The 114,872-nt window shown below is 68.7% G+C and carries 96 protein-coding genes, 9 pseudogenes and 1 riboswitch (1 of these 106 cut by a window edge); of the genes and pseudogenes, 62 read left to right on the top strand and 43 right to left on the bottom strand.

Going from position 1 to position 114,872, the window contains the following annotated elements; translation table 11 throughout:
- The 3 genes in view from asnB to ACIOMQ_RS17625 are tightly spaced (at most 16 nt apart) and all read right to left on the bottom strand, a layout consistent with a single transcriptional unit that may run on beyond the window.
- Positions 1-863, bottom strand: the beginning of a protein-coding gene (asnB, locus tag ACIOMQ_RS17635) for an asparagine synthase (glutamine-hydrolyzing) (RefSeq protein WP_402189419.1). The gene continues 1,183 nt to the left of window position 1, outside the view; the window shows 863 of its 2,046 coding nt (coding positions 1-863); its start codon is at positions 861-863; its stop codon lies beyond the left edge, outside the window.
- Positions 864-879: 16 nt separating this feature from the next.
- Positions 880-1,137: a phosphopantetheine-binding protein gene (locus ACIOMQ_RS17630; RefSeq protein ID WP_362198251.1), complete on the bottom strand. Its 258-nt coding sequence runs from the start codon at positions 1,135-1,137 to the stop codon at positions 880-882.
- 3 nt (positions 1,138-1,140) lie between these two features.
- Positions 1,141-2,016: an ACP S-malonyltransferase gene (locus ACIOMQ_RS17625; protein WP_402127837.1), complete on the bottom strand. Its 876-nt coding sequence runs from the start codon at positions 2,014-2,016 to the stop codon at positions 1,141-1,143.
- 380 nt (positions 2,017-2,396) lie between these two features.
- On the opposite strand from ACIOMQ_RS17625, the gene ACIOMQ_RS17620 reads away from it, so the two are divergent.
- The 3 genes from ACIOMQ_RS17620 (at position 2,397) to ACIOMQ_RS17610 (ending at position 7,222) form a co-directional block, all read left to right on the top strand.
- Positions 2,397-5,657 (top strand): BTAD domain-containing putative transcriptional regulator, encoded by a 3,261-nt coding sequence (locus tag ACIOMQ_RS17620; RefSeq protein ID WP_362198245.1) that lies wholly within the window; start codon positions 2,397-2,399, stop codon positions 5,655-5,657.
- A gap of 273 nt (positions 5,658-5,930) precedes the next feature.
- Positions 5,931-6,968: a sporulation protein gene (locus tag ACIOMQ_RS17615; protein WP_402189415.1), complete on the top strand. Its 1,038-nt coding sequence runs from the start codon at positions 5,931-5,933 to the stop codon at positions 6,966-6,968.
- Entirely contained in the window at positions 6,968-7,222 is a 255-nt protein-coding gene (locus tag ACIOMQ_RS17610; RefSeq protein ID WP_362198239.1) for a twin-arginine translocase TatA/TatE family subunit, read from the top strand. Before ACIOMQ_RS17615 ends, ACIOMQ_RS17610 begins: the two co-directional genes overlap by 1 nt.
- A gap of 550 nt (positions 7,223-7,772) precedes the next feature.
- Here ACIOMQ_RS17610 and ACIOMQ_RS17605 read toward each other — a convergent pair.
- Positions 7,773-8,693 (bottom strand): LysR substrate-binding domain-containing protein, encoded by a 921-nt coding sequence (locus tag ACIOMQ_RS17605; RefSeq protein ID WP_362198236.1) that lies wholly within the window; start codon positions 8,691-8,693, stop codon positions 7,773-7,775.
- 180 nt (positions 8,694-8,873) lie between these two features.
- On the opposite strand from ACIOMQ_RS17605, the gene ACIOMQ_RS17600 reads away from it, so the two are divergent.
- From ACIOMQ_RS17600 to ACIOMQ_RS17585, 4 genes are all read left to right on the top strand, one after another.
- Positions 8,874-9,671 carry an enoyl-CoA hydratase/isomerase family protein gene (locus ACIOMQ_RS17600; protein WP_362198233.1) on the top strand — a complete coding sequence of 266 codons (798 nt, stop codon included), beginning with the start codon at positions 8,874-8,876 and terminating at the stop codon, positions 9,669-9,671.
- 47 nt (positions 9,672-9,718) lie between these two features.
- Entirely contained in the window at positions 9,719-11,356 is a 1,638-nt protein-coding gene (locus tag ACIOMQ_RS17595) for an AMP-binding protein (protein ID WP_362198229.1), read from the top strand.
- Complete coding sequence (locus tag ACIOMQ_RS17590) at positions 11,353-12,711, top strand: MFS transporter (protein WP_362198226.1); 1,359 nt, start codon at positions 11,353-11,355, stop codon at positions 12,709-12,711. The genes ACIOMQ_RS17595 and ACIOMQ_RS17590 overlap by 4 nt, the downstream gene beginning before the upstream one ends.
- A 322-nt stretch (positions 12,712-13,033) precedes the next feature.
- Positions 13,034-13,414 carry a hypothetical protein gene (locus ACIOMQ_RS17585; protein ID WP_401756611.1) on the top strand — a complete coding sequence of 127 codons (381 nt, stop codon included), beginning with the start codon at positions 13,034-13,036 and terminating at the stop codon, positions 13,412-13,414.
- 59 nt (positions 13,415-13,473) lie between these two features.
- Here the strand turns inward: ACIOMQ_RS17585 and ACIOMQ_RS17580 are convergent, their stop codons facing one another.
- Together ACIOMQ_RS17580 and ACIOMQ_RS17575 are read right to left on the bottom strand one after the other, a co-directional pair.
- Entirely contained in the window at positions 13,474-14,496 is a 1,023-nt protein-coding gene (locus ACIOMQ_RS17580) for a phosphotransferase family protein (RefSeq protein WP_402189412.1), read from the bottom strand.
- A gap of 104 nt (positions 14,497-14,600) precedes the next feature.
- Positions 14,601-15,047, bottom strand: a complete 447-nt coding sequence (locus tag ACIOMQ_RS17575; protein WP_401268817.1) for a hypothetical protein — start codon at positions 15,045-15,047, stop codon at positions 14,601-14,603.
- Between the two features lie 262 nt (positions 15,048-15,309).
- On the opposite strand from ACIOMQ_RS17575, the gene ACIOMQ_RS17570 reads away from it, so the two are divergent.
- On the top strand, positions 15,310-16,353 hold the full coding sequence (locus ACIOMQ_RS17570; RefSeq protein WP_401268820.1) for a LacI family DNA-binding transcriptional regulator: 1,044 nt from the start codon (positions 15,310-15,312) through the stop codon (positions 16,351-16,353).
- Positions 16,354-16,627: 274 nt separating this feature from the next.
- Here the strand turns inward: ACIOMQ_RS17570 and ACIOMQ_RS17565 are convergent, their stop codons facing one another.
- Positions 16,628-16,798, bottom strand: a complete 171-nt coding sequence (locus ACIOMQ_RS17565; RefSeq protein ID WP_362198217.1) for a hypothetical protein — start codon at positions 16,796-16,798, stop codon at positions 16,628-16,630.
- A 245-nt stretch (positions 16,799-17,043) separates the two neighbouring features.
- Between ACIOMQ_RS17565 and ACIOMQ_RS17560 the strand changes: the two genes are divergently transcribed.
- Positions 17,044-17,352: a beta-Ig-H3/fasciclin gene (locus tag ACIOMQ_RS17560; protein WP_362198214.1), complete on the top strand. Its 309-nt coding sequence runs from the start codon at positions 17,044-17,046 to the stop codon at positions 17,350-17,352.
- Between the two features lie 364 nt (positions 17,353-17,716).
- Here ACIOMQ_RS17560 and ACIOMQ_RS17555 read toward each other — a convergent pair whose 3' ends face one another.
- Positions 17,717-17,917 carry a hypothetical protein gene (locus tag ACIOMQ_RS17555; RefSeq protein ID WP_362198211.1) on the bottom strand — a complete coding sequence of 67 codons (201 nt, stop codon included), beginning with the start codon at positions 17,915-17,917 and terminating at the stop codon, positions 17,717-17,719.
- 365 nt (positions 17,918-18,282) lie between these two features.
- Positions 18,283-18,915: a TetR/AcrR family transcriptional regulator gene (locus ACIOMQ_RS17550; RefSeq protein ID WP_362198208.1), complete on the bottom strand. Its 633-nt coding sequence runs from the start codon at positions 18,913-18,915 to the stop codon at positions 18,283-18,285.
- 54 nt (positions 18,916-18,969) lie between these two features.
- Between ACIOMQ_RS17550 and ACIOMQ_RS17545 the strand changes: the two genes are divergently transcribed.
- A complete protein-coding gene (locus tag ACIOMQ_RS17545; RefSeq protein WP_362198205.1) occupies positions 18,970-19,929 on the top strand; it encodes a GNAT family N-acetyltransferase in 960 nt (319 codons plus the stop codon).
- A 1,139-nt stretch (positions 19,930-21,068) separates the two neighbouring features.
- On the opposite strand, the gene ACIOMQ_RS17540 is transcribed toward ACIOMQ_RS17545, so the two are convergent.
- From ACIOMQ_RS17540 to ACIOMQ_RS17530, 3 genes are all read right to left on the bottom strand, one after another.
- Entirely contained in the window at positions 21,069-21,404 is a 336-nt protein-coding gene (locus tag ACIOMQ_RS17540) for a zf-HC2 domain-containing protein (RefSeq protein WP_402189408.1), read from the bottom strand.
- Positions 21,405-22,041: 637 nt separating this feature from the next.
- Positions 22,042-22,737, bottom strand: a complete 696-nt coding sequence (locus ACIOMQ_RS17535) for a response regulator transcription factor (protein WP_362198199.1) — start codon at positions 22,735-22,737, stop codon at positions 22,042-22,044.
- Positions 22,709-23,947, bottom strand: a complete 1,239-nt coding sequence (locus ACIOMQ_RS17530) for a sensor histidine kinase (RefSeq protein WP_362198196.1) — start codon at positions 23,945-23,947, stop codon at positions 22,709-22,711. Before ACIOMQ_RS17530 ends, ACIOMQ_RS17535 begins: the two co-directional genes overlap by 29 nt.
- A gap of 301 nt (positions 23,948-24,248) precedes the next feature.
- Positions 24,249-24,431: riboswitch (cobalamin riboswitch) on the top strand.
- A 29-nt stretch (positions 24,432-24,460) separates the two neighbouring features.
- On the opposite strand from ACIOMQ_RS17530, the gene ACIOMQ_RS17525 reads away from it, so the two are divergent.
- Genes ACIOMQ_RS17525 through ACIOMQ_RS17515 form a run of 3 tightly spaced genes read left to right on the top strand, consistent with a single transcriptional unit; the run spans position 24,461 to position 27,431 of the window.
- Entirely contained in the window at positions 24,461-25,504 is a 1,044-nt protein-coding gene (locus ACIOMQ_RS17525; RefSeq protein ID WP_402189405.1) for an ABC transporter substrate-binding protein, read from the top strand.
- A gap of 35 nt (positions 25,505-25,539) precedes the next feature.
- Positions 25,540-26,613: a FecCD family ABC transporter permease gene (locus ACIOMQ_RS17520; RefSeq protein ID WP_401268917.1), complete on the top strand. Its 1,074-nt coding sequence runs from the start codon at positions 25,540-25,542 to the stop codon at positions 26,611-26,613.
- Entirely contained in the window at positions 26,610-27,431 is an 822-nt protein-coding gene (locus ACIOMQ_RS17515; RefSeq protein ID WP_401987853.1) for an ABC transporter ATP-binding protein, read from the top strand. The genes ACIOMQ_RS17520 and ACIOMQ_RS17515 overlap by 4 nt, the downstream gene beginning before the upstream one ends.
- Before the next feature lie 248 nt (positions 27,432-27,679).
- Here the strand turns inward: ACIOMQ_RS17515 and ACIOMQ_RS17510 are convergent.
- A pseudogene (locus ACIOMQ_RS17510) lies at positions 27,680-28,138 on the bottom strand (GntR family transcriptional regulator); the annotation flags it as partial.
- A gap of 253 nt (positions 28,139-28,391) precedes the next feature.
- On the opposite strand from ACIOMQ_RS17510, the pseudogene ACIOMQ_RS17505 reads away from it, so the two are divergent.
- Positions 28,392-29,466, top strand: a pseudogene (locus tag ACIOMQ_RS17505) (hypothetical protein); the annotation flags it as partial.
- Positions 29,467-29,687: 221 nt separating this feature from the next.
- On the opposite strand, the gene car reads toward ACIOMQ_RS17505, so the two are convergent.
- The 3 genes from car to ACIOMQ_RS17490 all read right to left on the bottom strand — a co-directional run bounded on the left by car (position 29,688) and on the right by ACIOMQ_RS17490 (position 35,705).
- Positions 29,688-33,089 carry a carboxylic acid reductase gene (gene car / locus ACIOMQ_RS17500; protein ID WP_401987851.1) on the bottom strand — a complete coding sequence of 1,134 codons (3,402 nt, stop codon included), beginning with the start codon at positions 33,087-33,089 and terminating at the stop codon, positions 29,688-29,690.
- 348 nt (positions 33,090-33,437) lie between these two features.
- On the bottom strand, positions 33,438-34,634 hold the full coding sequence (locus ACIOMQ_RS17495; protein WP_362198184.1) for a cytochrome P450: 1,197 nt from the start codon (positions 34,632-34,634) through the stop codon (positions 33,438-33,440).
- Between the two features lie 285 nt (positions 34,635-34,919).
- Positions 34,920-35,705 carry an SDR family oxidoreductase gene (locus tag ACIOMQ_RS17490; RefSeq protein ID WP_362198181.1) on the bottom strand — a complete coding sequence of 262 codons (786 nt, stop codon included), beginning with the start codon at positions 35,703-35,705 and terminating at the stop codon, positions 34,920-34,922.
- Between the two features lie 379 nt (positions 35,706-36,084).
- Here ACIOMQ_RS17490 and ACIOMQ_RS17485 point away from each other — a divergent pair, with 379 nt between their 5' ends.
- Both ACIOMQ_RS17485 and ACIOMQ_RS17480 read left to right on the top strand, forming a co-directional pair.
- Positions 36,085-37,173, top strand: a complete 1,089-nt coding sequence (locus ACIOMQ_RS17485) for an NADH:flavin oxidoreductase (RefSeq protein WP_362198178.1) — start codon at positions 36,085-36,087, stop codon at positions 37,171-37,173.
- Positions 37,174-37,345: 172 nt separating this feature from the next.
- On the top strand, positions 37,346-37,681 hold the full coding sequence (locus tag ACIOMQ_RS17480) for an NAD(P)-dependent oxidoreductase (protein WP_402189402.1): 336 nt from the start codon (positions 37,346-37,348) through the stop codon (positions 37,679-37,681).
- Between the two features lie 351 nt (positions 37,682-38,032).
- On the opposite strand, the gene ACIOMQ_RS17475 is transcribed toward ACIOMQ_RS17480, so the two are convergent.
- Genes ACIOMQ_RS17475 through ACIOMQ_RS17460 form a run of 4 tightly spaced genes read right to left on the bottom strand, consistent with a single transcriptional unit; the run spans position 38,033 to position 40,122 of the window.
- Positions 38,033-38,560 (bottom strand): hypothetical protein, encoded by a 528-nt coding sequence (locus ACIOMQ_RS17475; RefSeq protein ID WP_402189400.1) that lies wholly within the window; start codon positions 38,558-38,560, stop codon positions 38,033-38,035.
- A complete protein-coding gene (locus ACIOMQ_RS17470; RefSeq protein ID WP_402189398.1) occupies positions 38,547-38,705 on the bottom strand; it encodes a hypothetical protein in 159 nt (52 codons plus the stop codon). The genes ACIOMQ_RS17475 and ACIOMQ_RS17470 overlap by 14 nt, the downstream gene beginning before the upstream one ends.
- A gap of 41 nt (positions 38,706-38,746) precedes the next feature.
- Positions 38,747-39,676, bottom strand: coding sequence for a LysR family transcriptional regulator (locus ACIOMQ_RS17465; RefSeq protein ID WP_401756635.1), 930 nt, complete (start codon positions 39,674-39,676; stop codon positions 38,747-38,749).
- Positions 39,673-40,122, bottom strand: a complete 450-nt coding sequence (locus tag ACIOMQ_RS17460) for a hypothetical protein (protein ID WP_402189395.1) — start codon at positions 40,120-40,122, stop codon at positions 39,673-39,675. Before ACIOMQ_RS17460 ends, ACIOMQ_RS17465 begins: the two co-directional genes overlap by 4 nt.
- 916 nt (positions 40,123-41,038) lie before the next feature.
- Here ACIOMQ_RS17460 and ACIOMQ_RS17455 point away from each other — a divergent pair.
- Positions 41,039-41,599 carry a DinB family protein gene (locus tag ACIOMQ_RS17455; protein ID WP_362198169.1) on the top strand — a complete coding sequence of 187 codons (561 nt, stop codon included), beginning with the start codon at positions 41,039-41,041 and terminating at the stop codon, positions 41,597-41,599.
- A 664-nt stretch (positions 41,600-42,263) separates the two neighbouring features.
- Here the strand turns inward: ACIOMQ_RS17455 and ACIOMQ_RS17450 are convergent.
- The 3 genes and pseudogenes from ACIOMQ_RS17450 to ACIOMQ_RS17440 all read right to left on the bottom strand — a co-directional run.
- On the bottom strand, positions 42,264-42,722 hold the full coding sequence (locus ACIOMQ_RS17450) for a hypothetical protein (protein WP_401268852.1): 459 nt from the start codon (positions 42,720-42,722) through the stop codon (positions 42,264-42,266).
- Between the two features lie 586 nt (positions 42,723-43,308).
- Positions 43,309-44,298 carry a CehA/McbA family metallohydrolase gene (locus ACIOMQ_RS17445; protein ID WP_401268855.1) on the bottom strand — a complete coding sequence of 330 codons (990 nt, stop codon included), beginning with the start codon at positions 44,296-44,298 and terminating at the stop codon, positions 43,309-43,311.
- 558 nt (positions 44,299-44,856) lie between these two features.
- Positions 44,857-45,231, bottom strand: a pseudogene (locus tag ACIOMQ_RS17440) (VOC family protein); the annotation flags it as partial.
- Positions 45,232-45,353: 122 nt separating this feature from the next.
- On the opposite strand from ACIOMQ_RS17440, the gene ACIOMQ_RS17435 reads away from it, so the two are divergent.
- Positions 45,354-45,509, top strand: coding sequence for a DUF6131 family protein (locus ACIOMQ_RS17435; protein ID WP_362198160.1), 156 nt, complete (start codon positions 45,354-45,356; stop codon positions 45,507-45,509).
- Positions 45,510-45,541: 32 nt separating this feature from the next.
- Complete coding sequence (locus ACIOMQ_RS17430; RefSeq protein WP_401268858.1) at positions 45,542-45,988, top strand: SRPBCC family protein; 447 nt, start codon at positions 45,542-45,544, stop codon at positions 45,986-45,988.
- 319 nt (positions 45,989-46,307) lie between these two features.
- On the opposite strand, the gene ACIOMQ_RS17425 is transcribed toward ACIOMQ_RS17430, so the two are convergent.
- Complete coding sequence (locus tag ACIOMQ_RS17425; RefSeq protein WP_362198154.1) at positions 46,308-46,565, bottom strand: hypothetical protein; 258 nt, start codon at positions 46,563-46,565, stop codon at positions 46,308-46,310.
- Between the two features lie 649 nt (positions 46,566-47,214).
- On the opposite strand from ACIOMQ_RS17425, the gene ACIOMQ_RS17420 reads away from it, so the two are divergent.
- The 11 genes from ACIOMQ_RS17420 to ACIOMQ_RS17370 all read left to right on the top strand — a co-directional run bounded on the left by ACIOMQ_RS17420 (position 47,215) and on the right by ACIOMQ_RS17370 (position 54,008).
- Positions 47,215-48,006, top strand: a complete 792-nt coding sequence (locus ACIOMQ_RS17420) for a histone protein (protein ID WP_401268861.1) — start codon at positions 47,215-47,217, stop codon at positions 48,004-48,006.
- 6 nt (positions 48,007-48,012) lie between these two features.
- The gene (locus tag ACIOMQ_RS17415; protein ID WP_402189391.1) at positions 48,013-49,116 is read left to right on the top strand and encodes an SRPBCC family protein; all 1,104 of its coding nucleotides are present in this window, start codon (positions 48,013-48,015) and stop codon (positions 49,114-49,116) included.
- 751 nt (positions 49,117-49,867) lie between these two features.
- Positions 49,868-50,263, top strand: a complete 396-nt coding sequence (locus ACIOMQ_RS17410) for a gas vesicle protein (protein ID WP_362198148.1) — start codon at positions 49,868-49,870, stop codon at positions 50,261-50,263.
- 87 nt (positions 50,264-50,350) lie between these two features.
- The gene (locus tag ACIOMQ_RS17405) at positions 50,351-50,815 is read left to right on the top strand and encodes a gas vesicle structural protein GvpA (protein WP_362198144.1); all 465 of its coding nucleotides are present in this window, start codon (positions 50,351-50,353) and stop codon (positions 50,813-50,815) included.
- A gap of 3 nt (positions 50,816-50,818) precedes the next feature.
- Positions 50,819-51,532 carry a GvpL/GvpF family gas vesicle protein gene (locus ACIOMQ_RS17400; RefSeq protein WP_402127811.1) on the top strand — a complete coding sequence of 238 codons (714 nt, stop codon included), beginning with the start codon at positions 50,819-50,821 and terminating at the stop codon, positions 51,530-51,532.
- A 9-nt stretch (positions 51,533-51,541) separates the two neighbouring features.
- On the top strand, positions 51,542-51,793 hold the full coding sequence (locus tag ACIOMQ_RS17395; RefSeq protein WP_259930026.1) for a gas vesicle protein GvpG: 252 nt from the start codon (positions 51,542-51,544) through the stop codon (positions 51,791-51,793).
- An 82-nt stretch (positions 51,794-51,875) separates the two neighbouring features.
- Positions 51,876-52,322 carry a gas vesicle protein gene (locus ACIOMQ_RS17390; protein WP_401268872.1) on the top strand — a complete coding sequence of 149 codons (447 nt, stop codon included), beginning with the start codon at positions 51,876-51,878 and terminating at the stop codon, positions 52,320-52,322.
- Positions 52,319-53,188: a GvpL/GvpF family gas vesicle protein gene (locus ACIOMQ_RS17385; protein ID WP_362198134.1), complete on the top strand. Its 870-nt coding sequence runs from the start codon at positions 52,319-52,321 to the stop codon at positions 53,186-53,188. Before ACIOMQ_RS17390 ends, ACIOMQ_RS17385 begins: the two co-directional genes overlap by 4 nt.
- Positions 53,185-53,421 carry a gas vesicle protein gene (locus ACIOMQ_RS17380; RefSeq protein ID WP_362198131.1) on the top strand — a complete coding sequence of 79 codons (237 nt, stop codon included), beginning with the start codon at positions 53,185-53,187 and terminating at the stop codon, positions 53,419-53,421. The genes ACIOMQ_RS17385 and ACIOMQ_RS17380 overlap by 4 nt, the downstream gene beginning before the upstream one ends.
- On the top strand, positions 53,411-53,818 hold the full coding sequence (locus ACIOMQ_RS17375) for a gas vesicle protein K (RefSeq protein ID WP_401268875.1): 408 nt from the start codon (positions 53,411-53,413) through the stop codon (positions 53,816-53,818). The genes ACIOMQ_RS17380 and ACIOMQ_RS17375 overlap by 11 nt, the downstream gene beginning before the upstream one ends.
- A 16-nt stretch (positions 53,819-53,834) precedes the next feature.
- Positions 53,835-54,008 carry a CsbD family protein gene (locus ACIOMQ_RS17370; RefSeq protein WP_362198125.1) on the top strand — a complete coding sequence of 58 codons (174 nt, stop codon included), beginning with the start codon at positions 53,835-53,837 and terminating at the stop codon, positions 54,006-54,008.
- 822 nt (positions 54,009-54,830) lie between these two features.
- On the opposite strand, the gene ACIOMQ_RS17365 is transcribed toward ACIOMQ_RS17370, so the two are convergent.
- Together ACIOMQ_RS17365 and ACIOMQ_RS17360 are read right to left on the bottom strand one after the other, a co-directional pair.
- Positions 54,831-56,975: a M48 family metallopeptidase gene (locus ACIOMQ_RS17365; protein WP_402189389.1), complete on the bottom strand. Its 2,145-nt coding sequence runs from the start codon at positions 56,973-56,975 to the stop codon at positions 54,831-54,833.
- Positions 56,972-57,451 carry a hypothetical protein gene (locus ACIOMQ_RS17360; protein WP_401268880.1) on the bottom strand — a complete coding sequence of 160 codons (480 nt, stop codon included), beginning with the start codon at positions 57,449-57,451 and terminating at the stop codon, positions 56,972-56,974. The genes ACIOMQ_RS17365 and ACIOMQ_RS17360 overlap by 4 nt, the downstream gene beginning before the upstream one ends.
- A gap of 116 nt (positions 57,452-57,567) precedes the next feature.
- Between ACIOMQ_RS17360 and ACIOMQ_RS17355 the strand changes: the two are divergent.
- From ACIOMQ_RS17355 to ACIOMQ_RS17330, 6 genes and pseudogenes are all read left to right on the top strand, one after another.
- Positions 57,568-57,768 (top strand): annotated as a pseudogene (locus ACIOMQ_RS17355) (IS5/IS1182 family transposase); the annotation flags it as partial.
- 594 nt (positions 57,769-58,362) lie between these two features.
- A complete protein-coding gene (locus tag ACIOMQ_RS17350; RefSeq protein ID WP_362198116.1) occupies positions 58,363-58,944 on the top strand; it encodes a glycoside hydrolase family 15 protein in 582 nt (193 codons plus the stop codon).
- Entirely contained in the window at positions 58,941-60,371 is a 1,431-nt protein-coding gene (locus ACIOMQ_RS17345; protein WP_401987835.1) for a glucose-6-phosphate dehydrogenase, read from the top strand. The genes ACIOMQ_RS17350 and ACIOMQ_RS17345 overlap by 4 nt, the downstream gene beginning before the upstream one ends.
- A gap of 473 nt (positions 60,372-60,844) precedes the next feature.
- Positions 60,845-63,112 carry a hypothetical protein gene (locus ACIOMQ_RS17340; RefSeq protein ID WP_401940514.1) on the top strand — a complete coding sequence of 756 codons (2,268 nt, stop codon included), beginning with the start codon at positions 60,845-60,847 and terminating at the stop codon, positions 63,110-63,112.
- Positions 63,113-63,423: 311 nt separating this feature from the next.
- Positions 63,424-63,561: a hypothetical protein gene (locus ACIOMQ_RS17335; RefSeq protein ID WP_401940541.1), complete on the top strand. Its 138-nt coding sequence runs from the start codon at positions 63,424-63,426 to the stop codon at positions 63,559-63,561.
- Positions 63,562-63,689: 128 nt separating this feature from the next.
- A complete protein-coding gene (locus ACIOMQ_RS17330) occupies positions 63,690-65,273 on the top strand; it encodes a hypothetical protein (protein WP_402189386.1) in 1,584 nt (527 codons plus the stop codon).
- Positions 65,274-65,397: 124 nt separating this feature from the next.
- Here the strand turns inward: ACIOMQ_RS17330 and ACIOMQ_RS17325 are convergent, their stop codons facing one another.
- Genes ACIOMQ_RS17325 through ACIOMQ_RS17300 form a run of 6 tightly spaced genes read right to left on the bottom strand, consistent with a single transcriptional unit; the run spans position 65,398 to position 75,030 of the window.
- Positions 65,398-66,573, bottom strand: coding sequence for a ComEC/Rec2 family competence protein (locus ACIOMQ_RS17325; RefSeq protein ID WP_401268887.1), 1,176 nt, complete (start codon positions 66,571-66,573; stop codon positions 65,398-65,400).
- Positions 66,574-66,576: 3 nt separating this feature from the next.
- Positions 66,577-67,866 carry a hypothetical protein gene (locus tag ACIOMQ_RS17320; RefSeq protein WP_402189384.1) on the bottom strand — a complete coding sequence of 430 codons (1,290 nt, stop codon included), beginning with the start codon at positions 67,864-67,866 and terminating at the stop codon, positions 66,577-66,579.
- On the bottom strand, positions 67,863-71,648 hold the full coding sequence (locus ACIOMQ_RS17315; protein ID WP_402189381.1) for a hypothetical protein: 3,786 nt from the start codon (positions 71,646-71,648) through the stop codon (positions 67,863-67,865). The genes ACIOMQ_RS17320 and ACIOMQ_RS17315 overlap by 4 nt, the downstream gene beginning before the upstream one ends.
- On the bottom strand, positions 71,635-73,101 hold the full coding sequence (locus ACIOMQ_RS17310; protein WP_402189379.1) for a hypothetical protein: 1,467 nt from the start codon (positions 73,099-73,101) through the stop codon (positions 71,635-71,637). The genes ACIOMQ_RS17315 and ACIOMQ_RS17310 overlap by 14 nt, the downstream gene beginning before the upstream one ends.
- Positions 73,098-74,162 (bottom strand): polyprenyl synthetase family protein, encoded by a 1,065-nt coding sequence (locus tag ACIOMQ_RS17305; protein WP_402189377.1) that lies wholly within the window; start codon positions 74,160-74,162, stop codon positions 73,098-73,100. Before ACIOMQ_RS17305 ends, ACIOMQ_RS17310 begins: the two co-directional genes overlap by 4 nt.
- A 4-nt stretch (positions 74,163-74,166) precedes the next feature.
- Positions 74,167-75,030, bottom strand: coding sequence for a hypothetical protein (locus tag ACIOMQ_RS17300; RefSeq protein ID WP_362212897.1), 864 nt, complete (start codon positions 75,028-75,030; stop codon positions 74,167-74,169).
- A gap of 345 nt (positions 75,031-75,375) precedes the next feature.
- On the opposite strand from ACIOMQ_RS17300, the gene ACIOMQ_RS17295 reads away from it, so the two are divergent.
- Positions 75,376-75,621: a hypothetical protein gene (locus ACIOMQ_RS17295; protein ID WP_401987827.1), complete on the top strand. Its 246-nt coding sequence runs from the start codon at positions 75,376-75,378 to the stop codon at positions 75,619-75,621.
- A 272-nt stretch (positions 75,622-75,893) separates the two neighbouring features.
- On the opposite strand, the gene ACIOMQ_RS17290 is transcribed toward ACIOMQ_RS17295, so the two are convergent.
- Positions 75,894-76,517, bottom strand: coding sequence for a hypothetical protein (locus tag ACIOMQ_RS17290; protein WP_401987825.1), 624 nt, complete (start codon positions 76,515-76,517; stop codon positions 75,894-75,896).
- A 1,172-nt stretch (positions 76,518-77,689) separates the two neighbouring features.
- On the opposite strand from ACIOMQ_RS17290, the pseudogene ACIOMQ_RS17285 reads away from it, so the two are divergent.
- Positions 77,690-78,925: pseudogene (locus ACIOMQ_RS17285) on the top strand (IS701 family transposase).
- A gap of 84 nt (positions 78,926-79,009) precedes the next feature.
- Here ACIOMQ_RS17285 and ACIOMQ_RS17280 read toward each other — a convergent pair.
- Positions 79,010-79,906 carry a formyltransferase family protein gene (locus ACIOMQ_RS17280; protein WP_362212211.1) on the bottom strand — a complete coding sequence of 299 codons (897 nt, stop codon included), beginning with the start codon at positions 79,904-79,906 and terminating at the stop codon, positions 79,010-79,012.
- A gap of 339 nt (positions 79,907-80,245) precedes the next feature.
- Positions 80,246-80,560 carry a SidA/IucD/PvdA family monooxygenase gene (locus ACIOMQ_RS17275; protein ID WP_402189588.1) on the bottom strand — a complete coding sequence of 105 codons (315 nt, stop codon included), beginning with the start codon at positions 80,558-80,560 and terminating at the stop codon, positions 80,246-80,248.
- 458 nt (positions 80,561-81,018) lie between these two features.
- Here ACIOMQ_RS17275 and ACIOMQ_RS17270 point away from each other — a divergent pair, with 458 nt between their 5' ends.
- Both ACIOMQ_RS17270 and ACIOMQ_RS17265 read left to right on the top strand, forming a co-directional pair.
- Positions 81,019-81,666: a 2OG-Fe(II) oxygenase gene (locus ACIOMQ_RS17270; protein ID WP_362212208.1), complete on the top strand. Its 648-nt coding sequence runs from the start codon at positions 81,019-81,021 to the stop codon at positions 81,664-81,666.
- Between the two features lie 1,313 nt (positions 81,667-82,979).
- On the top strand, positions 82,980-84,338 hold the full coding sequence (locus tag ACIOMQ_RS17265) for a hypothetical protein (protein ID WP_362212205.1): 1,359 nt from the start codon (positions 82,980-82,982) through the stop codon (positions 84,336-84,338).
- 41 nt (positions 84,339-84,379) lie between these two features.
- Here ACIOMQ_RS17265 and ACIOMQ_RS17260 read toward each other — a convergent pair whose 3' ends face one another.
- Positions 84,380-85,018 carry a tyrosine-protein phosphatase gene (locus ACIOMQ_RS17260; protein ID WP_401269768.1) on the bottom strand — a complete coding sequence of 213 codons (639 nt, stop codon included), beginning with the start codon at positions 85,016-85,018 and terminating at the stop codon, positions 84,380-84,382.
- A gap of 57 nt (positions 85,019-85,075) precedes the next feature.
- Here ACIOMQ_RS17260 and ACIOMQ_RS17255 point away from each other — a divergent pair, with 57 nt between their 5' ends.
- The 11 genes from ACIOMQ_RS17255 to ACIOMQ_RS17205 are packed head-to-tail and all read left to right on the top strand — an operon-like array spanning position 85,076 to position 96,845.
- Complete coding sequence (locus ACIOMQ_RS17255; RefSeq protein WP_402189374.1) at positions 85,076-86,386, top strand: B12-binding domain-containing radical SAM protein; 1,311 nt, start codon at positions 85,076-85,078, stop codon at positions 86,384-86,386.
- Positions 86,383-87,552: a pyridoxal phosphate-dependent aminotransferase gene (locus ACIOMQ_RS17250; protein WP_402189372.1), complete on the top strand. Its 1,170-nt coding sequence runs from the start codon at positions 86,383-86,385 to the stop codon at positions 87,550-87,552. Before ACIOMQ_RS17255 ends, ACIOMQ_RS17250 begins: the two co-directional genes overlap by 4 nt.
- Positions 87,536-88,147: a hypothetical protein gene (locus ACIOMQ_RS17245; RefSeq protein WP_401269772.1), complete on the top strand. Its 612-nt coding sequence runs from the start codon at positions 87,536-87,538 to the stop codon at positions 88,145-88,147. The genes ACIOMQ_RS17250 and ACIOMQ_RS17245 overlap by 17 nt, the downstream gene beginning before the upstream one ends.
- Positions 88,141-88,806 carry a 2OG-Fe(II) oxygenase gene (locus tag ACIOMQ_RS17240; protein WP_362212190.1) on the top strand — a complete coding sequence of 222 codons (666 nt, stop codon included), beginning with the start codon at positions 88,141-88,143 and terminating at the stop codon, positions 88,804-88,806. The genes ACIOMQ_RS17245 and ACIOMQ_RS17240 overlap by 7 nt, the downstream gene beginning before the upstream one ends.
- Positions 88,803-90,176: a lysine 2,3-aminomutase gene (locus ACIOMQ_RS17235; RefSeq protein ID WP_362212187.1), complete on the top strand. Its 1,374-nt coding sequence runs from the start codon at positions 88,803-88,805 to the stop codon at positions 90,174-90,176. Before ACIOMQ_RS17240 ends, ACIOMQ_RS17235 begins: the two co-directional genes overlap by 4 nt.
- Positions 90,173-91,450 carry a pyridoxal phosphate-dependent aminotransferase gene (locus tag ACIOMQ_RS17230; RefSeq protein ID WP_401987817.1) on the top strand — a complete coding sequence of 426 codons (1,278 nt, stop codon included), beginning with the start codon at positions 90,173-90,175 and terminating at the stop codon, positions 91,448-91,450. The genes ACIOMQ_RS17235 and ACIOMQ_RS17230 overlap by 4 nt, the downstream gene beginning before the upstream one ends.
- Positions 91,443-92,876 (top strand): ATP-grasp domain-containing protein, encoded by a 1,434-nt coding sequence (locus ACIOMQ_RS17225; protein ID WP_362212181.1) that lies wholly within the window; start codon positions 91,443-91,445, stop codon positions 92,874-92,876. The genes ACIOMQ_RS17230 and ACIOMQ_RS17225 overlap by 8 nt, the downstream gene beginning before the upstream one ends.
- Positions 92,873-94,090 (top strand): acetyl-CoA carboxylase biotin carboxylase subunit family protein, encoded by a 1,218-nt coding sequence (locus ACIOMQ_RS17220; RefSeq protein ID WP_402189369.1) that lies wholly within the window; start codon positions 92,873-92,875, stop codon positions 94,088-94,090. Before ACIOMQ_RS17225 ends, ACIOMQ_RS17220 begins: the two co-directional genes overlap by 4 nt.
- Positions 94,091-94,118: 28 nt before the next feature.
- A complete protein-coding gene (locus ACIOMQ_RS17215) occupies positions 94,119-94,931 on the top strand; it encodes a 2OG-Fe(II) oxygenase (RefSeq protein WP_402189367.1) in 813 nt (270 codons plus the stop codon).
- Between the two features lie 28 nt (positions 94,932-94,959).
- Entirely contained in the window at positions 94,960-95,598 is a 639-nt protein-coding gene (locus ACIOMQ_RS17210; protein ID WP_401758872.1) for a GrpB family protein, read from the top strand.
- Positions 95,595-96,845 carry an MFS transporter gene (locus tag ACIOMQ_RS17205; RefSeq protein ID WP_402189363.1) on the top strand — a complete coding sequence of 417 codons (1,251 nt, stop codon included), beginning with the start codon at positions 95,595-95,597 and terminating at the stop codon, positions 96,843-96,845. The genes ACIOMQ_RS17210 and ACIOMQ_RS17205 overlap by 4 nt, the downstream gene beginning before the upstream one ends.
- 86 nt (positions 96,846-96,931) lie before the next feature.
- On the opposite strand, the pseudogene ACIOMQ_RS17200 reads toward ACIOMQ_RS17205, so the two are convergent.
- The 3 pseudogenes from ACIOMQ_RS17200 to ACIOMQ_RS17190 all read right to left on the bottom strand — a co-directional run.
- Positions 96,932-97,051: pseudogene (locus ACIOMQ_RS17200) on the bottom strand (IS5/IS1182 family transposase); the annotation flags it as partial.
- Positions 97,052-97,213: 162 nt separating this feature from the next.
- Positions 97,214-97,843: pseudogene (locus ACIOMQ_RS17195) on the bottom strand (transposase family protein); the annotation flags it as partial.
- Positions 97,815-98,102 (bottom strand): annotated as a pseudogene (locus ACIOMQ_RS17190) (amidohydrolase family protein); the annotation flags it as partial. The pseudogenes ACIOMQ_RS17190 and ACIOMQ_RS17195, both read right to left, overlap by 29 nt.
- Before the next feature lie 412 nt (positions 98,103-98,514).
- Between ACIOMQ_RS17190 and ACIOMQ_RS17185 the strand changes: the two are divergent.
- Positions 98,515-99,099: pseudogene (locus tag ACIOMQ_RS17185) on the top strand (transposase); the annotation flags it as partial.
- 161 nt (positions 99,100-99,260) lie between these two features.
- A complete protein-coding gene (locus ACIOMQ_RS17180; protein ID WP_402189361.1) occupies positions 99,261-100,412 on the top strand; it encodes an integrase core domain-containing protein in 1,152 nt (383 codons plus the stop codon).
- A 281-nt stretch (positions 100,413-100,693) separates the two neighbouring features.
- Here ACIOMQ_RS17180 and ACIOMQ_RS17175 read toward each other — a convergent pair whose 3' ends face one another.
- Positions 100,694-101,389: a TetR/AcrR family transcriptional regulator gene (locus tag ACIOMQ_RS17175; RefSeq protein ID WP_402189358.1), complete on the bottom strand. Its 696-nt coding sequence runs from the start codon at positions 101,387-101,389 to the stop codon at positions 100,694-100,696.
- 128 nt (positions 101,390-101,517) lie between these two features.
- On the opposite strand from ACIOMQ_RS17175, the gene ACIOMQ_RS17170 reads away from it, so the two are divergent.
- The 9 genes from ACIOMQ_RS17170 to ACIOMQ_RS17130 all read left to right on the top strand — a co-directional run bounded on the left by ACIOMQ_RS17170 (position 101,518) and on the right by ACIOMQ_RS17130 (position 111,735).
- Complete coding sequence (locus ACIOMQ_RS17170; RefSeq protein WP_402189355.1) at positions 101,518-103,215, top strand: amidohydrolase; 1,698 nt, start codon at positions 101,518-101,520, stop codon at positions 103,213-103,215.
- A 106-nt stretch (positions 103,216-103,321) separates the two neighbouring features.
- Positions 103,322-104,944: an ABC transporter substrate-binding protein gene (locus tag ACIOMQ_RS17165; RefSeq protein ID WP_402127792.1), complete on the top strand. Its 1,623-nt coding sequence runs from the start codon at positions 103,322-103,324 to the stop codon at positions 104,942-104,944.
- On the top strand, positions 104,941-105,909 hold the full coding sequence (locus tag ACIOMQ_RS17160; RefSeq protein WP_362209460.1) for an ABC transporter permease: 969 nt from the start codon (positions 104,941-104,943) through the stop codon (positions 105,907-105,909). The genes ACIOMQ_RS17165 and ACIOMQ_RS17160 overlap by 4 nt, the downstream gene beginning before the upstream one ends.
- The gene (locus ACIOMQ_RS17155; RefSeq protein ID WP_402189352.1) at positions 105,906-106,769 is read left to right on the top strand and encodes an ABC transporter permease; all 864 of its coding nucleotides are present in this window, start codon (positions 105,906-105,908) and stop codon (positions 106,767-106,769) included. Before ACIOMQ_RS17160 ends, ACIOMQ_RS17155 begins: the two co-directional genes overlap by 4 nt.
- Entirely contained in the window at positions 106,769-107,773 is a 1,005-nt protein-coding gene (locus ACIOMQ_RS17150) for an ABC transporter ATP-binding protein (protein WP_362209464.1), read from the top strand. Before ACIOMQ_RS17155 ends, ACIOMQ_RS17150 begins: the two co-directional genes overlap by 1 nt.
- A complete protein-coding gene (locus ACIOMQ_RS17145; protein WP_362209467.1) occupies positions 107,770-108,627 on the top strand; it encodes an ATP-binding cassette domain-containing protein in 858 nt (285 codons plus the stop codon). The genes ACIOMQ_RS17150 and ACIOMQ_RS17145 overlap by 4 nt, the downstream gene beginning before the upstream one ends.
- Before the next feature lie 471 nt (positions 108,628-109,098).
- Positions 109,099-109,407: a transposase gene (locus ACIOMQ_RS17140; RefSeq protein ID WP_401987803.1), complete on the top strand. Its 309-nt coding sequence runs from the start codon at positions 109,099-109,101 to the stop codon at positions 109,405-109,407.
- The gene (locus ACIOMQ_RS17135; protein ID WP_401269809.1) at positions 109,404-110,078 is read left to right on the top strand and encodes an IS3 family transposase; all 675 of its coding nucleotides are present in this window, start codon (positions 109,404-109,406) and stop codon (positions 110,076-110,078) included. The genes ACIOMQ_RS17140 and ACIOMQ_RS17135 overlap by 4 nt, the downstream gene beginning before the upstream one ends.
- 271 nt (positions 110,079-110,349) lie before the next feature.
- The gene (locus ACIOMQ_RS17130; protein ID WP_401987800.1) at positions 110,350-111,735 is read left to right on the top strand and encodes an MFS transporter; all 1,386 of its coding nucleotides are present in this window, start codon (positions 110,350-110,352) and stop codon (positions 111,733-111,735) included.
- Positions 111,736-111,788: 53 nt separating this feature from the next.
- Here ACIOMQ_RS17130 and ACIOMQ_RS17125 read toward each other — a convergent pair whose 3' ends face one another.
- The 3 genes from ACIOMQ_RS17125 to ACIOMQ_RS17115 form a co-directional block, all read right to left on the bottom strand.
- Complete coding sequence (locus ACIOMQ_RS17125; RefSeq protein WP_401987798.1) at positions 111,789-112,268, bottom strand: NUDIX hydrolase; 480 nt, start codon at positions 112,266-112,268, stop codon at positions 111,789-111,791.
- A gap of 30 nt (positions 112,269-112,298) precedes the next feature.
- A complete protein-coding gene (gene lnt, locus ACIOMQ_RS17120) occupies positions 112,299-113,900 on the bottom strand; it encodes an apolipoprotein N-acyltransferase (protein ID WP_362209480.1) in 1,602 nt (533 codons plus the stop codon).
- Between the two features lie 367 nt (positions 113,901-114,267).
- Positions 114,268-114,831, bottom strand: a complete 564-nt coding sequence (locus ACIOMQ_RS17115) for a hypothetical protein (RefSeq protein WP_401943963.1) — start codon at positions 114,829-114,831, stop codon at positions 114,268-114,270.
- Between the last annotated feature and the right edge of the window lie 41 nt (positions 114,832-114,872).

Here is a 114,872-nt window from a genome sequence, read left to right as displayed (position 1 = left end):
AGGTCCGTCGTCAGCTTGGTCACGATCGAGGAGTCGAGCCCTCCGCTCAGATAGACCCCGACCTCGACATCACTGCGCAGCCGCAGCTCCACGCTCTGCCGGAGGGTTTCGCGGACGAATACCTCCGCGTCGCGCGCGGTGCCGTCGAACGGTGGTGCCTCCAGGTCGAGTCCGGTGTATTCGTGCAGGGTCGTCCGGCCGCCGCCCACGGCCATCCAGCTCCCCATGGGGAGCTGGCGGATGTGCTGGAACGGGGCCCGGTCCGGCAGCGGTGTCCACACCGCGAAGGTGGAGGCGAGTTCGGTGGGATCGAGTTCGAAACGGAACCCCGGGAACGCCTGGAACGCCTTCATCTCGGAGGCGAAGAGGAATTCCCCGCCCCGGTCGCCTCCGCCGTCGCCACGGGTGCGGTCGACGTAGAAGAGGGGGCGCTTGCCGTATCTGTCGCGTGCCAGGAAGAGGTCACCGGACAATGCGTCCCGGATCGCGACCGCGAAGGCGCCGTTGCACCGGGGCAGGCACGCCGGCCCCCATTGGATCCACGCCCGCAGGAAGACCTCGGTGTCCGAACGGGTGCGGAACCGGTGGCCGAGTCCCCGCAGCTCTTCACGGAGTTCGACATAGTTGTACAACTCACCGTTGAAGCAGATCCAGTAGCGTTCCGTCGGATCCGCCATCGGCTGTACGCCCCGGGAGATGTCGATGATCGTCAGCCGGACTGTTCCCATGGCCATGCCGTCACTCAGGTAGTAGCCCGCCTCGTCCGGCCCGCGGTGGCGGATCAGTGACAGCATGGAGGTCATGACCTCGGGCGCGGCTTCGGTATCGAGCGACGGCGAGACGAACCCTGCGATTCCGCACATGCGGGGTCTCCTTGCTTCAGTGGTCGTCGCGCTCGGCGATTTTTTTTGCCACGAAGGCATCGATGGCATCGAGCGAGGTGAAGACGTTCGCGATGAACTCCTCGTCCGTCATTTCGAGCTTGAAGTCGCTCTCGAGGGCACTCAGGAGCTGAACGTATCCGAAGGAGTCCATCACCCCGGCCTTGAAAAGATCGCTCGCGGCCGTCAGTTCGTCGTCGAATTCCACGAGAAACTGGTCTTCGATCAGTTTCTTTATGCGCCCCGCTCGATCCATGTCTCACACCATGCTTTCACTGAAATGGTTGCGGGTATCGGATTTCATCAGACTCCTCACCATGCGAAGAAGGGACTGGCCGCCCACCTCCTCGCACTCCAACCCCGCGTCCCGGGAGAGGAGATGGCGGATGCTGTCGGCCCATCGAACCGGCTCGACGAGCTGTCTGCTCAGCATGGACGGGATCGACGATCTCTCGTGAGGGAGCCCGCTCACGTTGGAGATCACATCCGTTCCGGGCTCCGCGAACGTGAACCCGGCGAGAAATCTCTCGAACTCGGCGCGGACGGGTTCCATGTGGCGGGAGTGAAAAGCCGCACCGACCCGTAGCGGGGCGAAACGGATACCCCTCTCCTTCAGCGAGGCGTGAGCCGCGCGCAGTACCGGGTCGCTGCCGGCGATCACGACCTGGACATCGGTGTTGAAGGCCGCCAGATCGACTCCCTCGACGCCGTCCTCCGCCAGGACACCGAGCAGGCGCGCGGGCGGGGTGTCCATGACGGCCGTCATCCCGCCGCCCGTCGCCGCGGCCATGAGCTCGCCGCGCTTCTTGACGAGCCGGAGCCCCGTCTCGAAGTCGAAGACCCCGGCGGCCAGGAGCGCGTTGTACTCCCCGAGGCTGTGTCCGAGGTAGTAGTCGGCACGCCGGTCCTCGCGGCGCTCGCGCTCGAACCCGTGCAGCGCGTTGACGGTGTAGAGAGCCGGCTGCGTGCACTCCGTCCGCGAGAGCACGTCGTCCGGATTGTCGCGGCAGAGGGCGACGAGGTCATAGCCCAGGAGGTCACAGGCATACCGTGTGATGCCGGGATAGCGGCCGAAGACATCCGCACCCATGCCCCGGAACTGCGCCCCCTGCCCCGGGAAGAGAACCGCAAACACCGTTACGCCTCCATGATCCGCGCCGGTCGGCCCACGCCACTGGCGGCGCCGTATCCGAACATGCTGCGTCACTCCCCTTGCAGCACACTGGCCAGAATTCTGATGTCCGGCCTCAGACCTTGCCCGGACCCTTGCCATTCGCTTGCCGATCACTTGCCGGTGCCGTGGATATATCCGAGAGAGTTTTTGATCGCATACCGGCCATCCGGCGGATGCTATTCCCCTGGCGGAACACCTGCTGTTCTAGGATCAATTGGCCGGACGAGTCTCAAGCGTGAGAACGAATGGGGCCCCATATGCCTGTACGTCAGATACGGAGCGCACCGACGCCTCCCCCGTCACCGGCCCTCTCCGGGCCGGTACTCCAGGTCCTGGGGCCCATGTCTGCGCGGTACGGGGGGCGCGAGGTCCCGCTCGGACCGCCGCGCCGACGGGCGCTCCTGGCTCTGCTGCTCATAAGACTGGGCCGGGTCGTCCCCACCGCGGCTCTCGTCGAGGGGCTCTGGCGGGACGATCCCCCGCAGCGGGCGGTTGCCACCTTGCAGAGCCATATCTCGCATCTGCGCCGGTCGTTGGCCCCGGCGGCCGGGCCCGGCGGCTCGTCCGTCCTCCGGTACCTGGCCCCCGGGTACGTCCTCCAGTTGCCGCCGGACCAGGTCGATGTCCACCGGTTCGAGCAACTCGCTTCCTCGGGACAGCAATTACTGGCTCGGGATCCGCTTGCCGCCCGCGACCGGCTCACCCGGGCGCTCGCCCTGTGGCGCGGCGCTCCGTACGCGGAGTTCGTCGCCCATCAGCCGCTCGCCGACGAGGGCACCCGGCTGGAGCAGGTCCGCCTCACCGCGCTGGAGGCGTCCGCCGAGGCCGCGCTCGCCCTGGGAAGGCCCGCGGAGGTGGTGACCGAACTGGAACGGGAGGTGCGTCAGCATCCGGCGCGGGAGCGCCTGGTGGGCCATCTGATGACCGCTCTGTTCCGGACGGGCCGCCAGGCGGAGGCGCTGGAGGTGTACGAATGGACGCGGGGCCATCTGGTCGAGGAGTACGGCGTGGACACGACCGCCGAACTCCAGCGGCTCCACATCGCGCTCCTGAGACAGGAGCTCGGCGACCAGGAGGCACCCGGCGCGCCGGGGCCCCGGCTCCCGTCCGGGGCCCGCGATCTCGGCAGGCACCTCGGAACGGCGATCCCCGTCGAGGTCACGCCGATGTCCGGGGCGGCCTCCGGGACCGGAGCGACCGCGGCCCGCCCCGGTGCGGACGGGCCGACAGGGCAGAGCCGCACACCCGGGGCCCGGCCCATCTCCTACGAGCCGGCCCCCCGGAAGCCCGGACCGGCACCGCTGCTGGCCGGCCGCGACCGGGAGCTGTGGCGCCTGGTCACCGCGACGGGCGGCGCCGCCGACGGCCGTGGCCATCTCGCCTGCGTGTTCGGCTCCTCCGGACTCGGCAAGACCCACCTCGTGATGGAACTCGTCCAGCGCCTTCAGGACGCGGACGGGGACATCGAGACGATCCGAGGCAACTGCTTCTCGGGGGAGGGCGTCCCGCCGTACTGGCTCTGGACGCAGGTGCTGCGTCTGCTGTCGGCCGCACGGCCGGACTCCTTCCGGGCCGCCGCGGCGCCCTTCGCGGCGTTGCTCTCCCCTCTGATGCCCGGCCTGCGGAAGGCCGAGCCGACCGGCGAGCACAGCCGGGAGCCGGACGGCTCCCAGGGCCCCTTCCGCATCCACGACGCCCTCTGCGAGATCCTGCTCGCTCTGGCCGCACAGCGCCCGCTGGTGCTGCTGCTGGAGGACGTGCACTGGGCGGACACCGTCTCGCTGGAGGTCCTCCGCCTGCTCGCCGCACGCCGCCAGGGCCAGTGCCTCAGTATCGTTCTGACCGGCTGGGATCTGGAGACATGGCCGGACGGCTCGCGGTTCCGGGTGATGACCGAGGTGCTCAAGGGGCCCAACACGCAGACCCTCCGGCTCACCGGGCTGGCCCGTTCGGACGTCGCCGCGCTCGTCGACGCGCAGGCCGGACCCGGCGTCGACGAGCGGGTCGTCGACGCACTGCACCGCCACGGCACGGGAAGCCCGTACTTCGTCCTGCAGATGCTCTCCTATCTCGGTGACGCCAGGGATCTGCGCGATTCCGGTGCCACGGACGAACTCCTCACCCTCGTCACGGCCTATGCGCGCAAGGTCCTGCGCCAGGAATTCGCCATGCTGCCGGAACCGTTTCTGCAGCTGCTCCGCCTGTGCGCGGTCGTCGCACCCGATATCGAAACGGATGCGCTGTGCCGTGCGACCGACAGCAATTCGGCCCTCGCGATCGTGGAGTCGGCGATCCGGTACGGGCTGCTCGCCCCGGATCCCAACCGCCCCGGCCGGTTGCGCTTCGGCTGTCCTCAGGGGCAGGAGGTGCTCACCGGCGAGCTGACCGACGAGACGCGCGAGCGGCTGCACGCCCGGTACGCCGAGGCCCTGTCCTCACGGGTGCGCGGAGGGGGCACGCCCGAGGAGGCCGAGCGCGTCGCCCACCACGCCTGGCACGCCAGGGGCGTCATGCCCGCGCAGCGCGTACTGCCCTGGCTGCTGCGCGCGGCCGAGAACGCGGAGCTCCGTCTGGCCTCGGACGACCGTGAGATGTGGCTGCGCCGCGCGGTCCGCATCGTCCGATTGCTCCCGGACGACGCCTCCGCCGGCGAACTGGAGCACCGGCTGCACCTGGAGCTCGGTCAACTGCTTGCCCACGTACGCGGGTTCGGCGACACCGAGGCCGAGGCGGAGTTCAGCCGGGGCCGGGCGATCGACGCGAGCACGTCCCACGACCCGGGGGTCCTGTCGATGCTCGGCGCGTCGCTTCTGGTCCGCGGCTGCTACGACGAGTCGAGGCAACTGGCGGTCCTGCTGAGGGACATCGCGGAGCGGACCGACGAGCCGGCGGCACGGCTCGGCGCGGCGTACGGTGAGGGAACCGTGTTGTTCGTCCGCGGCCGGCTGCCCGAGGCGCTCAAGGAACTGGAGCACGGCGTCGGGCTCGCGGACCGGTTCTCCCGTGAGGGGCGGCTCCCGGAACGGACGTACCAGTCCGACCCGCGCGTCTACTTCCGTTGCTACGGCGTCCTGGCCCGATGGCTGCTGAACGACCGCGACACGGCCGCCGAGCAGCGTCGGAGTCTGCTGCGGCTGACTCGGTACGGCAGCAGGCCCTGGGACCGGATCCACGCGCTCTACATCAACTCGGTCGTGGCCGCGTGGGAAGGCGATGTGGAGACGGCTCGATCCTCCAGCGCCGAGGGCATCGGTCTGGCCGTCGAGCACAGCCTGCACTACTGGAAGACGATGCTCCGGCTACCGCTGGGCTGGGCCCTCACGCACTCCGGACGGGGTGAGGGGATCGCCGAAATGAGGGACTCGCTGGCCGAGTTGCGGTTGAGCGGCACGCGCATCCGTCTGCCCCTCCACCTGGGCCTGCTGGCCCAGGCCCAGCACCACGCCGGGAAACGGGAGGACGCGGTGGACACGCTGCGCACCATGGTCGCTGTCGTCGAGCTCCGGCGCGAATACGTGTACCTCCACGACGCCCTGCCCACGACTCGTCTGCTGCGCGAACTCCTGGGCGGGGACGCGGCCGAACCGCCGCTTCGTGAGTGAACGCCGTTCGGGTGGCCGGGGGATCCCGAGTCGTCGCGATGACCGGTGACTCGGCGGGGTCACGGTAAAAGCACGGCAAAACGCGCTCGTCAAGCGGCTGCCCGGACCGCCTGGGCGATCTTTTTCGGACTTTCCCGCCCTCCGGGCCCATGCTGCTCTCGAAGCCACGCCGCCGGCCCTATGCTTCTACACGCCTGTAGAGCGTGGCTGTTCGTCCTGATGTTTCCGGACACCCCCGCAACCTCGTACGCATGTAAGGGAGTGAACGCCTCCATGGTGTTCAAACGACTGCTCGGCTCACTCGGTGTGGGCGGCCCCACCGTCGACACCGTCCTCACTGCCGGGGCGGCCGTCCCCGGCGGCCTCCTGTCGGGCCATGTCCAGCTGGAGGGCGGCAGCTCCGGCTACGACATCGAGCACATCACGCTGGAACTCGTCGCGCGGGTGGAGGCCGAACACGAGGAGGGGGAACAGGAAGGCGTCGTCGTCTTCGACCGATTCACCGTCGGCGGCGGCTTCCGGCTGTCCGAGGGCGAGCGGCGCGGCGTGCCGTTCACGGTCGTGCTGCCGTGGGAGACGCCGATCACCGAGCTCCACGGGCAGGGCCTGGGCATCGTCCTCGGCGTACGCACCGAACTGTCGGTGGCCGGGGCCAAGGACAAGGGCGACCTCGATCAGCTCGCCGTGGGCCCGCTGCCGGTGCAGGAGGCGATCCTCGAAGCGTTCGGGCAGCTCGGCTTCGGCTTCAAGTCCGCAGATCTGGAGTACGGCCGCATCGGCGGCACCAACCAGCAGCTCCCCTTCTACCAGGAGATCGAGCTGGCCCCGTCGCCGCAGTACGCGCACACGGTCAGCGAGATCGAGGTGACGTTCCTCGCCACTCCGGGCGGCATGGACGTGGTCCTGGAGGCCGACAAGCGCGGCGGGCTCTTCTCCGGCGGACACGACACCCTCACCCGGTTCACGGTCGCGCACGACGGAGTCCCCCACCAGGACTGGCGGGCGCTCGTCGACGACTGGCTGCGGCAGTTGGTCGGGCACCAGTCGTCGTACGCGGCGGCCTCCGTGTACGGACACGCCGATCCGTACGCCGGGAACCACGGCCACGGTCACGGTCACGGTCACGGCCATGACGAGGAGCACCATCACGACGGCGGCCGTCGCTCCGGCCCGGGTATGGGCACGGCGATCGCCGCAGGCGCGGCCGGGCTGGCGGTCGGCGTCGTCGGCGGCATGGTCGCCGCCGAAGTCATCGACGAGGTAGGGGACTTCTTCGAGGGCGACGACGAGGACGAGGGCGGCGACGACTGATGTTCGGAATCAGCGAGCTCGCGATCATCCTGATCGTGGTCGTACTCGTCCTGGGCGCCAAGAAGCTTCCCGAGCTCGCCCGTTCGGCGGGCAAGTCGGCCCGTATCCTCAAGGCCGAGGCCAAGGCCATGAAGGAGACGCAGGGCGCCGAGGGGGAAGCCGGGGTGCCTCGTGTCATCCGCGGCGAGACCGTCGCCCGGCAGGGTTCCGACGGTTCGAAGCAGGACGCGGGGCGGCCTCCGGGACGCGCGTGAGGCACCTGGGCCGGACGGCGCCCGCGCCGGTTCGGCGCCACGCGGACGGGCTCGGTGTCCGGCGGCGCCGACCGGCCCGGTCCCGTGGGCGGCAACCACGGTCCGGTCCCGGTCGCGCCTGAACATCCGCGTCGAGGACCTCGGTTGCGACGGCTCAGGCTCCGGCGGCGCGCTCTGGACGCCCGGTGAGTATGCGCACGACGGGAGCACCGACCCCGGGGCACCCTTCAGCCGGTACGTGTACGCCGAGCGGCCGCAGCCGGGGGTTCCTGCCCGGGACCACGAGCCGGGCAACCCTCACGAGGCGAGGCCGCCGCTGGTCCGGCGGGAGGTCTCCGGGCCGGCCCGCACCGGCTCCCCGAGGCCGTCGGGGGTCGTCAGGAGGACGAGGGTGAGGGCCGCCGGGCCGAGTGAGCCGTAGTGTCCGGGGCGGGTCGTGGCTCCGGCCGGCGCTCACCGGGGCCATGGACCCGCGCTCCGGTCCGGGCCGTTGCGGCGCACGCGCACACCGTTCACGGGCGCCCGGCGGCCGGGCAGCCGCCGCCGTGCGTCATCCGCCCGAAGCCGTGTCCGCGATGTGGTGGCCGGCCTCGGCGAGGCTCTCCGAGACCGCTTCGGCGAACGAGGCGATCGCCTCGTTGTGCCGGCTCGGCACCCAGACCACCGAGGTCAGCCAGGCGAGTGTCGCCCCCTCCAGCGGCCGCCACACCAGCCCGTCGACGAGCGGTGTGGCCGGGGCCTCGTTGAGGTGGATGCCGCGGCCCGCGAGCACCAGCCCGTGCACGAAGTTGGGATTGCGCGCGTGCCTGATCGACCCGGGGAGGAAGCCCTCGTCCCGGCAGATGGTGAGCATGTGGTCGTAGAGGCGCGGCGCCATCGCCCGCGGGAAGATCACCAGCGGTGCCCCGTCGAGGTCTCTCAGCCGGACCGCGCCGCCGCCCGCTGCCGCGGCATGATCCGCCCGCAGCACGACGCCCAGTTCGCGCCGGGCCACCGGCCCCGATTCCAGACCCACCGTGTCCGACGGGTGCCGGACCACCCCGGCGTCCAGCTCTCCCTCGCGCAGCCGGGCCAACTGTTCGTCAGTGGTGAGTTCGTGGAGGTCGATCAGCACATCGGGCACCCGTTCGGCGAATCCGGCGGTGAGGGTCCGCAGCACTGTCGGGCCGGTGTCCGGCGGTACGCCGACCCGCAGCACCCCTGCCTCGCCGGGACGGATCCTGCGCATCGCCTCACGCGCCGTGTCCACCCCGGCGAGTACCGGCCGCACATGTTCGAGGAGCAGCGCCCCGGCCTCGGTCAACTGGACGCGGTGCCGAGTCCGGTCGAACAGCCGCACCCCGAGTTCGCGCTCCAGGTCGCGGATGCGCTGCGACAGCGGCGGCTGGGCCATGTGCAGGCGTTCCGCCGCCCGGCCGAAATGCAGTTCCTCGGCAAGGACGGCGAAGTAGCGCAGGTGACGGAGCTCCATGAGCGGACCATATCGCTCCGATATCACCGCGAGTCCCGATTGGTGTTGGCCGGATCACATCCCTCCCTGTTTGCATGACTGCTCACGGGAAGCCCGCTCACGGACATCCGCCCGTCACCCCGGCTCCCCCGCGGCCCCGCCGCCTCCTTCCCCTGCCCGTCCCCAGAAAGGCATGCCGCCATGACCGAGAACAGCACCGTCGTCGTCACCCACCACCCGGTGACGGCCACGGCCTCCGATGCCTACGTTGCCGAGGTCACCCTCAACCGTCCCGACAAGCTCAACGCCTGGACCGGCGGGATGCGGAGCCGGCTGGTCGCGGCGCTCGACTCGCTGGGGGACGACGAGCACTGCCGCGCGGTCGTTCTCACCGGCGCCGGGCGCGCGTTCTGCGCCGGCCAGGACCTTGCCGAGACGGCGGCGATCGACCCTGGCGACCACGCGGCCGCCGAGGCGTGGATCGACGACTTCGGCCGCCTCTTCCGCGCCGTACGCGGCCTGGACAAGCCGGTCGTCGCCGCCGTCAACGGTGTCGCGGCGGGCTCGGGTTTCCAGTTCGCCCTGCTCGCCGACTTCCGGATCGGCCACGCCGGCGTCCGGATGGGGCAGCCGGAGGTGCTGTCGGGCATCCCCAGCATCACCGGCATCTGGGCCATGCGGGGCATCCTCGGCCGGGCGAAGACCGCCGAGTTCGCGCTCGGCGGCCGCCTCGTCGACGGCACCGAGGCCGAGCGGCTCGGTCTCCTCACCCGCCTCGTCGCACAGGACGAGGTCAAGGCGGAAGCGCTGGCCGAGGCGGCCCGGCTCGCCGAACTCCCGCCCGGCGCGGTCGCCCTCACCAAGGGGCGGCTCCGCGAACTGGACGACGCGGACCTCGACGACGCGATCGAGGCGGCCAAGAAGGTGCACACCGCCGCCTACGCGACGGGTGAGCCCCAGCGCGAGATGGCCCGCTTCCTGGCCGGCCGCCGCCGCTGAGTCCGCCGTACTCGTCCCCGCCCCTCGTCCGCAGGAGAGGAACCCCCATGACCACGAGCGTCACGCCGCACACCGGCGCGGCCTCCGAAGGCGAGACCGCCTACCGCCGTCTCGTCGAAGAGCACCGGTGGACCGTCCCCGACCGCTACAACATGGCCGCCGACGTCGCCGACCGCCATCCCGGCGACCGGCTCGCACTCGTCTTCGAAGACCACACCGGCCATCGCGAAGAAGTCGTCTGGCAGCAGATCCAGGACCGCTCCCGGCGGATCGCCGCCCATCTGCACGCGCTCGGCGTGCGCAAGGGCGACCGGGTCGCGGTGCTGCTCCCCCAGCGCCCCGACACCCCGGCGACGTATCTCGGCGTCCTGCGCACCGGCGCCGTCCTCGTGACGATGTCACTGCTGTGGGCCGACGAACCCATCCGCTACCGGCTGGCCGACTCCGGCGCCGCAGTGCTGGTGACCGAGACCTCCGCCCTCGATCGCGCCGCCGGTTTCGACGGCACGGTCGTGAACGTCGACGACCCGGCGATCGGTGCGCTGCCCCCGGTGTACGCCACGGCCGACACCGCGCCCGACGACCCGGCGCTGATCTTCTACACCTCGGGCACCACCGGCGCCGCCAAGGGCATCGTGCACGCCCACCGCACCCTGCTGGGTCACAACGAATTCCGCTACTGCCACGATCTGCGACCGGGCGACGTGTTCTACGGAGCCGGCGACTGGGCCTGGTCCATGGCCAAACTGATGGGCCCCCTCCGCGCGGGCGCCGTGCACCTCGTGTACCGGCCGGCCGGCGGCTTCGACCCTGCCGGGCTGCTGGCCGCCATGTCCCGTAACAAGGTCACAACGGCCCTGGTCAACCCGACCTTCCTGCGTAAGATGATGCAGGATGTCCCGGATGCGGGCAGTCGTCACCCCCAGTCGCTGCGGGTGGTGTGCTCTTCGAACGAGCCTCTCACCCCTGATCTCATCGAGTGGTTCCGTGCCCAGTTCGGCCTCACCCTGCTGGACTACTACGGGTCGACGGAGTCGTACCCGTTGCTCGGCAACTTCCCAGGCGTGCCGGTCAAGCCCGGTTCGATGGGCCGTCCGCTGCCCGGTTGGGACGTGGCGCTGATGGACGCCGACGACCACGAGGTGCCGGCCGGGCAGCCGGGCGAGATCTGCCTGCGCGCCGGATCCAACCCCCAGTTCCCGCTGGGCTACTGGAACCGACCCGAGGCATCGGCCGAGTCGTTCGGCGGCACCTGGTACCGCACGAAGGACCAGGCCGTCAGGGACGAGGACGGGTACTTCTGGTTCCTCGGCCGGACCGACGACGTCATCAAGACGTCCGGCTACCGTGTGGGGCCGTACGAAGTGGAGGGGGTACTGCGCGGTCACCCCGCGGTCGCCGACGCCGGAGTCGTCGGCGTCCCCGACCCGGTGCGCGGCCAGGCCGTCAAGGCCTGGATCGAGCTCAGCCCCGGCCACGAACCGGACGAAGCCCTGGCACGGGACATCACCCGCTTCGCCCGCGAAGCGCACTCCCGCTTCGCCTATCCGCGCCTGATCGAGTTCGTCGAAGAACTGCCCCGCTCGGCCACCGGAAAGATCCAGCGGGCCGCTCTTCGCGCCCGTGACCTCAGCCCTGCCGGACCCGACACCGCGGCACCACCCCGGAAGGACGGACGGACATGACGACCGACAGCAGCGCCCCGGTGTCCCCTCCCCTGCCTGCGAAGTCCGCGGCACCCGAATCCGCCGACGCCCCGGGCGTGCGCCGCAAAGTGGCCACCGCCACGGCCATCGGCAACTTCGTGGAGTGGTTCGACTCGGGCGCGTACGCCATCATGTCCGCGACCATCGCCGGGCTCTTCTTCCCCCAGTACGACAAGACCGCGGCCCTCCTCGCCACATGGGCCGTCTTCGCCGGCGGCTTCATCGCCCGCCCTCTCGGCGCCGCGTTCTTCGGCCGCTACGGCGACCGCATCGGACGCAACCGCATGCTCGCGCTGAGCGTGCTGTGCATGAGCGGTTCGACCCTGCTCATCGGTCTGCTGCCCAGCTACGCGACGCTCGGCATCGCGGCACCGGTCCTGCTCTTCCTGCTGAGAGCCATGCAGGGCTTCTCCACGGGTGGCGAATACACCGGGGCGTCGGCGTTCATCATGGAGTACGCCCCCGAGGGGCGCCGGGCCCGCTATGCCAGCGTGGTGCCGCTCACCGTCGGATTCGCCTCCGTCGCCGGTGCGTTGACCGGGCTGCTGATCACCTCGTCGCTCGACGACGCGGCGCTGAACAGCTGGGGCTGGCGCATTCCGTTCCTGCTGGCCGGACCGCTCGGCCTCATCGGCCTGTATCTTCGCAGCCGCATCCAGGACACTCCGGTCTTCCGGGCGCTGGAGAAGGGCGACGTGGTCCAGGAGGCACCGCTGCGCGAGGCATGGCGGGTCTGCCGCCGACAGGTACTGACCCTGTTCGGCTACAGCATCACCAACGCCGTCGGGTACTACCTGATGAGCAGCTACATGATCGCCTACATGTCCGAAGAGGTCGGCTACACCAAGTCGCAGGCCATGCTGACCAGCGTGGTGGCGATGCTCGCGTACAGCCTCGCCTGCCCGCTGATGGCCGCGGCCAGTGACCGGTTCGGCCGCAAACCGATGCTGCTGTTCGCGTGCGGCGGCTTCACCGTGGCCACCTTGCCCGCCTTCTGGCTGATCGGTACGGGGCTGGGCGGCGCGATCGCCGGCACGGTGGTGCTCGCCGTACTGGTCGCGGTGATCGGCACCTCCAATGTGCCCGCGATGGTCGAGATGTTCCCCGGCCAGCTGCGGGCGAGTGGTTCGGCCATCGGCTACACGGCTGCGTACGTCCTCTTCGGTGGCACCGCACCCTTCGTCGCGACCGGTCTGGTCTCCCTCGGCGGAACTCCCCTGGCCCCCGGCTTCTACCTGATGGGGCTGGGGCTGGTGTCGGCGCTGGTGGTGCTCTTCTCCTTCCGGGAGACGCTGCACCTGCCGCTGACGCGCACCACCGTGCTGGAGAAGTAGCACCGTCCCGACGAGCGGCACGAACGGCCTAGACGGCGGATGGTGCGCGCGCTGCCGCGGAGCGGGGCGAGTCGGCGCAACGCCGGGTCCGTCCACCGGTACGCCGCCGAGCAGCAGCCGGTCCGCCGGCGGAAGGGCCCACGGGCGGCCGGTCCTTCCGTGCGCGGGGCCGGCCTCCTCGGCGGCGTGCACGACGAGGTCGATGTCATGCCACGCGTCGACGAGCTCGGCGGCGCGGTCGCGGTAGGTCCCCATGCCCCGCCCCCCTCCGTGCACCAGAAGGCGGGGTTCACGCCGGTCCCACGGCAGCGGTGGCTCCCGGGTGACCGGGATCGTCCAGGGCAGCGCGGTGTTCGCCCGCGAGGTGAGCCAGACCTCCTCGGTACCCGGGAGTGGGGGCCCGGCCCTCCGGAAGGACGGCGAGGCCACCGAGTCCACATGGCAGACGACCACGCGCAGGGCCCGGCCCGTGCGCTCCATGAAGCGCCGGACCAGGCTCAGCCAGAATCCGGAGAAGACGACCACGGTGTGCACTGCGCTCTCCTCGCAGCGGCGTACCCATGCGTCCTGTACGTCGGCGGAGATGGCCGGCACCGGGTCGGAGGCGATGCGCTGCCCCACCCACGCCGCGCGGAAATCACGGTGGAACACATCGCGCGAGGCGGTCACGGGCGGCGAGCCGGTCGGGGGGCCGCAGCCGTGACGCGAGCAGCAGCCCCGGTACGTGCACTCCCAGCGCGACCCCCGACGTGAGCACCACGATCACGGGCAGCCGCCGCGCAGTCCCGATTCCACGTCGTCCAGGGCCGATTCGAGCTGGGGGCCCACGTGGGTCCACACCCACGCCCGGTCGGTGGCCGAAGCCTGCCGGGGCTCCACCTCCACCAGCATGATCAGGTAGAGGTAGGCCCGGTAGAGCGCGAGTCGCAGGCGCACCGAGTCGTCGAACACGGCCTCTGCGCCGGCGCTCGCGTAGCCGGTCAGGAATGCCTTGTCATCCTCCATGTCGGCGAAGAGCGCCAGCGAGACGAAGTCGGCCACCGGGTCGCCCCAGAACATCCGCTCGCCGTCGATCAGACCGCTGAGCCGTCGGCCGCCGGGCGGCCCGGCGAGCAGCAGATTGCCCTGCCACAGATCGAAGTGGACCAACGCGGGCCGAATGACATCGTCCAGTACGTCCGATGCGGCGGCGAGCGTCTCCCGGATCGCGGCGGTGGAACGCGGCAGCCGTGCCGCATACCGCTCCGCGTCGTCCAGGACGGCGCCGGTCATCGTGGTGAACGCCTCCCGCCAGGTGGACGCCAAGGGCCCCAGCGGCTGCGCGGGGTAGCCGAATCCCGGTCCGGTGACCGCGTGCAGGCGCGCCACCAGTCGGCCCAACTCCTCCCGCAGTCGCAGCGGTTCGCCCTCCGCCAGGGAATCGGCGGCCTCGTGCCAAGGAGCCCCGGGGCACGCCGTCATGATCAGGTAGGCGCCGGTGCCGGCGTCGACGTCGGTCTCGCTGCGGACGACCCGGGGCACGACGCCGGCGTCCGCGGCCGTCGCGGCCGACTCGTAGAAGGTGACCTCGCCGGTCAGCAGCGCGCGCTCGTAGGCCAGACCTGCCGCCGAACGCGGCGGGAGCTTGAGCACCCAGTCGCGGCCCCGGTCCAGAGCGACGCGGACGACCGTGTTGTACGTGCCGCCGGACAGCGGTGTGTACAGGGCCGTCTCCCTCCCCCGTACACCGGCCTCCCTCAGGACGGCCTCGGCCGCCGCGACCGTCTCCTCGTACGACGTGCTCAATTTCGCTCCTCCATGACAAGACCGGATGTCCGTTGCCGTGCTGTCGCACGGATCTGGTCCATGAGCGCGATGCGCGGTTCGCAGGCGCCGAGCTCGGCGCCCTACTATTCCCCCTCCCCCCGCACCGGAGCACGGATACGTGCGAACTGCTGTGTGGAGTACGACACCGCGGGGGTCCTGGTGACTGTTCTGCTGCCGTCGGGCGCGACGACCGTGATGTTGAGGGGAACGGCTCCGGCGACGGGGAGCAGGCCACCCCGGACCCGGACGGTGGCCTCACGGAACGAGCAGACGTGCTCGGCGGTACGGGTCGTGCCGAAGGAGCACTCCAGAGTGGCGCGCTGCCCGGTGGACAGCAGAAGGGCCGCGGAGAAGCGGCGGCCCACTCCTCCGGCGCCATCGAAGTCGGAGTGCCCCGTCCCCTGGGCATCGGTGATGCCCACCGTGTCCTGGAGGGCCTGGAACCAGCAGCCCGCGAAGTCGTAGAAGCATCCCCACCGAGGTCGGGACGCCTTGTCGTGCGCGCAGGCGCCGAAGGCGGCGGTGCCCACGACGATGCCGTGTCACGCGCTTGCCCCGTTGAATCAGCGTGCGACTCGCCAACGGCCTTCCACTGCCGCACCTGCACCCGCACCCTGCCGTCGACGCGCCGGCCAGGGGTGTGAAGCCGGCTCCTTGCCCGCCGCAGGGGCCCACGCCTAGGCTGAATGCGCTTTCATTGCAAGAGATACCCGGTACCCGACCACCGTGACACCGGGCAGCGCATCCCCACAACCACGCGCCACCAACCGGCAGGAGAGGCTGAGCATCAGCATGAGCACCCCCACGGTGTACGACGTCGCCGCACGGGCGGGCGTCTCCATCGCGACAGTGTCGCGCTTCCACCGGAATCCGGGGGCGGTGCGACCCGAGACCAGAGACCGAGTACAGGCAGCGGTAGATGAGTTGGGCTATGTACCGAGCGGCACCGCACGTGGGCTCGCCAACCGCACCACCGGCGTTCTCGGCCTCTGTTTTCCCGACTTCCACGACGCCGGGGCGGCGAGCGCGGCGCACGCCGACGACACCGAGTTGATGTTGTACTCCGACGAAGTCATCCGCGGCATGCAGCGTGCGGCGGGGCGTCACGGCTATGCGCTGTTGCTCACCAACTCACGCGAGGGTGACGCCGGCGAGCAACTGGCCGAGGCCGCGGGACGGATGGACGGGGTGGCCGTGCTCTCGACGACGGTCCCGTCCGAAACACTGGAGGTGGTGTCACGGCGATTACCCGTCGTGATGCTCGCCGGACGGCGGGACGATGCTCACGATCAGGTCCAAGTGGCGAATTTGAGAGGCCAGTTGGAGCTGACACGGCATCTCATCGTCGATCACGGCCTGCGTCGGCTCACCTTCGTCGGTGGCCCGTCGGACTCCCCCGACTGCGAAGCCCGATTCCGGGGATTCCTGGCCGCCCACCGCGAAGCCGGCCTGCCGCTTCCCGAGCAACCGCACCTTCGGGGCGACCTCACCCAGGCTGCCGGGCACCAGGCTGTCATGGAGCTCCTGGACGGACGGGGCGAGCGTCCTCAGGGAGTGGTCCTGGCAAACGATCAAATGGCAGTGGGCGCCTTGCGCGCCCTGGCGTCGCGCGGCATCCGCACACCGGAAGAGATGGCCGTGACCGGCTTCGACGGGATCGCTCTGAGCCGACTGGCACAACCGGCTCTGACAACTGTACGGCAGCCCATGGCACGTCTCGGCAAGGAAGCCGTGGAGCTGCTCATCGCACGGCTCAGGGACCGGAAGCGGGCGACCGTGGCACGGCTGTTGCCGGTCAGGGTCGTGCGCCGGGCTAGCTGCGGCTGCGGCGCGTAGCAGACGCGCTTCCGGACGACCGGGCAAACGAGGGGCCGCGCAGCAGCGGTCCCCCGTGGGGTGCGAGCCGTCGATGGCTCGGTGCCCCCGGCACGACGGCTGATGGAGACCGACGACGTACCGGCGTTCCGGCCCCGGCCCCAACCCCAACCCCAACCCCAACCCCAACCCAAGTCTCGGTCCCTGCCCCTGTCCCGGACCGTGACCCGGGACCGTGAGAGTGCGAACGGCTGTCGGCCTCCGTGGTCGACCGTCCCGGAGGCCGACCACGCCCTCACTTCGTTTCGAGGAAGTCCTCGATGTCCGCGGCGACTTCCTGCGACGGCTCGACGTCCGGGAAGCGCGTCTCACCGTTGAACCGCGTGCAGCTGAACCACGGGATCTGCGCACAGAACCGTTCGTGCGGGGCGTCGTAGCTCTCCGCCCTTCGAGTGTGAGCACACATGCCGGACCGGGCGGGGCCTGGTGAACCTTTCGGGGCGGCCCCTGGGCGATCCCCACGTGCCGTACGCGTTCTCGATCCCCCGGCACGCGCGTGCCCACGTCTGAACGGTCCGGGACATGTCCCGGACAGCACAACCCGTTCCCTGGCCTTGCCGCCCCGCCCAGACTCTTGCCCCGTCGGCCGGGGCCCGCCCGGCTGTTTGCGATCTCCGGGATCGTAGACCCCGATCAAGGGAGAGTCTGGACATGCGCCTCCTCAGGAAGCTGGCGGCCACCGCTGCCACCACCGCCGCGCTCAGCGCCGCCTTCACCGTCGCCGCGGCCCCCGCCTCCGCTGCCGGCGGTACCGCGCCCGCGTGCATCGAGCGCTATGTGAACAACGATCAGGACGGCTTCTCCGTGGGCCTCTACAACTACTGCGGCAAGACCATGCGCGTTCAGGTCATCGTGGACTACGCCCCCGACGGCCCCTGCTACACCATCGCGAAGGATGGATACAAGCACTACAGGTACGACGGAATTCTGGGCCTGTACAGCAGGACTGCCGTGTGCTGACATGCGTCCGCCGGCGATGGGGCCGCAGCTCCGGCCTCATCGCCGAACGGCGGACGCCGGACGCCGGACGCCGGACGCCGAACGGCGGACGCCAGACGCCGAACGGCGGACGCCAGACGCCAGACGCCAGACGCCAGACGCCAGACAGCAGACAGCAGACGGTCGAGCCCGCTGAACGCAGGTCGGGGGGCCGGCCGGACATCCGCATCGGCGAGGACGACGCCGCGCCCACCAGGGCTTCGGCGCCGGGGCAGCTGAGGGTGACGTCTGCCGCTGCCCTTCGGCCCCGCGTACGGCGCGCATCACCGTGAGACAGCCTGCTGGTCGGCAGGCATGGCCGGCCGGCCCGGTGTCCCGTCCCGAGTCAGTGGTCCTGGGGACTCCTGCGCTCCGGCTCTTCCAGGTATTCGGGGCAGTCGGGGTTGCGGCAGGGAGCCGGGCCCCGCACGGGCACGAAGACTCCGAGAGTCTTGTGCCGCCTCATGATGGTGGTGTCCAGGGGGTGCTTGCAGACCGGGCACACAAGCGTCCCCTGGGGACCGGTCTCATGCTCGATCTTGCTCATTCTTCAACGATATGCCGTGTGACCCCAGATCGTGCGAACAGGACCTGAGCCGGTTCCGCACAGCGGCCACGGCCGCCCGTTGCGGGCCGCGATACCACCGGGGACTTCGCCGACCAGCAGGGCAATGAGTCGCTCGGCCTGGTCTCGGGGGTCCGGTGCGCCGGGCCGGCTGGTCATCAGGAGGTGGTGGACAGTACCGGCGAGTGCGAGGGCGATCGAGGCGGCGTCGGTGGCGTCCGCGAGCCGATCCGCACCCCTGCGCGCCGGTTCTCAACCGACCTGCATGTACGGGACGTTGCCGCTTCACCCGCGGACCCAAGCAGGCCCAGGCAGGCCCGGCTCAGACCTGGCGCCCCTGATCCGGCTTACTCGCCGGGGACCGGCCTGCCGACGCCGACGCCGGGCCGGGGCTTCGCGAGCGAGGCGAGGAAGTCGTCGAGCATGGCGATCTGTACCTCCTCGGGGAACCGGCCGGGGTCGAAGAGAGCCTGGACGACGAGTCCGTGGGTGAACGCGACGGCGGAGGCGGCGAGCTGCTCCGGGTCGGCGGTTGCGGGCAGCTCGCCCAGGTCGCGAGCGGCTTCGAGGTGCGGTCGGATCGCCGAGCGCATCCGTGTGTAGCGGTCGGCCTGGTCCGTGCCGAGAGCATCGTCGGCGAGGGCCAGGTCCCAGGAGCTGACCCAGATGCGGTTACGGTCGATGTCGTCCGCGGTCAGCGGCAGGATGTCCAGCAGCATGGCTCCCAGGGCGGCGAGACCCTCGGTGGGGCGTTCACGCCGGGGGCGTTCCGCGGAGCTTTTCTCCAGCAGGTCCAGGGCATGGGCGACCAAGGCTCGTTTGGTCGGGAAGTAGTGCATGAGCATGCCGGTCGAGACGTCCATGGCGGAGGCGACGGCGCGTAGCGTCAGCCCGCCGAACCCCTTGTCGGCGAGTACCTGCCACACCGCCTGGGACACATCCTCACGGCGGGCTTCATGGTCTCCAGGTGCAGGGGGCATGCTGCTACCTTACATACCGAACGCTCGTTACGTATCCGACCTTGGAAGGTGTCCGTGTTTGCCCTGCCACTCGGCGACAATGCACAGCTCCGCCCCCTGGAGCCCTGGCATGCGGAGGAGTTCCTCGCCCACATCGACCGTGCCCGGCCCCATGTAGACCCGTGGATACCCTGGGCGACGCTCAGCACCGACCTCGCCTCCGCCACGGCTGTCCTCCAGCGGTACGCCGACAGGCAGGCCGAGGACACCGCCCGGATCTACGGGATCCGGCTGGACGGCACGCTGGTCGGTGGCGTCATGTTCACGAAGTTCGACGCCGCTTCCGGGGTGTGCGAGATCGGCTGCTGGCTGGAGGCCGACGGGGCCGGCCGCGGACTGGTGAACCGGGCATGCCGGGCGCTGATCGACTGGGCCTTCGAGGAACGCGCGATGAGCCGGGTCGAGTGGTGGGTCGCGGCGGGCAACACCCGCAGCATCGAGGCCGCGCGCCGGCTCGGCATGAACCGCGACGGTGTGCTGCGCCGGCACTCTCCGTACCGGGGCATCCGGCACGACATCGAGGTCTGGTCGGTCCTCGCCGAGGAGTGGGGAGTGCCCGCGTCCGGCGTCAAGGCCGAGCTCGACGAGCTGATGCACGCCTTCCTCGGCGCGTTCACCAACACCGGCGGCACCCGGCCGAACGTCGACGTGGTCCGTGAGGTGTTCATCCCCCAGGGAACGATCATCCAGAACGTCGGGGCCGAGCCGGTGATCTACGACCTCGACGCGTTCATCGAGCCCCGGCAGAAGATCCTCACCGATGGGACGCTGACGGAGTTCTCCGAATGGGAGGTCACCGAGCGTACCGAAATCTTCGGCTCGGTCGCGCACCGGTTCAGCGAGTACCGCAAGTCCGGGTTCCTCAACGGCGAGTGGTTCGAGGGCTCCGGCCGCAAGACCGTTCAGTTCGTCCGGACGCCCGCCGGCTGGAAGATGAGCTCGATGGCCTGGGACGACGCGCCGGGGGCTTCCTGATCCGGCCCGGCGGCCGTGCCCGGACGGCCGCCCGTGCCCGGACGGCCGTTCTCCATGTCCCGCCGCGATACGCCGGAGCGGTCGCATGGAGGAGTACGCCATCGGCCTCCACCCTCCACCACCGGACCACCGCGGCAACGGGCGACGGGCTGCGGTGCACCATTCGGGCACCGGGCGAGAGCGACGGCGCGTACGTCATCGGGTCCGTGGCGAACCATCTCGACGTGGGCGGGCTTCTGCTGGAAGACCACTCCCTCAACCCCGGGCAAGTCGTCGCGCGCCCTGGGTAGTTGCTGCTCCATCCCATGCCCCGTCCAGAAGGCATGGACCGGACTCCCGCCTGGTCGGCAGGCCCCAGAGCCTGCCGGCCGGGCACAGCGTCGGACCGGGTGCGGCGCGCAACCCCGACTCGGACCGGTCACGACTCCGGCTCGTCCGGGCCGGAGTCGGTGACGCCGACCGGTCCGGTACCTGCCCGCCTCAGCCGACGGGCCGACTCGCCAGGTACTCGGCGAGATCGCCGACCTCGACGAGCAGGCCGCAGCGGTCAACAAGGTCGAGCAGAAGGCGCTCCAGCAGTACGCCTTCCTGCCGCTCTACAGCGGCCCCTCGGTGTGAAGAAGGGCCTCGCCAACGTCGGCGCGACCATCTTCTACAGCCCGCTTCCGGAGACGGTCGGCTGGGAGAAGTGACCCGAGCCCCGGGGCCACGCCGTTGCCGTCCCGCTCCCGCCCTCGGGAACGGGCCGCGGCGAAACGTTCGCAAGACGCGTGGAGGGTCCGCCGGTCAGGTGGCGGCCACCCCGCCGCGTCCGGCTCCGGACGCCGTGGCGGCCATGCCGGCCCGGGGCATTCGCCGATCGCGCGGCCGATCGCGTGCAGGCCGGCCGCGACCGGCCGCGCGGCCCGCATGCCGGGCCTTCGCGGCCGGGGTGGTACCGGCCGGCCTCGGCGTGGCCGGGTCGACCGGCGTACTCCGCTCGGGCGGGCCGGGCTCGCCCATGGCCGGAGGCCGGCCATCGCCGCCGGCCACGAGAGGGATCTCCGTGGCCGGCCCTCCTCGTGACCGGCCGGCGTCCGGTCGTGCGGCCCGGAAACCGGGTGCCGGGCCGCACGACCGGGATCGCTGTTGCTTTCACGTCAGCTCCCGTCCCCGATCCTGGCGGTCCTGCTGACCCACTGGGACAGGGTGAGCTGCGTGGCCCCGTCCGCACGGGCCGGACCGCGCCGGCAGGGTGCCGCGTGGCGGTGTTCGGGAGTCCCCCGGTGCCGGCCGGCACTGGCGGCCAGGGCGTCGCGGAGAAGGAACAGGTGTACGGGCAGGGCTGCACCGCAGTCGTGCTCGTCCCGGCACGTGGGGCAGGTCTCCAGGTGGGTTCCCACCGTGCTCGCCTCGTCGGCCGCGGGGGCCTTGAGGCCGTGGTCTTCGGCCGGTCGTTCACCGATCGTGCGGTACTTCTCGGTTGCAGTGAGCATGGGAGGGTGTCCTTCCTGAGCTGGGATGCCGGTCACGCGGTCGTCGGGGCCAGGGGTTCGGGCGTGAGTGCCCCGGAGTGGGCGACGCCGGGTCGCCGAGCGGGTGCCTCGGCGTCGGGGCCGCCTTCAGCCCCGCGGTAGCCGCCGTTGGGCGCCGGTGTGCCGCTGTGCCTTCGCGAGGCGCGACGCCCGGGATCCGGAGGAGCGGCGCTCCGCGCCGGGGGTGACCCCTGAATCGGCGGGGACGTCCGCCCGCGACTGCCGCTTCCCTCCGGGAACAGGCGTCGCGACGGTGAGAGACCGGGCGGCGCTGCCCGGGGCGGGCGGCTGCGCACGCAGCGAGAGTGACCGGCCTGCCCGAGGTGCCGCCGCCGGATCGGGGACGGCCACGAACAGAACCGTCGGGCCGCCGGAGAAAGCTGCGGCGCGGACCGCGGTCATCGATGTCGATTCGGCGTTGTACCGCTCAATCGGGCAGTGGGCTTCGATCATGGCGAAACCTCCGTTCGCCTTCCCACCTTCGCCCAGGAACGGCCCCCGGCGCGTCGTCCCCCCGCAGCGATTCCCGGCTACCACGGCTGCGGTATCCGCCACGACCGGCTACGACCGCGACGACACGCGCATACCGCGCCGACGACTACAGGGGCGCCTGTGAGTCCCCGGATTCCGTTGCCGGACTGACCAGGCCGCACTGATAGGCGATGACTACGAGCTGGGCCCGGTCACGAGCCGCCAGCTTGGTCATGGCCCGGTTGACGTGGGTCTTGGCGGTCAGCGGGCTGACGAAGAGGCGTTCCGCGATCTCGTCGTTCGACAGCCCCAGTGCCGCCAGCCCCACGACATCGCGTTCCCGCCGCGTCAGACACTCCAACCGCTCGTGCACGCCCGCCGGGCACGGGTCCGGCTGCGCGAGGAAGCGCTTGATCAGCGCACGCGTCGCCGACGGGGACAGCAGTGCCTCGCCGGCGGCGATCGTGCGGACGGCGTCGAGAAGCTCCTCGGGCCGGGCCCCCTTGCCGAGAAAGCCGCTCGCACCGGCGCGCAGGGCCTCGGCCACGTGCTCGTCGTCCTCGAAGGTGGTCAGGATGAGCACCTTCACCCCGGTGAGGTCCTCGGACTCGCTGATGAGGCGGGTGGCGTCGAGGCCGTCCATGTCCGGCATGCGGATGTCCATCAGGACCACATCGGGGCGCTCCGTACGCGCCAGTTCCAGCGCTTCCTCCCCGTTGGACGCCTCCCCCACCGTCTCCATGTCATCGGTGGAGTCGAAAAGCATCTTGAAGGTGCCCCGCAGCAGGGCCTGGTCATCGGCAAGCAGTACGCGAACCGTCATGCCCGTCTCTCCTCGGTGGTTTTCCCATCACCAGGCCGGGACGCAGCGGAAGCTCGGCCGTCACGGTGAAGCCGCCCTCCGGGCGCACTCCCGCGTGCAGCCAGCCCCCGACCGTGGCAGCGCGCTCGCGCATCCCGATCAGTCCGTGCCCCGTCCCCGGACGGGCGTGGTCCCCTCCGGTTCGTCCGTCGTCCTCGACGGTGATCGTCAGCCGCTCGGGGCGGTAGTGCAGGAACAACCGGGCATGGTCGGCACCGGCGTGCTTGTGCACGTTCGTCAGGGCCTCCTGGACGATGCGGTACGCAGCCAGGTCGACCGTCGGCGCCAGCGGTTCGGCGATGCCCCGCCGGGTATGGCTCACGGCCAGACCGGCGCGCTCGAACGACGCCAGGAGCGCCGGTACGCGCGCGAGGCCCGGCATCGGATCACGCGGCGCCACGGGATCGCCGGACTGCCGCAGCAGCCCTACGGTCACCCGTAGCTCGTCCAGTGCGGACCGGCTGGTGTCCCGGATGTCCTCCAAGGCGGCCACGATCTGCTCCGGCCGCCGTTCCACCAGATGCACGGCCACGCCCGCCTGAGCGTTGATCAGGGCGATGTGGTGCGCGACGATGTCGTGCAGCTCGCGCGCGATCCGCACCCGTTCGGCCGCCACCCGTTGCTGCGCCTCCTGCTCACGCGTGCGCTCCGCGTGTTCCGCCCGCTCCTCCACGGCTGCCACATAGGCGCGTCGGGAACGCACTCCGTCCCCGACGGCAGCCGGCAGCGCCGTCCACGCCAGCATCGCCGCGTTGTCGGGGGCCAGCCATGCGCGCGGGTCGCACACCACGGCGGCGCCCACCAGGACGGCGGCCGAGAATGTTGCCGCGGTCCAGGCGGCACGCCGGTCGGTCAGCGCGGCCACGGTGTAGACCGACACCAGGACCGGGCTGATCACCAGAGGGCTTTCGCGGAATCCGAGCACCTGAAAGGCCACCCCGCAGCCAATGGCGACGGCCAGTACGCCGAAGGGGTGATGCCGCCGCCATACCAGCGCAGAGCAACCGATACCCGCCAGCACCACGGCGGGCCACCGCAAGGAGAACGTGTGCTGGTGCGGTACGACCGAGGAAGCCACGACCGCCAGCCCGAACAGCGCAGCCACGGTCAGTGCGTCCACCACACCGATCCGGGGCCGCGTCCACCGCCTCCAACCGCTGATCACCGCCATGTCACCACCGTAGGGTCAATGGCCGCATCGGGCATCGCCGCGCGGGGCAGGGGCGCCTCGGCCACCGGCCGCTGCCCGTCCGCCGAGCCTTCGCCGGCGCACAGCCGTCCACGTCGTGCTGCCCGGCCCGCGGCTCCGCTGTCACGAGGACGGGCGGTGGGGGCCGGGCGGCGAGGAGTCCGAGCCGGATGCCGAGGGCGTGAGCGAGGAGCCACGAGGCGGGCAAGGGGTCCCAGGGGACCCGAATCGGTCCGGCGACGTGCGATCACTCACACGAGCGCCCTTTGTGCGGCAGCCCCGAAGAAACGTAATATCGGCAGGTCATCGCCGCGACGGGAGACAGGAAGCCGGTGCGAATCCGGCACGGTCCCGCCACTGTGACCGGGGAGTACAACCTTTCGACATGCCACTGCGCCCGGCGCGGGAAGGCGGGGGGAGCGTCGATCCGGGAGTCAGGACACTGGCCTGTCGCGGGCCCGTTTTGAGGAGCGCGGACTCCCCAGGAGGCTCTACGTGTATTTCGGCATACCTCGCCGCCCCTGCTTCCCCCCTGCCCGGCCCCGTCGTGCCCTGCGCGCCGTCGCCGCAGCCGTCACCCTGTCCACCACCCTGGTGATCGCGGGCTGCGGCACGGGCCACGGCTCCACCGGGGACGCCAAGGCCACCGCGTCACCGGCCGAGGGCTTCCCGGTCAGCATCGACAACTGCGGCGTGAGGACGACGTACGTCAAACCGCCCTCGCGCGCGGTCACCATCCATCAGCACCCGGCGGAACTGATGCTCGCCCTGGGCCTGAAGGACCGTATGGTCGGCACCGCCTTCCCCGACTCGGCCGTCCTGCCCGAACTGAAGAAGGACTTCGAGGCGATACCCGAACTGGCGAGGAAGGAGCCCTCCTTCGAGACCGTCCTCGACGCGGAGCCGGACTTCGTCTACGGCGGCTACGGCAGCGCATTCGCCGAGAACGAGGGCCGTTCCCGCAAGGCGTTCGCCGACGCCGGCATCGACACCTACCTCAACCGCGAGTACTGCGGCAAGAAGCAGGTGACGATGAGCGACACCTACGACGAGATCCGCACCGTCGGCAGCATCTTCGGCATACCGGGCCGCGCCGACAAGCTGGTGACCGATCTCCAGGGACGCATCGACAAGGCCACCACGGCGGTCGAGAACGACGCCGAAGTGCCTGTCTTCGTGTACGACAGCGGCGACAAGACGGCCTTCACCGCGGGCGGCAAGGGCCTGGGCAGCGAGCTGATCCGGCTGGCCGGCGGCCGGAACGTCTTCGCGGACCTCGACGACGTCTTCGGCGACGTCTCCTGGGAGCAGGTCGTGGACCGCAAGCCGGAGGTCATCGCCATCTACGACTACGCGGGTTCCGGGAGCGTCCGGCAGAAGAAGGAGTTCCTGCTCTCGCAGCCCGCACTCGCCGATGTCCCCGCCGTCAAGAACAAACGGTTCGTGGTGCTGCCACTGACCGCGACCCTGGTCGGAATCCGGTCGGCGTACGCGGTCGACGGCCTGGCCCGCGGCCTGCATCCCGAGAGCTTCCGGTGACGGAGGCACCCGCGAAGGCCGGCGATGAGCCGGCGATGGGGCGCCGGCGCCGCATGAACCGGTCGGGTGACGCCGCCCTCGCGCTCACGCTGGGCGTCCTCGCGCTGCTGCTGGTGCTCTCCGCCACGGCCGGCCTGGCCATCGGCTCGGTGCACGTGCCGCCCGGCCAGGTGTGGGGCATCGTGACGCACGCCCTGGGCGCCGACTGGACGGATCCCGACTGGTCCCGGGCCCGGGAGACGATCGTCCTCGACGTGCGCGCACCGCGCGTGCTGCTCGGGGCCGTGACCGGGGCCGGACTCGCGGTGGTGGGCACCGCCATGCAGGCCCTGATCCGCAACCCGCTCGCCGAGCCGTACCTGCTGGGCGTCTCCTCCGGAGCCTCCCTCGGCGCGGTCTCAGTGATCGTCTTCGGCGTGAGTGTGTTCGGGCCGGTGTCGCTGTCGGCCGCCGCGTTCGCCGGTGCCCTGGGCTCGCTGCTGGTGGTGTACGCGACCGCCCGCACCGGCGGACGCATCACCTCGGTGCGGCTCGTGCTGTCCGGTGTGGCGACCGCGGCGGTGCTCACCGCGGTGATGGACCTGCTGCTGCTCACCACCGGCCGGGGCAACGAGGCCCGCGCGGTCCTCGCCTGGACCCTCGGCGGCCTCGGCGGTGTCAACTGGGGCACGTTGTGGCTGCCCAGCGCGGCCCTGCTGCTCGGCATCGCCGTCCTCCTGGTGCAGTCACGGCACCTGAACCTGCTGCTCGCCGGTGAAGAGGCGGCAACGACCATGGGACTGGACGTGGCCCGGTTCCGGACCCGCATGTTCATCATGCTGTCCCTCGTCACCGGCGTCCTGGTCGCGGCGGCCGGACCGATCGGCTTCGTCGGCCTGATGCTGCCGCACATCGTGCGCCTCTTCGTCGGCGGCGACCACCGCCGCGTACTGCCGACGGCCGCACTGGGCGGAGCGGTCTTCCTGATCTGGGCCGACATCGCCGCACGCACCGTCGCCGCCCCCATGGAGATCCCCGTCGGGGTGCTCACGGCGCTGTGCGGTGGTCCCTTCTTCCTCTGGCTCATGCGCCGCGACGCCCGCCGGAACGCCGACCCAGGAGTGGCATGAGCGCGACCGAACTCACCGTCGACGGCGTCACCCTGACCGCCGGGGCACGCCACCTCGTCCGGGACGTCTCACTGCGGGCCCGCCCCGGCGAGGTGGTCGGCCTGGTCGGCCCCAACGGCAGCGGCAAGTCCAGCCTCCTGCGCGCCGTCTACCGCGTCCTGCGCCCCGACGCCGGACAGGTGCGGATCGACGGTACCGACGCCTGGTCCCTGCCCGTACGCAAGCTGGCACGGACCCTGGCCGCAGTGGTGCAGGAGTCGGCCGCCGGCTTCGACCTGACGGTACGGGAGGTCGTCGCCATGGGCCGCACCCCGCACAAGGGCCTGCTCGCGGGCGACACCGTCGAGGATGCCCGGCTGATCGAGTCGGCCCTCGCAGCCGTGGACGCCACCCTCCTGGCCGGCCGCCCCTTCGACCGGCTGTCCGGCGGCGAACGCCAGCGCATACTCATCGCCCGTGCCCTCGCCCAGCAGCCCTCGCTGCTCGTCCTCGACGAACCCACCAACCACCTGGACATACGCCACCAGCTCGAAGTCCTCGGCATACTGCGCCAACTCCCCGCCACCGTCCTGGTCGCGCTCCACGACCTCAATCTGGCCGCGTACTACTGCGACCGCCTCTACGTCCTGTGCGACGGCGAGGTCATCGTGTCGGGACCGCCCGCCGAGGTACTCACCGTGGAACTACTGCACGAGGTGTACGGGGTGGCGGGAGAGGTGGTCATTCATCCGCGCACCGGGGCACCCCACGTCACCTTCCTCCCTGCGACGATCGGCCGGCCGGTCCCGGCCGCCGCAATGGACCACTCCGCTTCGTGAGCGGGCGGGCGCCTGCGCCATCGGCATCCTCAACACACCTGTGGGCGTCGGCCGTTGCGGCCGCGGCCTGCCCCTGCGACGCGATCAGCCGTGCCGGGCCGTTGCGTCAACGGCGTTCCGCCAGCGGTGAAGGAAGTACGGGAGGATGCTCGTTGTCATGCCGACGGCACCGATCCACAGTACGGCTCTCGCTCCGAACAGAGAGCCCGCGACTCCCCCAAGAGCCCGCCGAGCGGAATGCCACCCCAGGGCTCCCAGGATTCGGAGAGCTGGACGGGCTGCCCGTCGGCGAGGAATTCGTAGTGCGTGGTGACGCAGAGGTCTCCGGGGCTGATCGCGAGCCTCTCGGCGATTGCCCCAGGGGCGGGGACGCGCGCCTGGCTGTGCGAATCCCAGGCTCCGGCCCTGCCCCGCTCCGTCGCCCCGGCGCGGGAGGGGGAGCCGCCCCGGCGTTCGCGGTGCCGCGAACGCACCATCCGCAGGCGCTCACGCGGCATGCGGACGTAGGTGCCCGAGCCCGCGCGTCCTTCGAGGAGGCCCTTGATGATCAACCCGTCCACGGCCCTCTGCATGACGTTGCGTCCGACGCCGTACTCCTCGGCGAGCCGTGCCCGGGACGGCAGGCGTTCACCTATCTCCCACTCTCCCGCGAGAATCCGTGCGCACAGCGCGTCGGCCACTGCAAGGTACGGCGCCTCTCGGGGCATTGGTGACCCTCCGACTGTTCTGCTGCGCGGCAGCTGGTAATTCCAGCGGCGTTGGCAAGCTACTGCACCAGGTGAAAGCTACTGGAGTAGAAATACGCTCGGTGCCGGAGCCGGCCCGGCCGGACATCGCCGAGCCCGGCGCCCACGGCCCGGCCTGCATCCGCGGCTGAGCGCTGCCTGCTCGGCACGGCCCTCGCCGCTCGCTTCACCAACCGCCCTCCCGTCCGCGAGCACCTCCTGCACGGCACCGACATCCACGGCCGGCTGGCCGTCCGCGACGCCGGTGGTCACCGACTACGAGCGTGCGACGCTCAACGCCTACGCCGCCGGCATCGATCCGGCCCGTTTCTCGGCCTCCCGCAATCTGGTCGCCGACATCTACAGCTACTGGCAGAACGCCGAGCCCGGCTACTTCGGCCCGTCCGCCGATTTCAACGGCACCGTCTTCGCCGCGCTGGCCCTCGGCGGGGCCAAGACGCAGGCAGGGGCGCAGCGCATACCGCAGGCCCTGCGGAACTCCCTGATCACCCGCATCCGGGCCAACCAGCACAACGACGGCGGCTGGAACTTCAGCAAGGCCGAGGGCAACCCGGGGCAGCTCGGCGCCACGAGCGACATCGACATGACCAGTGCCGCGATGGCCGCGCTGTGCGTCTCCGGCGTCCCGAGCACCGACTCGGGCATCACCCGGGCCAAGGCGTTCCTCAAGGGCAAGTTGGTGACCGGCACCGGTGCGTTCAATGCCATGTTCGGCGTCAACACCGACTCCAACGGCTGGGTCGTATCCGGCCTGAACGCCCGCGGCATCAACCCTCAGACCGGGGACTTCCTCATAGCCCAGGAGTTCAACCCGGGCGGCGGCTTCAAGTACCTGCCGAGCGACACCGCGCCCTCCGCCTACGCATCCATCGACGGGCTGCGCGCCGTCGCGGGAGGCGGCTTCACCGCCACTCCCCCGGTACCGGTCACCAGCGGCGCACCCCCAGTGGGTGGCCCAGAGCACCTTCACCGCCGGCACGGCCGCACAGCTGGCTCTCACCGTGGACGACGGTGCCGGAAACGTGAAGGTGTGCTCCGTCTCCGTCACCCCGACCGGGACCACGACCACGCTGGGATCCGTACTCGACGCCGCCACGAGCGCCGCCACCCCGTCCGGCTGCGTGACCGCGGTGACGCCGCCGCCCGGGACAGGCGGCATCACGGCGCTCAACGGCAAGGCCAACAGCGGCTCCAACATCTGGAAGGTCAGCACCGACGGCTCCGCGTTCACCAGTGCCACCCGGGGCGCGGCCGTCAACGCGGGCGACACCATCGCACTGCGCTGGGGGCCTGACCCGCGTCCGGCGCCGGGCTCCCCTCGCGCTGCGGACCGGTCCCCGCCGAACGACCGGTCCGCACCAGGGCACCGCCCGGCAGCCGGAGCGCGCGCCGCGCCCCCGCTCCCGCCGCGACCGGCATCGTGGCCGAACGCCGTCCGGCCGGACAACTGGCCGGACACACTCACGCAGGCGGTCGGCGGCCCGAGGCAGTGAGGTCTTTCCTCGGACCCTCAGAGCAGATCGAGCCGGCGCAGGTCGGTGACGTACTTGCGAATGAGGGCTGCCGACAGGTGGGGGATGTCCTTGCCGGGGCCGGCCTGCGCGGCTTGCACGGCGGCGTGGAACCGCTCGGCGGGGAACGCCGAACCAGGGACACCTTCCTCGGGTTGCGCGAAGGCGTGCAGCAGGGGCAGCAGTGAGTGCTGACGCTGCTTCTCCGGCAGGGCACGGGCCGCGGCAGTGATACGGGCGAGCCATGCGCCGTAGTCGTCGATCCGCCGGATCGGGTGGCCGGCCTCGGTGAGCCAGTCGACGAAGGTGTCCAGCGAGATGCCGTCGTCGTGCGGGTTCAGCACGTTGAAGGTCTGGTGGCCCTCGGTGGCCCGCGCGCCCAGCGAGGTGATGGCCTCGGCGGTGAAGTCGACCGGCAGTCCGTCGTAGTGCGCGCGTGCGCCGGTCCGGTAGAACGAGCCCGGCGCGATGCCGGTGGCGACCAGGCTGAGCAGCAGGCGGGTGAACACGTCGGGCACATTCAACTGCCCCGGGTACCTGCTGTGCGCGAGGATCATGTCCGACCGGAAGGTGGCGACCGGCAGACCGCACAGGTCGTGTGCCTCCCGGAGGAGGACCTCGCCGGCCCACTTGCTGGTCGCGTACCCATGGGCGTAGCTCTGATCGATGTGCCGCACCGGGCTGGTGACGCGGATGTCGGCGTCCTCGTCGAGAGCCGCAGCCGCGGCTCCGACCTGCACGGCGACGGTGGACACATAGGTGACGGGCTTCATCCGCGTGGTGAGCGCCAGCCGGATCAGTTCGGCCGTGCCGACGACGTTGGGTCCGAACAACTGGCTGTAGGGCAGCACGTGGTTGACCAGGGCGGCCGGGTGGACGATCAGGTCCACGGTGTCGGCCAGCCTGTGCCACGTGTCCTCGTCCAGGCCCAGGTGCGGCTCGCCGATGTCGCCCGGGAGTACTTCCAGGGTCCCTTCGGCCAGGTCCCGGTACCGACGGAGCAGTTCGGCGTCGCCGCTGTCGAAGGCGTCCTCAAGCCGTTTCGCCGCTACGGCTGCATCGCTTCCGCGTACGACGCAGATCAGCTTGCCGCCCGAGGGTGCCAGCCGCTCCAGCCATTCCAGGCACAGGAACCGGCCGAGGTAGCCGTTGGCCCCGGTCAGCAGGACGGCCCGCACGGCACCGTCGGGGCGGGGCAGCGTCGGGGCGGCGGCGAGCGTCGGCGCGTCGACGAACTTCTCCAGAGTGAGGTCACTGGCGCGGACCTCGGAGCTGTTCTCGCCGTGTACGGAGGCGAACGTGGGCCGCTTCGCCCCGGACGCGCGTTCCGCCTCGATGTACCTCGCCACCTGTGCCAGGTCGTTGGCCGGGCTGATGACCACCCCGACCGGAACGTCGATGCGGAAGATCTCCTTCATGAGGTTGGAGAAGGACAGCGCGGAGAGCGAATCCCCACCCAGGTCGGTGAAGTGCGCCTCGGCGCTCAGGTCGGTGTTCGGGCAGCCCAGCAATGCCTGGGCGGCCCGGCCGACCGTTTCCAGGACCGGCTGGTCCGGCCCGGCCTGCCGCAGCTCGCGCAACTGCTCGACCTGCCCGTCGGCGAGTTCCGCGTACCTCTGTTCAAGGGCTTCGCCGTAGCGTTCCTTGAGCCTGGGGCGGAGCAGTTTGTGGCTCTCGGAGAGCAGGCCGTTCTCGGGGCTGAAGGGTTCCGCCTCGATCAGGAGGTCGCGCGGGATCTCGTACGAGTTGAGCTCGGCTTCCTTGGCGATCTGCTGGAGCGACTCGCTGAGCAGCGGCTTGAGTGACTCGACGTCCTCGCCGCATCTGGCCAGCGCGTCCGGGGCCGGCACCACCACCGCGAGCAGATGGGCACGCTCGCTGTTGCCGTGCACGAAGATCTGCCGGACGAGGGGGCTGCCGACGAAGACGGTCTCCAGGCGGGAGACGGCCACGAACTCGCCCTGGGACAGTTTCAGGGTGTCCTTGGTGCGGTCGACGTAGACCAACCGGTCGGGTCCGACCTCGGCCATGATGTCACCGGTCCGGTAGTAACCGTCCTCGTCGAACATCTCGGCGGTGACCTCGGGCCGCTTGTAGTACCCGGGAATGATGGTGTCCGTCTTGAGCAGCAGTTCCCCGCGCGGATACGGCAAGTCGGTCCGGAAGTAGCCCAGTTCCGGGGCATCGGCCAGCTTGTAGTCGATCACCGGCGGGCGCTGCACCACCGTGTCGAGCAGCACTCCGCCGGCTTCGGTGGACCCGTAACCGGTGTACAGGTGGAGATTCAGGCAGGACTCGACGAAGGCCGCCACCTCGGCGGAGAGCGGCGCGGTCCCGCAGAAGGCCTTGGCGACGCGCCCGCCCAGAAAGTTCTCCCGCAGGTCCGTCTTGACCGCCGTCTCGACGTCGCCCGGCTCTCCGGCCCGGCGGTCCAGTTCGCTCTGGTACCGCTGGAAAAGCATGTCGCACAGGCGCGGAACCATGGTCAGCTCGGTGGGGCGGATCAGTGTGATGTCGTCGAGCAGCGTGGACAGGTCGCTCTTGGCGGTGAAGTAGCCGACACCGCCCCGGACGAGCGAGCCCATCAGCGAGTAGCGGCCGGCGAGGTGGCTCTGCGGCATGTAGAGGATGCCGATCGGGGGCCCCTCCGCCGCCCCGTAGCTGAACCCGTACCACGCGGTGCCGACCAGCCGCTGTGTGTACATGGCCCCCTTGGGGGTCCCGGTACTGCCGGACGTGTAGATGAGCAGGGACAACGGGTCCTCGCCCGCGTCGGCGGTGAACAGAGGAGCGGGCGGCAGGTCGGTCCCGCGTTCGATCACCTCGGCCAGCGGGCCGACGACCACCGGACTGCCTGCTTCGGCCAGGCGCCGCCGGGCGGACTCGAACGCCTCGCGCTGGTCCGCGACCTCAGGCCGGTAGTCGAACACGATCACGCGCTGGATCGACGTTCCCTCGACCACGGCTTCGACAGCGGTGTCCAGGCGCTCGATGCTCGCGGCGAGGACACGCGGCTCCGTCTCCGCGATGATCGGCATCAGTTGGGACAGCGGCGCGCTGGATTGCAGAGGCACGGACACGACGCCCGAGTGGATGCACGCGAGGTCGAGAGTCGCGTAGTCGGTGCTGGTGAAACCCAGAATGCAGATCCGATCGCCCGCGCTCAGCGGATACTGCGGGTCGTGGTACCACGTGCCGGCGACCGCACGGATGCGTGCCCACAACTCGCGGTAGCTGATGGTGTCGAACCTCGGGAGCAGACGCGCCGTCGACGGTTCCTTGGCGCGTTCGCCGAGGGCCGGCCGGTCCCCGTAGCCCTCCATGACGGCCGCCATGACCTCGGCAAGTCCCTTGTCCGGATCATTCACCGCCGCGGTGATCGACTCCAGTGGTTCGGCCATGACCAGCCCTCCGGTAGCGTCCCAGTGATCTCGGCGGTGCCTGCGATGTCGGCGATGTCGGCGAGTCGTGCATGCGGGCGGCACCGAGCACTTGATCGCGTCTGTCGACCAAGCGTGGAGTCCGCATGTCCCTGCTCACAGCGGTGTGATGGGGACGCGCCCGGCGATGAAGGCGGCCCAGGAGACAGACGTGGGCCGTCGCGGACGGTGCGCCCCGGCCATGACCGGGTGCGCGGACCTCTCAACCGCCAAGGCGCAGGGGTAGTAGGTGGATGACATCGTTGTGGATCCAGGGCAGGGTACGCAGGCAACGCCGTCCTCGCGCGGGGATTCGGGCCGGCGAGGACCTCACCAGCTGACCGGCAGCGCGTCCACCCCGCGGATGAGGCGGTCGGTCCGCCAGGACATCTGGTCGGCCGGTACGGCCAGGCGCAGACCGGGCAGGCGGCGAATCAGGGACTCGAGCACGATTCGCAACTCCAGCCTGGCCAGTTGCGCACCGAGGCAGTGGTGCACGCCGTGCCCGAAGGTGACGTGCGGAATGTACCCGCGGTGGAAGTCGATCTCCTCGGGGTGGTCGAACACCTCGGGATCCCGGTTGGCCATGCCCAATTCGGCGACCACCGCGTCGCCGGCGCGAACGGTCTGCCCACCCAGTTCCACGTCCTCTGTGGCGATACGGGTGAAGCCGGCGGAGGCGCTGATCGGGATGATCCGGGAGAGTTCCTCGACCGCATCGGGTACGAGACCGGGGTCGGCGACGAGTTCCCGCCAGAGATCGGGATTGGTCAGCAGCGTGTAGACGAAGTTGCCGAGCTGGTTGGCGGTGGCCTCCTGGCCGGCGGACAGCAGGCTGACCCCGAGGCTGACCAGTTCCTCCTCGCCGAGCCGGTCCTCCTCGTCCTGTACGGCGACCAGTTCGCCGAGCAAGTCGTCGGTGGGTGCGGTGCGGCGGAGTGCGACCAGACCGGCGAGGTAGTCGTTGAGGTGTCCGCGGGCCTGCGCGGCCTGGTCCGGATCGGACAGCATCAGCAAGCCGTCCACCCAGACGTTGAACCGGTCACGGTCGGCAACGGGCACACCGAGCAGTTCGCAGATCACCGTGATGGGCAGCGGCCAGGTCAGCGCCTTGGTCAGGTCGGCGGACGGTCCTGCGGCGATCATGGTGTCGAGCAGGCCGTCCACCATCTGCTGAACGCGCGGGCGCAACGCTTCAACCCGGCGCAGGGTGAACGAGTTGGCGACCCGGCGCCGCAGTCGGCTGTGCTCCGGCGGATCCATGCTCAGCATGGAGGTGCTGGGCAGTCCGACAGCGACCGTGCGGGGCACGTCCTCGCCCACGGCGGCGGCACGGCTGAACCGGGGATCGGCCAGCACGGTCCTGACGTCCGCGTGCCGCGTGACCAGCCAGGCGTCGCCACCGTAGGGCAGGCTCACGCGCAGCACCGGCTGTTCGCCGCAGATCTCGGCCAGCCTCGGGTCCACGTTGAGCCGGTCGACCGGGCCGAACGGATAGGCCCGGACCCCTTCCCCTGTCGCGGTCATCGTGTCAGTCCTTCCAGTCCTGGCAGCGGATACCCATGAATGCTTGGTTACTGGTCCCACAGAGGTTCGTGTTCTTCACGGTTCGCGGATGTGTTGTCGCCGACAACGGTCCTGCCGGGCACGGTGCCGATGTCGTCGGCGTCTGTGCGGACACTGCCCAGGACATGTGTGACCCGCTCCGCCCGGTGAATGACCGACGAGGCGAACAAGTGCCGAATCTGGTCGAGGGTCAACGAAAGGAGTCGGTGTGGCGTCCACATGTACGGGCGCCCGCCATGCCGCAGGTCACAGGGATGCGCTCCGCCCGCCGTCGATGACGAGAGTGCTGCCCGTGATCCACGCAGCGCGTGGGGAGACCAGAAAACCAACCGCCTCGGCGATGTCATCTGACTGACCGAGGCGCCCGAGTGGAATTTCGTCGGCCCATTCTTCCGAATCGCTGCCGAGATAATCAACGATCTTCTCGCGCGCCTCGTCCGCCCCCGGTGTCATCACATTCCCGAGAGAGACAGCGACGACGCGGATACCCTGCGGCGCCAACTCGGCCGCGAGCCCCTTGCTGTATGTCTCGAGTGCGGCCTTGGCGGCGGCATAGTGCAGAATCATCGGATAGGACGAAATCGTGGCAATGGACGAGACATGCACAACAACTCCGCCTCCATTCGCGCGCATGGATGGCACAAGTGCGGAATTGACCCGAACGGCGGCGAGGAAGTTGATGTCCACTGTGTACTGCCAGTCGTTCTCGATGTCCAGCGCACTCTGAAAAGCTCGACATCCACCCGCATTGTTGACGACAATGTCCACTCCGCCGAGATTGTCCAGCGCGGCATCAGCGAACCTGCGGACACCGTCAGGCGTACTGAGGTCGGCTCTCACGAACTTGGCCGCGGACGGAGTGTGCTCGGTCGAGCTACGGGCAGAAGTGACAACGGTAGCGCCGGCGTCGAGCAGGTTCTGCACAATTGCGGCACCAATACCGCGACTGCCGCCGGTGACCACGGCTCGCTTGCCTTCCAGCTCGTTGGGGATCTTTGCAGTAAAGCGATTTTGACTCACCCTGAATTCCACCCCCTTCCTTGCCTCAACAACCCTGTCCACAACACAGGTCGGTCATGGAAATACATTCTCCAGTTGCGATTCAAAACGAGAGTTTCATCCCAGCTGATCACGGTGTAGCGGAATCACTGGAACCACTATCGATGATCTCATTGATACGGTCAAGATGATTATTTCGATGCACTGGATCGCATCGTGCGATCCAACGTTCCGACGACACTCGTACGCCATCATTGCCGACTGGACGTTGCGATCAGCGCAACTGATAATCGTGCGATATCGACGTGCGGTCGCAGCAGTTTCCGCACAGCCTGGAAGCGCTTTGTCAGGTTGCGGAAACAGGCGTACACGGAACGTCCGCGCAAGGAGTGCCGACAACTCGGGAGGAACAATGGCGAGCCTGGACGAGCCGTTCATCGTGGGCGATCTCATGGTGCCCAACCGGATCGTGATGGCCCCGATGACCAGGATGAAGTCCCCCGGCGGCGTGCCGGGCCAGGACGTGGCGGAGTACTACGCCCGCCGGGCGGCCAACCAGGTCGGGCTGATCATCACCGAGGGCACCTACGTCAACCGCGCAGCTGCCGGCGCGTACGACGGCGTGCCCCACTTCTACGGCGAGCAGTCCCTGGCCGGCTGGGCCCACGTGGTGCGGCGGGTGCACGAGGCCGGCGGCAAGATCATTCCGCAGCTGTGGCACACCGGGGTCGCGCGTACCGGGACCGAGCCGCCCGCCGAAGGCCCGTCCGGGCTCGGGCTGGACGGCACCCCGACCGGGAGAGCCATGACCCAGCAGGACATCGATGACACGGTGGCCGCCTTCGCGGAGGCCGCCGTGGCCGCCGAGCAACTCGGTTTCGACGGCATCGAGTTGCACGGCGCGCACGGCTACCTGATCGACGACTTCCTGTGGAGCGGCACCAACCGGCGTACCGACCGCTACGGCGGCGACCCGGCCTCCCGCGCCCGCTTCGGCGCCGAGATCGTCCAGGCCATCCGCGCGGTCGTCGGTCCGGGATTCCCGGTCTTCTTCCGGCTCTCCCAGTGGAAGGTCAACCAGTACGAGGCCCGCACCGCGGAGACCCCGGACGAACTCGCGCAGATGCTGACGCCGCTGGCCGACGCCGGTGTCGACGCGTTCCACGCCTCCACCCGCCGCTACTGGCTGCCCGAATTCGACGGCAGCGAGCTCAATCTGGCCGGCTGGGTGCGCAAGCTCAGCGGCAGGGCCACCGTGACGGTCGGCTCGGTCGGCCTGGACCAGCAGTACGGCGTCGGCGACTTCGCCCAGGGCTTCACCCAACGGGCCGGCCTGACCGGCATCGACGAGCTGGTGGCCCGCCTGGAACGCAACGAGTTCGACCTCGTCGCAGTGGGCAGGACGCTGCTGGCCAACCCGGACTGGGCGGCAAAGGCGTTGCGCGGCGATCTGGCCCAGACCGTCCCCTACGACCCGGCCGTGCTCAGGACCCTTGCCTGACAGCTGCCTCGACGGCTGCCCCTGACCCTCAGCACCCGGGCAGGGACGGCCGTCGTTGCGGATCCGGGGCGGCGGCTGACAGGACGGCTGCCTCGGCGATGTCCCGCCGGAGTCGGCCGCCGCGCGCACCACGGTGCCACCGCCCCGGACCGCCGGCCTGACCAACGCGGGCGTGCACCGCCTCGTGGTGGTCGGGCTCGCATCGATCATGCCTGGTGCGTCCGGCGCTCCCCTGATGGACGAGCCCGGCTACCCGAACGAGTACCGCTCCTTCTCCCTCGGCCACGCGGCGGGCCTCGACGAGCTGCGGAGGTGTGACCTGGACTGGGCGTACGTGGCCCCGGCGGGCGACTTCGACCATAAGGGCACGCGCACAGGCCGGTACCGGATCGCCGAGCGCGGCGACCCGGCCAGCCGGATTTCGTACGCGGACCTGGCGATCGCACCGATCGACGAGATCGAGGCGCCCCGTCATCACCGGGCCGCCGTCAGTGTGCGGGAGGCGTGACGCCCGAGGTCCACGACGGCCCGGGGCGTGGGGTGCCGCTCCAGTGGAGCGATCACCCTTGTGCTTGAGCGGCGTCGCCGGTTCTCGCGGCGATTTCGGTGAGGTTGGGACCCCCAAGAAGACGGGCGAGCTCCTTGCTCCGACGCGGGCGTCATTCCGTATCCGATGAATGGGGCTGATGGTCACAGGGAGACCAAGATCAACGACGCTGGGTTCGGAGGGGTGTCGGTCAAGCTGGGTAAGCTCCTCCTCGGCTCCGGTGAGGCTGACCTTGAGCCCCTCGACCTCGCCGAGCCAGCCTTCGCGCAGGCCCTCGTCGATGTGGCGGGCGGTCATGCCGACGTCAGCGCCCTAGTGGCGCATCTGCTCCAGCTTGCCGTCGGGGAAGAGCTGCTGAATGCCCTTGAAGAGCCGTGTGGCCTTGTAGCCGCGCAGAAAGCCGTAGCCGGGCAGCACGATCCGGTTGACCATCAGCTGGTTCATGCCCGAGATCGCGCCGTTGCGCTGGGAGTCGCGCCGGTCGTCGCCCAGGACTCCGGCGTGCACGACCTCCTTGCCCCGGTCGGCGCCCGCCGCTCGCCACCGGGCCTGCCAGCCGTCCCCGGGGTGGGACTCAAGCCAGTCCAGGGTCCGGCCGGTGAAGGTCAGGAGCCTGACGCCGGGATCGACGCAGCGGGAGTACGTCCTGCGGGGGCAGAGCGGGGAGGCGGGCAGCAGTGCGAGGATTTCGTCGCGGCTGCAGTGGCCGTGCGGGCCGACGCGGTTCTCGTCGGCCTTCAGGTCGTGTTCGACGAACAGCGGTCGTGCCGCGTTATGCCGGTGCCGGCGAGTCGGGTCCGGTTGGCGCGTCGTCCTCCGGCGAAGCTCATGCCTGACCACCCCCGAACAGCACCGCCAGGTCGCTCGCCACGTAGCCCGAGGCGACGGCGGTCGAGGGGACGGGGTGCCTTGCCCGCTCCTCGCGGTCGGCCAGATACTCCTGGACCCGAGCGATGACCTGCTCTTCCTCTTCAATCAGGTACAAAAATGCATATTCTCGGCAACCATACCGAAGGACCTCTCGAGTCACGCAACAGAATTCACTTCACGGCTGATCAGAACTGCCGACCTGAGCACTTCCAAGAAAGCCTTGCCTCGGCTGCTCATGGTGAGATCGGGCATCATGGCCACACCGAGAGAAACAGAAGGCCCATCACCGAAAATCTCGACTGCTCGAACTCTCCCTCCATCCAAAGTCGTCACATTCGAAGCGCGTTGATACATCAATGCGAACCCGGAACCAGCAGCCACAAGGCCACGCATTGTCTCAAGACTCGCTGTCGTGATCACTTGAGGCATGGGGACGCCGGCGTCCGCAAACATCGCCTCGAAATGTCTGAGGACAGTCGGGATGTTCAAGGTGACAAGCGGTCGAGCGGCCAACTCGTCCAAACCGATGCAGCCGGCCTCGCCCATCGGGTCGCCATCAGCCAATAGGGCATAGAGAGGCAATTCGATGAGGGAGTGGAATCTGGAATCGCCCGATAGGAAATCATAGGTCACAATTAATTCACATCGACCGTCTTGCAGGAAACCCAAAAGTCGATCAGCAGAGGCCTCGTGAACGTTCAATTGCAGCGTTGCATACCGCTCTTTAGCCATCCGGTAGACCGAGGGCACCAGAAAAGGGGCGACGGAAAGAAAGAATCCGACGTCGAGCTGACCAGCAGTGTCGCTCGCCAGGGCATCGCCCTGAGCTTTGAGGTTCCTGGCCTGCCCCAACAACGCGCGCGCCTCTCGCAGTAAGTGGCGACCGCTGGGAGTGAGGGTGACCCCACGGGCATGATGACGAAGAAGGAGCTGCACACCAAGTTGCCGTTCCAGCCTCATAACGGCCGCCGAAACTGTTGACTGTGATGCACACAGCTTCTCTGCCGCCTCTGATATGTTGCCAAGCTCAGCAGATACAACAAAGTATCGCAATTGCGTAAGACTGAAGCCCAGGCGATCGGTCACCGTGCACGTCCGGAGACCTTTTCCCGGTGTCTGACCATTCGGTTTCCGCGTTCATCGGCATGGCCGTCGAAGGGAACCCGGAAGCCGGTGGCGAACCGTAGGCAGTCGGCTTGCCGGTACAGGATCGGGCGTGCCAGAACGTGGTCCTTGGCGTCGATCGGAGTCCGGCGCCGACCGATGGCGGCCACCGCGATCACCGCGGCGGAGCGGATCAGGCGGGCAGGGGTGGCCGGCACTACCGGGTCGATGGCGTCACGACCGGCAGTACCCACCTCGGCCACCGGGGACTTGAGGTCCAGCGGCCCGTCCCGGACCTGGTCGACCCAGCACCAGACGCCCTCCTCGGCAGGAGCGGTCTCGGTCACCGCAACCAACTCTCGCAGCAGATACGCATTGCGCAGCGTGGGCGTGGCCGGATAGCAGTCATAGGTTGCCCCTGGCGTCATGCGCGGCGACACTCTCCTCAGCGGTCCGGCCGGCGGCGAGCAGGCGGTCTCCCCGCTGGTAGGGACCGGACGTCCCTACCAGCATGAGCGGTTGTGCTCTTGCGATCCTCAGACCGTCGACTACTCGGTCGCGCTCAGGATCCTGTCCGGTTCCGCGTCCGGCTCGGCGTCGAAAAGTGCTTTGAATCCGGCCGAGTTGGCCTGTTCCTCAAAGAACGACTCGGCTGACACTGCCGGAAGAACGCGGGCCTCTTCGCGAGGGAATACGATTCCATGGTGGACCCCAATCCCTCTGTGACAGCAGGGCCACAAGAGTAATATCCGATGGCCGACCCCCGTCGCGGGCGTCACTCCTGGTCCCGCCCTTCACGCTAATGGAACCTCACCACCTTAGGGTGGTCGTGATTATGGACGCGCCCCACCATTTGGACAATCGTCAGGTGGCCAAAGGGATTCGTCGATGAGGACGGGCGAGGCTCCGCAGGGTGGCCGGCACGGGGCGCCGAGGAGAACGTTTCCCACGCGCCGAAACCGTTTGAAGGGCGGCCTCACCACCAACGTTGTCATCACTCTGCGAACAAACCACGTTGTTTCACCCGGAATCCGTTCAGGTTCCGGTTGTGTCGTCGGCCGGGCCGCGGTCGGTGTCATTCCGGCCAGCCATGCCGCGCGCCGACGGCAGGCCGGGTGTCCTGTATCCGCCCGGCGCCCAGCTCAGAGTTCGAACGAGGGGTTGGGAGTGGGCTGGACTGGGCTGTGTGGAACGATCCGGCTCGTCTTCGAACGGAAAACCGTGAGCTCCCCAGAGGTCTCGACGACCGCCAGGGACCGCCGGGCGGTCGTCGCTCGCGGGGCACGCCGGACACACCTCGATATTCGGTTGCCTGTCGGACCACTGCTCCGGATCATGAACGTAATGAGCGACATACCCGATCGGTGGAGCAGGGCCAACGTCTACCCCGACATGTGGGCGGACCCCGACGAGGACCCGCGCAACAGTGACGGAGTCAGCCCTGACGGTGAGTTGGCGACGCTCCAGGACTTCCTGACGAGCTATCGACTGACGCTGCGGATGAAGTGCGAGGGGTTGGATCCGGAGCAACTCGCGCGCCGGTCGGTGCCGCCGTCGACGATGTCTTTGCTGGGGCTGGTCCGCCATCTTGCCGAGGTGGAGCGGGACTGGCGCAACTGGATCCTGCCGGGAGACCCCGCACCGAAGCTCTACGGAGCGGATGATGGCGACTTCGAGGGAGCCGTGGCGGAGCAGGAGCTGGTCGAGGGCGCATTCGCCGATCTCGACCGCGAACAGGCCGCAACCGACGCGGCGCTGGCCGAGCATACGGACCTGGGTGCGCGGGTGGGGCGTGACGGCGACTCCGTCCGGGAGTTGTGGGTTCACCGGATCGAGGAGTACGCCCGCCACTGCGGGCACGCCGATCTGCTGCGCGAATGCACCGACGGCCGGGTGGGGCAATAGCGCACTCGACCCGCTGGAAGCAGCAGTGACGTAAGGATTGGGGCCGGGCCCGGGGAGCCAGGCGACTTCTTGGTGGCGGCGGTGGTGACCGCCACCACCGGAATGATCAGTCCCGTTGCGCTTCGCGAGACACCGGTTGACCGCTCCTGCGGAGCTACGCAGACCTGATCGCCCACGTCCTGTGGCACAACGCGGAGTTTCTGCACCACTACCCCACCCGCCGCGTCGCCCTGCACGCCCTCACCCGTATCGAGACCACGTTGGTCCTGTGCACCTACAGGGCCGCCGCCACCCTGCGCGACTGACGACCCGCTGCGTGCCGCGTGCTGCCTGGCGCCTGGTGCCTGGTGCCTGGTGGTAATCGTTCCACTGAATCCGGGGCGCGGCGGCTTCGGGGTTCGCCCCTGCGACCGCGAGATGAGCGCGAAGCCGCCCTCAGTCACAGGGAGTCCTGTAGACAGCCGTGTACGGCCACTGCGCGAAGGCGCCCGGCGCACGGGATGTACTCCGAACCTTTCCGGCCGTCCTGGTACAGCACGTTCACACCGTCAGGTCGGTGCCGATCAGAAGCGAGCGGTCGGCCGGTGGCCCGTCCGTGGGCGGGAGTACCGGCCGACCGCGCCGGTGGCCCGGCCCGGCGCTTTGCCGGTGCCCGGCGATCGGCTCAGAACACGAACGGTCCGGGCGTCTGGGCGGAGGTCGCGTTGCATGTCACGGTGATGCCCATGACCACGACCTTGAGGGACTTGGCCTCAAGGCTGTCCCCCGAGGCGACGGTCCCACTGAGCGGGCCCGTGGACACGGGACTGCCGGCGGGAATGGCAGGGTTGGAGCTGCCGGTGAACGTCACCGTGCCCGCACCCTTATTGGTAAGCGTGAGTGTTGATTTGACCGAGTTCGCCCCGACGGCGATGGGGGCGGTGATGGCTGACGTCGAGAGATTGATGGTCGCGGACGTGCCGTTCTGGGTCGCGGTGAGGGTCGCGGCGCCCGAGCCGTACAGGCCGCAGTCGAAGGAAATGGTGGCGGTGGTGGGGGTGACCGCGTCAGCTGTGGGTGCCAGCGCGAGCGTACCCGCGGCGAGGATGGAGCAGACACCGATTCGCCGTATGCCATGCCTCATGGTGGTTGCCCTTCGTGTGGGGGGATTGCCGGCGCGTGAGTTCACGATGTCACGCCGGAACGACGCAGTTCCCTGACGGACCGTCAAGGAAAGCTGCAGCCCCATTGAGACATGACGCCCTGGAGACAACAAGGCACATCACCATGATTCTTGACATGCCACGGCCAATTTCAGGACAGCGGTCACCGTGCTGCCTAAGTCCGGCGACAGAGAGCATGCCTGCGATTCCCATGGGGGAGGAGGGAGGGGCGCCGGTGCGCGCGAAGCCATACCCACCGCTCTCGTCCTGCGCGGAGGGAAGTCTCCTGCCGCACCGGGCGGCCCCGCCGGTGTCCTCGCCGGGTGAACCGCCCGATCTTGTTCCGGACGAGCCGTCGGAGCGCAGGGCCTCATTGCTGCGGGTCTGTCCTCCCAGACACCACCACCGCCGCCCTGGACGCCTGCCGGTGCCGGATCGGGTCACGCCGGTCCCGCTCATGGACGCCGTCCCGTGCGTTCGCAGTCTGCGCGGCCCTCCACCAGAGCTTGCTCTCGTCTGCCTGTGGCCTCATCTGCATCGGCGCAGGACGGGCCGGCACGTAGAGGTTCAGGTCAGGATGATCGGGTTCGTGAGCGCCGCCATGTGCCCCTGTGCGTGGCGTACTTCGATCCGCACGAACGCGGACTCCTCCGCGGTGGTAAGCCACTCGGCGACGCCGGCACCGTGGTCCGGAAGTGATGCGCAGTGGACCCTGCCCCGGTCGGTATGGAAGCTGACGGCCGCCGACCGGACGCCGCGTACGTGGGCCCGCACAGCGACCTGCTCCCCCGAGGTCTTGAGGTGCTCGCCCACCTCTGCGCTGCGTCCACCTGCCGTGGCAGTGAGCGACAGGTCGACGGTGGCTGATCCAGCGGTCCAACTCCGGCCCGCGCGAATGCCGGCAAGGATCGCCGGGGTGCTCAGCTCCTCGGCGAACACAACGGTGTGCGGGATGCCGATCTGGCCCTCCAGATGGGTGTCGCTGTTGCCCATCATCGGCCGCCACCGGCCCGCGCGCATGTCCGCAGTCAGGCCGCGTCCCCAGTCGGCCAAGGCCGCCTCGTTGTCGGCATTCCACGGCCGGTCCGACGACCACAGCCCGTTCCACACCTCGACCACGTCAAAGCCCTGGTACGGGTACATGAAATCGCCTGACGGATAAGGCGCGTGCGGGTGTGCCGCCGCACACAGTCCGCCGACTCCGTGCACCTCACCCAGATACCGGTCGATCTGCCCGTCCTGCACCCGATACTCCCAGTCGACCACCTGCCCGGGTCCGATACCGAGAGCGAGCCAATGCCCAGTCTCGGTCGTCACTTCCTCACCAAGGACCACCAGAAGATCAGGACCGACGTGGGGAGCCCAAGCACCGTGCGCCTCAGCGGTGTTGTGTTCCGTGGTCGCGATGAAGTCGAGCCCTGCCGCACGCGCGCCCGCCACCAGCTGTTCCGGGGTGAGCTCGCCGTCCGAGTACACAGAATGAACATGGCAGTCGCCGCGATACCAACCACGTCCTCGGCCGACCGCACGCAGGGGCGGAAAGTTCGACACCGGCATCCTTCTCCTCCGTCATTGACCTGCCAACCGAACGCACGCAGCTCACACTGCGTTCCCGGGGAGCACGTCTGCTCGTCGTTCCCACTGGTCAACGACTTCGTGTCTGTCAACCGGGCAGGAAGCACGGCCACCCGCCCCTCCGTGCCGGATATCGAAGTGCGACGCTGCCCAGTCAGCACCGGGTTGGTACAGGAGAGGTGATCAGGGGTGCTGACCGACATGCTGCTTCAGGTCAGCACCGAGCTACCGGGCCCCATCGAAATGTGCAACTCGGACAGGCACCTGCCAACTCTCCATACGGTCGTCGGGGCAGTGTCAGCACTGCCCTCGTAGTGGCCGCCTGCACAACCATCGCCGAGAACATGGGATCCCACCGTATACGTCCCTGACCTGCGCGTTCCTCCAGTGCGGCAACAGGAAACCGTCCCCGCCGACCGTCTGGACGTGGAACTCATGGACGCCTCGGCATCCGCCCTGCCGACCACCCGCTCGCCCAAGCGCATCGTCGCCGCAAGTCTCATCGGGACCACCATCGAGTGGTGCGGACGACTCATCGCATCAGTGGGGTCTCCTCGCAACGAGAGGATTGCGATGTGTGACGGGGTGTTGGTGTCCGCTTGCGGCCCATTTCTGCGGCGCCAGGGCGCGTAGGACGCAGAACTCGTTGCTCTCGGGGCCTGCGTGACCACCCAGTTTCGGTCTGAGCCCAGACCCACATCCGTCCTGGTGGCGCCGAGGCCGAGCAATCTGGTCACCTCGACCTCGGTGCCGGGGGTCGATCGGGCTGACGTCGAGGTGAAGCCGGTTCTTCACGTTCTTGCCCTCGGGCACCTGGATGAACAGCAGGGTGGGCGACATCTGGCGGGCCCGAACATCCTCGACAGTCGGCACCCAGGAGCCGATCTCAACCTTGCCCTCACTCCGGTCGATCACATTGCCTGCGCTCGCGGGATGGCCTTGTCCCTGGTCTGGCGGACGACGCCCTCACGCGGTCTGTATCGCCGTGCGTATGTGTGAGGCGCATACTAAAAAGACCTGGGAGAACGGAGGACGCCATGATCATCCTCGGCGTCATTCTGCTGGTCATCGGTCTGGTGGCCGGCATATCGATCCTGTGGACCATCGGTATCGTGCTCGTCGCGATCGGCATCGTTCTTTGGATCCTGGGTGCCATCGGGCATGCGGTGGGCGGTCGACGGCATTACTGGTAGGGCTGCTTGTTCCGTCCTGGATGGGAGCACACATGGCTGTACGACATCAGCTCATCGCCCGGGAACCGCCCGTACTCTGGGCGGTTCTGGAGGACGAGAGCCGCTACGCGGACTGGGTGGTGGGGACTTTCAACTCCGTTCCGGGCGAAGGGTGCTGGCCGGACGTCGGATCATCGATCAACTACACGGCGCGTGTGGGACCGAAGGAGTTCCACGGACACACGACGGTCCGGCGCCTCGACGCGCCACGTGCACTGGAACTCGAAGCGTACGGGGGGCCGTTGGGTACGGCACGGATCGCCTTCGACATCCGGCCGTGGGGCGACAAGACCCTGGTCATTCTCGACGAGCATCCACTGCGCGGGCTGGGAGGGAGTCTCCACAACACAGTTCTCGACGCCTTTGCGCAGATCAGGCACCGCAACATGCTGCGACGACTTGCGGAAGTCGTCGAAGGAATGCCCCAGGACACGGGGTGAGCGACAGGCCGGGAGAACCAGCCCCAACACGTCGTCTTCCCACCGATACCGGGTGACCGGAAGAATTCGAGGGGGCATCGCAGCACCGCTGGTCAGCTGACCGTCCCAGCGACACGGCCCCCAGCACGCCGGCCCCGGCCGCATGGTCAATCCACAGGACCAGCCCGAGGCGTACGCCCACCGACGCCGGTCACAGTCCCGTAGTGGCCGCCATCCCCTTGCGCAGTACTCCCCCAGTCTGCGCAGGTACGAGGACACCGTCCTGCCCACCGGCAGCCCTGTCGACACCCGAAGACGTCTTGGACTGCGTCTGCGGTCTCTACCTCGCCGGGTTGCGGAAGTAGACGGGAATAGCCGTGGCTTTGGTGAACGACTGGTGGGCCGCCCTCTCCACCCTCTGGTCCCAAGTCAGGGACCGCCGCAGGTGCGGCGGAAAGGATTCGACGGCCGCGGCGAGGGTGTTGCGGGTGGCCAAGCCGCTGTGGCTGCGCCCCAGATGTACGAGCATGAGATAGCGGGTGGAGCGCTCGACCGCCAGGTGGCGACGAGAGTGGTGCTCCTGACTGCTACGGCGCACGCCGCGGAAACACGGGGCGTCACGCCCTTGCCCGGCGCGGACTCGCCGCGCCGCGACCACGGCCGTGGAACAGCCCTTCGTGTACCCGGCGGGCACCGTGACCGTACGGCTGGTACCTGAACCCCGCAGCCATGAGAAGGATGGCGGTGCGCCGTCGTCCGCTGCACCGCCAAAACATCGGCCACCACAGCAACCGCCCACCCCGGTTGGTGCGCTTGATACCTCCGCCCAAGGTGCGAGGCGCTCGATACCCATCAGACTTGAATGCATGGCAGAAGAACGTCGGCCGCGCGGCGGGAAATCCTCGACGACAGTCGCGTGGCGAAAGCGACGACTTCCGAAGCGCGACGGAACGATTCGGAAGCGTGCGCCGCGCACGTCGAGCTGCGTTTGCGGGACCGCTGCCCTGTTGCAACGTTGCCGTCGTCGCAGGCACTCACGTTCAGGCCGCCGGGTTCTGACATGAGACCGATCACGGGCCTGCTCACGCCCCCGGAGTCCTCCGTGCTCGGCCGACTGTCCTGAACCGGGAACTTGAAGACGGTGATATCGACACGAAGGAGTTTGATCCGGGAAGAGGAAAGGCTGCTCGACCGGTTGCATGCTGCACAGGTCGGCCCCGTACCGAACGATCGAAGGTGACGCACTCATGGATGACACAGCCAAGGTGACCCTCGCGGCCGCAATAGTGGGCGGCTATGTGCTGGGCCGGACGAAGAAGGGCCGGCTGGCGCTGACCATTGCCACGTACCTGGCAGGGAGACGGTTCGGCCTTGAACCCCGACAGCTGGCCGCCGAAGGGATGCGCAGGCTCGGAGAGATTCCCCAGTTCGCCGAGCTGCAGGAGCAGCTGAAAGGGGAGGTATTCGACGCGGGCCGCAAGGCAGTAGCTGCCGCCGCCGACCGGGGTATGAGTTCGCTGGCCGACGCCCTCAGCGACCGTACGGCCCAGCTCGGTGAGAAGCAGGACCAGGGGGAAGAGGAGTGGGACGAGGAAGAGTACGAGCCGGAAGAGGAAGAGGAAGAGCCGGAGGCCGGGTACGAAGAGGGCCAGGAGGAGGAAGAGGAAGAACAGCCGGAAGACGAATACGAGGAGAGGGAGGAGGAAGAGGAAGAGGAAGAGCCGGAAGAGACGCAACCGAAGCGGCGCCGCACTTCTCGCCAGCCAGCCCGGCCCAAAGCGGGCGCAGCACGCAAGAAGGCCGCTCCCGCCCGCGGAGAGCAGTCTCGGACGGCCAAGAAGTCCCCCGCCCGGAAGACGGCTCCACCGAAGAAGACTGCTACGAAGAAGACCGCTCCCACCAAGAAATCCGCTGCCCGGAAGACGACTCCGGCGAAGAAGACGGCCGCGAAGAAAACTGCTCCGGCCAAGAAATCCGCCGCCCGGAAGACGACGTCGCCGAAGCGAGCTGCGTCCAAGCGCGCCGATCGTCGGAGGTAGCCAGTCATGACCAGGACAGAAACAGACCGGCCCACGGCACAGAAGTCGGGTGCGGACCGACTTCGCGAAGAGGCGTCCAACTTCCTCAGTGCGCAGGTGGAAAGACTCGCCGAGAAGGCGGGCGACAAACTGACCGATGTCACTGGGCAGCTCACCGATGTGGCCGAGAGTGGAACGCTTCCCGCGATCGGCGCCCGTATTCTCCAGGGCGAACCCCCACTGAAGGCATTCGTCGGGGAGAAAGCCAAGGGCGTCAAGGACAAAGTCGTGGAGAAGGTCAAGGAAACGTTCGGCGGCGGAAAAGGAAAGCGCAAGTCGAGCGGCGGCAAGGTCATGAACATCATCGAGGTTCTCGATGTGGGAGTGCCCCTGCGTGTCGCGTACGACCACTGGACGCAGTACGACCAGTTCAGCAGCTTCGCGAAGGGCGTTCGCGACGTCTCGAAGAGCGATGAGATGTCCAGCGACTGGAAGGTCAAGGTCGGCCCCTCCTCGCGCAGCTTCAAAGCGACTGTCCAGGAACAGATTCCCGACGACCGCATCGTTTGGACCTCCGAGGGAGCCAAGGGAACCACCCGTGGTGCGGTCAGCTTCCACGAGCTGGCACCCAGCCTGACTCGAATCGTCCTGGTCGTGGAGTACTACCCGTCCGGGTTCTTCGAGAAGACGGGCAACCTGTGGCGCGCCCAAGGGCGCCGAATGCGACTCGACTTCAAGCATTTTCAGCGATACGTCTCCCTCGCCCAGGAGGAGCCCGAGGGCTGGCGCGGTGAAATCCGGGACGGTGAAGTCGTCGTGTCCCATGAAGACGCCGTCGAAGAAGAGGACGCGGAGCAGGAGGACGCACACGGCGAGGAGCCCGAGGACGAAGACTACGAGGACGAGGACGAGGACTACGAGTCCGAGGGCGAGGACGAGGACTACGAGGACGAAGGCGAGGACGAGGACTACGAGGACGAAGGCGAGGACAAGGACTACGAGGACGAAGGCGAGCCTGAGCCCGAGGACGAAGAAGAGGACGCGTACGAGGAAGACGAAGAGGAAGACGAAGAGGAAGAGGACGCAACCCCCTCCGGGAAGCAAAGAGGACAGCGGCGACGCCGTGACTGACCTCGATTTCAAACAAGGGCTACCCCGCTTCGGGGCTGCAGACCACCAGTCCTGAGACTCACCCGTCTTGCCGGGCCGTAGAGGGGTCGTGATCCTCCGTGAGACTTTGCGTGGCTTGGGCACCGGTCGGTGCGACGGGGGTGGCCACCTTTCGTACTGCGAGCAACGGGCTGACGGCGCACGAAATCACGCACGCAACACGACCGCGTCCGTGCACCACTCGATGGATTCCACCACTGCATTCGACGGCTACGGCAGCAACCGCCCCTTCGAGAATTCGGATGGGTCGGCGGACTCAGGGCTGTCCCGATTCTGGCGTTCCGACAACACGGCGAGGTGCCGTAGCTGTCGTCGCACGCCCGCCAGGGATTACGGGACAGCCCATAGGCAACAGGCAGCCGTGGCGGTACTGCACTCCGGAGCGCAGTAGCGTGAATGCCGACGTTCCGTCATTCTCGAAACACGCACGGCTACTGATCGCCGCTTGCGTTCGTCATCGGCGTCCAGGGCCTCAGTGAAGGCGATTCCTTCCTTGAGGAATGGCGTGCCCACCGCTCACAGCGTTTCTTGTGCGGCAGCGATGGCGTTATGGAGCCGGCAGGGGCTACGGCACACGGATCAGGAGGCCGTGCCCGGCACTGAAACAACGGTGCGAGCTCCGAGATGCAGTCAGCCCAGGCCGTATATTATGGAATCGCGTCTTGCGAAGGGGACGCGGGCATCATGTGGTCTCCGATTCCGGAGCGGGAACATGGCCGTAGGCGAAGAGGACGAGGCAGGGCGCGTCCGGCGTCCGTCCAGCAAGAAACCCGTCAAGAAGACCGCCAGGAAATCCAGCACCGGACGGGCCGGCAGCCGTACGAGTGAAACGAAGCGTGCGGCCCATCGGGTTTCGGCCCCGCGGGCCATGCGGTACGCGGCCGAGCAGCTCCAGGAGCTTTTGGGGCGAGCACCCGAATCCGTCTCGGCGGTGAAGCCGACGGAGAGCGGCTGGCAGGCGGACGTCGAGGTCTTGGAGCTGGAGCGTATCCCCGGCACCACCAGCGTGATGGCGAGCTACCGGGTGACGCTGGACGAGGAAGGCGAACTGCTGGCGTACGAGCGCACCCGCCGCTACACCCGAGCCCAGATCGACCCGCGTGGCTAGGGCCGGAATGCACGTGCTGTACCGCCTGCTGGACGAACGGAAACGGCCTCGTCCGGAGCAACGTGTGAGCTGCTGAAAGGAGGCACCATGACTATGGTGCCGCAGGGCGGAGGAACCGTTTCCAGGGCCGGCGGAGGAGGGTCGGGGAATCTTTACGACATCCTCGAGCTGATTCTGGACCGTGGCCTGGTGATCGATGTCTTTGTACGCGTGTCCTTGGTGGGCATCGAGATCCTCAAGATCGATGCCCGCATCGTCGTGGCGAGCGTGGATACCTATCTGCGCTTCGCGGAGGCCTGCAACCGCCTCGACCTGGAGGAGGGCCGCAAGGCTCCGTCTCAGCTGACCGACCTGGTCGGCGAGGTGACCGAGGGCGGAGCGCACGGTAAGGCCAAGGGTGCTCTGAGCGGGGCCGCTGACGTACTGACCGATGCTCTGAAGGGAGGACATGACGACGAGGAGGCCGAGCAGCCGGAAGAGAGGCGCAAGGAGCCCCAGGAGAGGCGGGAGCGGCCGCGGCGTCGGCCTGCCGCCCGACGCCGCGAGGAGTGAATCATGGGCGTATACGTGTATTCCGTTGTCAGGGCCACCCATCCGCAGCGCTTGGACGGCCTCCACGGGGTGGGGGAACCGCCTGCGACCCTTCGCACGGTGCGTACCAAAATGCTGTCCGCGGTCGTCAGCGACGCGCCCGAGGAGTTGCGTCCCAAACGCCGAGACCTCGGCGCACACCAGGCCGTCCAGGAACAGCTGATGGCCGACGGCACCGTTCTGCCGCTGCAGTTCGGCTTCACCACCACGGACGACGACGCTGTACGAGCGGTCCTGGAGGACGGGGCGGATGAGTTCAGCGAACGCTTGCAGGCGCTGGATGGCTGCGTGGAGTACCACCTGAAGGCCGCCCAGGACGAGGATGCGCTGCTGCGCCAGATCCTTCAGGAGTCCGCCGAGGCGCGCGAGCTCAACGAGGAGATCAGAAGCGGCCGCAGCAGCCCGGACCTGCCGCTCGCCCTCGGGGAGCTGGTCTCCCGAGAAGTGCAAGCGCGGCAGGATCGGCTCGCCGTCGGAGTCCTCGATGCGCTGCGCGGATTCGCGCGGGAAGAACGCTCGTCGCAGCCGACCGGGAACGACTTCCTGAATGTGTCCTTCCTTGTGGAGCGGGACAATGAGAAGAGCTTCCTCGGCGCGGAACAGGACATCGCCAAGGAACTGGGTGAGGACTTCGACCTGCGGCTGGTCGGCCCGCTGCCCGCCTACAGCTTCGTCTAGGGAGTCCTCATGGGACTGCTGACTCAACTCGCGACTCTTCCGCTGGCGCCGGTGCGCGGCGTGGCCTGGGTCATGGAGCGCGTCGTCGAGGCCGCGGAGAACGAGTACTACGACCCAGCACCCGTCGAACGGGAACTCGCCGCACTTGAGCGAGCGCTCGTGGCGGGAGACATCGACGAGGAAACCTTCGACCGGCGCGAGGACGAGTTGCTCGACCGGCTGGACGAGATCAGGGCCCATGTCCAGGGCGTCGACACCTGATCGCGGCAGCCGGCGGGGCGGGCGCGTCGCCACGCGCTCCCGTCGAGGCTCCGGGACACCAGGGAATTGAGGTGCAGCGGCCGTGACCGAACCCGTCGCCAGGAGGCTGGGCGACCTACCGTCCAGGTCCGCCCCGTACGGCCAGGGCTCCTCGGCCAATCTCGCCGACATCCTGGAGCGCGTCCTGGACAAGGGCATCGTCATCGCAGGCGATATCCAGATCAACCTCCTGGACATCGAACTGCTTACCATCAAGCTGCGCCTGCTGATCGCGTCGGTGGACAAGGCGAAGGAAATGGGCATTGACTGGTGGGAGCACGATCCCTCACTTTCGTCACGCGCCAACGACGGCTACCGCTCACTCGCCGAGGAGAACAAACGGCTGCAGGCCGAGATCACGGCATTGCGCGAGGACCGTGAGCTGCCACCGGCCGGGGACGAGGAGAGCCGTGCCGCTGCCCCCCGCCGCACCTCACGCGCCGAACGGGCACGGCCCAGCCCCCGCAGCGAGAGGCGGGACGAGCAATGACCGAGGCCATCACCTATGCGTACGCCGTGGCACGGGACACCGACGGATCGCTGGAGGAAGCTCTGTCCGGGCTCTCTGGAGTAGCGGACACGCCGGTGCATCTAGTGCGTGTAGGGCGCAACGATGATGTGGTGGTCGCCGTGAGCCCGGTACCCGAGCGGGACTTCCAAGAAGCCGCGCTGCGAACGCATCTTGAGGACTTGGACTGGCTGGAGGCCGTTGCCCGCGCCCATCACCGGGTGATCGAGGCGTTGGCCGCCCGCACCGCCGTCCTGCCACTGCGTCTGGCGACGGTATACCTCGACGACGAGCGGGTGCGACTGATGCTCCGGGCACGCCATGAGGCGTTCGCCGGCAGACTGACCGACCTGGCAGCGCAGGTGGAGTGGGGCGTCAAGATCTATGTCGAACCGCCCGCGGCGACCGAGAGCCCAACAGACGCACCCACAGGCACGGGCCTGAACCCAGACACCGGCGTGAGCCCGGACACGGGCCTCAGCCCAGACGCGGATCTGAGCCCCGGGCGGGCCTACCTCAGCCGGCGCCGAGCACAGCGGCATGCCCGCGAAGACGCCTATCGGGACGCCGAACAGGCAGCCGAGCGGGTCGAGGCCGCCGGTCGCGCTCATGCGGTTGATCGCGTCCAGCATCGGCCGCAGCAAGGCGAACTCGCCCGCGGGCCGGGAGAGAACGTCATCAACGACGCCTACCTTGTACCGCTGCAGCACGCCGAAGACTTCCGCGCCGACGTCATGCGGGCCGCAGAAGGGCTCTCCGGTGTACGCGTCGAAGTCACCGGGCCGTGGGCCCCGTACTCCTTCGCCACCCTCGCTGAGGCCGAACCGCGGAAGAAGGCCATGCCATGAGGGCGGCGGACAGGCGGGAGGAGCCGCTGCCTGAACGGCAGATCGCACTGATCGACCTGCTGGACCGGTTGCTCAGCGGAGGTGTGGTCCTCACCGGTGACGTCGTGCTCTCCATCGCCGATATCGACCTCGTACGCATATCGCTGCGCGCGCTGATCGTCTCCATCAGCGAAGAGAATCCTTCCCCCTGGCATGCCATCTCAGCACCTGCAGGAGACGACCATGACCGGTGAGGACCGTCCGCCCGGAAGCCGCCTCGACGAGATCGCCGAAGCAGCCGCCCGCGCCTTCCGCATGCTGCCCGCAACGCCGCAGGACATCCTGCCCCGGGGCGGCGCGGAGGTACGAAGGCCGGCCCACCGGGTCACCACAGCCCCGGACACGGTGGAACGGGACCTGATCAAACTCGTACTCACACTCGTCGAGCTGCTACGACAGCTCATGGAACGCCAGGCCCTTCAGCGGGTCGACGCGGGCGACCTCACCGAGGAACAGGAGGAGCGTCTCGGAGCAACTTTGATGATTCTGCACAGTCGTATGATTGAACTCTGTTCTCGATACGACCTTTCCTTGCAGGATCTCAACTTGGATCTTGGACCTCTTGGAACTCTGCTGCCACCACCCGAATGAGCCCAGGGAGAACGACATGGGTATCGGAAAGAAATCCAAGAACATTGGCAACATCACGGAGGGGAAAACAAAGGAAACGGTCGGACGGGCCGTGGGCAACGAAAGCCTGGAGGGAAAAGGGAGGGCCCAAAAGATGAAGGGCAAAGTGAAGCAGGCGGTGGAGAAGGGCAAGGATATCTTCAGGCACTGAAAGAAAGAAATGCAGAACTGGCCGGCGGCCGCACTTCGAAGCAAGGACGGGCCGGCGTCCGGCGGAGCACGTGCTGTTGCAGTCGACGCAGCCGGTAGCGGGACGGAGGTGTGCTCGCGGCCGAGGTATCGATGGCGGACACGCGGGCAACCACGGGCAACACCGAAGCGGGCGGCGGCGATTGGGCTGCGCCGGTACCGGAACACACGTCCAGCATGTCGGTAGCCGGAACCCGCGTCCGGCATCTCGGATGCGGATGGCAGATGCTCGCGCCACAGAGGTCAGTCGGATTCGAAGCCCTTCCTCAGCAACTCGTGCGCGCAGCACCTCACCGAATGCAGGTCGGATTCAGTGAGGGCCCGACGCCACGGGGTCACGCCATGGCCCCACTCGGCCGGGTCGGCCATAGCGATGTCTGCGCCCGTAGCTCCCCTCACATCAGCATTCCGGGCCCCACGCGCCGACGCCTGACCGGGGGCCCGACCGTACCTCGCCGCACGACCGCCTGCGGGCGCCAGATCATGCTGATCGAAGCAACTCGGACAGGGGCCTACCGGCCTGCAACACGGTCCTCGAAGCCGTCCCGGCACGCCCGTCATGGTGGCCCCGCGCACGCCTGGCCCGAGAACTATGGCGTCCCACCACATACGCCCCTGACCTGCGTGTTCCTACGTTGTGGCAACACGAAACCGTCCCCGCCAACCGTTCGGAAGTGGTACGCATGGGCTGCCTCGGCATCCGCCCGGCCGACCACCCGCTCGCCTCAAGCGCAGGGAATGAGCGGTCATGCCCCTGATCAGCCCCACCCCATAGGGCATCCCCTCAGGGTCTGTCCGGCGGGGTGGCGTCCGGGCTCGGTGCGCCCGTCCGTCGAGAGAAGGGGCGGCCGCGCGGTAGCGCCGCCGTCAGGAGGGTGCCGAGGACCGCGCCCTCGATCCCGACGCCCAACTGGGAGCCCCACAGTGCCCGCGGCATCGACAGCGACAGCAGCCCCCCGACCACGAGTGCGGTGGCCACCGCCCACACCATGCCACGGGTCCTGGCCAGCCCGCCCGCCAGCGTCCCCGCGGCCGCCGCCATCGTGATCGGGGTGAGGAAGTACGGGTACGCCAGCGCGCCCAGGCCCCGCGCCTGCGCCCACCAGGTATAGGCGGGCGGCAGGAGGACGGCCGTCAGCGCCGTCATGACCAGCGCCACGAGGAGGGCACGCCGGGCCGGCCGGACCCGGTCCTGCACCATGTACCGAGCCAGCCGCCGACCGCGTACGGCCCCGGCCAGCGGCACCCCCAGCAGCAGCGCCAGCAGAGCGAGCAGCCACCACGGATCGACCAGCTGGGTCATGTACACGTACTGCGTCCACACCGCGGCGTGCAGCGGTCCCGGCATCGCGGCCAGCCGCTCGTCCATGAACTGGCCGAACTCGATCTGCCACTGGAGCCCGAAGACGGTGTCCGCCTCGGCGACCACCGCACCCGCCACCACCAGCCCCGGCACCGCGACCGTGAGGAACGGCCGGCGTGCCAGATCCACCGAACGGGCCCAGCAATCCCCGAGGAACTGGCACCACAGGGTGAACAGCAGCGCCAGCAGTGCCACCGTCAGCCAGCCGGAGAACTGCGAGGAGAAGCGCAGTCCCGGCAGCATCAGATGGTCGACGACGGCACTGGGCGAGAGGGCGAAGCCCGCCAGCACCCCGAGGCCCACCCCCAGCCGGAAGGGCACCGGCGAGGGCGCTCCTGCCCGGTGGCCCAGCCGGTGCAGTGAGGCGCGGACGACTGTCAGCAGCAGCACCAGCACCACCAGCAGGGTGATCAGCCACGTCGGCCACCAGCCGCTGATGCCGCCGCCCTCCCGGATCCGTGCAGTGACCGAGGCCACCGGATCCCAGGAGGTCGGCAAGCAGAAACCGATGACGAAGGCGAAACCGAAGCCCTGGTGCATCAGCAGCGCCTCGTCCGCCAGGCAGGCCCGGCGCTGCGCGAACGACGGATGGGTGCGGGTGAGCCGCGCCCACCAGCCGCGGACCGACCGCCGTGGCCGGCCGCCGGACCCCGCCGAGGCGAGGTCGAAGGCGTGCAGCAGCGGGGCGGAGGTCCCCAGCCACTCCACTACCCGGGCGTCCGCCCGGAACTCCCTGGTCCGCAGGATCACCGAACGGGCGACAAGCGCAATCGCGGCGAGAAAGGCCGAGTCGAACAGCGCGGCCCCCGAGTACGGGGCGCTTCCTGGCACAAAGACCATCCCGACCAGGTCCCCGAACATCCTGGGGAACAGCATCAGCGCGAAGTAGCAGCGCAGCATGCCCAGGGTGATCAGGGTGATGTCGACATCGCGGTTGCGTAGATGCGCCAGCTCGTGGAGGACGACGGCCCGAAAGGCCGCACGGTCCGCCGCGCCCGCGTCGTGGAGGCGGATCAGGCCACGGCTGAGGATGATGTGGCGGCGGCCGGCACGGCCGAAGGAGACGCCGTTCACCCCGGCGTCGAGGAAGTCCACCAGGAAGGTGACCCCGCGGGCCTGCTCGACGCCCGCGGCCAGGCGGGCGACCTCCGCGTGCAGAGCGGGGAAGCGCTCCGCGTCCAGCGGGCGCACCCCGCGGCGCCGGGCACGGCGGGCGGAGCGGAACCAGTAGTGGGCGGCCGTGGCCACGGCGAGGATCACGTACGAGACGAGGATGCCCTGCGAGGTGCGGTCGTCGCTGGAGTCGCACGGCTCCTGCCGAGGACCGGCCCTGATGAAGTCACCTGTCCCGCCGGCCTCCCGCATCGCCTTGCGCACGCAGTCGTTGAGGTCGGTGGCGCCCCGGCCGCCGGCGATGAAGTCGGCGTAGCCGGGGTGCAGGACGGACATGGACGCCAGCACCGCACAGATCAGCAGGACGAACGCGAGGAGCGTCCCCGAGGGCAGCGGCCGACGCGGTGGCGGCACCGTTTCCAGGTGCAGCTCGCCGCTCCCCGCGGCAGTCATGTGCCGGAACCGGGCCTGTCGGCCGCCCTCAGCTGGTCCCGGACCGCCTCGGCGAGCAGCTCGGAGCGGTCCGGCGGCAGACCGAGGAGAACGGCGGTACGTCCGGCCGCGACCCCCAGCTCGGCAATCCGCTCCTCGGTGAGGGCGGGAGGCCGCTGTCCGGTATCGGGCGCGGCCGGGTCCTCGCCGCGACCGCGGGTCAGCAGGCGGCGGAGCCGGGCCACCAGACCGCTGCCGACCGTCTCGCCCATCATCTTGACCACCTCGGTGGCGACCCCGCAGGCGATGCTGGTGACGACGAGTTCGGCGGCACCGCCGAAGGCCAGCGGATCGTCCCCGGGGCGCCGCCGGGCCCGCCGGCCGGGGTGCTTCGGCAGGCTCGCCACGGTCTCGTCGAAGTAGGGCAGCTCCTCGGGGGCGATCCGCGCCACGATGGCCCGCCCCAGTGCGAGGTCCGCGGCCTCGGGCTGTTCCACGTCGGTCTCCCTCCTCGGCGGGACATCGAAGGAGCAGCACCATAACGCACAACTTCCTTGTGTGCAGGACTACTTCAGAGCGCTTTCACACTGGCCCCACTGCGGCTGGTACTGAAACGGGCGCGAGCACGCACGACCGCCAGGCCCTGCTCCCGCTCGTGAAGGGCATACCGTCGATCCGCTCCCGCCGCGGACACCGACGACGCACGTCGGCAGAACTCCACGCCGGCAAAGGCTACGACTACTCCCACCTGCGGCGATGGTTACGCGAGCGCGGCATCACCCACCGCACCGCCCGCAAGGGCATCGCGACCTCCGCGCTCGGCGACGGGTCCGGCACGCCGGGGACCGTCGCAGCCGTCCGGGAGGTCGGCGAACGGCGGGGGTGGCGGCCGGAACGCGGGCCGGCATGCGGCGCTACGCGGAACGGGCCTCCACGGAGGCGGCCGGCCGGCGGTCACGATGGCGTGCGGACGCGGTCGCCTTCTTCGGGCATCCGCCGCTGTTGGGATCGGTGGCTCAGCTCTGTACTCAGCACGCTGCCTGTCCGGTCGTTGTGGTCCGTGACGGTGGCCGGTGAGCTCTCGGCGAGCAGCACAGGGATGGCCCCGTCCGCGTCGGGCTGTCCCCTGTATCCAGCAGAGCCACACCCTTCCCTCACTGGAATGCGCCTCTGCTGGAGCGGTCGGATCGCGATCCGGCACGATCCCTGGGAGCGTGAGCACGGGAGCGGCACGGCCGGCCACTGCCCGCCCGGCCGGAATCGGTCCGGTTCTGCGTTGCCGCCGTTCCACGTGACCGTGCTGCATTGCCAGGAGGGACGGAGCAGATGAAGTCCTTTGTGATGAAGGAAATCGGGCGCGTGGGTTTCTTGGAGAAGCCCGTCCCGCAGCCGGGTCCGGGCGACGCCGTTGTGCGGACGACTCGGGCCCTCGTCTGCACCTCCGACTCCCATACCGTGCAGGGCGGCATCGGCCCGCGGGTGTTGGCGCGCCTCGGCCGAACAGCTGCGCCGACTCGTCCTGGAGCAGTCCTGGGACGAGGACGCGCAGACCCTCAGCGCGCATCTGGACGGCGGCGGCATTCTGGACGCGAGCCTGCTCGCGCTCCCGCTGCGCCAGGTGGTGCCGGCTGATCACCCGCGGATGGTGGCGACCACAAGAGCCGTCGCCGAACGTCTGTCAGCAGGTGACGGGCTGCTCTACCGCTACCTGCACGAGGAGACCTCCGACGGCCTGCCCGGCGACGAGGGCGCCTTCGTCCTGCGCAGTTTCTGGCTGGTCGACAACCTGATCGGTCAGGGCCGGATCGAGGAGGCCGAAGAACTGTATGCCTCGTTGTGCGCCCGGACGAGTCCGCTGGGGCTGCTGTCGGAGCAGATCAACCCGTCCACAGGAGAGTTCATGGGCAACTTCCCTCAGGCGTTCAGCCACATCGGGGTCATCGCCAGTGGCGTGAACCTCACCCGAGCGAAGGCAGGCGCGCAAGGATGATCAACCGGCTCGCGATTTTCGGCGCGACAGGAGACCTCACCGCACGTTATCTGCTGCCGGCGTTGGCCGCCCTGCAGGCCGCAGGGCATCTCGGCAACCAGATGCAGGTGACGGGCGCAAGCAGGGAGGACTGGGACACCGATCGGTACCGGGAGTGGATCGCTGCCCAGTTCGACCGTCACGGCGGACCCTGTCCGTCCGGCGCCAAGGAGGCGATCGCGGCCTCGGCCCGCTATCTGCGCGCCGATGTCACCGACCCCGACGACGTCGCCGCAGCCATCGCCGGCGACGGACCCGTCGCCGTCTACCTCGCACTCCCCCCGGCGCTCTTCCCCGGCGTGGTCACCGCACTGCACGAGGCGGGTCTGCCCACCGGGAGCCGGATCGTGCTGGAGAAGCCGTTCGGCGAGGACCTGGCCGGCGCGCAGGAACTGAACCGGCTGCTCGCCGACCTCGTGCCGGAGCAGGCGGTGTTCCGGGTGGATCACTTCCTGGCCATGACGACCGTCCAGAACGTACTCGGCAGCCGCCTGGCCAACCGCGTGCTGGAACCCATCTGGAACAGCGTCCACATCGCCGAAGTGGAGATCATTTGGGACGAGACTCTCGCGCTGGAAGGCAGGGCCGGCTATTACGACCACGTCGGGGCGCTCAAGGACATGCTCCAGAACCACCTCCTGCAATTGCTCTGCCTGGTGGCCATGGAACCGCCGATCACTCTCGGTGAGCGGGATCTGCGCGACCGGAAGGTCGACGTGCTGCGCTCCGTGCGGTTCCTGACCGAGCACGACGTCGTGCATCGCACGCGCCGCGCGCGCTATCTGCCCGGCAGGATCGGTGACCGCGACATCCCGGCCTACGTCGACGAGGAAGGCGTGAACCCGCAGCGCCGTACCGAGACCTTCGCCGAAGTGGAACTGGAACTGGACAGCTGGCGCTGGGCCGGAACAACATTCCGGCTCCGCAGCGGCAAAGCACTCAAGGAGGACCGCAAGGAGGTCGCGGTGCGCTTCCGTTCCGTACCTCACCTGCCCTTCGGCCACAGCGGAGAGGCCCTGCCCAACGTCCTTCGCTTTGCGCTCGAACCGGAAGGGCTGACCCTGGATCTGACGGGCACCGGTGCCCACGCCCACGAGTTCGTTCCGCTCACGCTGACTGCTCGGACGGAACCCCAGGGCCTGCCCGCCTACGGCCGGCTCCTGCTGGATGTCCTGACGGGGAATCCCGCCCTGTTCATCCGGGGCGACGAGGCCGAGGGGGCGTGGCGGGTCGTCGAGCCCGTACTCTCCGCCTGGGAGAGGGACCTCGTTCCGCTGGAGGAGTACCCGGCCGGCTCGCAGGGCCCGCCCCCGCGCCGGGGGGACGGAGACGGCCGGCGACGGGAAGACATGCTCGACGATCAAGCAGCCACGCCGGACGACATCTGACGGCCACCCCGGTCCACCCACCGGGGCGCACCGGCCGCTTCGCGCCGATACCGCCGCCCGGCTCAACGACAACCGTGCCGAGCCCCTCGCACCGGACGAGCAGGGAGCCACGCTTGACGCGGGGCCGACACCCGACCTGACCGCCGAGGCAGCCATGAAACTGCTGCCACGTCACGAGAAACCATGAACGCCCCACTGCGGCAACGGTCGGCCTCGGCGCCGCGGACCGGGCAGACCCGACCTGGGCGGGAACGTGAAGGCCCCGCACCAGACCGTGCAAGGACCCGGTGTGCCCGCCGCCGTGACACTGCCACGGGACGCACCGGGGTGGGAGAGGAGGTCAGGCACCACGCCAGACCGGCCCACTGCCCGGAGGGACGTACCGCCAGGTGAGGTCCACCGCGACACCCATTGGGTCATATGACGGTCTGTCACGGAGACCGAGGCGTACAGTGACTGCTACTTGTGCAGGCATGAAACGAAGAAAGTACTCACCGTCGTCCGGTCGACGCGCGCCGCGCGCGCGGACTGTGCGACTCGCCGCGGCGGCACTGGCGCTCGTCGTTGGCACTGGAGCGCCGCTGGCGCTGGACGTCGGCGCCCAGGCCCAGCCGCGTGCCGCGGGGACTCCCCTGGTCGATGAGACGTTCACGCAGGCCACGGCCCCGGAGTTCACCGGTGTGGGGTCGGCCTGTCTCACCGGCGCCCCGGCCGCCGCCGCGCCGGGTCCGGGGGACCACCCGCTGGGCGGTTGTCCGGAAGGGGTCGGGCCGGTGCCGCCCTCCAACGGAGCGCCGCACGGTTACCTGCGACTGACGGACGCCTCGAACGACCAGGCGGGAGCCGTCCTCTACAATCACGCGCTGCCCGCCAACCAGGGCCTCGACGTCACCTTCGACCAGTGGCAGTACGGAAGTACGACCCCGGCCACCCCCGCCGACGGCATCTCGTTCTTCCTGGTGAACGGTGACGGCGCGCTGACCCACCCGGGCGCCTTCGGCGGCAGCCTCGGGTACGCGCAGAAGCTCCCCGACGACGACCCCACCGCCACGTTCCTGCCCGGTGTGGACCGTGGCTACCTGGGCGTGGGGCTCGACGTCCTCGGGAACTACTTCGGAGACTGGGAGCACCGCGGGAACGGCTGCGCCAACCGTTCGCCCGCCGGGACGGGGTTCCGCATTCCCGCTCCCGGGGCCAACATGGTCACGGTGCGCGGCCCCGGCGACGGGATCGAGGGCTACTGCTTCCTGACCGCCACCACCAGCAACTTCACCACCACCGGGCCCTGGCCGTCGACGCTTCCCGGAAACCTGCAGGGACCGCTGACCGCGCTGCCGCCGGGAGCCACCCCCGCCGAGGCCGAGGCACTGCTCGAACCGTCGCGCCGCCGGGTCCACGTGCAGCTCACCCCGGCCCCCAACCCAGTGCTCACCGTGTCGGTCGACTTCAACGACGGTACCGGCTTCCACCAGGTGCTCAGCACGCCCGCTCCGCAACCGGTGCCCCCCACCTACAAGTTCGGATTCGCCGCCTCGACGGGTCTGTTCACCGATGTCCACCTCATCCGCAACGTGGTCGTCACCAGTGACCAGCCGCTGCCGCAGTTGAACCTCGTCAAGCAGGTCAGGCAGCCGCTGCCCGGTGACCTGGTGGCCGGGTCGAAGGTGCCGTACGACTTCGTGGTCACCAACTCGGGCGCGACGGACATCACCGGCCTCGCCGTCACCGACCCGAAGATCGGCCCGGTGACCTGTCCCACGACGACGCTGGCGAGCGGTCAGACGGTCACCTGCACCGCCACCTATACGGTCACGGCCGCCGATGTGGCGCACGGTTCCATCGACAACACGGCCATCGCGACGGGCACGTCGAACGGCGAGACGGTCACGTCGCCGCCGTCGTCGCAGAGCGTGCCGATCGAACAGCCGCCCGGTCTCGTCGTGGAGAAGAAGGCCGAGACGCCCGGCCCCTACTCCGTCGGGCAGACGGTCACCTTCTCCTACACCGTCCGCAACACGGGCGGGGTGGAGCTGACCGATGTCGCGGTGAACGACGACCATGTCACCGGCATCACCTGCCGATCGACCACATTGGCCCCGTCGGAGAGACCCGGCGACACCACCACCTGCACCGGCACGTACACGATCACCGCGGCTGACGGTACGGCCGGCTCCGTCACCAACACCGCCACGGCGACCGGTAGGGCGGACGGCGAGACCGTCACCTCTCCGGAGACCCAGCTGACGCTGCCGGTCGGGGCCCCGCACATCACCCTGAAGAAGCGTGTTGTCACGCCCGGTCCGTACACCGTCGGGAAGAAGGTGCAGTACTCCTACACCGTCACCAACACGGGCAGCACAACGTTGCACAACGTGCTGGTCAGCGACGACCGCGTCACCAATATCACCTGCGACTCGACCACGCTGGCGCCGGGTGCCAGTACGACCTGCCACGGTACGTACACCATCACTCAGGCCGACGCCAACGCCTGCAAGAAGACCAAGGCCGGCGGCGGTGACGGCAAGCTCTGTCCCGTCACCAATGTGGCGGTGGCGGCGGGAACCGACCCGCAAGGGAACCAGATCGCCAGCAAGCCCGCCAAGGTCACCATCGACATCAGCAAGCCGCGGCCCCCCAAGCCCCCGCACCACAAGCCGCCGCACAAGAAGCCCGTACACAAGAAGCCCGCGCACAAGAGGTCCCAGAGCGAGGAGGGATCCATCAGCCAGGACCAAGCCTGACAGCAAGCAGGAAACCCGATGGCCCGGTAAGTCCGAGGGTCGGCGGAATCCTGTTTCGTAGGCCGCGTTCACCTCGCGCCCCGCCCGGAATGTCCGGAGCGGGGCGCGAGGCGCGTCCCCGGCCCACGGGACCTGCCGACCTGCCGACCTGCGGCGCGATCCTCGAAGCAGTCTCGACATGCCTGTCATGGTGGCCCCGCGCACACCCGGACCGAGAACTATGGTGTCCCACCACATACGCCTCTGACCTGCGCGTTCCTACGGTGTGGCGACACGAAACCGTCCCCGCCAACCGTCCGGAAGTGGCACTCATGGCTGCCTCGGCATCCGCCCCGCCGACCACCCTCTCGCTCAAGCACATCGTCGCCGCAAGTCTCATCGGGACCACCATCGAGTGGTACGACAACTCATCCGATCAGAGCTACGACCTGCTGTTTTCCCGCCACTGACCCGCCGAATTCAGCACCGAACCAGCACCGGAGATTCTCGTCGGAGACATCCGTCTCTGGGCGGGAGCAATGAGCGACGGCACGCAGGTCTACGACCCGACGCGTACAAGCCGGTCGACAGCTACAGCATGACCTACCAGTTCCTGGACGGCGCGGACATCGGCAACCCGTCCGACAAGACCCTCACCCTCAAGACACTCCAACGCACCGGGAAGAACGGCGGCACCATCACCGTGCCGCCGGTGGAGTTCGGCTACCACATGCGGCCCAACCGCGTGGAGTCCGACGGCGACAAAATCGTTCCGCTGACCCGCCCCCGCATCAACACCATCACCACCGAGACCGGCGCCATCACCACGGTCACCCTCTCCGGCCCGGAGTGCGTCCGTGGCAGCAAGATGCCCAAGGCCGAGGACGACAACAGCCTGTCCTGCTACCCCGTGTACTGGCCCGCCAACGGCGGCGACCCGCAACTGGACTGGTTCCACAAGTACAACGCCATCTCCGTGTCCACCTCGGATCCAGCCGGCCAGAACGAGGCCGTGGAGAATTCCTACACCTACGAGAACCCCGGCTGGCACTACAACGACGACCCCTTCACGCCCGAGGACGAGCGCACCTGGTCCAGCTGGCGCGGCTACCGCAAGGTCACGATCTACACCGGTGACACCAGGCACCCGCAGTCCAAGACGGTTCGTCAGTACATGCAGGGCATGCACGGCGACAAACGCCTGAACACCACAACCACACGCACCGCCGTTGTCCCCGGCATCGACGTGGCAGGCCTGGACGTTTCGGACGCCACCGACTACGACCAGTACGCAGGGTTCCTGCGCCAGGAACTCACCTACAACGGCACCGAGCCCGTCTCCGTTACGGTCAACAACATCTGGGGCAAGGAAACCGCCAGCCAACAACGGCCCTACGCCCACACCAAGGCCTACTTCATCCGCACCGGCCGCACCTACGCCTACACCTACCTGCCCATCAGCAACACCTGGCGGCGCAGCTACACCTCACACACCTACGACAACACCTACGGCCTGGTCACCCAGACCGAAGCCATCGGCGACCAGGCCAAGACCGGGGACGATACCTGCACCCGCGTCTGGTACGCACGCAACCCCGACAAGGGCCTCACCAGCCTCGTCTCCCGCACCCGAGTCATCGGGTCTGCCTGCCTGGACTCCGCCGGGGCTGACATCACCGACGACAAACTGAACCTTCCGGCGAACTCCAAGACCCGCGGAGACGTGCTCTCCGACGCCGCCGTCGTCTACGACGACGCTGCCGCCACCGGCTGGTCCGCCACGCAGACACCGACCCGCGGCATCGCCACCTGGACCGGCAGAGCCAAGGCATACCCGGCCGCGATCAGTACGAACGACCGCACCCCTGCCCTCAACGGCGGCTGGCAGACGGTCACCAAGACCACGTACGACACCCTCGGACGTCCCCTTGGCATCACGGACGCCAAGGGCAACGCCACCACCACGACGTACTACCCCGCAGCGGCCGGCCCGCTCACCTCCACCGTCGTCGCCGCCCCCAAGCTCGCCTCCAACGGCCAGTCCCACAAGACGTACACCTACGTCGACCCGGCACGCGGATCGGTCACCAGCACCCTCGACGCCAACGTCAAGAAGACCGAGAACACCTACGACGGCACTGTCACGTTCAAGCGGCTTGGGCGACGGGTGGATGGAGGGTGAAGTGGATCACCAGGTCCGAGCTGCCCCGTCTGCACGCTTTCATCCGGGGCCTGGAACGAGACCACGACGCCGTCATCGCCGGTCTCACACTCCCATACAGCAGGAGCCGGCGGGTTGGCTGCGATCACCCTTGTGGCAACGCACCAGGTGTGTCCGTCAGCGGCTGCCTTCGTCGGTCGGGTTCGCGGGCCCGACCGCTCACCTCCGGTTCGGCGAGTGGTTCAAGGTTCGGGTCAGGGTCGAGCCGAACCGCCGGAAACCGGATGGCCGGGCGTCGGTTCCAGGGAGCGTTGGCAACCATCGAGCGCAGCAGCGGGTGGGGTTCCGCTTGCGCGAGCTCGTAGGCCGTCGTCGTACTGGCCAGGAGCCGCCAGTTCGTGCCGTCGGAGATGAAGCGCACGTCGCCGTTGGTGGCGGTGGTCAGGATCGTCTCGGTGGTGTCCCAGACCGTGTACGGGAATCCCTTGCCCACCGAACAGGTCACGTTGTGGCTGACGGCCCCGTCGAGGCAGTACTTGCCCAGCAGGGTGGTCTTCGCGCAGTTGGGATGAGCGTAGGACATGTTCGCTCCGCTCGCCGAAATCACGGCAACGTCGGGGTCCAGCTTTTCGGCAAACGGCTTTCCCGTCGACTCGGCGGCACCGTGGTGGCCGGGCATCAGGACGGTGCACTGGGAGAGGTATTTCTTCGAGACCTTGCGCAGGATGAACGTCTCGGTGTTGGTGTCCGCGTCGCCGGGGAGGACCACCGCTTGCTTGCCGAAGCGGATCATCAGGACGATGCTCTTGCTGTTCGTCGTCCTGCCGAAGTTGGCGGCCAGCGCCATCACCTGGGCCGCACCGGTCGTCGTCGCCGACCCGAAGTCGGCGTCCGGCTGGGGCACGCAGTAGTTCGGCGGGTACCGGAAGACGTGCTGGTCCTTCTTCCCCTCCTGTCGGTTGATCCATTTCTGGACGTCGTCGCTGTAGCTCTTGATCGAGCCGCCGAAGTGCACGTAGGTCGGCTTGGCCGCCTCCGCGATGTAGGGGACGAAGGCGGTGTGGTCGTCGTCGCCGTGGCTGAGCACCACGGTCCTGATGCGGTTGCCGCCGGTGACGGACGTGATGTAGCTCTGCACATGCGTGAACGGCCAGCCTTTGGTGCTCGTCGCCTGTGAGCCGCAGTCGACCAGCATGAACCCGCCGTCCGGGAAGGAGACGAGGACGGCGTTGCCCTGCCAGGTGTTGATGAAGTCGACGACGAGCTTGGGGCCCGGGCCGAGACTCGTCCCGCTGGTGCGAATGAGCTTGGTGGGTGGCATAGTTCAGCCTCCGGTGATCCGGGCCGTGCCCTCGATCGACGTCAGGCCGGCGAACGTCGCGAAGTGAACGTCGGTCGGCGTGACGGCGAGGCGCACGCCGCTGGTGTCGATGAACACGCTCGGCAGGACCGTCACCGGGAAGACGAGCCCCTCGAACGCCATGGTGATGAGCGGGGAGAACACCGCCGTGACCGCCTGCAGCAGCGGCACGGTGAGCGCCGAGAGCAGCCATTCGATCGGACTGCCGTCGGGGCTGATGAGCAGCACGAACGTGTTGACGTGCTGGGTTCTCGCGCTCACCCGGGTGCCGCTCAGTTCGAGGCCGATCGTGCCGGTCGGCGGCGGTGCCGCGTACAGCGTGTAGTTCACGCCGAAGGTGGTGCACCCGATCGTGATGCCGGCCCGTACGTTGCCGGTGATCGCCGCGGAGAACGTGAACTGCGGCGCGCCCCGGCCGGCGAGGCCGACGTCGATCGCGGCGATGCGTGCCGTCGCCGCGTACTGGGCGGTGCCGATGCCGATGTCGACGCTCCCGCTTTCGCCGAACGGCTTGCCGACCATGGACCGCACGCCCGCACGGCCGATCGCTAGCTTGGCGTCGTCGCTCAGCACCGCGAAGAACTGGCTCTGCGGCCAGTTCTCGGGGTACGGCGGCGTGGGCACCGGTCTTCCCGACAGCGCGGCGAGGGCGACGACGTGCCGGGGTGTCACGTCGGCGGCCGGTGGGGTGAGGCCGACGCCGGCGAAGGTCAGTGGCGGCAGGTCGATTCCCGGCAGCATCTCCTGGGCGACCTTGACCGCCTCGGGCAGGATGATGTTGTTGAGGAACCAGTCGTCGGTGGGGTTGCCGGTGGTCCCGGTCGCCTTCAGCGGACGCAGCGTCATATGCGCGCCGAACGAGTCGATCTGCACGTACAGGACGACCTTCACCGGGACGGTGGCGTGCTCGCCGCCGCCCTCGATGCTCATCGTCATCTCGTTGGCGACGACCTGGAACGTGGTGTGCGCCAGTGTCGCGGCATAGGCGTCGATCAACTGCTCGACGGTGAGGCCCGAAGGGGGCTCCAGATGCGTGCGCAGGTGCCGGGCGAGGAGGTGGCGTCCTTCGGGCGGAGGGCCGAGCACCACGGTCGGCGGCGCCTTCACATCCCACGAGACGACGAACTCCAGACCCGCCTTCTCGACGCGCTGTGACCCGGTGAACACCCGGGGATACAACTCGCGATAGACGGCCGCCATGGCCTGCGACATGGCCGCCTCGTCGAGCCCCACCGCGACGTCGAACGGGGTCATCGTCCGCCTCCCGGCCGACGGGTCGCATCGCCGCCGTAGATCACGAATTCGTTCGTCGCCACGGCGCAGGTGTCGCCGACCGCCCGAAGGGCGGCCAGCGCCACCTCGTAGCTCACCCCCAGCACCGCCATAAGGGCTTCGAGCATGTCCGCGAAGCCGAGCCGTGCGATGTCGGCGAGGTAGCCGGCCATCTTCACCACGTCGTCGACGCCGAACACGTGATAGAGCACTTCGGCGATCTCGAGGGCGCTCTGGCCGGCCCAGATGAGGCCGTCGGCCAGTGCCTTGACGTACTTGGCGACATCGGCCAGCAGATCGGCGAAGAACGTCTTCGGATGGTCCGTGATCCATGCGACGATCTGGTTCCACAGGTCGGCGAGCATGTTTGCGACCTGGGTGGCGTCGAGCGAGAACTTCGGGTGGAAGTTGAGCGAGCCCCAGTTGAGATTGAGGTCGAGGGCGACGCTCGCCTGGGTCGTCTTCAGGACGAGGTCGATCATCAGCGTCGCGTTCGGCCCCTCGACGACGACCGGCGGCAGCACCTGCCAGCCGTCGATCTTCACACCGTTCGGGAAGTTCAGCGAGAAGTCGAACGAGCCTTTCGCGTGCCCCTCGAACCCCGAACTCTTCGAGAACGACGCCGTGAACCCGGCGCGGAACAGTTTCGCCAGCAGGGTGTGGAAGTTGACCTCGAACCCGTCGGCGGTGACCGATCCGGAGAACGACTCGTCCACGCCGAGCACCCGCAGCGCGCCCGACGCCGTGAAGTACGCCTTGTCGGACCCGCCGGCGGTGAGAACGGCGTACGGGTTGACCGGCATGACCGCGTACGTCACCCCGTCGGGCAGCGGGCGGGCGTGCCGGAACGTGATCTCGTCGATGCGGCTGCGGACGGGGATGCCGGTCAGCGCACTGGTGTCGATCCGCATCCGCGGGCCCTTCGTCCCCTCGGCGTCGGAGATCTTCAGGAGGCCCTCGATCTCGATCGGCTTACTCAGGGCGCCGTCGGCGAGGATTCCGCGCTTCTTGTCCACCTCCAGCTTGAGGGCGAGTTGCCAGTCGTAGAGCGTCAGGTCCGCGTCGATGCCGATCCCGGCCGGGTAGTAGCCGCCGGGGCCGGTCCAGCCGGCCGGGTTCCCGACGATGTAGAAGGCGAGCTTGGTGAACGCGAGGCCGTCGAGGAGCGGTACGTCCGACAGGTCGAGCGAGGTGAACTGCTTGACCAGGTCCGTCACCTTCAGCGGCCGATGCGACACCGACTCCAGTGCGCAGACGAACGCGTCCGGCACCTCGAAGTCCTTCACGTCGCCGCCGACCGTGAACTGGAACTGCGTCGCGGGGTCGTCGCCGATGACGAAGGTGCCGAGCACGCCGACGCCCAGGCCCTCCGCGTCGAGCGAGACGGCGAGCCCGAACGTGCGGACCGTCAGGCCGGTGATGCCGAAGGGGTGTTCCCAGTCGGCGACGCTGATGGCGAACGTCGCGCTCGTCGGCGGCCCGAGCTTGACGGCGCCGACGCCGCGCAGCGTCAGCAACTCCCCGAACATCACGAAGCGGGCGCCGGCGGTGATCGAGAATTCGCCCGCGCCGGGCTTCATGGCGACTTCGAGGCCGGTGAAGCTGACCGCGTTCCGACCCGCGTCACCCGGCAGGGACGCCTTGATCTCGGAGTCGACGATGTTCGAGGGGTCGATGCGCGCGTACAGGTCCAGTTCGAGGTCGTGGTCGAAGAGGTCGCGCAGCAGCGAGAAGACGTCGCCCTTGAGCTCGACGGAGCTGAAGAACGTCACCCCGGGCTGGATCACCGGCGGCACATAGGGCAGGCGGTCGAAGCCCGGCAGGGTGAACTGCTGGTCGGTGATCGAGGACAGGATCAGGCCCGCGTCCTGGACGTCGATCACGTCCATGACGCTGCGCAGCCCGCTCCAGAGCCGGTCGGGCTTCCACCCGGGCTGGACCACCAGGCCGGCGGCGAAGCCTGTCCTCCCGTCCGTGCCACGGCGCACTTCGAACGCCAGCGCGGCCTGGCCGATGTCCTGGACGTCGACCGTCGTGGCGAGGTCGAAGCGGTAGGCCGTCGTGCCGGTCAGCCGCCGCGTCCGGCCGGCGGCCGCCTCCATGCGCAGCCGCACCAGCGAATCGCGCAGGACGATCTGCGGCACTCCCTCGGAGTTCGGGACCCCGCCCCCGGTGAGCACCGTCCCCAGCCGAGTGAGGTCGATCTCGGGGAAGGTGCCCTGCAGCACGAAGTCCGCGCCGGGCATCTTCCAGTCGGCGAAGAACCGCGCGATCTCCGTGTCGTCCTCGGCGAAGAGGACGGCGCTCGCCGCGATCTCGCCGCTGAAGCCGCTCGCCGGCGCGGCGCCGTCGTACCCCAGGGCCAGCGAGGCCTGTTCGAGCTGGAACCGCGCGATCCCGATCGGGATCTTCCAGTCGCTTGAGACGGCGAGTTGGAACGCGTATTGCTGCTGCGCGAAGTCGGCGGCCACATAGAGGTCGTCCAGGGCGATCGCGGGAAACGACGTGACGCTCGGGACGAACTTCTCGACGATCCGTGCCAGCGGGATCGGTTCGTCCGGCTCGACGCTCCCGGTGAAGACCATCTCCGGGTACGCGGCGGTGATCGACACCGGGATGTCGCGCAGGAAGGTGAACGTGCCGCTCAGCAGCGCGGTGACGGCCGGGGTGTCGGCCGGGCTGTCGACCATGAAGTCGACGTTGACGTCCGGGATCTCGACCCAGTCCGGCACGACGGTGATCGGCTTGGTGGTGCCGACGCCGAGTCCGATCGCCGCGAGCGACAGCGGTTCGAGGCCGATGTGGACGCTGAGGTCGCGCAGACCGACGTAGGAGCCGATCTCGAAGACACCGTCGAGCATCGTGCCGATCGGCGCGCCCCGGACGAAGTCCTGCAGCTCGCTCATCGCGTACTGGCTGATCCCGCGCAGGTCGGCGCCGAACGTCAGCATGGTGCCGACGCCCGTGAAGCGCAGCGACACGGGGATCGGCGGGGCGCTGCCGATCTGCACCTCGGAGACGAACTGCAGGTAGGTCTCGAACGGTGGGGGCGGGACCTGGATCTTTCCGGCCCCGGACGGCTGCGCCGAGACGGCGGTGAACACCAGCGGCAGGTCGAGCCCCTGGATCGGAAGCGGTGTGACGGGAGCCGCCCGTAGTTGCATGAGCGGCGCGGTTTCCGGGCCGGTGATCGCGCCGTCGAGGTCGTTCAGCCGTAGACCCGTCAGGTTCCCGAGCGCGCCGAGGACGCCTTCCAGTTCCAGCGTGGCGGCGGAGAATGTCAGGCCCACCGCGACCGCCGGAGTGCCGTCCGTGGCGGCCCGTTCGATCGAGCTGTACCAGAAGGCAGGCGCGTCGAAAACGAGTTGGGTGAGGACCGACCGCTGCTCGCTCCAGACCGGGAAGGCGTTGCCGAGGTTCCAGGCCACGAGGGGGCGCGGCTGGTCGAGGGGCGGCAGCTCGGCGAGCAGGCTCGGCAGCCCCGCGTCGGCGAGGTCGAAGGAGACCTTCAGCCGGGCCGGCGCGAGGCCGAGCAGCAGGTCCATGGTGCCCGTCAGGACGACGGCCGAGCCCTCGATCCGCGGGTCGTCGGGGGCTCGCAGCACCCAGTAACCGTCGGTCAGGGGGAACGAGTCGGTGATGAGGGAGGCGATCGCAGGGGATCCGAGGTAGTCGGGGGCCATGGCGAAACGGCGGTCCTCGCTGCTGCCCGTGATGCATCCCTGGACGGCGGTGAGCAGTTCCTGCAAGTCATGAGGTGGCATGCCGCTCCTGAAGCCCGAGTTCCTTCAGACCGGCGTTCAGCGCGTCGCTGAGATGGCCGAGCACGGCCCTGCCGTTCAGGCCGGCGTTCAACTTGCTGATGAGCAGGTCCTGGAACATCGGGGTGTTCGCGATCCAGTTCGTGACCTTGTCGTAAAGGCCCGGCTGGCTGTTGAACCCGTCCTTGTTGCCGAGGATGATGCGCAGCGCCCCGATCCTGAGGGTGATCGAGTTCGCCTGCGCGAACAGTTTGTTGTCGGAGGTCGCGGTGAACGTGGCGGCCACGGTCAGCGAGAGCGCTTGGGCTTGGTCGCTGAACGTCCCGCGGACGTTGAACCAGTCGTCGGCGGACCGAGCGCGCGGTGCGCGAGCGGCGTGGGCTCGCAGTGCGCGGTCGCGGTCGAGCGGCCACGGCTGTACGTGGTCGACGACCTCCTCGCTGTCCGGCGCGTGCACCGGGATGCCGGGCAGCCCGAGGGTGGTGAGCTGTTCGTTCGACAATTGTTCGGCCGAGGCCACGTAGTCCATGATCTTCTGAGTGTCGTGCTCGCCCGGGTTGTTCCGCTGATATGCCTTGACCTGGGCGTTGAACTGCGCCATCGCGTTCTGAAGGTCGGCGAACTCGTTGCCCGGTTCCAGCGCCAGGCCCGCCTGCTCGCGCATCTGCTGCACGGCCATGTTGAGGTAGGTGTACGTCTTGAACCCGCCGGCGTACTGCGGGCTGTCGCCGATCTTCGGCGGCTGTCCGGGTGGATCCTCACCGGACTCCTGCTGCTGGTAATAGCCGGTGGAGGCGGTCACCGCGTCGGCGCTCATCTTCTGCTGGGAGAGCACTTGCCGGTACAGCCCGGCCGCCGGGACCTCGGACGCCGGCGCGGTCGTCACCGACTCGATCGTGTCCTCGTGCAGGTAGTACGTCCCGACGAGGACCTTGCCGTTCTCCGATTGTCCCAGGCCGTTCGGGTCGTCGCGGTACCACGTCGCGAGTTCGAGCCGCGGGTCGGCACTGTCGCCGGCACTGGACGGCGGGTTGCCGAGCAGCGTCGCCGCGGTCGCCAGGGCGCACCCCGTGAGGCCCGACGCGCCGACGTCGTAGGCGCCGGAGAACAAGATCCGCCCGAACCGGAGCGTCAGGGTGACGTCCGTGGCGGTGGAGCTCACCGGCCGGCACTCGGCGGTGCCGTCGGTGAACGTGTCCAGGCCGCTGAGCACCGTCGCGGACATGGCGATGCCGAGGTGCTCGGTCGCCCAGTCGAACATCGTCTGCTCGGGGATGTCGCCGATCGAGACGACGGGGAACGGGGGGATGTCGATGCCCAGGGCCGGGACGCGCAGTCCGTCCCGGATGATCGAGCCGAGGTACCACTGGCCCGAGGCGGGCGAGTTCAGCAGTTGCCACAGGCGGGCGACGAGATCGCAGTCGGTGTTGTCGCCCGCGCCGGGGAGGAGCGTCATGGCCGGGGGTGTCCTTTCTCGGGCGAGCAGGCGGTCGCGGTGCCGTAGGAGTCCAGGAACGGCTGGTCAACGAGGTGGGCGGCCAGCGCGTCGAGCGCGTCGCGGTGCGGGCCGCCGGGGAGCAGCGCGAGTTCGGCCCGGGCGGTGGTGACGATCGCGCGCGCGTCCCCGAGCGCGCGGACCCAGCCGTTCCCGTGGCGCAGGAGCCGGATGCCGTCCTCCAGCTCGTCCTCGGACAGCGGCCGTCCGTCGGTGATGCCGTGGAGCGGGTGGTCGCCGGGCAGGTCGTCGAGGGTGTAGAGCAGCGGCAGGGAGAGGCGGCCCTGCCGCAGGTCCGTGAGCGGCTCCTTGCCGGCGGCCGACTCGGGCCGTACGACGTCCAGGACGTCGTCGACGACCTGGAAGGCGCGGCCGAGCCACCCGCCGAAGCGCCGAAGACCACCCACCACCGAAGGCAGCCCGCCGGCCAGGCGCGCGCCGCTTTCACACGCGAAGGCGACGAGCCGCCCGGTCTTCCGGTCGACGGTCCGGAAGTAGCGGCGCACGAGTTCGGAGCGGTCACCCGGCCCCGCCGCCAGCATCTCGTCGAGCTGGCCGCGGCACATCTCCTCGCCCGAGGCGAGGAAGTCGCGCATGAGGGCGATGTCCTCGCGGGTCTCCACGTGGGCCGACATGGTCCGGGTGGCCTGCACCCACTGCAGGTCGCCGATGATCAGCGCCAGTTCGTAGCCGCGGGAGGCGCTCACCGTGGGCATGCCGCGACGCGTGGGCGCCCGGTCGACGATGTCGTCGTGGATGAGCGACCCGACGTGCGCGAGCTCCAGCGAGACCGCGGCCGCCACGGCCTTCTCGGGCAGCACGTCGACCGGCGTGCGCGCGGCGGCGTGCGCGCTGAGCAGGAGCAGTAACGGACGCAGGCGCTTGCCGCCGCGGTGGAACGCGAGCTCGGCGTCGGAGAGGTACGAGCGCTGTCCGTCGAGGAGATCCTCAAGCCGCGCGTCGAGCGCCGCCACCTCCGCCGCCACCAGCGAGCGCGCCCGGCTGTAGGGGTGTGTGACCACGGCCTCAGGCATAGGGCATCTCGGCCAGGATGTTCTTGAGTGCCTCGTTGGCGAACGTCTCGATGTTCTCGATCACGTCGGGCTGGTTCAGGAACGTCCGCATGCCGTTCACCAGACCCCCGTTGCCGACTCCCTCGTTCACCGCGATCTGGGCGAGGTCCTGTACCCACTGCGGCTCACCGTCCACGTCGAAGTCGACGGTGACCGCCTTGGGGTCGACCGTGAGGCCGACACCGAGCACATTGACCGTCAGGGGCCCGGACCCGCTCGTGTTCAGCCGGACGATGAGGGTGAGGATCACGTCGTGTGCCCGGCCGACGAACCTCCCGCTGGCGTCGGCCGTCCAGCGCCGCTCGCCGCAGTCGTGCGACTCGGGCGAGACGGGCTCGCAGCAGCCGATGGAGAACAAGTAGTTCGGCTTGGCGGGGTCGTCGGCGTCGAGAGTGAACGGCTGGTCGGTGGTGCCGACGCTGACCACGGCAGTGAAGACGGGCTCCGTGTCGGAGAAGCTCAGGCTCACGGCCTGCATGACGCTGAGATTCGTGAACAGGATGTTCGTCAGTTGCAGAGCCGGCGCGGTCGTACAGACCGGCGGGTATCTCACGTCGTCGCGCGCGCACGCCGAATCGCCCACGTCATCGGGAACGTCCGGGATGTCGACCGGTGCGCTCGTCCCCCCGGGTACCGCGGGATCGTAGGAGGGCAGCCCCCACTCCGGGTAGCCGTCGCGGATGATCCGCGGAAGGTACATCGGGTTCGCCGGATCAGGGTCGAACGTCCGCTTCCACAGGGCCCCGATGATCGCTTTGGTGATGGGGCCCGGTGGCTCTGAGACCGTCACGGACTCGCCGCGCGAGGCATGGTTCATCTCTGTCCTCCCAAAGCGGGCCGAATCCAGGGGCCGCGACACAAGCGGCGATCACTCACGCTCACCACGTCTATCACTGTTTGGATAAAAACATGCCGTTTGCTCATCCTTCTGTCATATGTCGCAGAGATTCCGACGGCCCTTGGTGAGGCGGCGTGGGTGCGTCCGAGACGGCCGACTCGGCTACGGCGGCCGCGTCGGTGAGGTTCTCTCGGTGTACGGGGGGCTGAAGTGTCAAGCGTTGAGGTTCGCTCGTTCGACCGTCGCCTGGTCGGTGTAGCGCTCCCCTGGAACTCGAGGGGCTGAAAAAGCGGGGTGGTTTCTGTCGGGGTCGCGCGGCCAGGCGTGCAGCGCCTGGCCTCCAGCCCCGGAGCCAAAGGCGAACACGGCCACGACTGGGCTGGCGCCCTCCTGCCCGTCGTCGAGGAACGCGACGGCGACAAGCCCACCCGCAGGCGGTGGATGCCGACCCACCGCAGCATCACCGACTCCGAGGACATCGCCTACTTCCTGGCCGGCGCTCCGCCCAGCGCGCGGGCGCGCACGAGGAGAAGGCTCTTCGCGGCGTGTTCGACGGCGCTGGACGGGTAGCGAACTGCCTCTGCCGGGTGGCCGTTCACGACGTGTTGGTAGGCGAGCATGCCCAGAACGTTGGACTCCGTGTCGTGATCGCCGGCCGCTTGGGCGAGACGGATTCCGAGGAGCTGATGGCGCTGTGCTGCAGCGGCCAGATCAGCCTCGAAACTCGGCGCCGGTGCGCTTGCCGCCGCGGATGTGTTCCTCGGCGACGCGGCATCGGCGGCATGGATGTGGCATCGGCGGCCGACCGATTACCGGTAGTTCGTTAAATCCGGCGGCAGAGGTCAATGCCGTGTCCGGTGGTGACCGAGTCGATGAGGGCCTGGAGTTCGGAGGGTGGGTCTTCGTCCGTCCAGGCTCGCCACCACCGGTTGAGGGTGACGGCGGGGGTGAGCCAGGAACGGATCGCCCGTAAGGCCCTGGGCCAGCAGGGTCGTTGGTGCTGGTGGGACGGGGCGGGTCCCCCTCTCTGGCCCCTCGTCGGGGCAGGGATCCGGCGCGGTGGCATCCAGGGGTCCGGGTGGGGCGAACCATTGGCCCCAGCAGAAGGAGAAGGCACAGTTGACCAGGGTCTGGTGGCGGCGGATGGCGCGGTCGGAGCGGACCTGGAAGTCAGCCCAGCCGAGTTCGTCCTTGACCTGTTTGTAGCCCTGCTCGATCCACGGCCGCAGTCCGTAGAGACGGACGATCTCGGCGAGGTCGGCCGGCGGGTGCGGGCCGGCGATGGCGTGGGGTGCGTCGGGGTGGGGCAGATTGGTGGCCAGGTACCAGGTGGCCTTCTCCGGCAGGCCGGCCGGATCGGTGGTGGCCACGACCAGCCGGCAGGGTGAGTCGGGGCCGTAACCGCCCAGTCGGGTATCGGCGGCCCACCAGTTCTCGGTGTGCCCGTCGCGGAAGTGACGCTCCACGGATGTCCAGTCGCTGGGATGGTCGGCGTTCTTCCAGGTCAGGGCGTGTGCGGCTGGCCGGCCGGGGCCCACGTGCCGCGGTGCGGTTTGAGGGCTACCACGTAGGCCAGGCCGGCCGCCCGCAGTGCGAGGTCGGTCGGTCCGATCCGGCCTTCCGTGCGAAACCGCAGCTGGCCGCTGGCCTCGCGGCCCGAGGCAAGGAGGCGGGCTTCGGCTGCCGGGCGGTGGTCGCCGACTGCGCCTACTCCGTCGGCGACGACTGGTGTACTCCAACCAGGCCATGCACACCCGGGACATCGCACGACATCTCGGGCTCCCCACCTCGGAGCGCCCCCTCAGCAGCCTCACCGCGCAACTCTGCCACTGGGCCCGCAACGACCGACTCATCCGCACCGCGCCAAGCACCTACAAGATCACTCTCCCTGAAGCCTTGACACCGCCAACAGGGCCTTAACTTCGTGGCATTGGTCCAGCATCTGCCGGTGACAGTACGCCTCCGGCTGTCCTCCGCGGCCGCGCATCCAGCCCGGCACCGGCAGCAGCGGGCACACGACGGCCCACTCCCCGTCCGTCATATCGGTCGGATACCGGCGCTCACGCATCGGGTTGTCGGCGGCGTTCCCGAACCGGTGAGCCAGACAGTCACACTCCCGGGCGACCGAGTTGGACTGCCCGGACATCGGCACGGAAGACTGCGACAACGGGGCCTCCTGTTGCTCGGATGGATTCGACACCCACGAGTTGTGCAGGAGGCCTGCCTTCGCACGTCGGCGCGCAGTTCGGCTGGAAGCGGCCAGTGACGCGCACGATACAGCGGCTCCCGTCGGTGTCCTCCAGGTGGATCAGATCCGCCGGGGCAGGTTCCGTCATCGGGACTCGCTTTCCTAAAGATGGGGTGAGCTTGCATCCTCTCTCATCACCCCGCGGGCGACGCGGACGGCCGAGTAGGGTGAGCGCGGAACTGGCCCGCACCGCCGAGCGGCGGGGTCACCGCGTGTACTGCTGGATGGCCTAGCGTCCCGGCCGCCGTACGGTCCCGCCATGCAGACCGGGAACGAAATGGTCGCGGCCACCGGTGATCATCGTGGTTTGTGAAGACAACGAACGATCAAGCGGTGGCCGCAGGTCACAGCGTAGACCCGGCCCGATGGCAGGACGTATTCGAGGGCCTGATGGGCCGGATCGCGGGTCGTTTCGCACGCGTGGAGCCCCGTCGGCGAGTCAGGCGGTTGGTGCTCGGCCTCCTGTCGGACCTCCCGCGCAAGAACTGCTGGAGGATCGCGGAATGGGTTGGGGAGTCCACCCCGGACACCATGCACCACCTGCTCAGCCGGGCCAAGTGGGACGCCGACGCGGTTCGTGACGACGTTCGGGGATACGTGGTGGAGCATCTGCACGACGAGCGGGCAGTGCTGGTGGTCGACGAGACCGGCGACGTCAAGAAGGGCACCGGTACGGTCGGCGTCCAGCGCCAGTACACCGGCACCGCAGGCAGGATCGAGAATGCCCAGGTCGCCGTCTACCTGATCTACGCCGGTCGGCGCGGACACGCGGCGGTGGACCGGGAGTTGTACATCCCGCGCTCCTGGACCTCCGACCCCGACCGCTGCAGAGCCGCCGGGCTCGGCGAGGACACCACTTTCGCCACCAAGCCGGAACTGGCCGCGCGCATGGTCACCCGATTCCTGGACGCCGGCCACCGGGCACCGCGGGTCGCTGGTGACGAGGTCTACGGCGGCAACCCGAAACTGCGTGCGGCCCTGGAGGAGCAAGGCACCGGCTACGTTCTCGCGGTGTCCTGCACGCACGAAGCCACCACCAAAGCCGGGAAGTTCCGCGCCGAAACCCTGGCCAAGAAAGTACCCAAGCGAGCCTGGCAGAAGCTTTCGGCCGGGGCCGGAGCGAAGGGCCACCGCTACTACGACTGGGCTGTCATCGACCTCACCGACCCCCGGCCCGGGAGTCGGCAACTGCTGATCCGCCGAAACCGCACCAGCGGCGAACTCGCCTACTACCGTTGCTAATCACCCACGCCGGTGCCGCTGACCGAATTGGCACGGGTGGCTGGATCGAGGTGGCGGGTGGAGGAGTTCTCTCAGTCCGGCAAGGGCCTGGCCCCACTGGACGAGCACCAGGTCCGCCGCTACGCGTCCTGTTCCCGCTGGGTCACCCTGGCCATGCTCGCCCACGCCTTCCTCGCTGCCGTCCGGGCCGACGAGCACGACCGCCAGCCGATACCGAGCGACCTCATACCGTTCACCTGCAACGAGATCCAACGGCTGTTCATCACCCTCGTCACCCAGCCCGCCCACGATGGCACCCACCGGCTCAGTTGGTCCGACTGGCGACGTCGGCACCAGGCCCGATCCAAGGCTGGCCACTACCGGAGGCAAGCCGCTGAAGCATGAAGATCACGATCTACAGCCGGAGTGCTAGTTCGTCGAACCGGAGGAAAAGATCGTCGGACACGATTTCGTAGATTTCGTTGGCTATCACGATCGTCCGATCGGATTCTTCATGGACCCGGACGGAGTCGATTTCTGTGCGGCAGCTCGCATGGCTGCGTATGCGGCTTCCGAGGCAGCCTGCCGTTCCGGCGTGAAGGCGCCGCGCTTGAATTCGGGGGCGCCGTGCGGAGATGGTGCCGGGACGACACCTGCGTATGTGGTGTCGCAGCCTTCCACCATGTCGTGCGTCACCGCCTTCAGGACGTCGAAGGCCAGCATGAAGGAGTGACCCTTGCAGCTCCAGATGGATTCGAAGGCGAACGGATCAGCGAACGTCATGGCTCGCACGACGGGTCCGGTATCGATCCCCGTGTCGACGAAATGGGCCGTCGCTCCCGCGGCGTCTCGAAACAACGTGGGGTCCCGCAGAAGCGCGGCCTGCTCTATCGCGAAGATCCCTCTGGCGTGGGGCAGCACAGCGGAATGGGCGTTGATGATGCGGGATCCCGTCATCTCGATCCACCACGGCGCCAGGATTCTGTCGAGGAACACGAAGAAGAACGGTCCATCAGGACCCGCGCACTGCGTGTCGAGCCATTTTCTGGCGGCCTCACTGTTGAGATTTCTGCCCAGGAAAACGGTGGCCGGATCCTGGGTCACAGTGTGCCTCGGAACTCCAAAGTCCCTGATCATGGTCCGTTCGGTCTCGCTCAGATCGGGATACAGCCGGTACAGATGGGCCCACGCGTCCTCATCCAGAGACCGTTCACCCTGATACGTCCTGTGGAAGTTCTCTCGGGCCGTCCTGACGGCCTTCGGCAGCGGATCGTCCCGCAGGACAACCCCCTGGAAGCTCCCTTTCCTACCGAACTCGGCAAGCCAGTCGGTTACCAGATAGGTGGCGTGGAAGGTGTTCTCAGTGAGCAGGAAGTACGGAGACAAGGAACGGGACTTCCTTTCTATCCGCCGGCAGCAGGTCGGCCGGCTTCTCGTTGATCGTCAGCCGTCATAGTTCAGAAGTAGCCCTTGCGCTCGCGGAGCCTCGGACGCTCCGTCGTCGACGTATGGGGAGAGGGGCAGCACCGGCCGCTCGATCTCCCCCGCGGCCTCGCGGAAGATGTACGCCCCCTCTCCTCCAGGAACTCCAGATGGCTGAGCGGCTGAATACCGATGCAGTCGTTCACGTCCGTACCCACTGTCACTGCTCACGAGGGCGCACGCCCACCTGATGCGGTCAGAGATGCTGCTCAGCAGCGCACACACGCAGAGGAGGCAACAGGTTCATGGGCTCGATCTCGCTCCTCGGATGAGGGGCCGGCACCAGCAGCGGTGACCACGTAGCAGGGGTGCCGGCCTGGCTGCACCGGACGCATCCACCACCGCGTGCCCGAACTGCGCCATGCCACTACGTTCTTCGGCCCCGCGGTGGACGTACGGCGCGAAGTCCCTGCGCAGTGCGACGTGGACGGAGAGATTCAAGTAGGCCGGCAACTGGCCGTGCTCGTGTGGAGAGTCGATGAAGGCAAACCGGATCTGCGAGCCACCCAATGTGGCCAGATACTGCACCGAGTGGTTCTCGATGTCCGTACCGAGCATCTGCATGCCTGTTTGCCCCTCGACCTACGATCTTGCCCCCAGGAACAGGTAGCTGAGCTGGGGAGGCTTCTTCTTTGGCGGCGCAGCCAGAGAAAGACTCGCAGGGCTGAAACCCCTGCCGATGACATCGTGCAGGACACCACTGCCGCTGACTGGAAACTGACTCATCGAATCCTTCCTAATAGGACACAGACACAGGGCGGACTCCCCTTCATCCGGGTGACCGGGCAACGGAGAACAAAGCAACGAAGATCGGCTGACTCGGGCCAAGTCCAGTCACTTTTCAAGCCACTAATAAGTGGATCAAAATGGATCTTGAGATGCTCGCTCCACTGGCAGTCAAGGTACGCATGACCCATCGATTCGGCAATCCACACACGCACCGTTGACGTCGTTCCGTCACGCATGTAAGGGTGTTTGTGACCTTGGAGCGACTATCCCTGTAGGAGGACGTACGGATGCTCAATACCCAGGCGGAGTTCGAGCACATCACTGATCCTTTCGCTATCCATCTCGCGCAGAATGCTCTCGCGGCGGAAAGCGTGAAGTCCCTCTACGAGAACGCACCGCGGGACGGATACAAGCGGGTAGTGGTATCAGATCCGAACCATGACAAGCAGTACGCGATGAATCTCCTTTCGCTACAGAAGGGAGGAGACAAGATTTCGGCAGTTACCGACTCGCTTTCCCCGCAGTGGAAGCAATTGCTCCAGGAGTTGCGCGGGGACCAGTTCGTCAGTTGGCTCGAACGCGGGACGGGAATCAAGCTGCGGCACCTCGCGACCGAGATCGGGATCTACATTCACGATCCTGGTGACTTCATATCGGTCCACAAGGATAAGACCGACAAGGCGCTGACAGCCATCCTCTACCTCACGCCATACTGGCCCGAGGACGGGGGCGGCCAGTACGAGGTGCGGAATTCTCCGGACCCAGCGGACGAGCCCGCGCGTCGTATCTCTCCACGTGCTGGTCAATTTCTCGCCTTCCCGCCCAGCGAGAAGTCCTGGCACTCGGTTTCCGAGGTGACCGCCAGCGATGAGGTCAAACGCATCACCGTACAGCTCGAATTCTGGCTGGAGGGCGGCGGCAAGCGGTCCGATTGACACAGCCCCGAGCCGCGGCCCGCCCGACAAGGAGCTTGCCCTGGCAAGCTCGGCGGCACTGCATCCCCGCCTGGGCAGACGAGTGCACGGCTGACCGGCTCCACTGGTCAGCAAGTCTGCCGGGGCATGCCACGGCTGCCCCGATTCATCGCCGCGCGCCGGTTCGCGCCCCATCGCAGATCCTGGACGAACGTATGGATGCCACCGTCGCCTGACACGTTCTGATTTTCCGGGCATCGTAAGAATCCGGCCTCCTGGTCATGAGAATGAGATTTGACTGGGACTGCTTTCCATGTCTCGCCGTTGCCCTGGCTGTGTCGCTGATTTTCTCGTGACGCGTGAACCTTAGTCTTTCACGGCCGTAAGGCTGCCTATCGTGCGCGAACTGTACGGACGCAAGATCTTGGTTCATTCAAATCTGGGTGGCAGTCTCAAGACGAACAGGTCCTCCTGTGCCGGAGCGGTGAGATTCCGCACCGCAGTTGGTCATCGATTCAGCGGCTCTGACAGTGGGATCGGTATCTACTTACGCGGCGACGGTAAACGCGCCAAGGCTCCTGCCTCAGCCTGGCATTCAGAGATGGCTACCCAAGCGGGATATCTATCCTCTGCAAGCCGGCGCTCTGATGGGAGCAAATAGGAAGCGTGGCGCATCCTTTCGTCGACGCGCCTTTTCGAGTAGGCGCCTTCAGTCGGTAGATAATATCGGCGTGACTCGGGAGGGCCCTCGTGTCGAATCAACAGACATCACCATGCGTAGGAGGTGAGGTATAGTCACAAATTCGCACCGAAGGATCTAGTGGCCCCCGCAGAAGTAACAAGCGATCATTCGGTGGACGAAGTATCTGGAGAAGCCCCCGTGATCAACCCGAAGGCTACTATTGGGCGATCAGATGTCGCGTGCGTCTACAGAGCTGACGACGTGGTCCCCCGGGACGACCCATACAGAATTGATTCCGCGCTGCCGGACTACTTCCTTTTCGGCTGCCGTATCAGGCAAGCTACACAGCACCACACGGAATTCAATGTGTGACGCCGCAGACCGGCAGTCCCGGCTCGACGGGCACCCGGAATCGCCGGCACCGAGAACTCCCGGTTCACGGGAAGGAGGTCCGTCCGGCCGTGTTGCTGGGCCGTTCGGCGGACTTGCCGGGCACCTGGGTCGAGGCCACGGGGCGCGGGAACGCCCAGGTCCCCCGACTCGACAGCCAACCGGAATTCTTCTCGTAAGCCCCCCGGGTGCCGGCGTCGCGCTGAAGCGCTGCACGCCCCCACTGCGGCCAAGTACGGCCGCCCCACAGACGAGAGGCCTTATGAGTGTTCCCGCCGACTACCGGGCCGGGACGACAGCAGTCGTCGAAGGCGGCCACACGTTGCGAGGCCGTGTCACCGTACCGGGCAACAAACACAGCATGGTCCTCGGCTTCGCTGCGGGAGTGGCACTCGGCGCCGAGCTGACCCTGACCAACACTCCCTGGTTGTCCGAGCGCGACGTACTGACACACACCCTCAAGCTGCTCGGCGGACACGCCGAGTGCGAGAACGATACCGTCCGCATCAGGGGCGACATCACTTCGTCGGACCTCCCTGCCGCGGCCACCGAGGTCATCCATGGCTCGGTCTACCTGCTGCCCGCCGTACTGGCCAACAGAGGCAGCGTCACATTCAGCGGATCTGGGGGCGACAGCCTTGGCTCCTTCGAATGGGGCTTCACCCGTCCGGTGAAGCACATGCTGGAAGTCTCCGAGGCCTTCGGTGCCCAGTGGGAGCGACGCGACGGACTCCTGCACGCCTGGACACCGAGACTGCGCCCCGCGACCGTGGACATCCTGCGCTGGTCGCAGGATCCGACGAGGCCGGCGGGTCCCTACGTCTCAGGAGCGACCAAGACCGCCCTGTTGATGGCGGCCGCTGCCCCCGGTTCGAGCCTCATCCTGCACCCCCACGAAAAGGAGGCATCACACGAACTGATCACCATGCTGCGGGCGCTCGGGATCCGTATCGACCAGCAGGACGGCGGCTGGGTGGTGCACGGCGGTATGGCGCTGACTACCGCCACTCACCGGCTGCTGCCCGATCCGGTGGAGATGATGACCTGGCAGTCGTTCGCGGCGATGACCGGCTCCACGCTCACCATCGACTGCGGTGACCCGGCTCACGTTTTCACCTCCATCCATCGCGAGCTGAACTTCCTCAGCACCCTGGGGATTGAGCCCGTCTTCAACGAGGACACCGTCACCGTCGGTCCGGCCAAGCAGCGGTACGAGGGCACGGAACTGGTGGCCGAGTCGACGGGCATCTCGACAGACATCGCGCCCCTGCTCGCCGTCATGTTGTTACAGGCCGACAGTCGGTCGGTGATGGAGGACCGGGTCTGGACGGGCCGTTACTCGTACGCCGAATCACTGCGCCTCATGGGCGCACGAATGGAAGTGATGGGGCGTCAACTCGTCATCGAACCCAGTGTGCTGCGCCCGGCGGATGTCGTGCTGCGCCCCACGGACACCCGCAGCACCGCCGTCTGTCTCGCGGCGGCGCTCGCGACCGAAGGCTCCAGCATGGTGGGCGGCCTCGACCACCTCATACGCGGGTACGAAGCTCTGCTGCCCCGACTGGCCGCCGTCGGAGCCCATATCGAACTCGTGCCGGACGACGCGATATGCATCGCGTGACCGGGACCGGTGGCACCGAGGGCCCTATCGCGGCCCGGGAGTCATACGAGCAGGCCCCGCCGAAGAGTCATCGTTTCAGTACCGGAGACCCCGTGCTCCCGCAGGTACGGCTCGACGCCGCCGTAACACTCGTCCACCATCGCCAACAGCGGCTCAAGGGCGGGAGTTCCCAGCCTCATACGGCGGATCAGCTCGGCCCCGTCGATGCCCCGCTGCCGCGCATACGCGTCGATGGAGGGGGGGCAACCGCTCGCCTTCTCCAGCGCGGCAGTGTCGGCGATGAGGATGTCGCGTACCGGCACGCCAAGGAGCTTCAGGAGCAGTGCGATCACCACCCCCGTCCGGTCCTTGCCCAGCGAGCAGCCCAAGACGACCCCCTGAGACAGTCGGTTCGCCGTGACTCCGACGACTGCGGCGATCTCCGTGCCGCAGCTCCGAGCCATGTCCTGGTACAGCGACACGTAGTCGTCGGACGTGGGACGGCCCCTCAGCCGTGCCGCGACGCCCGGCATGTCGACGGGCACATGAGCCAGTCGCCACCTGGCGCCCTCCGTCAACAGCTCCCGCTCGGGGCTGCTGCGCAGATCTACGCACCAGCGCCCAGAGGTCATGGGGGCATCGGCGTCCGGGCAGCCTGCCAGCAGCGTCCAGCCCGTACGGAAGACCGTTCCAGGACGCAACCCACCCACCGCGTCGGCGACGTCGAAGACGTGGCCCTGTGAGATGAGGCATCCCTCATGAAGATCCTCGTGCTGTGGCCGCCCCAGGTGCCCAGCTACTTCAACGCCGGGCACCATCTGACCGTCTTCAACGTCGCCAGTCATCTACGTACCGTCTTCCCATCCGCGAGTGTCCGCGCCGTCGACGCGGCTGCCCTCAACGTCACCTGGAAAGCCCTCGGTGACTTGCTGACGGAGCAGCATGACGTCGTGGCTCTGGCCAACGACTTCGACTCCATCGACTCCCTGCACCGCACCGTGCGGTACACCAGGGAACTGGCGCCGAAGGCGAACATAGTCACTTTCGGCCGGCTGAGTTCGCAACTACCCGAGTTCTTCCAGCGGTTCGACCTCGACGCCGTCGTCGGGGCAGGCGATCCGGAGACGGGCGTCGAGGACTTCGTCCGGGCAGTGGCTGACGAGGCGCACGTCTCCACGTCCGTCTGGTCTCGCGTGGCGGGCCGATGGCGGGCCCCCGTCGCTCCCCCCCGGCTGCTCGCCGCCGACGAACTGCCGCTCCCCGACGTCACAGAGATCCCTTACGGGGCCTATGAGCAGATGTACGCCGACGACACAGCCCGCTTCTGCGGAATTCCCCAGCGGCGGGAGCTTGTCGTCCCCGTCGCACGCGGCTGCCCGGTCGGCTGCGACTTCTGCGACATCCCCGGCCGCGAGGGCAGGACCGAGCGGCGCCTGTCGATCGACCGGCTCATCGAATTCATTGAGAGTGCGACCCGGAAACTCGACTTCGAATACGTGTCGATGTACGCCCCGACGTTCACCCTGCGCCGAGCGTGGTCCTTCGACTTCTGCGACGCGTATGAGAGGTCCGCGATCGGTCTCCCGTGGAAGTGCACTACGACCCTGCATCACCTCAGCGATGAGCTGGTGCGCAGGATGGGCGAGACGGGCTGCGTACGCATCAGCGTAGGTCTCGAAACACTGGAATCCTCAGGACATGCCGCCCTGCCCCGCGCCAAACACATCGAGCAGGAGCGCTTCCGGACCACGGCGGAGGCATGCGGGAAGGCCGGCATCGAGCTGAACTGTTTCGTCATTCTCGGCCTCCCCGGCACGTCCGCCGAGGGGGTGGAGAACACCATCAGGGCCGTGCGCGAGGTCAACGGGCGAGTCAGGCCCACGATCTACACAGACTTCGGGCGGATGAGTGCGGACATGGATGAGGCGTCGATCGCATCCTTCAACCGCCAACTCTTCCAGCCCGACCAGTGTCCACCGGACGCCGAGCACTACTACCGCGTCCTGTTCGACCCGCTCGCGCCGATCACCCTCGTCTCCGAGAAGATCCCCAGGAGGACGCCGGAATGACAGCCCCGCCCCCCACCGCCGGACTGTCCCGGAACCATGAGGGCCAAGCTCCGGACTGGATCGATGAGCTGTTCCTCGGCACCACCACCGGCGTACGCGCGCAGTGGCGGCAGCGGGTCGGCGGCACCGTCAATCTCGCCAACAACGAGATGCGCCACCCCCGGGTCGAGGAGCTGATCGTCGAAGCGGTCCGCAAGCTGCATTCCGCCCACTGGAACTCCTACCCCGACTACGCGTACGAACGGTCGAGGTTCGCCGAGATCATGGGCGTGCCCGCCGAACAGCTGCTGTTCACCGCGGGCTCCGACCAGACCTACCTGGCCGTGTTCCGTGCGCTCACCCGCCCCGGCACCCACCTGCTGACCCAGCTTCCCAACTATCAGCAGATCTTCCCGTACGCGGAACTGGCAGGGCTCACTGTACGAGGCGTCGATTACCGGCCGGGAGCCGGCTTCCCTCTCGACGCTCTCCTCGACGCGGTCGCGCGTATGCCACCCGGCAGCCTCGTGACCGTGTCGAACCCCAACGGTCCCACCGGCGCTTGGTGGTCGGCCGACGAACTGACCTTCCTCGTCGACGCGTGCGCCGAGCGGCGCTGCCTGCTCCTGATCGATGAGACATACGGCGCCTTCGCACCCGAGACCGTGCTGCGCCGGGCGGTGGATTGGCCCCATGTCCTGGTCGTGCAGTCCTTCAGCAAGGGCTACGGACTCGCCGGCGCGCGCCTGGCCGTATGCGTGTGCGGCAGCACCGAGGTTGCCGACCACATTCAGCGGTGGAACGTCTCCAACCCGGTCAGCGGCCCTTCTCTCCAAGTAGCTGCCGAACTCGCCCTCCGCCAGGAGGAGTTAAGCGCCATTCACGCCGAACTGGAGTCCTCCCGGACTCGGTTGCGCGAGGAGGTGCCCGGCCTCGTCGGAGGCTGGGCCGAGACATCGTGGGGAAACTTCGTGCCGGTGCGCTGCCCAGACCAGCGGAGCGCCGCCCGTACAGTCGAAGGACTGGCCAGGCGGGGATTCGCCATCCGCCACCTCGAACGGTTCGGACTGCCCAAGCACATCCGGATCTCCACCGCCGACTTGGCCACCACCGAGCGCCTGCTGAGGTCCTTGCAGGAGACGGTCCACGACGTGCGGGGAGGTACCGGGCGTGCTGACTCCTCGTGACACCGCCACCGGGCCGACGGCCCACAGTGTCCTGGCTGACGCCCGCCGCATCCTGGTCATCGGCTGTCCCGGCTCGGGCAAGACAACATTTGCCGCGTGTCTGTCCGCCGTCCTGACGCTTCCGGTCCACCATCTCGACGATCTCTACTTCAGCATGGCCTGGCGCCCGCGCCCCACACCCGAATGGCACCGGACGGTGGACACCCTGTGCGCGGCCGACGAATGGATCGTCGACGGCAATCACGCCGACACCCTGGGCAGAAGGCTGCCGCACGCCGATGCCGTCATCGTCCTGAACAGAGCACCCATCCTGTGCCTGGCGTCCTACCTGCGGCGGCTGCTGAGATACGCCCTGACCCCGCCCGAGGCGCTGCCGCACTACATGCGCCGCGACGATGGGGGACGCGTCCTGGCCGACCGGCCACTGGCCTTCTCCCGCTTCATCCTCTCCTTCCGGCGCCGCTCCCTACCCGGCATGGCAGCGGCTTTCAAGGCCCACCCGGACATCGCCGTCGTCGAGCTGCGCACCAGGGGCGACATGAGAATGCTCCTTCGCGAACTCGGCAACTCTCCGGGGAGGGACGCCACATGCTGAATCTTGCCGCATTCGAATCAGCCACGTTGCGCACGCTGCCCTACGTCTGGGGCGATGTCGGGCAAGTCTTCACCACCGAGGAGGCCGCACGCGAAGTGGCCGCTTCCTTCCCGATTGGACAGGCCCGGAGGCGCGAGTCGAAGCCGGCGGCGGACAAGGCATACCGAATGCTCTCCTGCCCGCTGGTCGAGGGCGGAGAGCGCTTGGACGCCGTACACCGACTGGACGCCCGGTGGCAGGATCTGGTCAGCGAGCTACTTTCTCCCTCCTTCACCGGAGCGTTGGCCACGGCTACCGAACTGCCTCTGACGGAGACCTCTCTGGAGGTCCGGGCCTCCGCCTACAGCACCGGCTGCTTCCTCGGCCCGCACACCGACCGGTCGGACAAGATGCTGTCCGTCATTCTCTACCTGGAACCGGACTGGTCACCGGAAGACGGCGGAGAGCTGAGCATTCTGCGCTCGGACGACCCTCACGACGAGGCCGCCCGGATCGAGCCACACCTCGGCACTGCTGCCCTCCTTGTCCGTTCCGAAGGCTCCTGGCACCAAGTTCTCCCCGTGCGGGCCCCCCGGTCGGGCCTGCGCCGCAGCGTCCTCGTCCACTACTGGCGGTGGCCGCCCGCACGACCAGTCCAACAGCCCCTGGAGTCCACGTGAACCACACAGCGCCCACCGCCACTCGACCGGATACCGACAGTGCACAACGATTCCAGGCCTACGGGACCCATCAGCTCGACCGGATCGCAAAGCGGTTCGGACTGACTGGGGACACGCTGGAAGCGGTACGTCTGGTTTCCCTGGTGCTGCCCTTCCGGGTCAACGAGTACGTCCTGCGCAACCTCATCGACTGGGACCATGTGCCGGACGACCCGGTGTTCCAACTGGTCTTCCCTCAGCCGGGAATGCTCTCGGCGACCGACGAGGCCCGGCTCACCGAGGCACGCCGGCGGGCCGACCGGCGGTCGCTGGCCACGCTGGTCGCTGACATCCGGGCCCGGCTCAATCCGCACCCCGGGTACCAAGCCGAGCTGAACGTGCCCCACGACAAGCACGGCGCGCTGCCGGGGACCCAGCACAAGTACCGCGAAACCCTCCTGTACTTCCCTTCCAGCGGCCAGACCTGCCACGCGTATTGCACTTACTGCTTCCGCTGGGCGCAGTTCGTCGGTGAGGCGGACCTGCGCTTCGCCGCGTCCAGCCCGCACCGAGCCGTCAGCTATCTGCGGCAGCACCCCGAAGTGAGCGACGTCCTGGTGACAGGCGGCGATCCGATGGTGATGTCCACGAGCAGGCTGCGCGAGCATCTGGAGCCGCTGCTGGACGTGGCTGGGGTGCGCACCATCAGGATCGGGACCAAGTCGGTGGCGTACTGGCCGCACCGCTTCGTCACCGACGCAGACGCTGACGACACCTTGAGGCTGTTCGAGCAGGTGGTGCGCTCGGGTCGCACGCTCGCGATAATGGCCCACTTCAGTCACAGCTGCGAACTCGCCCCCGACGTCGCCAGGCGGGCGCTCGCACGGATCCGGGAGACCGGGGCCGTCGTCTACTGCCAGGCGCCGCTGATCGCCCACGTCAATGACGACGCCGGGGTGTGGGAGCGGTTGTGGCGGACCGAGCTCGCGACGGGCGCGGCTCCGTACTACATGTTCGTCGCGCGTGACACCGGACCGCGTGACTACTTCAAGGTGCCGCTGGGGCGCGCGGCGAGCATCTTCCGCGAGGCATACCGGAACCTGCCGGGGCTCGCCCGCACCGTCCGTGGGCCCGTCATGTCGACCACGGCGGGCAAGGTAGTCGTCGACGGTGTCGAACAAGGTCCTGAAGGCCGTTTCTTTCAGCTCCGTTTCCTCCAAGCCCGCGATCCGGCCCTGGTGGGCAGGCCGTTCCGGGCTCACTACCGGGCGGACGCCGCCTGGCTGGACGAGCTGGAGCCAGCTCCCGGCACCCCGGCCGACCTCGCCGCCGCCGTCACCGACCCCGTGCCGTCAGGCTCGCACGTGCCGCGCGCTGGGGAGGAATCATGACGGATCGTCTTCAGGCAGCGCCGAATCTGGCGCTGAACGAAACCATCGCGCGGCGTCGGTCCGCGGGCGAGCCCCTGATACATCTCGCCTTCGGTGAGGCGCAGTTACCCGTCCCGGCGGAGGTGCTGGACTGGCTGACCACCGGTGCCCGCCGTACCGAGTACGGCCCCGTCGCCGGGGACGAGCGGGTTCGCTCCTCCCTCGCCCGCTATTTCGACCGGCGTCGGCTTCCCACCGGCCCCGAGCAGATCGTCGTCGCGCCGGGCAGCAAGCCGCTGCTCATGAGTCTCATGGCCGTTGTCGAAGGCGATGTGCTGCTGTCGAGCCCGTCCTGGGTCACATACGAACCTCAGGCCCGGTTGTTCGGACGGCGTGTCCACCGTGTACCGGTGCCAGAGGGATACGGTGGCGCCCCCGACCCCTCGGCCCTGCGCGAGAGTATCCGCACCGCCCGTACGGGCGGCTCCAACCCCCGGCTGCTCGTGCTCACCCTTCCCGACAACCCCACCGGCACCGTCCCGCCCCCCGAGGCGATCCGCCAGGTGTGCGCGGTGGCTGAGGAGGAGGACCTGCTGATCGTCTCGGATGAGATTTACCGCGACATCCTCCACGACCCCGGCCTTCCCTTCCTCAGCCCGGCAGAGGAGGCCCCGGACCGCACCGTCATCTGCACCGGACTGAGCAAGAGCCTGGGGCTCGGCGGCTGGCGGATCGGCGCCGCCCGCTTCCCCGTCGGCCGACAGGGCGACCTCCTGCGTACCCGTACGGTCGCCGTGGCCAGTGAAGTCTGGTCCACACTGGCCGGCCCCATGCAGGAGGTGGCCACCCGTGCCTTCGACGAGCCCAAGGTGATCACCGAACACTTCCTGGCCGGGGCGCGGCTGCACGGCGCCGTCGCCCGTGCCGTGCACAGCCTGGTCACCACAGCGGGCGCGATCTGCCGGGCCCCCCAGGGCGGCTTCTACCTGTATCCGGACTTCGAACCCGTACGCGAGAGTTTACGCGAGCACGGTGTGACGGACTCGGTGTCACTGCAGCGGCACCTGCTCGAAAACCTGGGCGTGGCCGTCCTCGGCGGTCATCACTTCGGCGACGACCCCGGCGCCCTCCGCTTCCGGATCGCCACCAGTCTGCTGTACGGAGACGACAGCGCACAGCGCGAGCGGGCGCTGGCCGCCGCAGATCCGCAGTCCACACCGCACGTCACCCTGATGCTCGATCAACTGGCGGTAGCGTTCAACGCGTTGACGGCCGGGAAAGGGACCCATGCCTGACCTCATCGACGACTACCGGATGCTGAGTGGGGCGGTCGACACACTGCGCCGGTACTGGAGCGGCAGACAGGTGATCCTGTTGGCCAACCAGTTCACTCACAGCACTCAACTGCTCATTGACGAGGTGGCCGCGTGTGGCGCCACCCTGGTCGGTGTCGTCACCCGACCGCGGCGGGCACCGGAGCGAGACGTGCCCACCTGGAGTTGCGCCGAGCGCGGCATCGACCTCTCTCCGCACGAGTTCGAACCTTTCCTGAGCAGCCCCACGGACTCGCTGAGGGAATGGTTGGACGACATCGACCCCACCCAGTCCTGCGTAGTCCTCGGCAGCATCTGGACCACTATGTCCCACCTCTGCGGCCGGCCCGTGCACGGATGGCGCAGGCCCGAGTGGGTCGCGTGGGAGGACAAAGTCCGTATCGAGCGACTCTGGGCGGACCTCGGTATCCCCTCACCGCGCCACGTGGTGATGTCTGTGGACGATCCGGGGCTGCGCGAACAAGCGATGGCACTCGACGGCGGCCGAGGTGTGGTGATGGCCGTCGACTCCAGCCAGGGGGTCCCCGGCGGTGGCGGCAAGGGACTCCGCTGGGTCAGAAGTTCCGCCGAATTCGACGCCGCACTGAAATCGTTCACAGGCAAGACTCGGCAGGTGCGGATCGCCGAGTTCGTCGAGGGAGTGCCGTGCAGCACCCAGGCCCTCGCGCTCGACGCCGGCATTGCCGTGTTTGAGCCGGCCGAGGAAGCGATGCTCCGCGATCCGTGCTCCGGCGATTTCCGCTACTGCGGTACGTCCACCTGGTGGCGGGCTCCCGATACGGCGAAGGACACCATCGAAGCCTACGCGCGTGACGCGGGCCGCCGGCTGGATGAACTGACAGGCTACCGCGGGATTTTCACCGTCGACGGGCTACTCACCGACCAGGGGTTCCTCGCCACTGAGCTGAATCCGCGAGGTGCCGGCGGACTGGGATTTCGCCCTGGCTGGCCCGAGTTCCCCACCTACCTTTTTCACCGCGCCGTCCAGGAGAACGTGCTTGGGATCGTCGACCTCCCCCCCGAGTCGGTTCAGGCCACGTTCCGCGACGTCATCGCCCGCCATCCGTCCTTCTCGGGCACCATCCCCCTGGGCACCGGCCCGGTGGCGGCGGACGTGGTTCGGCCAGGGACGGACACGCGTGCGTACACCACCACGCCGAGTGGCGCGACCGTCCGGTATCAGGTGGGCGGGCGGACCGTCCGCGTGGTCGACGTGGCGCCCGCATCCGCCGATGGCACTGTGGGGCCACTGATTGCGGAGTTCGTCGGCCACCTCGGCCATCCGGGTCTGGTCAGCTTCAGCGATGACTCGGTCCGCTCCACCCTCGCGTCCGTCGAAAGGGCCGCAGACGGGAAGCCCGCCGCCAGGACGCGAGGTGCGCGGTGACGTATCTGGTGATGAACCGACGGCCGATCATCGAGAGTCTCGCCAAGTGGTTCCCCCGGTCCAAGGACGACTTGGTGGTGGTCACCGACCGCCGCGCGCTGCGGGGCGTCGATACCGACCGGATGGCCGACTCCTTCCGGGCCTTTGAGGTGACCGACGACTACGGCGGAAAGGGGACGGAACGCCTGGTCGAATCACTGTGCAAGGAACACCGCGTCGAGCGAATCCTCACCACCGCCGAGGTCGATCTGGTTCGCTCCGCGGAGCTGCGGGGACGTCTGGGCCTGCCCGGTCAGAACAGGGCCAGTGCCGTCGCGTACACCGACAAACACGTCATGAAGACCGCGGCTGCCGCGGCGGGACTTCCCACCGCCCCCATGCGTACGGTCCACGACGCCGCTGAACTGATCGCGTTCGCAGCCGCGTATGGACTGCCCGTAGTCCTGAAGGAACTCAACGGGGCCGCGGCCATCGGTATGTCGGTGCTCAAGAACGACACCGACCTCGCCAAGGCCGCCGGGCGGTGGGGGCAGGACCGTTCCGGAGGCGTCATGCTCGCCGAGTCGTGGGTCGACGGCGACGTCTACCACGTGAATGGCCTGGTGGCCGGGGGCTCCGTCCTCCAGAGCTGGCCATGCCGCTACCTGCACACGCAATGGAGCAGCTATCACTCAGCGGCACCCTGCATCAGCGGCATGCTGCACCCGGAGGAACCGCTGTTCGACCGCCTTCAAAACGCCACGGCCGCCGTGACGGCCGCACTGCCCACGGCATCAGAAGTCCTTCCGTTCCACGCCGAGTTCTTTCACAGCACCGACGACACGATCATCCTGTGCGAGATCGCCTGCCGAGCAGGCGGCGCGGGAATCATTGAGATGCACGAGCGCGCCTTCGGACTCAACCTCTACCACGCCGGTCTCAAGGGACAGGCGGACCGAGCCGACGACATCCGATGGACCAGCCTCAACACTCGCGGCGGGTACGGCTGGTTCCCACCCCAGGCGGGTGTACTGCGGCAGTTGCCGTCCCGCTGTCCGCTGCCCCGTGCGGTCGAGTACACCACCAGCGGTGAAGTGGGGCGCCAGTACCCCGGTCCACGCTCCGCCGTCGATGCCATCGCGCAACTCCATTTCGACATCGCCGAGGACGAGGACCTGCTGTCCGTCCTGCGGGAGGTGGAGAACTGGTGGGCCGACGCCGTGCGTTGGAAATGACGTCACCGATGAACTGGAAGGACCTGCCATGACCTCTTCGACCCCGGCAACGTCAGCGACTGTCGGCGCTCGCATCAGTCCGGAACTGACCCCGGACAGTCTGCTCGATCTGTCGACGCGGGAGATCGCCGCGATCCATGTCGAGGACTTCTACCCCAAGGACATGGCCCGGCGGGTGGTCAAGAGCGCGATGACACATGAAGCGCTCGGTACCTACCGGAAAGAACTCGCCAGCAGCGTCGGCCGCATACACACACCGCACGTGGACACGGCGTGGGATCCCGAACTCACCGACGCCTACCACCGGCAGGCGGTGCACGCCGTCCATGACGTGCGTTCCATGTTCCACCCGTATCTGTCGCCCATCGACCATCTCCGGCTGTTGCTCCAGGAATTCTGGCCCGCAGGCGCCAACCTCCTGCGGCTGAACGGCCGCACCTGCTTTGTCGGCGCGCTGCGCGTCTTCACGCCGGGTGCGTCACAGCTTTTGCCGCACAATGACCGGCTGCACCAAGAGACGGATGCCCCGGAGGCACGGCACCTGACCGAGCAGATAACCGCCAACGTATATCTCCAGGTACCGGAGACCGGCGGCGACCTTCACCTGTGGCTGCGGGAGCCGGACCAAGCAGAGACGGAACGCATACTGGCAGTGGAAGGGCTCGATCCAGGCACCATCGAACCACCCGCCCTCACGATCCATCCCCGCGCGGGTGATCTGATCATGTTCAGTTCCTCCATGCTGCACGCCGTCTCGCCCAGCCCGACCGAGCCACGCGTCGGAATGGCGGCATTCATCGGCAGTAGAGGGGCTAACTACCCTCTAGTCTTTTGGAGTTGACGAGCGAACCGAGCAAGGATGAGTTACCATGATGCAACAGGAACGTCAAGAGCAGGAGATCCCCCGCGTCTCGATGACTGACGAGGAGATCGAAGCGGCGAACCTGAAGACGCCTCCCCTACTCAACAGCGACATCAAGCTGATGGAGTACACGCCGGAATGGGCCGCCGCGTTCGCGGAGGAAGCCCGCCGGATGAGCGACGAGCTGGGCGCGCTGCCACACCGGATCGAACACACCGGATCCACCTCGGTACCCGGGTTGCCCGCCAAACCGGTCATCGACATCCTGCTGATCGTTCCCGACTCCGCCGACGAATCCGCCTACGTGCCCAGCCTGACTCCCCTCGGCTACACGCTCGCGGTCCGGGAGCCCGATTGGTATGAGCACCGCGTCCTGCGCAAGCCCGACCTCGCGCCCAGTGCCGAATCAGTCAATCTGCACGTGCTCTCCACCGGCTGCCCCGAGATTCGGCGCATGATCCTTTTCCGCGACTGGCTGCGCGCCCACACGAACGATCGCGACCTCTACGCCCGAACCAAAAGGGACCTCGCACAGCGGACATGGACGTACATGCAGCATTACGCCGACGCGAAGAGTGAAGTCATCGCGGACATCCTCGAACGTGCCATGAGAGCTGAACCTTCCAGCGCCCATGGCAGCTCGTGAAAGGTGATGTCAGCCTGCTGCGGGAGCGGAATTTCCTCCTGTTTTTCCTCGCCCGCACATCGTCCCTGACGGGCAACGTCATCGCACCGCTGGGCCTCGCCTTCGCCGTGCTGGCCTTGCCTGACGGCTCCCCGTCCCAACTCGGGCTACTGCTGGGGACCCGCACAGTCGCTCAGCTCGGTCTGATTCTGCTGGGCGGAGTCCTCGCGGACCGGTTCCCCCGCCAGCGTCTGATCATCGTGGGGGAGACCGCCGCCGGATGCTCCCAAGCCCTCACCGCCGCGCTGTTTCTGCACGGCAGCGTGCCGATGAACCTTCTGTTCGTCCTCGCCGCCGTCAACGGCGCGTCCTCCGCTGTCAGCCAACCAGCCGCCACCGCGCTCGTTCCCCAGCTCGTCGACGCCGAACGCATCCAGCCTGCGAATGCGTTGCTGCGCCTGGCGGCCAACTTCTCACGTATCGGCGGCGTGTTCGCCGGCGGATTACTCGTCGCGGCCGTTGCGCCAGGCTGGGCCTTGGCGGCCGACGCCGCCTCCTATTTCCTGTCCGCCGTGCTGCTGATGTTCAGCCGCCCTCGTACGGCATCGCGGGCACTGACCGCAACAGAGGCGCCGACCAGTCTCCTCAGGGAACTGCACAGCGGCTGGACGGAGTTCGCCTCCCTGCGCTGGATGTGGCCAGTCGTAGGCCAGTTCGCCATCGTCAACGCCGCCTTCGGAGGAGCCATCATGGTGTTGGGCCCGGCGGTGGCCGAGCAGGAGCTGGGCGGCGCGGTCGCCTGGTCGGTCGTTCTCGGCGCCCACTCGGCCGGTTTCGTCCTCGGCAGTCTGATCGCGATCCGCATCCGTCCCCGCTACCCCCTGCGTACGGGCGTTTTCGTCACCTTCGGCTTCTTCCCCGCCTACCTGTTCCTCGCCGCGGGCTCCCCAACCTGGCTCATCGCCACCAGCATGCTGGTGGCCGGCATCTGCATTGATGTGTTCGAGGTCCTGTGGAGAACCACGGTCCACACTCATGTTCCCGAGCAGGCCATGTCCCGGATCAGCTCATATGACTCGCTGGTCTCCTTTGTCTGCACGCCCCTGGGCCTCACCGTGGCAGGCCCGGTGGCTGCTCACATCGGCATAGCCGAAGCACTCCTGCTCAGCGGTGTACTCGTTTTCCTGGCCAGCACCGTCCCCCTCCTCTTCTCGGCCGTCCGCAACCTCCCGGCTCGTTGCACTGTCCCGGAGCATGTACCCGGATAGGAGCCCGCAGAGGATCAATATGCCGTCCTGGTCATTTGTCGCTGAGGGGGTGGGTTGTTGGTATGGGTAGTGAGCCTTTTCCAACTTCACGTTGACGCGTGATGAAGGACGAGGACGGCCTGGACGATCGCGGTGACGCGGTTGGTGCTGCAGCGGAGCTTCCGCAGGAGGCGCCGGCCCTTCAGCGTGGCCATGGCCTGCTCGCCGAAGGGCTGTCCCGTAATCCCTGGTGGATCGGCGTGCGGCGTCGGATGCGGTGCATCGCAAGGCGGAGGGACACCCGAATACTGGATGTATTCGGGCGTTCCGACAACGCGGCGAGGCGCCGTAGCCGTCGTCGCACGCCCGCCAGGGATTACGGGACAGCCCTGAGGCAGCGGATTTTGGCGTGCGTGCTGTTGTGCCGACGCTGCCACCGCTTGAGGCGACGTCCGCGGAAGGGCACCCGGATGGAGCTCGGCACCCCGATACGCCTTGTCGGCCCAGCACTTGAGGCCCGCCTTGGTGAGCGCGTCGACGATGCCGTGGGTGCGGGCGGCGGTCAGGCCGTGGGTGGAACCGGGCAGCGCGGGCGAGGCCTACAGCAGCCGCCCGAAGGGATCGGCGAGGACCTGGACGTTCATGCCGTGACGTCTGTGTTTGCCTGAGTAGTACGGAGTGTCGGCGGCGATCCGGTCGATCGGCAGCAGGGTCCCATCCAGGTTCACGAACGCTTTGGCCCGTGCGATGTGCATCACCTCGACCAGGGTGGGCGCGAGGTCGGCCGGCACCTCGACGGCCTCGCGTATGTAGCGGTATACGGTCGCGACGCCGATGCCGAACCCCGCGGCGAGCTGGGCGTACGTGTCACCGCATCGCAGATGGGCCAGGGCGAGGAGAGCCTGGCGACCAGCGGTCAGACGCCGCCACCGGGTCCCGATCTCCCCTCGCCGCACAGCGAGTCGTCCGGAAGGCGTAGTCGATGGCTCAGTTGCCGTCGGCCTTGGCGTACCAGGCATCGAGCCCCTCGGGGACCGCGTGGCCCACGGACTCGATGGCGAAGTCGACGATCGTGGTGGTGCCGCCCCAGGCGGCCGCCCGGGTGCCGGTCTCGAAGGTGCCGGCGGCGTAGGTGCCGCCGAACGGCATCTCCATGTGCGTGTGCGCGTCGACACCGCCCGGGATGACGTATGTGCCGGTGGCGTCGATCCTCCGGTCGGCTCTCCAGACCTCGGCCGTGTCGCTGTCAGGTGCTGCGAGGGCGGCGATGCGGCCGCCGCCCAGCGCGCCGCCCGGGACACCGACGCCCGCACCCTCAAGGAGGACAGCCAATGACGCACACCAACGCCCGTACCGTTGCCCTGTACTGGCACAACGGCCGGTCCCTGGGCCACACCTCCCGCGCGGCGAAGGTCGCCCGCTACCTGCTGCGCTCGCCCGAGCCGTACTCGATCGCCGGGATCACCGGCGCCTACCGCGGCCTGGAGCTGCTCCCGCCCGAGGTGGACCTCGTCAAAGATCCCGGCGTTCGCGAACTTCGACGACCCGTCCGGCTGGAACCTGCGCCCGCGCCTGGCCATGGGCACCGAGGCCCTGCACCAGGTCCGTGCCGACCTCATCACCACCTTCCTGGACCACTACCGGCCCGAGGTGCTGATGAGCGATCACATCCCCCGGGGTACCGACGACGAGCTCGGCGCTCGCGCCGTGGCGGAAGGCTCGGGCGGTGCACGATCCGGGCGTGGTCCTGCTGGACGTGGCCCTCGCGGTCGCCCTTGGCGGGGACTGCCTGGCCGATGTCGGGATGCTTCGGGCCGAGCCGGCAGTGTTCGGGCCGGTGGCCTCCGACCTGACCGTCTCCCGCCTCATCGATACCCTCGCCGCTGCCGGGCCGAAGGCTCTCACCGCCATCCGGTCCGCACGGGCCAAGGTCCGCGAACACGTCTGGAAGCTGACCGGGAGCTCGTCGCCGGACGCTTCGGGCCAGGTGATCGTGGACCTGGACGGAGTGCTGGTGCTGGCCCACTCCGACAAGCAGGACGCCGCCGCGACCTGGAAGAAGACCTCCGGACACCACCCGCTGATGGGCTTTGTCGACCACGGACGCGGTGGCACCGGGGAGCCGGTGGCCGCGCTCCTGTGGCCCGGGAACGCGGGCAGCAACACCGCCGCCGACCACATCACCACCGCCCAACTCGCCCTGGCCCAGCTTCCGAAGAAGTACCGGCGCGGACGCCACACGCTGATCCGTACCGACTCCGCCGGCGGCACCCACCTGAGCACTAAGCGCTCGGCCGCAGCTCCGAGTCCTACCAGGGCGCCCTGGCCACCCTCAGGAGGGCGACGTTTGGGCCGCTCAAGGCACGCCTCTTGTGATGTAGCGGCATCACCGCCCGGCCGCCGACGGTCTGCTTTTCCCATCCCCTAACAGCGGGCATGCGCAAGGATTCCCGTGAACGGGCTCTCAGCAAGGTACTTGGCCAGGCCGAGCAGACGGGTCTGGGTGATGTCTGCGTGTCCCTGCTCTACCGCACCGCCCGCGCGCTGTTGTCCGTCCCCGCGGTCCTACTGCGTCGAGACACCGCCAAGGATGCCGAACTGCTGGTGCTGCGGCACGAGAATGCCATCCTGCGCAGGCATGTGAAGGGCAGGGTGCACTATGAGCAGGCCGACCGATTCTGGCTCGCCGCCCTCAGCTCGCTGATACCGCGTGGCCGCTGGGCCGCCGTCTTCCCCGTCACCCCCGGCACTTTGCTGGCCTGGCTCCGCAAACTGATCGCCAGGAAGTGGGACTACCGCGGCTCTCGCACCGGACGGCCGCCGACGGCGGCCGCACTCAAGAGTCTCGTGCTGCGCCTGGCCGATGAAAATCCCCGCTGGGGCCACCGCCGCATCCAGGGCGAACTGGCCCGACTCGGGCACCCCGTCGCGGCCTCCACGGTCTGGGAGATGCTGCACGCAGCAGGCATCGACCCCGCCCCGCGCCGCTCCGGCCCCACCTGGCGCGACTTCCTCACGGCGCAGGCTCAGGGGATCCTTGCCGCGGACTTCTTCCATGTCGACACGGCCTGGGGCAAGCGCCTGTACGCGATGGCGTTCATCGAGCACGGCACCCGGAGACTGCACATCACCGGGGTGACCGCGCACCCCACCGCGCAGTGGGCGGTACAACAAGCCCGGAACATCGCTGCCGACCTCGGCGAGCGGGGCGCCGGGCCACGGTTCCTGCTACGCGACGGCGACAGCAAGTACACCGACGCCTTCGATGCCGTCTTCACCGCCCAGGACACGGAGGTGCTGCTCAGCGCGCCCCGGGCACCGCGCATGAACGCGCATTGCGAACGCGTGATCGGCACCATCCGCCGCGAGGCCCTTGACCACGTCCTGATCCTGGGCGAGAGCCACGCCAGGAAGGTCCTGGCTGACTACCAGGAACACTACAACGGACACCGGCCGCACCGACCCCGGCAACAGCTACCGCCCAGCGCGACCGAGCAGCCCGCAATCGTGCACGACCTCGACGACCGAAGCCTGCTTCGCACCAGGGTCCTCGGCGGCATCATCAACGAGTATCGATACGCCGCGTGACCTGCAACGACGACTTTTCGAGCCCCACAGGCGCAGGGCTACATGGAGGGCGGAGCCGAGTCCGGTCAGCGCGCGGCCGACGAGATCCTCACGGACCTCGGCCTCGTGCAGCGGAGGCCGACGGGCCGACGGGCCCTGCCGGAACCCCTCCGGCAGGGCCCGTGCCACGGATCGGCCCGGGCTCGGCCTCCCCGGAGAGCGACGTCCGGAGATGGCTCCGCCCACGCTCCACGGACCGACGGACGGCCGAGCCGGACCGCCTGGCGTTGGGCTGACCCGGGTCACTCGCCCCGAGGAGTCGCGGCGCGCTTCTCGACAGTCGAGATCAGGGCCTCGACCATGGCGTCGAAGATCTGTTCGTCCGTCACCTCGGCGAGTTCGCCACTGAGGCCGGTGATGTGGGGGAAGCGCTGCGGGTCGACCAGCCGGTACTCGCGGTTCCACGCGGAGTCGTCGGCCGCGCGGGCGTCCGCGTCGAACAGCAGGAAGGCGGCCTGCTGGCCCACATACGCGAGGAGGGTGTCCCCGATCATGCGGTAGTGGACGGCGGCCTCGGATCCCTCCAGGCCGGCATCCCGGACGGCACCGAGGATGAGTTCGACGACCCGGAACTCGTTGGAGCGGCGCGTGGTCCGGCTCGCCATGGCGGAGCCCACCACCGGGTACTTGAGGGCGACCGCGAGAGAGGCGTCGGCGAGTGCCCGGATGCGGGCCTTCCAGTCGAGGCCGTCGGGGATGGCGTCGAGCGCCTCGCCGAGCATGTGGTCCGCGACCGACAGCAACAGCTCGTCCTTGTCACGAAAGTGCCGGTAGATCGCGGTCGGATCCGCCCCGAGTTCCTCGCCCAGGCGCCGGACGGTGAAGGCGTCCTCGCTTCCGCGGGCGGCAATGCGCAGGCTCGCGTCGATGATCGCACCGGGCGTGAGCTGACTGCCGGCGCGCTTGCTCCGGGCCTTGGCGGCGGGTGACTTCGGCATGGTGCGGCCAGTGTATCGGTTCGGGATCCAGTGGGCGCAACGCTGTTGACAGCACTGATGCGCTGTCGTTCACTCCTCCTCAACGAACACGTCGGGCGGGTCATTCCGCCCTGCTGGAGGTTGAATCGATGGCGCACAGCAGCGAATGGGCCGACACCGTCTTCGTCGGGGGCCGGGTCTTCACCGGAGCGGGCCCCGTCCCGGTGGACGCCGCCGTCGCCGTCGCGGGCGGCCGGATCATCGCCGTCGCCGACGTGGGTACGGTGCGCGCGCTGACCGGTGCCGGTACGGAGGTCGTCGACCTGGAGGGCGGCCTGCTCGTCCCCGGATTCCAGGACGCGCACATCCACCCCGTGATGGGTGGCACCCAGATGCTCGGCTGCGACCAGAGCGAGCGGACCACCGCCGAGGGCTGTCTCGACGTGGTGGCCCAGTACGCCAAGGACCACCCGGACGTGGCCTGGATCCGTGGCGGCGGCTGGTCGATGGACTGCTTCCCGGGCGGCACGCCGACGCGCTCCATGCTCGACGCGGTGGTGCCCGACCGGCCCGTGCTGCTTGTGAACTGCGACGGCCACGGCGCCTGGGTCAACACCCGCGCGCTGGAGATCGCCGGTGTCGACCGGCACACCTCCGACCCGGCCGACGGTCGTATCGAGCGGGAGGCGGACGGCACCCCGGCCGGCACCCTGCACGAGGGCGCAGTGGAGCTGGTGGCCCGTCATGTTCCGGTCGCGACCGAGGACGAGACGTACGCCGGGCTGCTCGCCGCGCAGGAGTACCTGTTCTCACTCGGGGTGACCGGGTGGCAGGACGCCATGATCGGCTCGTTCCACGGCTACCCGGACAACCTGCCCGTCTACCTGCGTGCGGCCCGCGAAGGTTCGCTGCTCGCCCGGGTCGTCGGCGCCCTGTGGTGGGACCGGAACCGCGGAATGGAGCAGCTTCCGGAGCTGGAGGAGCGCCGCCGCATCGGGCAGGCGGGTCGTTTCGCGGCCACCAGCATCAAGATCATGCAGGACGGCGTCGCGGAGAACTTCACCGCCGGGATGCTGGAGCCCTATCTGGACAGCTGCGGCTGCTCAACCGGCAACTCCGGCCTGAGCTTCGTCGAGCCCGGACTGCTGAAGGAAGCGGTGTGCGCGCTCGACCGCTCCGGCTTCCAGGTCCACTTCCACGCGCTCGGCGACCGTGCCGTGCGCGAGGCACTCGACGCGCTCGGCGAGGCCCGTGCAGCCAACGGTGCCAACGACCACCGGCACCACCTGGCCCACCTCCAGGTCGTCCATCCCGATGACATCGCGCGTTTCGCGGAACTGGGCGTCGGCGCGAACATCCAGCCGCTGTGGGCCGCCCACGAACCCCAGATGGACGAGCTGACCATCCCGTTCCTCGGGGCCGAACGCGCCGCCCAGCAGTACCCTTTCGGGGATCTGCGCCGTGCCGGCGCCCACCTCGCCGCCGGCAGCGACTGGTCGGTGAGCAGCCCCAACCCGCTGTGGGGCATCCACGTCGCGGTCAACCGTGCCGCCCCCGCCCAGGAACTCCCCGAGGGTGAGACGTACCCGCCGTTCTACCCCGAACAGGCACTGGCCCTGGCCGAGGCGCTCACCGCGTACACCGCGGGCACCGCCTGGGTGAACCACCTCGACGACGTGACCGGCACGGTCGAGGTGGGCAAATACGCGGACCTCGTCGTCCTCGACCGTGACCCGTTCACGCGCCCCGCCGACGAGATAGGCGACGTCCGGGTACGCCGGACGTACGTCGAAGGCCGCCTCGTGTTCGACGCGAACACGACCGCGCCCACTGCGTCGACCGACTGACGCAGCCCCCCACGCACTTCATCGAGCCCACCCCGGACGGAGACAGACAGTGCCAACGCAGAGTGCAGGATCTAGACGGCCGACACGGATGCGGGCGGTGCGCCGCGTGGCGGGGACCCTCCTCGCGGCGAGCGCCGTTCTCATCACCAGTGCGTGCAGCGGCACGGCGAACCCGGACAAGGACGCCGACGCCGGCACGTCGTACAAGCTGACCAAGCAGACGCCCGCCGCCGCGGGCGACATCGACTCCTTCACCTGGTCGATCTACGCCGAGCCCTCCTCGCTCGACTACGCCTACGCCTACGACTACCCGCCGAACCAGATCCTCGCCAACGTCTGCGAGAGCCTGCTGCGCTGGAACCCGGACCTGACGACGTCGCCGAACCTGGCGTCCTCGTTCACCAATCCGACTCCCACCACGTGGGTCTACAAGATCCGTCCGGGCGTGCGCTTCCACGACGGGACGGTCCTCACCGCGAAGGACGTCGTCGCCTCCCTGCGCCGCCACATGGACCCCGCCGTGGGCAGCGCGTGGGAGAACACGTTCCGCAACGTGAAGTCGATCGACATGACCGGGCCGCTGGAAGTCACCGTCAAGCTGACGAAGCCGGACGCGGTCTTCAACCAGGAGATGGCCACCAGCTCGGGAACCGTCGAGTCGGCCGCGACGCTCGCCAAGGCGGGCAAGGACTACGGCAGTCCCAAGGGCGGGGTGAACTGCACGGGCCCGTTCTCGTTCGGGTCCTGGGCGTCGGGCCAGTCGCTCGCCCTGAGGAAGTTCGACGGCTACTGGAACACCGAGCTGAAGCCCAAGGCGAGCCAGGTCAAGTTCGTGTTCCTGAGCGACGCGACGACCCGCGTCAACGCCTTCCAGAGTGGTGAGGTGGACGGTGGCTGGATGGTCCCGGCCGACGCCTACGACCAGCTCGGCTCGTCCACGGCCGGCAAGCTCTACTACGGCGTCAACAGCACCGTCGCCGAGGAGATCGTCAGCAACCTCAAGGGCCCGCTCGGTGACACCGAGGTGCGCAAGGCCCTGCTCATGGCCATCGACCGCAAGGGCATCGTCAAGGCCGGCGCCGGCGGGATGGGCGAGGTCGCCGACTCCCTCGTCACCGACAACATGTGGGACCAGGCGCCCCCCGCGGACCGCAAGGCCATCATCGAGGACGTGCCGCACTACCCGTACGACCCGGCGAAGGCCAAGGAGATCGCGGAGAAGGCCGGGGTGAAGGGGGAGCGGATCGTCATCGCGACCAGCCCCCTCGACTCGCAGACCACGATCGTCGCGCAGGCCGTCGAGCAGGCCGCCAAGGCCATCGGCCTCGACCCCAAGATCGAGACGCTGTCCCCGGAGAAGTACTCGACGCTCTTCACCGACGCCGCCGCCCGCAAGGGAATCGACCTCTTCCTGACCTTCTGGTACACCTCGATCACCGACCCGCTGGATGTGTACGGCTCCCTGGAGACCGGCATGTTCACCAACTACGGCGGCTGGTCGAACAAGGAGTTCGACCAGGCGGTCGAGGACGCCGCAGGCACCTACGACCCGGCCGCGCGGGCCAGGGCGAGCGCCAAGGCGCAGAAGATCGCCCTGCGGGAACTGCCCTGGCTGCCCCTGTACACGCAGCCCACGAGCGTCTTCCTCGGCAACCGGATCACCGGCGTCCAGCCGTCGGTCGCCCACCTCTACTACCCGTGGGCTGCCGAGATCGGGGCCAAGAAGTGAGCCGTACGACCACCCGGGCGCTCGGGGTCGTGAGCCGCCTGGCCGGGATGGCGGCGACCTTGCTGGTCACCTCCTTCCTGGTGTTCTCCTCGCTGTACCTGGCGCCCGGCGACCCGGCGAGCTTCCTGGTGCGCGGGCGCAGCGCCAGCCCCGACGAACTCGCCCAGATCCGCCACAGATACGGCTTCGACGAGCCGTTCTTCGTCCGGTACTGGGACTGGCTGGGCGGCGTACTGCACGGCGACTTCGGCCGCTCCTACGTCTTCCACCAGGACGTCAGCTCGGTCATCTGGTCGCGGCTGCCGGCCACCCTGCTGCTGATCGCCGCCTCCGCCCTGCTGATCGCGGTGGTCGGTGTCGCGGCCGGCATCGTCGGCGCGCTGCGCCGCGGCACACGCACCGACTCGATGCTGATGCTGCTGGTGACGGTGGGGGCCGCGGCCCCCGCCTTCGTCGCCGCACTGCTGCTGCGGTCGCTGTTCGGCGTGAAGCTGGGCTGGTTCCCGACCATCGGCAACGGCACCGGCGTTCTCGACCGGCTGCACCACGTCGTACTGCCGGCGATCGCCCTGTCCGTCACGTTCATGGCGATGGTCACCCGGGTGACCCGCTCGTCGATGCTGGAGGAACTGGACCGTGAGCACGTCGAGGTCGCGGTCAGCCGCGGCACCCCGCGGTGGACCGTGATCCGGCGGCACGTACTGCGCAACGCCCTCGGCCCGATCGTCACCGTCTCCGCGCTCCTCATCTCCGGAATGCTGGTGAGCACCTCCATCGTGGAAACCGCGTTCGGCATGTCGGGCGTGGGATCACTGCTGGTGACCTCGGTCAACCAGATGGACTTCCAGGTGGTGCAGGCGATCGTGCTGCTCGTGGTTGCCGCGTTCGTCGTGGTCAACTTCCTGGTGGACCTGGTGCATCCGCTGATCGATCCGCGGGTGGCGGCAGCGGGGAGTGCACGATGAGCGCCCCGATGGCGGGACTGACCCGCAGACCGGTCGCCAAGCTGCGCTCCATGGGGGGTAGCCGGCTGGAGAACCTGTGCCTGGGCCTTCTCGTCCTGTTCGTGCTGGTCGCAGTGTTCGCACCGTGGCTGTCACCGCAGGACCCGACGTACGGAGAGCTGGGCACGGGGCTCGTCGGCCCGAGCGCCGACCACTGGCTGGGCACCGACCAGGGTGGGCACGACACCTTCTCGGCCCTCGTCGAAGGAAGCCGTACGAGTCTGGTCGGACCGCTGCTGGTGGTACTGGTCTCGACCGTCGCCGGCATCGCCATCGGCCTGTTCTCCGCGTGGCGGGGCGGCTGGGCCGACACCGTGATCGGGCGGCTGCTCGATGTCGTCTTCGCCTTCCCGGCGCTGCTCGTCGCGATTCTCGCGGTGGCGGTCTTCGGCAAGGGGATGACGGCGCCGGTGATCGCCATGTCCGTGGCCTACATGCCGTACACCGCACGCCTGGTGCGCGGCCTCGCGATGCAGGAGCAGGCCAGGCCGTACATCGCGGCCTACCGTGTGCAGGGGCACTCCGCCCTGTACATCGCCGTCCGCAGGCTGCTGCCGAACATCGGCCCGACCGTGCTCGCCCAGTCCACCGTCAACTTCGGCTACGCGCTGCTCGACCTCGCCGCCCTGTCCTTCCTGGGCCTGGGCGTGCAGGCGCCGACACCGGACTGGGGCGCCATGATCAACCAGTCCCAGGCCGCCGTCCTGCGCGGCCAGCCGCTGTCCGCGGTCGTGCCCGCCGTCGCCGTCGTGGTGGTCGTCGTCGCCTTCAACATCGTCGGGGAGAACGTCGGCGACCGGCTCGCAGGGAGGAAGACCTGATGGCGCTGCTGGAGTACGAGAACCTGAGCATCGCGCTGCCCGGCATGGCCCGGCCGGTACTCGACGGCATCGACCTGACCGTGTCGGCGGGTGAAATCGTCGCGCTGGTGGGCGAATCCGGTTCCGGGAAGTCGGTCACCGCACGGTCGGCCCTCGGGCTGTTCCCCACCGGGGCCGACATCGACGGCCACGTGCGCGTCGACGGAACGGAGGTGGTGGGCGCCGGCCCGGCAGCCCTACGGTCGATCCGTACCGGCACGGCGTCGATGATCTTCCAGGACCCCCGGGCAGGCATCAACCCGGTCCGCCGCATCGGCGACTTCCTCACCGAGTCGCTGCGCGTCAACAACGGCTGGGACAAGGGCCGCGCCAACGCCCGCGCCGCCGAACTGCTCGCCGCGGTCGGACTCCCGGACCCGGAGCGGCACTTGCGCCAGTACCCGTACGAGCTCTCCGGCGGCATGCTGCAACGCGTCATGATCGCCGGAGCGCTCACCGCCGGGCCCAGGCTGCTGCTCTGCGACGAACCCACCACCGCGCTCGACGTCTCCACCCAGGCCGAGATCATGGCCATCCTCGGGCGGCTGCAGCGCGAACGCGACCTGGGCATGCTCCTCATCACGCACGACATCGAACTCGCGGCCGCAGTCTGCGACCGCATCTACGTGATGTACGCCGGCCGGATCGTCGAGACCGCTCCCACCGCACAGCTCTTCGAAACACCCCGCCACCCCTACACCGCGGGCCTGCTCGGCTCGTCGCCGCCCCTCCAGGCCCCGGACGGACCGCCCGCCCGGCTCACCCCGATCCCGGGTTCCCCCATGGGGCTGCTCGACTCGGCGCCCGGCTGCTCCTTCGCGGCGCGCTGCCGCTTGGCCCGGCCCGGAGTCTGCGACCGGACAGCGCCGCGGCTGGAGCGGCACGGCGAGGCGCTGGTCGCCTGCCACCTCGCGGAGGATTCACTCACCTCCATGGACAACACCGCTACAAGGGAGGGCAGTTGACCGTCGAGAACAGCGCCCGCACGCTGCTCCGGGTCAGCGGGCTGCGCAAGACCTACCGGACGGGAAAGGCGGAGGTCGTCGCCGTCGACGGCCTGTCGTTCTCACTGCGGGCCGGCGGCGCCCTCGGCATCGTTGGGGAGTCGGGCTCCGGCAAGACGACCACGGCCCGGATGCTGATCGGCCTCGAACGCCCCGACGCCGGCCAGATCCTCGTCCAGGGTGAACCACTGGCTCCGACCGTACGCGGCAGGGCGGCCCGACTCGCCCGTGCCAAGGCGGTGCAGATCGTCTTCCAGGACCCGTACCTCTCGTTGGACGCACGGATCACCATCGGCGCCACCATCGACGGAGCGCTGCGCCTGCACGGTCTCGCCGACCCCGGCGCCCGGGCCGCCAGGATGCGGGAACTCCTCGCCCAGGTGGGCCTCGGGGAGCGGGAGGCGGCGGCCCTGCCGCGCAAACTCTCCGGCGGTCAGCGTCAACGCGCCGCCATCGCACGCGCGTTGGCGGTCGAACCTGCGGTGCTCGTACTGGACGAGGCGGTGTCCGCGCTCGATGTCTCGGTCCAGGCCCAGGTGCTCAACCTCCTGTCGGACATCCGCCGCGACACCGGCATCGGCCTGGTCTTCGTCAGCCACGACCTGGCCGTCGTGCGGTACGTGTGCGACGAGGCGCTCGTCCTGTTCCGGGGCCGCACCATGGAACACCGCCCCGTCGCGGAGCTGCTCTCCGACCCCGGACACCCGTACACGCAGCTGCTGCTGGCATCCGTTCCCCGGCCGGACTGGGACCCCGACTCCATCAGCCGGCGGCGCAGGGAACTCGATCCGCTGGCGGCGGGGGGCGCCGGCTGACGGGCCCGCCCGGCGGCACCCGTCCGGCACCGGCCCGGCGGCCCACGCTCAGGCCGCCCGGGCCCGACGCCGTCGACGCCGAACGTCACCTGGTCCTCGTAGCACCATCAGGTCTCGCCCGGTTCGTTGGAGCGGATGAGGGGGTGCCCCGTGGCCTCGCGGTGCGCGGTGGCGTGCTTGTGCGGGAGGAGTCGCAGCAGCCGACCTGCCCGCAGCTCTGGGACTCACGGTGCCGGCAGAGGCGGCGCTCGGCGAACTGCCAGGCCCGCCTTTGTCAATACCGTGGGGCAGAATCCCACCACAACAGTGCTGCCCACGCTGCGGCGTTCAAGAGGAAGGGAAAGGGATGCCGATTCAGGAGTGCACACCCGGAACAGCGCCACGGAGCAGGTGGCAACGGGCCTTCACCCCTGATCTTGGACACTCGAGATAGTGGATCTTGAGGATCTGAGAGATGGACGTGTCCTGGTCATGAAGCACTATCCGCCGGAGTTCAAGGCGGCGGCGGTCGCGCTGTACGAGTCGCGGCCCGAGGCTTCGATCAAGCAGATCGCCGCCGGCCTGGGGGTGAACCCGGAGACGCTGCGCAACTGGATCCGGGCGGCCGGAGCCGGTCGTCCGCGCGGCCGTCGGGCGGCCAAGCCGCCGACGGTTCCGGTGGCGCCGTCGGCTCTGGAGGCCGAGGTCGCCGCCTTGAGGCGGGAGAACGCCGAGCTGAAGAAGGAACGGGAGATCCTGCGCAAGGCGGCCCGCTATTTCGCCTCGGAGACGGGCTGGTGAACCGCTGCCGGTTCGTTGAGGACCACCAGCGCCGTTACGGCGTGAAGCGGTTGTGCCGCATCCTGGGCATCGCCCGCTCAAGCTTCTGCCACTGGCGCCGGAGTGCACCGCTGCGGGCAGCCCGCCAGGCTGCCGACGCCCAGCTCGCCGCCCGGATACGCGTGATCCACCGGGCCTCGGACGGCACCTACGGCGTCCCCGGGATCACCGCTGAACTCCGCGAGGACGGCGAGCGCGTGAACCACAAGCGGGTCGCCCGCATCATGCAGGCGATCGGGCTGGCCGGCCTCCGCCCGCGCAGGAAGCATCGCACCACCATCCCGGACCCCGCCGCGGCGAAGGTGCCGGACCTGATCGGCCGTAACTTCACCGCGGACGAGGTGAACCGAAAGTACGTCGGCGACATCACATACCTGCCGCTGACCGGCGGGACGTTCCGCTATCTCGCGACCGTGATCGATCTCTGCTCACGGCGCCTGGCCGGGTGGGCGATCGCGGTGCGGGGGCCTGCCGGTGCGGGGCCACGTGCCACCAACCATGGCCGGCTCCGCAGAAACCCGCCAGGCCTGACCGCAGGCGCGCGGAAGGGGAGATCACTACCCGCCCGATCCGCCCCGAATGCCGAAGTTCGACGCTGCGTAGTCAGCACCAAGTCAGCACGGGACAGGTGATCAGGGGTGCTGACATGCGGTTTCAGGTCAGCACCAAACCAGCACGGGAGTCAGCACCAGGGCAATAGACCATGCCTAATAGCGCAATCCTGACACTCGCCTGCCGGCCTTCAATACGGTCCTCGAAGCAGTCTCGACGTGCCTGTCATAGTGGCCCCGCGCACACCCGGCCCGAGAACTATGGTGTCCCGCCACATGTGCCTCTGACCTGCCCATTCCTACGGTGTGGCGACACGAAACCGTCCCCGCCAACCGCCCGGAAGTGGTGTTCATGGCTGCCTCGGCATCCGCCCCGCCGACCACCCGCTCGCTCAAGCGCATCGTCGCCGCAAGCCTCATCGGGACCACCATCGAGTGGTACGACTTCTTCCTGTACGGGTCAGCTGCCGCGCTGGTCTTCAACAAGCTGTTCTTCCCCGAGTCCGACCCGCTCGTCGGCACGCTTCTCTCCTTCCTCACCTACGCGGTCGGCTTCGCCGCCCGGCCTCTCGGCGCCCTGGTGTTCGGGCACTACGGCGACCGGCTCGGCCGCAAGAAGCTGTTGGTGCTCAGTCTGCTGATGATGGGTGGTGCGACGTTCGCCATCGGGCTGTTGCCGACGCACGCCACAGTCGGGGCCGCCGCCCCCGTGCTGCTCACCGTCCTGCGTCTGGTGCAGGGCTTCGCCCTCGGTGGGGAGTGGGGTGGGGCCGTGCTGCTGGTGTCGGAGCACGGGAGCGCCGAGCGGCGCGGGTTCTGGGCGTCCTGGCCGCAGACGGGGGCGCCTGCCGGGCAGTTGCTCGCCACCGGAGTGCTCTCCGCGCTCACCGCGCTGATGTCGGACTCGGCCTTCGGGGCGTGGGGCTGGCGCATCCCCTTCCTGCTCTCCGGTGTCCTGGTGGTCATCGGCTTGTGGATTCGGCTCTCCGTCGACGAATCGCCGGTGTTCAAGGCCGCGCTGGCGCAGGCCGAGCAGCGCAGGTCGGCCGCCGGGGCGGCCGAGAAGATGCCGCTCGTCGCCGTGCTGCGGCACCACTGGCGCGATGTGCTGATCGCGATGGGTGCCCGGATGGCGGAGAACATCAGCTACTACGTCATCACGGCGTTCATCCTCGTCTACGCGACCACGGCAGCGGACCTGGGCAAGCAGACGGCGCTCAACGCGGTGCTCATCGCCTCGGCCGTCCACTTCGCGGTCATTCCGATGTGGGGCGCGTTGTCGGACCGGATCGGGCGCAGGCCCGTCTATCTGGTCGGTGCGGTCGGCGTGGGGCTGTGGATGTTCCCGTTCTTCGCGCTGATCGACACCCGTAGCTTCGGAAGTCTGCTGCTCGCCGTCACCGTCGGGCTCATCTTCCACGGTGCGATGTACGCGCCCCAGGCGGCCTTCTTCTCGGAGATGTTCGCGACCCGGATGCGTTACTCGGGTGCGTCGATCGGGGCACAGTTCTCGTCGGTCGCTGCCGGTGCTCCGGCGCCGCTCATCGCCACGGCGCTGCTGGCGGACTTCGACAGCTCGACGCCCATCGCGCTGTACGTCATCGCCGCGGCGCTCCTCACCGTCGTGGCGGTCGGATGCGCCAGGGAGACCAGGAACCGGGACCTCGCGGACATCGAGGGGGCAGGCGCGGAGCCGGACGCGACCGCTGCACTGCCGGCCGGCGCCCGTACCGTCTGAGCCGCGTTCGGAGGGAGGGCCGGTTGCCCCGGCCCTCCCTCCGAACGCGACGGTCACTGCTGGGCGGTGGGTTCGAACCAGGTGGGCTCGTCGGTGAGGGACTGCTTGATCCTGAAGAGCGAGAACTCGTTCAACGGCGGCAGCGCGTCCAGCGGGAACCAGTCCACCGCCAGCGACTCGTCGTCGTTGACGCGGGCCTCGCCGCCGGTCGCCCGGCAGCGGAAGGTGACGTCCAGATACTGGCAGCGGTCGCCGTTGGCGTACTGCACGGGTGCCAGTGCCTGGGTGAGCACCACCCGCTCCGCCACACAGCGCACGGCCGTCTCTTCGTACACCTCCCGCTCCGCCGTTGCCGCCGGCTGCTCACCCGGCTCGCAGATGCCGCCGATGAGCGACCACTTGCCGGTGTCGGAACGCCGTCCGAGGAGCACTCGGCCCTCGTCGTCGAAGACCACGGCGGTGACGCCCGGCAGGAGAAGCAGTTGCCGACCCGCGGTGGCGCGGATCTCGCGGATGAAATCTGGAGTACCCATGGGGCCGACCCTACGTGGCGTGCGAGCGGATCAGCGGCTGCGCCGCAGCCGTACCGACCGGACGGTGACCCAGCCGAGCCCCGCCACGGCGAGCAGGGCGAGGACTCCCTCGGGAAGGGTGCCCATCCGGGTCGCGGGCGTGAGCGAGGACCTCAGCGGCACCTCGTCCACGAGCGCGTCCGGCGTGAACAGCTTCGTCTTCCGGACGATGGTCCCGTCCGGGCGGATGACGGCGCTGACACCGCTGGTGACGGGGACGACGACGGACCTGCTGTGCTCGACCGCCCGCACCCTGGACATGGCCAGCTGCTGGTAGGTCATCTCACTGCGCCCGAAGGTGGCGTTGTTGCTGGGTACGGCGATCAGCTGGCCGCCGTGCATGACCGTGTCCCGTACGGCGTCGTCGAACGCCGCCTCATAGCAGGTCACCAGCCCCACGTTCGTACCCGCCAGATCGAAGACGCCGACCTTCTTTCCCGGGCCGAAGTCGCGCCGCACCCGGTCCACGTCGGAACTGAAGAGCCGTACGAAGGAACGCATCGGGATGTACTCGCCGAACGGCTGGATGTGGCGCTTGTCGTACGTGTCGACAGGCCCCTTCTTGGGATCCCACTGGATGAGGGTGTTGCGCAGCTTGCCGGTGTCGGGCTCGACCACCGCTCCGATGACGGTGGGGACGCCGATCGCCTTCACGGCGTCGTCGATCACGATCCGGGCGTCCGCGTTCCGGTAGGGGTCCAGGTCGGAGGAGTTCTCCGGCCACAGGACGAAGTCGGGCTGGGGCACCTTGCCCGCCTTCACCTCCTGGGCGAGCTGCTCCGTGCGGCGCACATGGTTGTCGAGGACGGCGCGGCGCTGGGCGTTGAAGTCGAGTCCGAGCTGGGGCACGTTGCCCTGGATGGCGGCGACGGTCGCGGTGCCGTCCTCCGCCGAGTCGTCGACGAGCGGCAGTGCGGCGAACGCCGCGGCGACGGGTACGAGGACGGTCGCGGCCGCCGCGGCGACGGCGGCCCGGGGCACCGCGCGCGTGCTGCGGTAGGTACGGAACTGACGTACCGCTTCGTAGAGACCGAAGCCGCACAGCACCACCGCGAAGGAGAGCAGCGGCGTGCCGCCCACGGCCGCGAGCGGCAGGAACACGCTGTCCGCCTGCCCGAAGGCGATCTTCCCCCAGGGGAAGCCGCCGAACGGGATCCTGGCCCGGATCCCCTCGTCGAGGGCCCAGACCGCGGCGGCCCACAGCGGCCAGCAGGCGAGGCGGGATACGGCGGCGATGCCGATGCAGCCGACCGCGATGAACAGCGCCTCGGCCGCGGCGAGCGCCAGCCACGGCACCGGACCGACCTCTTCGCCCGTCCAGTGCAGCAGCGGCAGCATGAACCCCAGCCCGGCGAGGAGGCCGAGGCCGAATCCGGCGCGCAGTCTGCGCTCGTGCAGCACCCAGCCGAGCAGCGCGAAACCGGGCAGAACCAGCCACCACAGGGGTCGCGGCGGGAAGCTCAGGTACAGCAGCACTCCCGCGATCACGGCGGCAGCGGGCCGTACGAGCCGTGGCAGCAGTCGTCTTCCCCCTGACACGGGGGTGGGTGCGGGCTGTTGCGGGTCGTCGACTGAGGTGATGGTGGCGCTCACCCGGCGGAGTCTACGGTGGTCGGCTGTGTGCCGGGCAGCCCTCTCGGCGGACGGAACCCTTGGCGCCGGATCGTTTCGGCACTTTCCCGCACAGATCCGGGCCGCTGCCGTTGCCGTGCCCGCCGGTCCCGGCCGATCGGCCGGAGCCCGCCGCCGCGCTGCCGGCGCTCGCAGCGGGCCCTGCCCGCTGCGCGGCAGCGGCGGCGCGGTCGGCGCCACTGGGTTCACGCTGCGGCTGCCGGCGCTCAGCACGGCCCGCGGCCGCGCCGGCGCCGCGTCTGCGCCGCGCTCGGTGGGCGGATTCGCGGCGGCGCTCGGCGGGCTGCTCCGTTCGCCGGCAGCCGTCGGCCGCGGGCCGGGTCCTGGGTCAGGGCCCGGCCGACGCACCGGTCGTCGACAGGTGCAGGCGCTCGCGGATGAACCGTACGCCCGTTTCCGCGTCGTCGACCGTGATGGTGAACGTCCGGCCGTCACCGAGCCGGAGCACCAGGCCCTCGCCCCTGCGGACCACCACGGCCGTGCCCTGCTCGGGGCGCCAGCGGTAGCCCCAGCCGCCCCACTGGCGCGGAGTGACCCGGGGTACGAACTCCGCGCCCACCACCTGGGCCAGCAGAATCCGGCGGCGCGGCAGGCCCATGTGACCGCAGCGCACTTCCAGGGCGTCCCTGTCGACCCTGACGGCCACGTTCACGAAGGCGAGGGTGCCGAACAGCATGAGCAGTCCGGCGGCGACGCAGCCGATCACGGACATCAGCAGCGGGACGACGCCGGAGGCCCAGTCGGAGGTGACGGCCAGCTGGACGCCGAGCGCCAGACAGGCGGCGCCCGCGGCGGCGAGCACCCACTGGGCCCGGTTGGTGGCCCTGCCGATCCATACGTCGGAGGGGGGATCGGCTCCGGTGCGCCTCGGTTTTCGGGGGTGGTCCCTCATGCCAAGCAGCGTACTCACGAATCCGCACGCCGGGCATGGGT

The organism is Streptomyces sp. NPDC087845 (genome assembly GCF_044742755.1).
GTDB lineage: Bacteria > Actinomycetota > Actinomycetes > Streptomycetales > Streptomycetaceae > Streptomyces.
This window is presented reverse-complemented; position numbering and strand designations above follow the sequence as displayed.

Coding starts and splice junctions, on each gene's coding strand:
- ACIOMQ_RS17230 (WP_401987817.1), top strand. CDS start 90,173: ATGACGGATCGTCTTCAGGCAGCGCCGAATCTGGCGCTGAACGAAACC.
- ACIOMQ_RS17610 (WP_362198239.1), top strand. CDS start 6,968: ATGTTCGGAATCAGCGAGCTCGCGATCATCCTGATCGTGGTCGTACTC.
- ACIOMQ_RS17435 (WP_362198160.1), top strand. CDS start 45,354: ATGATCATCCTCGGCGTCATTCTGCTGGTCATCGGTCTGGTGGCCGGC.
- ACIOMQ_RS17565 (WP_362198217.1), bottom strand. CDS start 16,798: ATGTGTGCTCACACTCGAAGGGCGGAGAGCTACGACGCCCCGCACGAA.
- ACIOMQ_RS17140 (WP_401987803.1), top strand. CDS start 109,099: ATGAAGCACTATCCGCCGGAGTTCAAGGCGGCGGCGGTCGCGCTGTAC.
- ACIOMQ_RS17415 (WP_402189391.1), top strand. CDS start 48,013: ATGACCAGGACAGAAACAGACCGGCCCACGGCACAGAAGTCGGGTGCG.
- ACIOMQ_RS17630 (WP_362198251.1), bottom strand. CDS start 1,137: ATGGATCGAGCGGGGCGCATAAAGAAACTGATCGAAGACCAGTTTCTC.
- ACIOMQ_RS17300 (WP_362212897.1), bottom strand. CDS start 75,030: ATGAACCATGCCTCGCGCGGCGAGTCCGTGACGGTCTCAGAGCCACCG.
- car (WP_401987851.1), bottom strand. CDS start 33,089: ATGGCCGAACCACTGGAGTCGATCACCGCGGCGGTGAATGATCCGGAC.
- ACIOMQ_RS17460 (WP_402189395.1), bottom strand. CDS start 40,122: ATGACGCCAGGGGCAACCTATGACTGCTATCCGGCCACGCCCACGCTG.
- ACIOMQ_RS17345 (WP_401987835.1), top strand. CDS start 58,941: ATGATCAACCGGCTCGCGATTTTCGGCGCGACAGGAGACCTCACCGCA.
- ACIOMQ_RS17365 (WP_402189389.1), bottom strand. CDS start 56,975: ATGACTGCCGCGGGGAGCGGCGAGCTGCACCTGGAAACGGTGCCGCCA.
- ACIOMQ_RS17340 (WP_401940514.1), top strand. CDS start 60,845: ATGAAACGAAGAAAGTACTCACCGTCGTCCGGTCGACGCGCGCCGCGC.
- ACIOMQ_RS17535 (WP_362198199.1), bottom strand. CDS start 22,737: ATGACGGTTCGCGTACTGCTTGCCGATGACCAGGCCCTGCTGCGGGGC.
- ACIOMQ_RS17595 (WP_362198229.1), top strand. CDS start 9,719: ATGACCACGAGCGTCACGCCGCACACCGGCGCGGCCTCCGAAGGCGAG.
- ACIOMQ_RS17370 (WP_362198125.1), top strand. CDS start 53,835: ATGGGTATCGGAAAGAAATCCAAGAACATTGGCAACATCACGGAGGGG.
- ACIOMQ_RS17540 (WP_402189408.1), bottom strand. CDS start 21,404: ATGCTCACTGCAACCGAGAAGTACCGCACGATCGGTGAACGACCGGCC.
- ACIOMQ_RS17325 (WP_401268887.1), bottom strand. CDS start 66,573: ATGCCACCCACCAAGCTCATTCGCACCAGCGGGACGAGTCTCGGCCCG.
- ACIOMQ_RS17430 (WP_401268858.1), top strand. CDS start 45,542: ATGGCTGTACGACATCAGCTCATCGCCCGGGAACCGCCCGTACTCTGG.
- ACIOMQ_RS17590 (WP_362198226.1), top strand. CDS start 11,353: ATGACGACCGACAGCAGCGCCCCGGTGTCCCCTCCCCTGCCTGCGAAG.
- ACIOMQ_RS17550 (WP_362198208.1), bottom strand. CDS start 18,915: ATGCCCCCTGCACCTGGAGACCATGAAGCCCGCCGTGAGGATGTGTCC.
- ACIOMQ_RS17155 (WP_402189352.1), top strand. CDS start 105,906: ATGAGCGCCCCGATGGCGGGACTGACCCGCAGACCGGTCGCCAAGCTG.
- ACIOMQ_RS17250 (WP_402189372.1), top strand. CDS start 86,383: ATGACAGCCCCGCCCCCCACCGCCGGACTGTCCCGGAACCATGAGGGC.
- ACIOMQ_RS17515 (WP_401987853.1), top strand. CDS start 26,610: ATGAGCGCGACCGAACTCACCGTCGACGGCGTCACCCTGACCGCCGGG.
- ACIOMQ_RS17215 (WP_402189367.1), top strand. CDS start 94,119: ATGACCTCTTCGACCCCGGCAACGTCAGCGACTGTCGGCGCTCGCATC.
- ACIOMQ_RS17485 (WP_362198178.1), top strand. CDS start 36,085: ATGGCGAGCCTGGACGAGCCGTTCATCGTGGGCGATCTCATGGTGCCC.
- ACIOMQ_RS17180 (WP_402189361.1), top strand. CDS start 99,261: ATGCGCAAGGATTCCCGTGAACGGGCTCTCAGCAAGGTACTTGGCCAG.
- ACIOMQ_RS17570 (WP_401268820.1), top strand. CDS start 15,310: ATGAGCACCCCCACGGTGTACGACGTCGCCGCACGGGCGGGCGTCTCC.
- ACIOMQ_RS17175 (WP_402189358.1), bottom strand. CDS start 101,389: ATGCCGAAGTCACCCGCCGCCAAGGCCCGGAGCAAGCGCGCCGGCAGT.
- ACIOMQ_RS17455 (WP_362198169.1), top strand. CDS start 41,039: ATGAGCGACATACCCGATCGGTGGAGCAGGGCCAACGTCTACCCCGAC.
- ACIOMQ_RS17240 (WP_362212190.1), top strand. CDS start 88,141: ATGCTGAATCTTGCCGCATTCGAATCAGCCACGTTGCGCACGCTGCCC.
- ACIOMQ_RS17395 (WP_259930026.1), top strand. CDS start 51,542: ATGGGACTGCTGACTCAACTCGCGACTCTTCCGCTGGCGCCGGTGCGC.
- ACIOMQ_RS17335 (WP_401940541.1), top strand. CDS start 63,424: ATGGCTGCCTCGGCATCCGCCCCGCCGACCACCCTCTCGCTCAAGCAC.
- ACIOMQ_RS17330 (WP_402189386.1), top strand. CDS start 63,690: ATGACCTACCAGTTCCTGGACGGCGCGGACATCGGCAACCCGTCCGAC.
- ACIOMQ_RS17495 (WP_362198184.1), bottom strand. CDS start 34,634: ATGACCGCGACAGGGGAAGGGGTCCGGGCCTATCCGTTCGGCCCGGTC.
- ACIOMQ_RS17210 (WP_401758872.1), top strand. CDS start 94,960: ATGATGCAACAGGAACGTCAAGAGCAGGAGATCCCCCGCGTCTCGATG.
- ACIOMQ_RS17265 (WP_362212205.1), top strand. CDS start 82,980: ATGAGTGTTCCCGCCGACTACCGGGCCGGGACGACAGCAGTCGTCGAA.
- ACIOMQ_RS17275 (WP_402189588.1), bottom strand. CDS start 80,560: ATGCTCGGTACGGACATCGAGAACCACTCGGTGCAGTATCTGGCCACA.
- ACIOMQ_RS17320 (WP_402189384.1), bottom strand. CDS start 67,866: ATGACCCCGTTCGACGTCGCGGTGGGGCTCGACGAGGCGGCCATGTCG.
- ACIOMQ_RS17225 (WP_362212181.1), top strand. CDS start 91,443: ATGCCTGACCTCATCGACGACTACCGGATGCTGAGTGGGGCGGTCGAC.
- ACIOMQ_RS17150 (WP_362209464.1), top strand. CDS start 106,769: ATGGCGCTGCTGGAGTACGAGAACCTGAGCATCGCGCTGCCCGGCATG.
- ACIOMQ_RS17605 (WP_362198236.1), bottom strand. CDS start 8,693: ATGGAGCTCCGTCACCTGCGCTACTTCGCCGTCCTTGCCGAGGAACTG.
- ACIOMQ_RS17405 (WP_362198144.1), top strand. CDS start 50,351: ATGACTATGGTGCCGCAGGGCGGAGGAACCGTTTCCAGGGCCGGCGGA.
- ACIOMQ_RS17450 (WP_401268852.1), bottom strand. CDS start 42,722: ATGAGGCATGGCATACGGCGAATCGGTGTCTGCTCCATCCTCGCCGCG.
- ACIOMQ_RS17255 (WP_402189374.1), top strand. CDS start 85,076: ATGAAGATCCTCGTGCTGTGGCCGCCCCAGGTGCCCAGCTACTTCAAC.
- ACIOMQ_RS17410 (WP_362198148.1), top strand. CDS start 49,868: ATGGCCGTAGGCGAAGAGGACGAGGCAGGGCGCGTCCGGCGTCCGTCC.
- ACIOMQ_RS17310 (WP_402189379.1), bottom strand. CDS start 73,101: ATGACGCTCCTCCCCGGCGCGGGCGACAACACCGACTGCGATCTCGTC.
- ACIOMQ_RS17130 (WP_401987800.1), top strand. CDS start 110,350: ATGGCTGCCTCGGCATCCGCCCCGCCGACCACCCGCTCGCTCAAGCGC.
- ACIOMQ_RS17400 (WP_402127811.1), top strand. CDS start 50,819: ATGGGCGTATACGTGTATTCCGTTGTCAGGGCCACCCATCCGCAGCGC.
- ACIOMQ_RS17445 (WP_401268855.1), bottom strand. CDS start 44,298: ATGCCGGTGTCGAACTTTCCGCCCCTGCGTGCGGTCGGCCGAGGACGT.
- ACIOMQ_RS17555 (WP_362198211.1), bottom strand. CDS start 17,917: ATGAGCAAGATCGAGCATGAGACCGGTCCCCAGGGGACGCTTGTGTGC.
- ACIOMQ_RS17375 (WP_401268875.1), top strand. CDS start 53,411: ATGACCGGTGAGGACCGTCCGCCCGGAAGCCGCCTCGACGAGATCGCC.
- ACIOMQ_RS17270 (WP_362212208.1), top strand. CDS start 81,019: ATGCTCAATACCCAGGCGGAGTTCGAGCACATCACTGATCCTTTCGCT.
- ACIOMQ_RS17620 (WP_362198245.1), top strand. CDS start 2,397: ATGTCTGCGCGGTACGGGGGGCGCGAGGTCCCGCTCGGACCGCCGCGC.
- ACIOMQ_RS17530 (WP_362198196.1), bottom strand. CDS start 23,947: ATGGCGGTGATCAGCGGTTGGAGGCGGTGGACGCGGCCCCGGATCGGT.
- ACIOMQ_RS17125 (WP_401987798.1), bottom strand. CDS start 112,268: ATGGGTACTCCAGATTTCATCCGCGAGATCCGCGCCACCGCGGGTCGG.
- ACIOMQ_RS17380 (WP_362198131.1), top strand. CDS start 53,185: ATGAGGGCGGCGGACAGGCGGGAGGAGCCGCTGCCTGAACGGCAGATC.
- ACIOMQ_RS17520 (WP_401268917.1), top strand. CDS start 25,540: ATGGGGCGCCGGCGCCGCATGAACCGGTCGGGTGACGCCGCCCTCGCG.
- ACIOMQ_RS17385 (WP_362198134.1), top strand. CDS start 52,319: ATGACCGAGGCCATCACCTATGCGTACGCCGTGGCACGGGACACCGAC.
- ACIOMQ_RS17115 (WP_401943963.1), bottom strand. CDS start 114,831: ATGAGGGACCACCCCCGAAAACCGAGGCGCACCGGAGCCGATCCCCCC.
- ACIOMQ_RS17615 (WP_402189415.1), top strand. CDS start 5,931: ATGGTGTTCAAACGACTGCTCGGCTCACTCGGTGTGGGCGGCCCCACC.
- ACIOMQ_RS17560 (WP_362198214.1), top strand. CDS start 17,044: ATGCGCCTCCTCAGGAAGCTGGCGGCCACCGCTGCCACCACCGCCGCG.
- ACIOMQ_RS17170 (WP_402189355.1), top strand. CDS start 101,518: ATGGCGCACAGCAGCGAATGGGCCGACACCGTCTTCGTCGGGGGCCGG.
- ACIOMQ_RS17600 (WP_362198233.1), top strand. CDS start 8,874: ATGACCGAGAACAGCACCGTCGTCGTCACCCACCACCCGGTGACGGCC.
- ACIOMQ_RS17315 (WP_402189381.1), bottom strand. CDS start 71,648: ATGCCACCTCATGACTTGCAGGAACTGCTCACCGCCGTCCAGGGATGC.
- ACIOMQ_RS17420 (WP_401268861.1), top strand. CDS start 47,215: ATGGATGACACAGCCAAGGTGACCCTCGCGGCCGCAATAGTGGGCGGC.